Raw genomic sequence first — 112,676 nt, 5'->3', positions numbered from 1 at the left:
CCCGAACCGTCCCGATCGAGGAGCGCCATGGACCTCAACAGCGATCTCGGCGAGGGCTTCGGCGCCTGGCGGCTCGGCGACGACGAGGCCATGACCGACGTGGTGAGCAGCGCCAACATCGCCTGCGGGTTCCACGCCGGCGACCCGCGGACCCTGCTCGAGGTGTGTGAACGGGCGGTCTCCAAGGGCGTGGTCATCGGGGCGCAGGTCGGCTACCGGGACCTGCCCGGCTTCGGCCGGCGCTTCATCGACTACGAGACCGCCGACCTGGTCGCGGACGTGATCTACCAGCTCGGCGCCCTGGACGGGCTGGCCCGGGCGGCCGGCGACCGGGTGCTCTACGTCAAGCCGCACGGCGCGCTGTACAACGCGATCGTGCACCACGAGGGGCAGGCGGCCGCGGTGATCGACGCCGTCCGCCGCTACGACCCGGACCTGCCGGTCCTCGGCCTGCCGGGCTCGGTCTTCCTGCGCCTCGCCCACGAGGCCGGCCTGCGGGTCGTCCGCGAGGCCTTCGCAGACCGCGGCTACCGCCCGGACGGCACGCTGGTGCCGCGCCGCGAGCCGGGCGCGCTGCTGCACGACCCCGCCGAGGTCGCCGAACGGATGCTCCGGCTGGTGACCGATCACACGCTCGTCGCGGTCGACGGCAGCGTGATCAAGATCGAGGCCGACTCGATCTGCGTGCACGGCGACTCGCCGGGCGCGGTCGAGATGGCCCGTGCGGTGCACGACGCCCTCGCCGGCGCCGGCGTGGAGATCGCCGCCTTCGCGGCCGCGGCGTCATGAGATTTCTCCGCTGCGGCCGCGAGGCCGTGCTGGTCGAGGTCGACGACCTGCCCGCCGCCCTCTCGCTGTACGCGGCCCTGCGCTCGGCCGGCCTGCACGGCGTGGTCGACCTGGTACCCGCGGCCCGGACGGTGCTGATCCACCTCGACCCGGCCGTCACGTCACCGGCGGCGGTCGAGCGGGCGACCGCCGGGCTGCCCGTCGGCGGCGCGGACCCGGCCGGCGCCGGGACGGTCGAGATTCCGGTGCGCTACGACGGCCCCGACCTGGACGACGTGGCCGAGCACACCGGCCTGACCCGGGAGGCGGTGGTCGCCCTGCACACCGGGTCGGCGTGGACCGTGGCGTTCGCCGGCTTCGCACCGGGCTTCGGCTACCTGACCGGCGGCGATCCCCGCCTCGACGTGCCGCGGCGCGACTCGCCGCGCACCCGGATACCGGCGGGCTCTGTCGGGCTGGCCGGCCGGTTCTCCGGCGTCTACCCGAACGACAGCCCCGGCGGCTGGCAGTTGATCGGCAGCACCACCGAGCGCATGTGGGACCTCGACCGCCCGGAGCCGGCCCTGCTCACACCCGGCGTCAGGGTGACGTTCAGGGCGGTGCAGTGAGCAATCTTCCCCGTGGCCTCGGGCCAGAGGTCTCCGCGCCGCCGACCGCCGCCGGGAGCTGCCGCCCCGGCCACGTTGAAAAGGCTCAGCGATGACCGTGACCGTCCTGCGGCCCGGCCCGCTGACCGTGCTGAAGGACCGCGGCCGGGCCGGCCACGCCGGCCAGGGCGTCGCACCGTCGGGTGCCGTCGACCGGTCGGCCCGCGCCCGCGCGAACGCCCTGGTCGGAAACTCGCCGGACGCGGCCGTGCTGGAGTGCACCCTCGGCGGCCTGCGGGTCCGCTTCGACTCGCCGGCCACCGCCGTGCTGACCGGCACCGACGCCGTCCTCTCGGTCGGCGGCGACCACGCGGGGGTCGAGGAGGTCGTCGAGGTGCCGGCCGGCGCCGAGGTCACCGTGACGATGCCGCGCCGGGGCCTGCGCAGCTACCTCGCGGTACGCGGCGGCTTCGCCGTCCCGCCGGTCCTGGGCTCGCGCTCGACGGACCGGTTGACCGGCATCGGCCCGCCCCGGCCGGCCGCCGGCGACGTGCTGCCGATCGGCACGGCGCCGCCCGGCGGCCGCGGTACCGGCACCGCGTCCGCGCGCGGCGCGACCCCGCCCGCCGGCGAACCGTGGGAGGTCGATATCGGGCCGCGCGACGACTGGTTCACCGCGGTGGCCCTCGAGACCCTCCTGAGCGCGGAGTTCACCGTCTCCCCCGCCTCCGACTCGGTCGGGCTGCGCCTCACCGGGCCCGCGCTGTCCCGCTCCCGCACCGCGGAGCTGCCCAGCGAGGGCGTGGTCCGCGGCGCGATCCAGGTGCCGCCCGACGGGCAGCCGATCATCTTCCAGTCCGACCATCCGGTCACCGGCGGCTATCCGGTGATCGCGGTCCTGACCCCGGCGGCGGCCGACCTGGCCGCGCAGGCCCGCCCGGGCGCCAAGGTCCGCTTTGCCGTCGCCCCCGGCTGATCGACCGACCCGGCCACGGGCCGCTCACCCTGAGTAGCCGGGCTGACCGACCGACCCGGTCGCGGGCCCGCTCACCTCGAAGCAGCCGGAGGACGGCCGGGCGGCGGGGCCGCGGCGCGGAGCAGGTCGCGCAGGCCGAAGCCGTCCTCGACGAAGGCGTCCGGCTCCGGTCGCCCCGCCGCGCCCTCCCGGTCGGTGCGCGGCGAGCGCATCAGGATCGCCGCGGTCACGCCGGCGCGCCGGGCGCAGGCGATGTCGCGCTGCCGGCTGTCGCCGACGAACCAGCACTCCTCGGCCGGTACCCGCAGCCGCCGGGCGGCCCGCCGGATCATCTCCGGGTTCGGCTTGCGGACGCCGGCCTCGTCGCTGTAGATCTGCGCCGCGAACAGCCCGCCGACCCCGGCGCCGGCCAGGAAGTCCCGGTGCGCCGCGCCGCACAGCGTGTTGCTGACCACCGCCATCGGCAGGCCCGCCGCGCGGGCCGCGTGCAGCGCCTCCGGGATGCCGGGGCGCAGCGCCCACTCCGGCGACCAGGTCCAGTCGTAGCTCAGGCCCGTCGCACGCCGGCGTACGGCCTCCCGGGCCGCGCCGGGCCAGCCCGTCGTGACGAACCGCCCCCAGGCCTCGGCGTGGGTCAGCTCGTCCGGGTGGTCCTCGTCGCGCCACGCCGCGTACGCGGTGGCGCCCGCGACCAGCGACCGTTCGATCTCGCCGGGTTCCAGCGCACCGCCGGTCAGGCCGCCGAGGCGCAGGACCAGCCCGGGTGGGGCCGGGTGCCGGCGTGGTGCGTCGGCGAGCACCCCGCCGAAGTCGAGGAGCAACGCGCGCGGACCGGGCAGCATGCCCCCGAATCTATCGAGAGTCGTCAGCCCGCAGGGTCCAGGCCCGGACCCCGCCGACGATGCCCGCCGTGTTGGGCACCACCACCACGTCGTCGCCCATCCGGGCCAGCTGGGTCGGGGTGATCAGGCGGGAGTTGCCCCCGCCCAGGTAGACGCGGTCCCAGAGGAAGACCGGGCGCAGCCCCTCGACCACGTTGCGGACCCGCCGGGACCAGAGCGCGTCGCCGAGCCGGCGCCGCTCGGGCTCGCCGATGTAGGTGTCGTAGCTCATCCCCCAGCGCACCGGCGCCTGCGACATCTCCAGGTGCGGCGCGAGCTTGCCCCCGTCGAACAGCGCGCAGCCCAGCCCGGTGCCCAGGGTCAGGATCAGCTCGCAGCCGGTGCCCGCGACCACGCCCGCGCCGTGCACCTCGGCGTCGTTGAGCACGAGCGTGGGCAGCCCGAACGCCCCGGCGAGGGCGGTGCGCGCGTCGAAGCCGTGCCAGGCCTGCACCAGTTCGGGGTCGACCTTGGTCCGGGGCCCGCTGCGGGTCACGTAGTGCGGCGTGGCGACCACCACGCCGTGCCGCAGCATGCCCGGCATGCCGACGGTGACCCGGTCCGCGCTCGGCAGCCGTTCGCCGAGCTCCACCAGGGTCTTGACGAAGAGGTCGGGCGGCAACGGGTACGGCGTCGGCACGCGCAGCGGCTGTGCCCGCATCGTCCCCGCGTCGTCGAGCACCGAGCCCTTGATGCCGCCGCCACCGCAGTCGATCGTCAACGTAAAGGCCACGCCCCAGTGTGCAACGACCGGCCGCGGGGCGAAACCTGGGCTCCTAGAACCGGGCGAAGGAGCGGATCGGCATCCGCGGGCCGAACTTGGGTGCGCTGATCCCGCCCAACGCGAGCAGCTCGCACACCCGGCCGCGGTGCCCCCGGAACGGCTCCAGCAGCTCCAGCATCCGCTCGTCGGTGCCGCGGGCCTCCCCGGCCAGCCCCCAGGCCACCGTGTTGGGGATGTGGAAGTCGCCGACGCTCACCGCGTCCGCGTCGCCGTATGAGGTGCGGACCACCTCGGCGGCGGTCCACGGGCCGATGCCGGGTATCGCGGTCAGCCGCCGGGTCGCCTCGGCGCTGTCGGCGCACCGATCGAGCCGGTCCGCGACAAGGGCGGCGCGCAGGAGCGCCTGGGTGCGCCGCTGCTCGACGCCGAACGGGTGAAAGGCCCAGTACGGCGTCGCCGCGACGGCCTCCGGGTCCGGCGGGAGCAGCAGCCCGGCCGGGCCGGGCGCCGGCTCACCGAAGTGCCTCATCATCGCCCGGTACGCCCGGTGCGCCTCGATCCCGGTCACCTTCTGCTCCAGGATCGCCCGGATCAGCCGGTGGAAGAGCTGACCCGTCGCGGGCAGGCGTACCCCGGAGAAGGTCCGGGCCAGGCGGGCGACCAGCGGGTGCGACGCGGCCAGGGCGGGGAAGTCGGTGAGGTCGTCGCGCAGGCCGGCGATCGCCTCCGCGCGGTCGGTCAGCCAGGCCGCGCCGGGCCCGTGCCCGGTCGCGGTGAGCTCCGCGCCCGCGCGGGCGAGGTGCAGGGACCCGGGACCGTCGGGGGTACGCGCGGCGAGCCAGAAGTCGCCGTCCGAGAGCGTGCCGCACGGGTCCTGGCGGACCGCGAGCAGGGGCCGCAGGGTGCGGTGGAAGTGGTATCCGTCCGGCGGGCTGAGCCGGCGGGTCCTGGTCACGCGGCCACTCTGCCACCTTCCGGCCCTGGTACCAACCTCCGCCGGGCACACACATGCCGATGGCCCTGACCGCGCTCCCGGTCAGGGCCATCGGTGGGGTTTTGCGGACACCCGAGTCGGTCCGCGTCACCCGGTGGCGGAGCTGCGTAGCTCGGCTCGAGAGTGGTACCGCGCCTCCTTTCGTCAGCCGATTCCTTACTCGAGCCGCCTGCCGCTACTTGCCGTCCTCAGGGGGGTGGACGACGGCCGGTTCCGACGGGGGGTCCCGCGCGGGGCGGCGTCACCTCGGTGACGCGGCCCCGCGGGGGTTCGGACCCGGTTGCGGCAGGGCTCCGTACTCAGTTGTTGTTGTTCTGGTTGTTCCCGTTGTTGTTGTTCTGATTGTTGTTGTTCTGGCCACCCTGCTGCTGGCCCTGCTGCTGGTCCTGCTGGTCCTGCTGGCCCTGACCCTGGTCGTTGTTGCCGCCGCCGACCTCGATGCGGACCGCGTCGAACGCGGGCGTCTGGTTGGCGCGCTGCATCATCGGGATGCGGTGCGAGCCGTCACCGGCCCACGAGGCGCACTGCGCGGTGCCTTCGCCCGGGATCCCGGCGACCTGGATGGTCACCACGTCCGGGGCGGCGCTACCACGCTGGTCCTCGGTCGCCACGAAGAACGCGGGAACCGGAGCCGGGTCGGGCGCCTCGGTGGTGTTCGCCAGCAGGCGGCAGGCGGTGTGGAAGTGACCGCGGACGATGCCGCCCTGGAGCACCGAGCTCTCCACGTAGTAGCCGCCCTGGCCGGCCGCGAGGAAGCGGTCCCGGATCAGGTTGCGGGTGCTGACCCGCAGGGTGAACGGCGTGTTCGGCTCGACCTGCGTGGGCGCCTCGACGATCAGCAGCGACGGGTTGTTCTCCTGCGAGCCGACCTCGCCGAACTCGGTGGAGACGCAGCGGTTGCCGTTCTGGAAGCCGTCGTGCGGCGGCAGCTGGCTGGTGTCACAGCTGTTGGTCAGGATGCCGAGACCAGCGCCGGGGGGCGGGGTCGCGGCGCCGCCGCCGTTGTTGCCGCCGTTGTTGTTGCCGCCGTTGTTGGCACCACCGTTGTTGCCGCCATTGTTGGCACCACCGTTGTTGGCACCGCCGTTGTTGCCACCGTTGTTGGCGCCGCCGTTGTTGCCGCCGTTGCCGGCCGCGGTGCTGGCGCTGCCCGACGGCGCGGGCGCGGCGGTCGCGCCGCCACCGTTGTTGGCGCCGCCGTTGTTACCGGCGTTCTGCATGACCCACTGCCGGCAGCGGGCCCGCATCTGGGCGGTGGTCGCCACATCGCCGGCGCCGTCGTCCGCGTGCTGGGTCACCCGACCGTTGTTGGTGGTGTAGGTGCCCTTCCGGGTCTTCGTCGAGAGCTTCGAGGACTTCGGCGCCTGGAGGTTGTTGCAGGCGGCCAGAGCACGCTGGCTGGAACGCTTGGTGCTCGCGTCCGAGATCTGCGTGACGGTGACGATGCCGCCGAAGGCAACCAGGGTGGCTACCGCGGCGATGATCCGGCGCCGACCGGTGAACCACTTGGAATACTTGGATTCGCGCCGGTACTGCGACCTTCGCATGGTGACACCTTTCTCTGTCGCACACTTGGCGGGCGGTGGAGCAGCCGCCTGGGGGTGATGCCGTACGGCCTGGTCGGCTGGCCAGGTCGAGACCGTCCGCGGGCTATCGCGTCCGGAAGATGCGCATGGTGGTGACCACACCGGCGACGAGCGCGCCGGCGAGAACGAGGAGGATCACTGAGGTGCTCACGCCCGGGATGCCGTTGGCCTCCGCCGCGGCGAGCATCTGGTTGTCGACCGGCACCGGGCCACCACCCGCCGCGGCCGGGGCCGGGGCGGTCGGCAGCGAGCCGTAGTCGACGATGCCGCTGCTCTCCAGCAGCGTCATGTGGGTCATGACGAACTGGTTGGCCTGCTGCGCCAGCTTGCGGACCGAGTCGTTGCGGGTGCTCGCCCGGATCGTCGCGATGGCCGGGAAGATCTTGCCGTGCGCCGCGCGGAGCCGGTCGATGAAGACCTGGTCGAGCTGCTGCGGCGTCGCCGCGTTGCGCATCTCGTTGAGCCAGCCCTCCTGGTCCCGGTTCGGCTCGTTCGGCAGCGCGATGCCCAGCTGCTTCGCCACCGCGATGTCGAGCTTGTCGAGCGTGACGTGCTGCGCCGCGATCGACCGGCCGACCTCCGCGACCCGGGGGTCCTCCGACCGCTCGGCCGCCATGTTCCCGGCCGGAATCTCCCAGAGCCCGGCGAGGCGGACCTTGACCACGAAGTCACGGTCCGCGGCGCTCAGCACCCCGGTGCCCTTGGTGGTCAGGCCGGTGTTCGGCGGCACCGGGACGGGGACGTCGGCCCGGGCGGGGCCGACCGGCGCCAGCAGGAACGCCAGGATCATCGCCAAGGTGCCCACCAACCAGCGCTGAGGCCGGCGAGAGGAGCGGGCGGCAATCATCTTTCACACCTCCGACGATGGGTTCGGGAAGAAGCTAGAAGAGGTACTTCCCGTAAAGCAATTGGAAAGCGGAACACTTACGCTCGACTTAACGAGAATTTATGGACCGAATTCCCTCGCGTATGTGGCCGGTCACCGCCCGGATTGGCGTCGACCGGCCGCACCGTGAGACGTCCGTCAGTAGCTGTAGTCCGAACCGGCGCTGTCGCTGCCGGCGTCACCGCTGGAGTCGGCCTCATCGCCCTCCGCGGGGGGAGCGACGGCCTTGGACGGCGCCGGGAGGCAGGTCAGGTTCTTCTTGCCTTCGGGGGTGATGACGAACCACTTCTGCCCGACGTTCTGGCCCTTCCACTGCCCCGGCTTCTTGTCGCCGATGTAGGTGTAGACCGGCCACTTGTCGATCGTCAGCTGGAGCGTGCCGTCCTCACGGGTCACGGTGCCGACGTCGGCGGCGTCCACGCCCTGAAGCTTCGGCTTCTCACCCTTGTTGACCACCGCGGGCGGCCAGACCTTGGCGCAGTCGCCGTTGCAGTTGGAGACGACCTCGGGCTTGACCTTGTCGTCGTCGAAGCGGTAGAGGACGAAGCCGTCCTCGTTCTGTACCGTCTCGCCCATCCGCTTGACCTTTGTGGCCTTGAGCTCGCCGGTGGTCTCGTCGTCGCTCAGCTCGGGGGCGTCGCCGGCCGCGGCGGCCTCGTCACCCTCGACCTCGGCGCCGGGCGAGGGACTGGCGGCAACATCGACGGCGTTCGCGGCCGGCTGGGCGCCGTAGTCACTCGCGTTGTCGACTCCCGCCGGGGCGCAACCGGTCACGGCGAACGCCGCCGCGATAGCGGCGCCGACGACCATCAACTTTCGCTTCTCCGGAACCACGGTGTGCCCTCCAACTGGATTGTCCATCTCGGCGTTCGGGCAGTAGTACGCGTCCGGGCCGCCCGCGGTTGAAGTATCGGCCCATGAAATTCCCAGATTTTTGATTGAACCGAACGACCCCGCGGTACGTAATTGACAGGCCCGGCGTCGCGTTTATTGCGCAGCGTGGCGAGGGCATTCACACCGGGTGATATCGCGGCCGATAAGTGACGGCGATTCAGCTCTGCATAACCGCCGAATAGACGCCGAAGCCCGGCAGCGCACTCGCTGCCGGGCTTCGATCGTGCTCTGCGACCGGGGTCAGGGAACGCGGACCAGGGTCTCGGTCGCGCCCTTGTCGTCGATCGACTGGATCTGGAGGTGGGCGATGTCGTCGCGCGGCAGGGCCGTGGCGGCCTGGAGCAGCAGCGGCGCCGGCTGGGCGGCCGTGCCCCAGCCCTTGTCGCCGACCTGCCAGGTCGACAGGACCTCGGACGAGCCGTCGGTGCGGACCGCCACCAGCCGGCAGGTCAGCGGGCCCTTGATGTTGGAGACCGCGAAGGAGACCTGGGTGCCCCAGTCCTTGGGCTCCAGCCCCACGTCGGCGCGGACGCCGGACCGGGCGTCGGTGCCGCCGAGCCGCTCGCCGGGCAGTTCGGTGCCGCCGATGCCCACGCCGCCCTCGGCCAGCGGCAGCGGATCCAGCTGCTTGCTGGAGCGCTGCGACTGGGGCGACGGGGAGGACGGGTCCGGCGCCAGCCACTGGCCGCCGGCGAACAGCGCGCCGATCGACAGCATGGCGAAGACCACGACCGCGGCGGCCAGGGAGTAGAGCCGCCGGCTGTTCGCCCGCCGCCGCTCCTGCTTGACCTCGACGATCATCTTCTTGAGCATCAGGCCGTCGCGGCGCGACTGCTCGGTGGCGACAAGCGCGTCGGCGTCGACGTCCGAGAGGATGTCGACGACCGGCAGCATCGACTCGAGCTCGATCGCGCAGGTCGCGCAGTCGATCAGGTGGTCCTCGAAGCGCGCGGCGTCCCGGTCGTCGAGCACGCCCAGCGCGTACGCCGCCACGTCGAAGTGTTGTTCCTGTGTCATTCCGTCACCCCCCGCTGCTGCAGAGCCGTACGCAGGGCCCGCAGGGCGTAATACACGCGAGACTTGGCTGTGCCCAGGGGGAGGCCGAGAACCTCGGCCGCCTCCGGGACGGTCTTGCCGCGGAAATACGTCTCCACCAGGATCTCACGGTGTGACTGGCTGAGCGTACGCAGCGCATCGGTGACGGTCATGAGCTGCAACACGCGGTCGGTGTCGTCGGCCGTGCTCGGGAAGCTCTCCAGCTCCCGGTCATAGGTCTCCGGCGGCCGCGCGCTGACGCTGCGGTGATCGTCGATGGCGATCCGGCGGGCGACGGTGACGAGCCAGGGGCGCAGCGACTGCTGGCCCTGCGCGCCGAGCCGGTGCGCATTGCGCCAGGCCCGCAGGAGCGTCTCCTGGACGATGTCCTCGGCCCGCTGGCGGTCGCCGCCGGTGAGCCGGAGCACGAACATCAGCAGTGGGCCCGCATGCTCCTCGTAGAGCATCCGGACGAGCGTGTCCTCGTGGCTCGCCGCCTCCGATGTCGCGCCGTGCCGGGCCTGTCGTGGAATCACGGCATCATCATTATCCGCACCACGGCCTCCGTCGAGAGCCTGCCACCCACCGCCGGACCGCTGCTGCGTCATCGCGCACACCCTGTCCGCCGTGGGCCGCTCCATGACCAACGCATGCATCGAATCCTCCAGCCGGTGCTTTCCCCGTCGCCTGTCATACGGCCACGAACCCCGGCCGGGATCAAAGCGAACGGGAAAATTTCCGGGAGCCCTGGGGGCCGGCCGGCATGGACGAGCAGTTGCAAGAGGTTCCTCCGGGTCCAAGCCGCGAGGGGCCGCGACTTAATCCATAGACACCGATATGTACTCGGGGGCACGCGAATAATACTCAGCAACCACCGGCCGTCGACAGACTTGCGGGGCACACTCCACCCGCAAAGCGGATGCAACACCAGCAACCGGTGCCTCAGCGGTTACACAAAGTCACAAAAGCCGGGACCGCGCGGTAGCCAGGGTCAGCGCCCGGTGCAGCACCCGCGAGTCACCCAGGAGACCGCGCAGCCGCCGCTCAAGGCCGGCGATCGGCACCAGATTCTGGGGTGCCCGCGGATCCTTGTAGGCAGAAGAGGCGAATCGGGGCAGAACAGCCGATGAAATCTCGGCCAGCTCCACGGCGGCCTCGGCGGGCAGGTCCGGGGAGCACTCCACCCGGACGATCCCGGACCAGGGTGCGCCGGAGGCCCCGGGCAGCCGCAGGTACCAGGACCAGCCGCCCCAGACAGTGCCCAGCTGGAAGACCGGGGTCCGCTGCCCGGGGCGCAGCGACGTCACCACGGGCGTCAGCGCGGCCGGCAGGTACTGCTTCTGCTGCGTCTTGACGTATCCGATGGTCCGCGGGAGCTGGCGCCGGTTGCGCAGCGGCCCGTCGACCACCAGCAGGTCGGCACCGTCGGACCCGCCGTCCCGGGCCGCGCCGGAGATGTCGATCTCCAGGGCGGTCAGCGGCGCCTGCACGGCCGCGGGCAGCTTGCTCGCCTCGCCGGTACCGCTGACCCGGTGCACCTCGTACAGCACCGAGCCGGCTTGCAGGTCCGAGGCGCTGGGCGAGGCGGTGAACAGCCCGCGCCCCACCCGGGCACCGACCAGCTCCGCCACCCCGTTGCCGAGGTCGCACCGCACCACCCCGGCGGCGTAGGAGGCGGCCAGCCCGGCGTACGACATGCCGTCGTCCTCGGCGGTCCAGAGCCCGGCGTCGTTGCGCCGCACCCCGTCCACCAGGAACACGACGTCCGGGCACCGGACGCCGGGCGCGACGTCGATCGGCGCCCACTGCGCGGCCGGCACCTCGACGTCGGTGTCCACCTGCGCGCTGCTCGGCGAGGCCGGACCGTCGGACGAGTCGCCGCCCTCGAACGACGCCCCGTACGCCGGGTCCCAGGCGTCGACGAACATCCGCGTCACAGACCAACCCTCTCCACATAGGCCGTCCGGGCGTCCTTGTGCACCTCGAAGCGGACCGGCACCCGGTCGGCGAGCGCGTTGACGTGTGTCACCACGCCGACCATCCGGTCGCCGCGGGCGGCGAGGTTCTCCAGGGTCGCCGCCACCACGTCCAGCGTCGCCGCGTCGAGGGTGCCGAACCCCTCGTCCAGCACGATCGACTCCAGGCTCGCCGCCGTGGTCGACATCCCGGCGAGCTGCTCGGAGAGGGCGAGCGCCAGCGCCAGCGAGGTCTGGAACGTCTCCCCGCCGGACAGCGTCCGCACGCCGCGGCGCAGACCCGCGTCGTGGTGATCGACGACGAAGAACTCACCCTTGTCGTGCATCAGGTCGTACTGTCCTCCGGTCAGCTCGCGCAGGATCCGCGACGCGCCGTCGACAAGCAGATCGAGCGCCTCCTCGAGCAGCCATCGCTCGAAGTTGTTGGCCCGCAGGTGCCCGGCGAGGGCCTTGGCGACCCGGCCCTCCCGCAGCAGTGCGGCCCGCTGCTCGACGAACTCGCGGGCCTGCTCCCGCCGCTCGACCAGCCGCTGCCAGGCCGCGCCGGCCCGCTCGGCGGCCACCGCGGCGGCCCGGATCAGGTCCGCGTCGGCGCCGCCGGCCGGCGCGCTCAGCCCGCCGCCGGTGAAGAGCTCCACCACGGCGGCCCTGGCCCGCTGTGTCTCGGCGTGCGCCGCCTCGACGGCGGCGACCGCCTCGGCGCGGGCCTGCTCGCGCTGCCGCGCCGAGTCCCGGGCCCACCCGGCCAGCGCCGACCAGGCCGCGGCGAGGTCCTCCCGGTCGGCCGGCGGCGGCGAGAACCGGGCCACCCCGTCGCGCATCGTGTCGAACGTGCGCCAGGCGGCCCGCTGCTGCTCCTCGGCGGCGGTGACCGCCGCGGTCGCGTGGCGCTGGACCTCCCGGGCCGAGCGGACGGCCGCACCGGCCTCGTCCAGCTTGCGCTGCAACCCGGTCAGCTCCGCGAGCCGGCGCCGCAGCGCCTCCACGCCCGGCGAGTCGGCCAGGGCGGCCCGCACCTCGTTCAGCCGGGACCGGTGCTGCTCGAGCTGGGCCCGCTTGCGGTCGAGGCCACGCTCGAGCTCGCGCGCCACGGCGTCGCGCTGGCGGAACGCCGTCGAGGCGACGTCCGCGGCCGCCCGGGCCGCCTTGCCCGTCCGCTCCGCCGTCTGCACGGCGGAGCCCTCGGGCGTCGGCGGCACCTCGGCGACCGGCTGGGCGCAGACCGGGCAGTCGTCGCCCGGCGCCAGCACCGCGCGCAGCGCCGCGGCCCGGTCCAGCGTCTGCGCCTCGGCGTAGTCGAGCCGCGCCTGCTCCAGCAGCTGCTCGGCGCCGTTGTGCGCGGCGCGCGCCAGGTCGGCGGCGGCGACCGCGTCCTTGTATTCGACCTCGGCGACCGACGCCTCGCCCGCGAACCACTCGGCCTGCCCGATCAGCCGGTCGAGCTCGACGTGGCGGTCCAGCAGCAGGCCCAGCGAGCCCGCGTCGCCGGCGGCCGCCAGCTCGCCGCGCACCTTCTCCTCGCGCTCCTCCGCGGCGTGCACGCCGTCGGCCGCCTCGGCGGCGCGGGCGCGGGCGGCGGCCGCGGCCTCGGCGACCTTCGTGCTGCCGGCCGGGACCTTCACCCGGGTGAGCGCGGCCAGCTCGCCGGCGATCGCGTCGCGGATGGCGGCCAGCTCGGCCTCGCGGTCGCGGACCGCACTGAGCTGCGGCACGGCGCGCTCGACGGCGAGGGTGAGCTCGCGCATCGCGGTCAGGCGCGCCTCGGCGGCCGCGACCGCCTCGTCGTCGGCGTCGGCGAGCCCGGCGAGCATCTGGTCGACGGCGGCGAGCCGGGCCTCGGCCCGGCCGGCCCGGGTCGACGCCTTGGCCTGCACCTCCTCGTAGACGTGCAGGCCGAGCAGGTTGACCAGGATCTGCTGGCGGGTGGCCGGCTTGGCGTGCAGGAAGTCGGCGAACTGGCCCTGCGGCAGCACCACGCAGCTGGTGAACTGCTCGTAGGGCAGCCCGACCGCCTCGACGATCGCGGCGTCCATCTCGGCCGGCGTCCCGGCGAGCACGTCGCCGAGGTCCTCGAGGCTCATCCCGGTGTCGAGCCGGGTGACGTCGAAGCCGGGCGGCATGAGCTGGAGCCCCGCGCCGGCGGTCTTGACGTTGCCCCGGCCGTCGCGGCGCACCACCCGGGTCGCGACGTAGCGCGAGCCGGCGGACTCGAAGACGAGCCGCACCCGGGCCTCGTTGGCCGAAGGGGCGAGCGCGTTGACGATGCCCCGGCTGCCGCCCCAGCGCGGCACCGTGCCGTAGAGGGCGAAGCAGATGCCGTCGAGCACGGTGGACTTGCCGGAGCCGGTCGGCCCGACCAGCGCGAAGTAGTCCGCGTCGGTGAAATCGACAGTGGTCTCGTCCCGGAACACCGTGAACCCGGCCAGATCAAGCCGCAGGGGCCTCACGCGCTGCTCACCTCGTCGTAGAGCTCGTCGAAGAGTTCGCGGACGCCGTCCTCGGCGTTGCCGCGGCTGTCCAGGTAGTCGCCGAAGAGCTGGCGCGGCGAGCGGCCCGCGCGCTGCGCCATCCGCTCGCCGGCCCGGTCGGGCACCATGTCGGGGTCGATGCGCACCTCGAGCGCGTGCGGCAGCAGCTCCTGCACGTCCTCGCGCAGGCCGACCCGCGGCGTCTCCCGGACGAACACCCGCAGCCAGGCGTCCGGCAGATTCACCGTCGCGAGCTGTTCCAGCGAGCCGCGCACCGTGCGCAGCGTCTTCGCCGAGGTCACCGGCACGTCGCGGACCTTCGCCGCCTTGTCCGCCGAGACCTCGACGATCGCCACGGAGCTGACGTTCTCCTCCTCGCCGAAGTCGACGGCGAGCGGGCTGCCGCTGTAGCGCACCGGGCAGGGGCCGATGACCTGCTGGGAACGGTGCAGGTGGCCGAGCGCCACGTAGTGCGCGCCGGGCGGGAAGACGGTGGCCGGCACCGCGTATCCCATCACCGTGTGCGCCTCGCGCTCGCCGCCGCCCGTGCTGGCGCCGACGACCGTGAGGTGCGCGGTCAGCAGGTTGACCACCCCCGGCTCGGCGAAGTCCTCGGCGAGCCGGGCGATCAGCCGGGCGATGTGGTCGGCGTAGGTCTGGCTCGCCTCGGCCGCGGTCAACTCGTACATCTCGACGGCGCGGATCGCGAACCGCTGGGAGAGGAAAGGCAGGGCGGCCAGCCGCCACCGCTCGCCGCCGGCGGTCGTCCCGGTGATGATCAGGTCGTCGGGCTTGTCCCGCACCGAGCCGCGCAGCGTGATGCCGGCCGCGTCGGCCCAGGGCCGCAGCGCGTCCAGGGCCTGGCCGTTGTCGTGGTTGCCGCCGATCGCGACGATCTCGGCGCCGGTCTGCCGCAGCGCCGACAGCGCCCGGGTGACGACCCGAACGGCGTCGGGCGACGGCGCCGCGGTGTCGTAGAGGTCGCCGGCGATGATGACCAGGTCGGGCCGCTCCTCGCGGGCGATCTCCACGACCTGGCCGAGCACCCGGATGTGTTCCTCGTGCCGGCTCCGGCCCTTGAGAACCTTGCCGACGTGCCAGTCGGACGTGTGCAGGATGCGCATCGCAGAACCCTAACGCCTGTTTCGAAAAGGATGAGGGGGGCGGAAACAGGGCTCAGAACGGGATGTCGTCGTCGGAGGAACCGCCCCGGCCGCCGACCACCGCGAACGGGTCGACGCCCTGCACGATCGAGCGCATCGTGCCCGCCGGCGGGGGTCCCGACTCGGACTTGCGGGTGGCCCAGGCCGGGAAGGGGAACTCGACGCAGAGCGGGACCGGGATGTCCGGCTGGTTGACGAACATCGTGCCGGGCCGGGCCAGCAGCGCGCGCTGGCGCATGGCCGGTGGGAGGAAGCCGTACTCCGGGCGGGAGGCCTCCGCCGGGTCAAGGCGGCCGACCACGCGGATCGCGGAGTTCGTCACGATGCGGCGCTCGACCTCGCTCGCCGTCTGCTGTGCGCCGATCAGGATCACCCCGAGGGAGCGGCCACGCTCGGCGATGTCGAGCAGCACCTCCTTGATCGGCGACGAGCCCTCGCGGGGCGCGTACTTGTTGAGCTCGTCGAGGACCACGAAGAGCAGGGGGCGGCCGGTGCCCGACTTCTCCTTGTCGTCGAACTCCGTCTTGAGCGTCACGCCGACCACGAAGCGCTGCGCGCGGTCCGGCAGGTTGTGCAGGTCGACGACCGTGACCTGCGCGCTCTCCGCGGTCTTGATCTGGTGCGGTCGCCGGCTCGCCAGGTCGCCGCGGATGAGCCGGGCCAGGTCCCGCTTGCTGCCGATCAGCCGCCGGGCGAACGCGTTGACCGTGCCCATGTTGACCGCGCTGCCGGCCCACATCGAGCGGGTCTCGTCGTCGGTGAGCTGGTCGACGACGTGGTCGACCAGGTCGCCGTACGACGACAGGCGCCGGCCGTCGATGCTGATGCCGCCCTCGGCGGGCAGCGCGTGCCGGGCCAGGTGTGCGGTCACCGAGTGCACGACCATCGTGTATTGCTGCCGCTCGTCGTCGGCGTCGGCGAAGACGTAGGGCAGCAGGCGATTGGCGCAGAACTCCTCGAGGGTCCAGTAGAAGCTGTCCACCCCGGTGAGCCGGCTCTGCACGTCGGGCGCGCCGGAGGAGTCGCCGGCACGCGGCGGCGCGTAGACCCGGACGTCCGGGAACGGGGTCGCCGGCAGGCCGAGCTTGGCGTAGGCCGCCGTTGTCGCGTCGTCGAGCTTGGTGTTGGGGTGGTCGAGGAAGAGCAGGTCCTCGCCCTTGACGTTGAAGATCAGCGCGCGGGCGTTGACCGCGTCGCCGCCCAGCTGCCCGGAGCGGAAGACCGAGTAGAGCAGGAAGGTGGCGAAGCTGGTCTTGGTCGCGACGCCGGAGATGCCGGAGATCGAGACGTGCGCGCCGCGGGTGCCGTCGAGGAAGTCGGCGTTGAGGAAGACCGGCACGCCGTCGCGGCCGGTGCCCATCGGGACCCGGCGCTCCATCCGGTCGAAGTGCAGGGCCGCGTCGCGGGCGGCGCCGGAGGCCCGGTGCACCACCGCGCCCGGCGCCGGCGGCACGTAGAGCTCCGGGTCGACGCGGGTGGTGGTGATCTCCGCGGCCTCCTGCACGAGGGCGGGCAGGGTGCCCTCGGCGATGGCGAAGACGTCGGAGTCGAACTGGGCGCCCTCGTGGCGCGCACGCACCTGCGTGACGACGCCGGCGATCGTGATCGGCTCGCGGTCGGGCAGCTCGCGCCGGGTCACCACCACGTCGTCGAGCTGTAGGTAACTGCCCGGCGTGACCGCCGTCCAGAACTGCAACGGGGTGGCATCGGCGGTGCCGAGGACACGCCCGACCGGTTCGCTCACTTCGGCTGGTTCGTCAGACACGCCGATCATGTTGCACCAGACGTACGACATCCGACGGACGGCGCGTCGGTTGGCATGCGTTGTCCACAACTTCTAGGGGTCATCCACAGGTTTGTCCACAACTTCTAGCGGCTGCGGGCGTACCGGAGGAAAAGCATGTCCCGATCGGCCAGAACGCTTCGCAGTGACATCTCCCGCGGCGGGGTGCCGGGCCCGGTCGCGATGCGGCCGGCGCCGCCGCCGGCGAGCCGAGGCGAGACGGTCAGGCAGAGCTCGTCGACCAGGTCGGCGGCGATCAGCGCGCCGAACAGCCGCGGCCCGCCCTCGCAGAGCAGCTGCGTCGCGCCCCGGGCGTGCAGCGCGGCGACCGCCGCGGCGAGGTCGACGGCGGCGTCTCCGCAGGTGACGACGTCGGCGACCGGGGCGAGCGCGGCCCGGCGGGCGGGCGGGGCGCCGGCATGGGTGACCACCAGCGGCCGGATCGGCGCGTCCGCGAAGACCAGCTGAGCCGGATCCAGGTCCAGGGCGCCCGAGACGACGACCATCAGCGGAAACTCGGGCAGGCCGCGGGCCCGGCGCCAGTCGCGGGCGGCCGCGTCGAGGCGCAGCCCGTCGTAGTTCTCGGTGCGGACCGTGCCCGCACCGACCACCAGCGCGTCGCAGACCTTGCGCAGCGAGTCGAAGACCAGCTTGTCGCCGGGCCCGCCCAGGCCGCCGGATTTGCCGTCCACCGTGACGGCGCCGTCGAGACTGGCGACGAAGTTGACCCGCAGCAACGGCTGCGCGCCCCGCGGATAGGCCTCTACGAGATCGGCGTCGTGTACGTCGATCACGGCGCCGGAGGCCCGGTCACGGGCGGCGTCGGCTTCTCGGGCCGGTGCTGGCAGTCGCACCACGACCCGCCCCGGCACTCCTCGTGGCGTCGCTCTCGGCACGCACGGCAGATCATGTGCAAACCCTAGGCCTCCGGCGGGCGGAGCGCATAGCATGGTCAATTCTCCCCGGCCGCAGGCGAGACATCGGCGGGTCCGCGGGCGATAATGCCCGGATGACCAGGCAGCCCGTCCGTTCACCGGGGCGACCGACGCTCGACGCCGTTGCGGCCCGCGCCGGGGTCGGCCGTGGCACCGCATCCCGAGTCCTCAACGGGTCGTCCCAGGTCAGCCCGCAGGCGAAGGCCGCGGTCGAGGCCGCGATCGTGGAGCTCGGCTACGTGCCGAACCGGGCGGCCCGCTCGCTGGTCACCCAGCGCACGGACTCCGTGGCCCTGGTCGTCTCGGAGTCGCAGGAGCGGGTTTTCGGCGAGCCGTTCTTCGCCGGCGTGCTGCGGGGCATCAACGCGGCCCTGCTCGAGACGCCCCTGCAACTGTGGCTGGCGATGGCCGCCTCCCCCGAGCAGCGCGAGCGGGTCGAGCATCACCTGACCGGCCAGCACGTCGACGGCGTGCTGCTGCTCTCCCTGCACGACGACGACCCGCTGCCGGCGGTGCTGCGCGAGCGCGGCATGCCGTTCGTCTTCGGCGGCCGCTCCACCCGCGCCGTCGAGGGCGACTTCATGGTCGACGTCGACAACTCCGCCGGCGCCCGCAAGGCGGTCGAATACCTGCTCGGCAACGGCGCCCGGCGGGTCGCCACCGTCGCCGGGCCGCAGGACATGGAGGTCGGGCGGGAGCGGCTGGCCGGCTACCGCGCGGCCGTGAGCGGTCCCGGGCTCGTCGAGTACGGCGACTTCAGCGAGGCCGGCGGCGCCCGGGCGATGCGGACCCTGCTGGAGCGGGAGCCGGACCTCGACGCGGTCTTCGCGGCGTCCGACCTGATGGCCAGCGGCGCGCTGCGTGCCCTGCGCGACAAGGGCCTGCGGGTGCCCCAGGACGTCGCCGTCGTCGGGTTCGAGGACGCGCCCGTCGCCCGGCAGTGCGAGCCGCCGCTGACCACGGTCCACCAGCCCGTCGAGGAGATGGGCCGCCGGATGGCGGAGCTGCTGGTGTGCCGCATCCGCCGCGAGCCCGTCGAGAATTCACACGTTCTGCTCGACACCCATCTCGTCCGTCGCGCCTCCGCCTGACCTGGCCTAACCTGGGTGTGATCCAGGGCATATCTCTGCGCCTTGACGGCCGGGACACGGCGGCGCAACGGGTGTGAAACGCCGCTTCGGCAATCTTGGTGCCAAGGACGGCGCCGCCGTGCCGTCTTTCCTGACGGGAGGAGTTGCATGTTGCTGCGGGTACGGGTCACTCTGCCGGACCGTCCTGGCGCGCTCGGCCAGATCGCGCGCACGCTGGGCGTGGCCGGGGCCGACATCGTCCAGGTCGTGGTGCTTGAGCGACTCGGCGGGCGGGCCGTCGACGACTTCACCGTCGTGTGGCCGGGCGCCTCCCGCGTCGAGCGACTCCTCGCGGGTCTCGCCGCCATCCCCGGCGTACAGGTGGACGGCGTATGGCGGGCCATCGGCGCGCCGGTCTCCGGCGGCCACGACGCCGAGCTGCTGGCCCAGGTCGCGGCCAACCCGCAGGACGGCCTGGCCACCCTCGTCGACGCCGTGCCGGGCCTGCTGGCCGCCGACTGGGCGGCCGCCGCCGTCGTCCCCGCCGACTGGGCCGCGCGCACGGCGGCGCCGCGCCCGGTGGGTACCGACGAGCCGTCGCTGCAACTGCCGACCGGCAGCGAGCCGGCGGTCACCTACGCGAGCTGGCGCGCGCCGTCCCCGCTGCGCCTGCCCGAGGTCACCCCGCTGCGGGCCCGCCCGATGACCGGCCCGGACGGCACCCGGTACGCCGTCGCCCCGTTCGGCCGCGCGGGTCTGGTGCTCGTCACCGCCCGCGCCGACGACGACGAGCTGCCGGCCGCCGCGTTCCACATCACCGAGGTGGACCGGATCGCCCAGCTTGTCCGCGCCGCCGCCGTGATCCTCGGCGACCGGCTGGACGACACCTCGGTGCCGAGCGTGGCGGCCGCTGTGACCGAGCCCTCATAAGTCCTCCCAGCTCAGGCAATATGCGGGTAACACCGGGCGGGCACGCTTAGGTTCGTCAGAGGGGCGGCCGGCGGAAGGGAAGTGCCTCGCATGGCGTTGTGGCGCATCAGGGCGACGGTCGACGACCGGCCGGGATATCTCTCGGTGCTCACCGCCAGCCTCGCGCTGCGGTCGGTAAACATCCTCGCCGTCCAGGTGCACACCACCGAGGGCGGCGCGGTCGACGACTTCCTGGTCGACGCGCCGAACACGATGACCGAGGCGGAGCTGCACGCCGCGATCGACCGCGGCCGCGGCCGCGACGCCTTCGTCACCCGCGCCGAGGCGCAGGGCCTCGCCGACCAGCCGACCCGGGCGCTGGCCCTGGCCGGCCGGCTCGTGCACGACCCCGACTCGCTGGGCGAGGCGCTGGTCACCCTGCTCGACGCCGCCGAGGCGCGCTGGCGTCCCGAGGGCACGGTGGTCCTGCACGGCTTCGACGAGGAGCGGATGACGCTCATCGACCCGGCAGGCGGCACCTACGAGGTGCTGCGCGCGGCGCCGGCCTTCACCCCGGCGGAGTACGCCCGCGCACAGGCCCTTGTCGAGGTCAGCGGCGCCCTGGTACGCCGCACCGCCGAGCAGGCCACGCTGCTGCTGCCCGACGGCGCGGAGCTGCTGATCCGGGCCGCCACCACCGACGACGTCGAGGGCGTCCGCCGGCTGCACGCCCGCGGCTCGGCGCAGTCACACCGGCGCCGCTACCCCGGCCTCGCGCACGGGCCGTCCGACGCCCGGCTGCGCCGGATGCTCGAGCCGGCCAACGGCCTGACCCTGCTCGCCGTGAGCACCGACCCGGCCGACGGCGGTGAGCGGGTCGTGGCGATGGCCAACCTGCTGGTGGAGGGCGACCTCGGCGAGGTCGCGCTGCTGGTGGAGGACTCCTGGCAGCGCCGCGGCATCGGCACGGCGCTGCTGCGCCGGCTGATCGCGGCGGCGCGCCGGATGAAGGCGTCCGCGGTCGTGGCGCACACCGGCGCCGACAACGTGGCGATGCTCCGCACGCTGCGCCGGTTCGGCGTGACCGACCGCGACGACCGCGACGGCCCGCTGCTGAGCCTGACGCTGAGAATCGCCGGCACCGGGCACCGGCCGGCCACGGATGAGACTCCCGCCGCCTCCGGGTGAAAGGCGACGGGTGACGGGTAACGGGTGAGAACGGCGGCGGGCCTCGCGACAGGTCCGCCGCCGGTCGGATCAGCGGATCAGCTCCGCGGCGAGCAGGTCCATCATCAGCCCGTCGTGCCAGCGGCCGTCGGCGCCGCGCTCGTACTCCCGCATGACGCCGACCGGCCTGAAGCCCACCTTGGCGTAGCACCGGATCGCGGCCGCGTTGTCCGCCGCCGGGTCGATGGTCAGCCGGTGGAAGCGGTGCGCGTCGACCAGGTGGGCGGCCAGGGTCCGCACCGCGTCGGTGCCGACGCCGCGGCCGTGCACCGCCGGGTCGACGAAGATGTCGATGCTCGCGTGCCGGTAGTCGGGCTCCTCCTCGGCCTCCCACTGGATCGCGCCGACCACCCGGCCGTCGAGCACGATCGCGAGGTAGTGCAGCCCGTCGTCCTCGATCGACTCGACGATCTCCGGTGCGGGGTCCTCCTCGCCGCGCCAGCGTGCGCGCACCTCGGGGGTGGCGCGGATGGCCGCCAGCGCCGGCACGTCCGCCGTCGTGGCCGGGCGCAGCGACACGACCGCGCCGGTCAGGGCGGGGTCGTCAGGAGCGGCGGACACCGTGCTCGACACAGGTCGCCGTCCAGCCGGTGGGCACGACCTGCACCTTCATCCGGCGGCGGCAGTCCGGGCAGAAGCGCGGCGGCTCCAGCTCGCGCGCCGCGGCGCAGGCCGAGTGGTCGCCCTCGGCGGAGGGTGAGCCGCACCGGTCGCAGTACACCAGGACCGTCACAGCGTCGCCGACAGCGCCTTGACGGGCATCTTCAGCTCCCGCAGCAGCTCGAGGTCGGAGGTGGCCGGGCGGCCCAGCGTCGTCAGGTAGTTGCCGACGATGACCGCGTTGATGCCGCCGAGCAGGCCGTCCCGGGTACCCAGGTCGCCGAGGGTGATCTCGCGGCCGCCCGCGTACCGCAGGATCGTCCTGGGCATCGCCAGCCGGAAGGCGGCGATGGCGCGCAGCGCGTCCTTGCCCTCCACGACCGGGCGGTCGCCGAGCGGGGTGCCCGGGCGGGGGTTGAGGAAGTTGAGCGGGACCTCGTGCGGGTCGAGCTCGGCGAGCTGGGCCGCGAACTCCGCGCGCTGCTCGACGGACTCGCCCAGGCCGAGGATGCCGCCGCAGCAGACCTCCATCCCGGAGTCGCGCACCATCTTCAGCGTGCCCCAGCGCTCCTCCCAGGAGTGGGTGGTGACCACGTTGGGGAAGTAGGAACGGCAGGTCTCGAGGTTGTGGTTGTAGCGGTGCACGCCCATCTCGACCAGTTCGTCGACCTGCTCCTGGGTGAGCATGCCGAGGCTCGCCGCGACCTGGATGTCGACCGCTTCCTTGATCGCCTTGACGCCCTCGCGCATCTGCGTCATCAGCCGCGCGTCGGGCCCGCGCACCGCCGCCACGATGCAGAACTCCGTCGCGCCCGTCGCCGCGGTCTGCTTCGCCGCCTCGACCAGCGAGGGGATGTCGAGCCAGACCGCGCGCACCGGCGAGGTGAACAGGCCGGACTGCGAGCAGAAGTGGCAGTCCTCGGGGCAGCCGCCGGTCTTGAGCGAGACGATGCCCTCGACCTCGACCTCGGGGCCGCACCATTTCATCCGGACGTCGTGCGCGAGCTGGAGCAGCGCCGGCAGGTCCTCGTCGCCGAGGCGGAGCACCTCCAGGATCCCCGCCTCGTCGAGCCCGGCACCGTCAGCAAGAACCTGGGCCCGGGCCCGGTCGAGGATCTCTGGCATGCCCGTACCCTACAAGGCGTTCCGGCCGCCGGGGTTGTCGGCGCCGGGTGATAGTTTCCCCGGCGAGCGGGTCTTGACGGCGAGGGTGAGGGTGCTTTGGCTGGCTGGCAGGAAGCGCTGGAGTGCCAGGCCCGCACCCGGGCGAAGGCCGGGCTGACCCGGACCCTGCGGCACCGCGCCCCCGACGACTCCGTCGTCGATCTGGCCGGCAACGACTATCTCGGCCTGGCCGTCCACCCCGAGGTGATCGCGGCGTCGGTCCGGGCACTTCAGGCGTACGGGCTGGGCGCCACCGGTTCCCGGCTGGTGCGGGGCTCGACGGACGCGCACGCGGACCTGGAGACGGAGCTGGCCGGCTGGCTCGGCGCCGAGCGCGCGCTGGTCTACTCCTCGGGTTACCTGGCCAACCTCGGCGCGGTCCGGGCGCTGGCCGGCCCGGGGACGCTGCTGGTCTCGGACCGCTACAACCACGCCTCGCTGATCGACGGCTGCCGTGGCTCGGGCGCGGAGGTGGTCGTCGCACCGCACGCCGATCCGGCCGCGCTGGCGGCGATCCTCGGCGCGCACCCCGGCCGGGCGAAGGTCTTCGTCACCGAGTCGGTGTTCTCGGTGGACGGTGACCTGGCCCCGCTGGCGGAGCTGCACGCGGTGACCTCGGCACACGACACCCTGCTGCTGGTGGACGACGCGCACGCGATCGGCATCCTGGGCCGGCACGGTTCCGGCGGCGTCGCGGCGGCCGGCCTGGCCGGCCTGGCCGACGTCGTCGTCACCGCGACCCTGTCGAAGTCCCTCGGCGGCGCGGGCGGGGTGATCGCCGGCCCGGCCGCGCTGATCCGGCACCTGGTCGACACGGGACGCACCTTCATCTACGACACCGCCCCGCCGCCTGCCGTGGTGGCGGGCGTGCACGCCGCGCTGCGGATCACCCGCGCGGCCGACGATCGCCGGGCCGTGCTGGCGGACCGTGGCCGGCTGACGGCCCGCCGGCTGACGGCGGCCGGTTTCACAGTTCCGACGCCGGCGGCGGGCGTGCTGTCGGTGCCGGCTCCCGGCCCCGAGGCGGCGCTGAGCTGGGCCGCGGACTGCCGCGACCGCGGCATCGCGGTGGGCTGCTTCCGCCCGCCGTCGACACCGGACGGCTCGTCGCGGCTGCGCCTGACCCTCAACGCGGGCATCTCGCAGCAGGACTTCGACCGGGCCCTTGACGTGATCGTGGAGTGCGCACCGTGACGAGCGACCCGACCACCGCGCCGGTCCCGCCCGACGCCGGTCCCGGCGATTCCGGTCCCGGCGATGCCGACACCCCGGCGGCGGCCGCACCGGAGCCCGCGCCCGCGCCCCGGGCCGCGCCGCGCCCGGCGGAGGCCGGCGAGTGGCGCGGCATCGTGCTGGTCACCGGGACGGACACCGACGTCGGCAAGACCATCGTCACGGCGGCGATCGCGGCGGCGGCACAGGCCGCCGGGCTGCACGTGGCCGTGGTCAAGCCGGGCCAGACCGGCACGGCCGAGGGCGGGCCGACCGACATCGACCTGGTGACCCGCCTGGCCAACCCGCACACCGCCCGCACCCTGGCGTCCTACCCGGAGCCGCTGGCCCCGCTGGCCGCGGCCAAGGTCGCCGGCCTGCCCCCGATCGAGCTCTACGAGGTGGTCGACGCCATCCGCGCCGAGGCCGGCAAGCACGACCTCGTCCTGGTCGAGGGCGCCGGCGGCCTGCTGGTCCCGATGGGCGTCCGGCCCTCGGGCGAGGCGTGGACCGTGGCCGACCTGGCCACGACGCTGGGCGTGCCGACCATCGTGGTGGCCCGGGCCGGGCTGGGCACGCTGAACCACACGGCCCTGACGCTGGAGGCGCTGGACCGCCGGGGCGTGCCGGCCAAGGTGATCCTCGGCGCCTGGCCGGCCGAGCCGGAGCTGGTCCACTGGGCCAACCTGACCGAGCTGCTCCCCCACCTGGTCGGCGCCCTTCCGGACGGCGCCGGCGGCATGGAGCCGGGCGTCTTCCAGCGCTCCGCGCCCGGCTGGCTGACCCCGGCCCTCTACGGCGTCCTCGACGACTGGCGGGTCTGGGCCGACGAGGTCAGCTGACTTCTTTTGCGCGGCCCTGCCAGCCTGCCGCCGCGCGGCCCCGCACCAACGTCGCTAGCGTGTGTGGCTCGTGATCCGTTCGCCCGAGGGGCTGGGAATGTCGTGGATGCCATAGGCGGACAACTCGCGCTGGTGCTGGTGCTGGTGCTGGTGAACGCGGCCTTCGCCGGCAGCGAGATGGCCCTGGTGTCCCTGCGCGACAGCCAGGTGCACAAGCTCGAGCGCGGGTCGCGCCGCGGCCGGGTGCTCGGCCGGCTGACCCGCGACCCGAACAGGTTCCTGGCGACCATCCAGATCGGCATCACCCTGGCCGGCTTCCTGGCCTCGGCGGCCGCGGCGGTGTCGTTGTCCAAGCCGCTCGTCGAGCCGCTGAGCTTCCTCGGCTCGGCCGCGGAGCCGACCGCCGTCGTGATCGTCACGATGGTGCTGACCTTCGTCACGCTGGTGATCGGCGAGCTGACGCCGAAGCGGATCGCGATGCAGCGGGCCGAGGGCTGGGCGCTGCTTGTCGCCCGCCCGCTTGACCTCCTCTCGACGATCTCGCGGCCGGTGGTGTGGCTGCTCAGCGTCTCGACGAACCTGCTCGTCCGGCTGGCCGGCGGCGACCCGGCGGCGCAGCGCGATGAGGTCAGCACCGAGGAGATCCGCGACATGGTGGCGGCGCAGCAGGACTTCTCGGTCGAGCAGCGGACCATCATCAGCGGCGCGTTCGAGATCGCCGACCGGATCCTGCGGGAGATCCTGGTGCCGCGCCGCGACGTGCTGACCCTGCCGGCCGGGCTGGCCGCGCCCGAGGCGCTGACCCAGCTGATCGCGGGCGCGCACTCCCGGGCGCCGATCGTCGGGCCGGCCGGGCTCGACGACGTCTACGGCGTGGTGCACCTGCGCGACCTCATCGGCGCGCAGGGGCCGGTCGACGAGGTGGCGCGGCCGGGGCTGTTCCTGCCCGAGACGCTGCGGGTCTCCGACGCGCTGCGGCAGATGCGGCTCGAGCGCCAGCAGATCGCGCTCGTGGTCGACGAGCGCGGCGCGATCGACGGCATCATCACGATGGAGGACCTGGTCGAGGAGATCGTCGGGGAGATCTACGACGAGACCGACCGCGACGTGCTCTCGGTGGTGAAGGAGGCGGACGGCGCGCTGCTGATGCCGGGCTCGTTCCCGATTCACGACCTGCCGGACATCGGCTTCGACGACTCCGGGCCGGACGAGGGCGACTACACGACCGTCGCCGGCATGGTGCTCGCCGCGCTGGGGCACATACCGACCGCGCCGGGCGAGGTGGTGACGCTGCCGCAGTTCACGGCCGAGGTCGTCGAGATCACCGGCCGCGCGATCACCCGGGTCCGGCTGCGCGCCCTGCCCCGCGCCGACGAGGACTGAATGTGCGACATTCGCGCCCTCGGGCGTTGATCACCGCAAATTTGGCTTAACTGACCATTGCGGATTCCCAGGTCACTTTCACTAGGCTCACAGTGACTGCGAGCGATCATTTGCGTGAGGTGGTTTCCCCGTGACCAACAGCAGCCCGGAATCGGGCGATGCCTTCGAATATCTGGACAGCGTCGGACCCGAGGAGCAGCGCCGCCTCGACGCGGTGCGCCGGTACCGGCTTGTCGACCAGCCCGTCGAGGACGCGTACGACCGGATCGCGTTCGTCGCCGGCGCCATCTTCGACACCCCGATCGCGACGGTGTCGCTCGTGGAGCAGGACCGGGTGTGGCTCGCCGCCTGCCACGGGCTCACCGGCGTCCGCGAGGTCGGCAAGGAGCCGGGCCTGTGCGCGACGGTCATCGCGCAGGACGACGTCTACGTGATCAACAACGCGGCGGTCGACCCGCGGACGCTCGAGCATCCGCTGGTCCGCGGCGAGCTCGGCCTGCGCTTCTACGCCGCAGCACCGATCCGCACCCACGACGGCTACCGGCTGGGCACCGTCAACGTGATCGACAACCGGCCCCGCGAGGCGACGCAGCGGCAGCTCACCGCCCTGGAGCACCTGGCGTCGATGGTCTCCGACGAGCTGGAGCTGCGACTCATGGTGATCCGCAGCGCCGCCGCCGAGCAGCGCATGCGCGAGTCGGTGCACTGAGACATCACACCGGGAGGGGCGGCCGGTGATGGGCCGTCCCTCCCTCCACCCGTGCCCGGGTACGCGCGTAGGAATCGGCGGCAGCGGGTAACGCCGCTGCATGCGGACTTCCCGGAAAATCGCCGTGGTCGCCCACCGGCGCAAGACCCTGGGCGGCGGGCTCGACGAGCTGCGCCGCCTCATCACCGACGAGGGCGTCGACGACCTCATCTGGTACGAGGTGCCGAAGAGCCGCAAGGCACCCAAACAGGTGCGCAAGGCGCTGAAGGCCGGCATCGATCTGCTGATCGTGTGGGGCGGCGACGGCATGGTGCAGCGCACGCTGGACGCGCTCGCCGGCACCAAGGGCGGCGCGAAGGTACCGGTCGGCATCATCCCGGCCGGCACCGCCAACCTGCTGGCCACCAACCTCGGCATCCCGCACGACCTGGCGCAGGCCGTGCGGATCGCGTTCCACGGCCGCCTGCGCCGGCTCGACCTCGGCGTGCTCAACGGCGAGCACTTCGCGGTGATGGCCGGCATCGGCTTCGACGGCGCGATGATCCAGGACGCGGACGGCAGGTTGAAGGAGCGGATGGGCAAGCTCGCGTACGTCTGGACGGGCCTGCGCCACCTGGACGACCCGGCACCGCGGGCGAAGATCAAGGTGGACGGCACGCGCTGGTTCTCGGACGAGGCGAGCTGCGTGCTGGTCGGCAACGTCGGCATGGTGACCGGCGGCATCACGGCGTTCGACGACGCCCGGCCCGACGACGGCTGGCTGGACGTCGGCGTGGCGACCGCCCGCGGCGCGACGCAGTGGGCGCGCACGATGGGCCAGATGGCGGTGGGGCGTTCGGAGGACTCGCCGTACGTGCGCATGACCCGCGCCCGCCGGATCGACGTGCGGCTGGCCGAGCCGCTGCGGTACGAGTTGGACGGCGGCGCCCGCGAGGCGGCGCGGAGGATCCGGATCGACGTGGCGCCGGCCGCCGTCAAGATCTGTGTCCCGGACGAAGAACCGGACGAACGATAGAAGGTGTGTGTGGGACCCCTGGTCAGGCGAAATTCGCGGCATGTCCTGGTTGCCCGGGTCTGGCACGCGGCGGGCGAACCTGACAGAGTGCCCGAATGATCTGGAAGGGGCGGCCCGGCGAGGTCGCCGCGCTCGGGCTACTGCTGGACCGCACCTACGCCGAGGTGGCCGCGGCCGGTGCGCATCCGCACCGGCTGGACCGGCCCGCCCTGCTCGGGCAGTTCGAGCTGTGGGACACCCACCTGCTGCCCGCCGTCGCCGCGGCGGGGGCGCCGGTCCGGGAGCGGAGCCGGGCCGCCCGGGCGGTGTGGCACGGCCTGGGCGCGCACGCACGGCCGGAGCTCGCGGGCTGGCTGCGGGCGCACCTGACCGGGCTCGGCCTCGAGCCCGGTCCGCTGCTCGACCCGGCCGGGACCGCCGGGCCGCCGCCCGGCCCGGTCCGCGGGCGCGTCGGCACGCTGGCGGTGTTGCAGACCCGGATCCTCGAGAGGCTCGGCGAGATGCGGGACCTCGCCCGGTTACGCCGCTGGGAGCTGGCCGCGGCGGGCGCGGTCTGCGCGGGGCTTGGCACGGAGACGATGCACATCGCCGGCGGTTTCGGCGGGACGGCCCATCGCGAGCGCTCGGCGGACCGCCGGCTCCGGACGCTCGTCGAGGGGAGCGACGGGCCGGCGCGCGCCTTCCTCCGGACCGTTGCCGCCGGCCTCGACGATCTCGACGTGCCGGAGGCGGCCGGCGAGGCGACCCCCGCGCCCGAACGGATCACGGTCGGCACCGCCGGCCGGCTGCTCGACGGCCTCGACTTCACCGGCGCGCGGATCCGCGCGGTCGACGGCGCCGACCCGGCGATCGTCCAGCTCGACCTGCGCCGGGCCGATCAGGACCGGGAGGCGATCGGCGTGATCGTCCTCAACGTGCCGCGGTTCCCCGCCCTCGACGTCCCGCCGGACGGCCTCGCGCTCACCGGCCGCCCGCGTCTTACCGCGAGCGCCGACGACATCGAGCTCGCGATCCCGCTGGCCGGCGGCGACTGGACGGTCAGCGCCGCCGCCGGCACCTGGTACGCGGACTGACGAATCAGGCGAGCTGCTGCCACCAGCCGTCGACGGCCGGCGGGTCGTCGGCGTCCACCCGCTCGCCCGGCCGCGGGATCGCGAGGCGCACGTCGCGCGCCTTCGCCTCGCGCCAGACCCGGTCGGCCGGCTCGGGCCAGTCGTGCAGGGCCAGGTTGAAGGTCGCCCAGTGCACCGGGATCATCAGCCCGCCGCGCACGTCGACGTGGGTCGCGACGCCGTCCTCCGGCAGCATGTGGATGTCCGGCCAGGCGTCGCCGTACGCGCCGATCTGCACCAGCGTCACGTCGAACGGGCCGTGCTCCTCGCCGATCTCGGCGAAGCCCGGGAAGTAGCCGGTGTCGCCCGAGTAGAACGCCTTGCGGTTCGGGCCGGCGATCACCCAGGAGGCCCAGAGCGTCTCGTCGCGGGAGAAGCCGCGGCCGGAGAAGTGCCGGGCCGCCGTCGCGACGAACTCGATGCCGGCCACCGTGGCCCGCTCGTTCCAGTCCAGTTCGATGATGCGGGTGGCCGGCACGCCCCAGCGCTCCAGGTGCGCGCCGACGCCCAGCGGCACCAGGAACGGCGCCGCCTGGAGGTCGACCAGGTTGCGGATCGACTCCATGTCCAGGTGGTCGTAGTGGTCGTGCGAGATCAGCACGGCGTCGATCGACGGCAGCTCGCGCAGGGCGATCGGCGGCTCGTGCAGGCGCTTCGGGCCGGTCAGCCGCGACGGCGAGCAGCGCTCGCTCCACACCGGGTCGAGCAGGACCCGGCGGCCCTCGATCTCGATCAGGGCCGAGGAGTGGCCGTACCAGGTGACGTAGAGGCCGGCCGGGTCGGTGCCACCCGGCACCGGGCGGACCAGCGGGATTTCCGCGGACGGGTACCGGCGGTCGCGGTCGGTCAGGGCCGAGGCCAGGATCCGCGGCATCGCGGCGGTCGGCACCTCGCTGGCCGGGACCGTGTTGCGGAACTTGCCGCCGGCGAACTGCGGCGACCGCCGGTAGCGCTCGCCGCGCTCGCCGTCGGCCCGGGCGCCGATCCTGCGGGCGCCGATCTGGAGCGGGATGTCGCGCGCGGCCCACACCGCGGCGGCCCCCAAAGCCAGGGCGATCCATGCCCCGGTACGCCGCCGACGGCCGTCTGCCTGTTTCGCCATGCCCGGTTCCTCCGTGTCAGTTCCGTCCGACTTCCAAGTCTGACCGCCCACGGGCGCCAAACGCCACCGTGGTGCTGTGGATCTCCTCAGGTAGGGGACACATCACCGGGCCGCGGTACCGGATGCATTAGCGTCGGGCACATGGACGATCCTCGCGTTCGGCGCCTCTTCGGCGACCGGCTCGTCGCCCCCGGCGACCTCGCCTACAGCCCCTTCCGCGTGGATCGCGACCGGATCGTCAGCTCGCCGTTCTTCGCGCGGCTGGCCGGCGTCACCCAGGTGATCAGCCCCGGCGGCGGCGGCCTGCTGGTGCACAACCGCCTCACGCACAGCCTCAAGGTCGCCCAGGTGGGCCGGGCGATTGCCGAACGCCTGCTGCGCGACGAGCGCTACGGCGACGTCCTGGAGAAGCTGGGCGGCTGCGACCCGGACGTGGTCGAGGCCGCGGCCCTGGCGCACGACCTGGGCCACCCGCCCTTCGGCCACCTCGGCGAGCGGGTGCTGGACCGGCTGGCCCGCCAGCGGCTGCGGCTGCGCGACGGCTTCGAGGGCAACGCGCAGTCGTACCGGATCGTGACGAGCACGGAGATCCGCGGCCAGGCCACGATCGGCCTGAACCTGACGGCCGCGACCCGCGCGGCCATCCTCAAGTACCCGTGGACCCGGCGCAGCTACCCGGCGCCGCACCCCCGCCACCTGGACCCGCCGCCGCGCGGCGCGGCGGCGCCGCCGGACGACCCGGACGGCGGCTCGCTGAAGTTCGGCGCGTACTCGACCGAGGTCGAGGACATGGTGCAGGCCCGGCTGCCGTTCGCCGGCCTGGTCGCGGACTGGCAGCAGACGGCCGAGGCGTCGGTGATGGACACGGCCGACGACATCGCGTACGCGATCCACGACCTCGAGGACGTGCACCGGGTCGGCGTGCTCCAGCAGGGCGCGGTGGCGGCGGAGCTGATGGCGTGGCAGCGCACGGCGTTCCGCGACGTACCGGACGAGGACCTCGCGCCTGCCCAGCGCCGGCCGGGCAGCTCCATCGAGGCCCTGCGCCGCCAACTGCACCGCAAGGACGGCTGGATCAGCGACGACGACGCCTTCGCCGCGGCGGTGGAGCAGGTCCGCGCGGAGCTGGTCGACGGCCTGCTGAGCGCGCCGTTCGACGGATCGCTGGAGGCCGAGGCGCAGGTCGCGGCGTTCTCGGCGAACTGGACCCGGCGGCTGGTCGAGTCGATCGAGGTCACCGAGTCGCCGGCGGTGCGCTCGGGCCACGTGCTGCTGGCGCCGGCGCAGTGGCACGAGGTGCAGGTGCTCAAGTTCGTGCAGAACCGGTTCGTGCTGGCCCGCCCGGACCTGGCGCTGCACCAGCGCGGCCAGGCCCGGCTGCTGGGCTCGCTGGTCGAGGCGCTGCTGGCCTGGCTGGCCGACCCGGACGAGACCGAGCGCCTCCCCCGCCGGATCCGCGACCTGGTGGAGCTGGCGGAGGCGGAGCTGCCGGACGGCATCGGTGACCGGGTGGGCCGGGCCCGCGGCCGCGCGGTGATCGACTTCGTGGCCGCGCTGACGGACAGCCAGGCGGTGGCGCTGATGGAGGCCCTGTCCGGCCGGTCCCGCCAGCTCTGGACGGACGCCTTCGTCCTCTGACAGCGGAATCGAGAGCGTGGCGATTCTCCAACAACGGTGTAAGTATGTAATCAACACCGATGTTGGAGGTTGTTGTCATGCGCTTCCGTCCGCCCTCCGGGGCCCGTACCGAGCCGCCGCCCGCCGACGACGCCGCCGCCTGGATCACCGGCGCCTCGCCCGACGGGTGGTTCACCGAGCCGCCGCACGTCGTCGTCGACCGCGACGAGATCATCATCTGGGGCCGGGTGCCCACGCCCGAACTGGGCGGCGACGCCACCGACGCCGACCGGGCCGCCGCGCAGGCCGGGCGGATACACCAGTTCCGGGAGGACACCCGGGACGACCGGATCAAGGTCGCCCTCCAGGTCGAGCACCGCTACCAGCGCAAGGTCAGCTGGGGTGTGCGCTGCGGCGACAACGAGGAGTTGTTCACCCACCTCTCCGCGCCGGTCATGACGCGGCTGCGCCAGCCCGAGCGACAGGTGCTCGACACGCTCGTCGACGCCGGCGTCGCCCGCAGCCGGTCCGAGGCGCTGGCGTGGTGCGTGCGCCTGGTCGGCGAGCACACCGAGGACTGGCTCACCGACCTGCGCGACGCCATGACCAAGGTCGAGGACCTGCGCCGCCGCGGCCCCGCCGCTACCTGACCACTAGGGTGGGCGGGGTGCTGCCCCAGGTCAAAGCCACCCGATACGTGACACCGCTGCGCGAGGGCGGGTCGCTGCCCGGCATCGTGGAGGCCGACAACCTCGGCACCTACGTGGTGAAGTTCCGCGGTGCCGGCCAGGGACCCAAGGCGCTGATCGCCGAGGTGATCGCCGGCGAGCTCGCCCGGCGCCTCGGGCTGCCCGTTCCGGAGCTGGCCGTCACCCACCTGGACCCGGTCGTCGCGCGCGCGGAGCCCGACCAGGAGGTGCAGGAGCTCATCAAGGCGAGCGCGGGCGCCAACCTCGGCATGGACTACCTGCCCGGCGCGCTCGGCTACGACCCGGTGGCGCACCCGGTCGAGGCCGAGCTCGCGTCGCGCACACTTGCCTTCGACGCCTTCGTGGAGAACGTCGACCGCAGCTGGCGCAACCCGAACCTGCTGGTCTGGCACGGCGAACTCTGGCTCATCGACCACGGCGCCACGCTCTACTTCCACCACGACTGGCCCCGGGCGGGAAAGGTCACGCACCGGGCGTACAAGTGGGACGATCACGTGCTGAAGCCGTACGCGACCGCCCTGGCGACCGCGGGCCCGGCGCTCGCCGCCGAGCTCACGCCGCGGCTGCTCGAGGAGGTCATCGCGCTGGTGCCGGACGAGTGGCTGGCCGAGTTCGACTTCCCGGGCCCGGACGAGGCGCGCGCCGCCTACCTGGACCACCTGCGGGCCCGGGCCGCCGCCTCCGCGGCCTGGCTGCCGGGGGTGGCGGCATGAGCCCTTATGAGTACGCGATCATCCGCGCGGTCCCCCGGGTCGAGCGGGGTGAGCTGATCAACGTCGGCGTTGTCCTCTACTGCCAGCGCCTCGACTTCCTGGCCGCCCGCACGCACCTGCACGAGAACCGGCTGCTCGCCCTCGACCCGCACGCCGACCTGGACGGCATCCGGGCGGCCCTGAAGTCCTGGGAGACCACCTGCGCCGGCGGCGCGGACGGCGGCGCGGCCCGCGAGATGAAGCCGGGCGAGCGGTTCCGCTGGCTGGTGGCGCCGCGCAGCACGATCCTCCAGGCCGGCCCGGTGCACATGGGCCTCGCCGTCGACCCCTGCGCCGAGCTGGACCGGCTGGTGGAGTTGCTGGTCCGCTGAGCCACTAGATAGTGGCGCTAACTAGGTAGCGGTGCTACCTTCTGCCGCGTGGATCGACGGACCCAGTGGCTGCGCGGGGTGCTCGACCTCTGCGTGCTCGGCGCGCTCGCCCGCGGCGAGTCCTACGGCTACGAGATCGCACAGCGGCTCGAGGCCGGCGGCCTCGGCGTCATCGCGGGCGGCACGCTCTACCCCGCCCTGCTCCGGCTGGAACGCCTCGGCCTGGTCGTCGCCGACTGGCGGACCGGGGCGAGCGGGCCGGCCCGCAAGTACTACCGGCTCAGCGACGACGGAGCCGCGACCCTGCGGAGCGCCGGCGCCGACTGGGCCGTCTTCGTGGGCAACGTCAACGCAATCATGGAGGTTCCGTGACCGCCGATGACTGGCTCGCCGCGCTGTCGGCCGAGCTACGCCGCCGCCGGATCGACCCGGCCGGGCCGGTCGGCGAGGCCGCCGCACACCTGCGCGACAGCGGCCAGCACCCGCTGGAGGTCTTCGGGCCGCCGGCCGCATACGCCCTGGCCGTCGTCGCCGGCCTGCGCGGCGCGACCCCGGAGCCCCGCAGGCCGTCCGGCGAGCCGCGCCTGCGGGCCACCGGCATCACCAAGCGGTACGGCCGCAGAACCGTCCTGAACAACGTCGACCTGAGCGTGCACGCCGGCGAGGTGGTGGCGATGATCGGCGCAAACGGCTGCGGCAAGAGCACCATGCTGCGGATCTGTGCCGGGCTGCTCTCGCCCGACTCCGGTCACGTCCGGCTCGGCGGCACCGTCGGCTACTGCCCGCAGGACGGCGGCACCTCCGACTTCCTCACCCCCGACGAGCACTTCGTGCTGGTCGGCGCCGGTCGGGGCGTCGGGCGTACGGAGGCCAGGGCGCGCGGCCGCTCGATGGCCGCGGCCCTCGACTGGGCCGGCGCACCGCAGGCCCGGCAGAGCCGGCACCTGTCCGGCGGCACCCGGCAGAAGCTGAACCTGATCCTCGGCCGGCTCGGCGACCCGGACGTGCTGCTGCTCGACGAGCCCTACCAGGGCTTCGACAACGGCACCTACCTGGACTTCTGGCAGCAGGTCTGGCAATGGCGCGACGCCGGCAAGGCGATCGTCGTGGTCACCCACCTGCTCAACGAGCTGGACCGGGTGGACACCGTGCTGGACCTGACGCCCGGAGGGGTGCGATGACGAAGACCCTTGTCGTGGCCGAAATGGCGCTGCGCGAGATCTCCCGGCGCCGCGGCGTGCTGATCCTGCTGGCGCTGCTGCCGCTGGCGTTCTACTACAGCCGCCGGGGCGAGGCCTACTGGCAGTCGGTGCGCTTCGTGTCGCTGGGCATCGGCTGGACGCTGAGCACCGCCGCCCTGTTCGCGGGCAGCGCGGCGCGCGGCATCGAGCCCCGGCTGCGGATCGCCGGCTACGCCACGCACCAGCTCTACCTGGGCCGGCTAGCGGCGCTGTGGACCGTCGGGCTCACCCTCGCGCTGCCGTACTACCTGCTGATCCTCGTCGACCTCGACGGCAAGGTGCGCAACGACGCCATCGCGCTGATCCTGGTGCTGACCGTCGCGGTGGCGCCGCCGCTCGGCCTGGCCGTCGCCGCGCTGCTGCCGCGCGAGCTCGAGGGCATGCTGGTGCTGCTCACCATCGTCGCCATGCAGATGATGCTCGACCCGGAGAAGACCACGGCGCACGCGCTGCCGTTCTGGTTCACCCGCGAGATCGGCACCTACGCCGTCGAGAGCGACGCCGGCACCGACCATGTGGGCCGCGGGCTCGCCCACGCGGGCACCACCCTTGCCGTGGTCCTCGCCGTGGTGGCGCTGGCCACGACGCTCCGGCTCCGGCGCCGGTCGCACATCTCCGTCGCCTGAGAATTGCGTGCCGACGGGCACGACGGCGGGCCGTGAAGAGGCAGACTGTGCCGATGGACCTGCCGATCAACCCGCCCGTCAAGCCGATGCTGGCCAAGCCCGTCGCCGCCATCCCGCCCGGGCAGCTCTACGAGCCGAAGTGGGACGGCTTCCGGTCGATCATCTTCCGCGACGGCGACGAGGTGGAGATCGGCAGCCGCAACGAGAAGCCGATGACCCGCTACTTCCCCGAGGTCGTCGAGGCGGTGCTTGCCAACTTCCCGCCGCGGTCGGTGATCGACGGCGAGATCATCGTCGCCGACACCGCCCGCAACACCCTCGACTTCGAGGCGCTGCAACAGCGCATCCACCCGGCGGCGAGCCGGGTCAAGCTGCTCTCCGAGCAGACCCCGGCCGGCTTCGTCGCCTTCGACCTGCTGGCGCTCGGCGACGAGGACCTGACCACGCTCCCGTTCGCCGAGCGCCGGGCGCGGCTGGAGCAGTGCCTCGCCACCGCGAAGCCGCCCGTCTACGTCACCCCGGCGACCGACGACCTGGACACGGCGCAGCGGTGGTTCGCCGAGTTCGAGGGCGCGGGCCTGGACGGGCTCATCGCCAAGGGCAAGGACCTCGGGTACGAGCCGGACAAGCGGGTGATGTCCAAGATCAAGCACAAGCGCACGGCCGACTGCGTGGTCGCGGGCTACCGGGTGCACAAGTCCGGCGACAACCGGATCGGCTCGCTGCTGCTCGGCCTGCACGACGAGCGCGGCGTGCTGGTCTCGGTCGGCGTGATCGGCTCGTTCTCGATGGCGGTACGCGAGGAGCTCTTCGCCGAGCTGCAACACCTGGTCACCACGTTCGAGGGGCACCCGTGGAACTGGGCGGCGCACGAGCAGGGCGAGCGCACCCCGCGCCGCAACGAGGTGAGCCGCTGGAACAACGGCAAGGACCTGTCCTTCGTGCCGCTGCGCCCGGAGCGGGTGGTCGAGGTGCGCTACGACTACATGGAGGGCCTGCGCTTCCGGCACACCGCACAGTTCGAACGCTGGCGGCCGGACCGGGAGCCGGGTTCCTGCACCTACGAGCAGCTCGAACGGCCCGTGCGCTTCAACCTGGCGGACGTGCTCACGAGCCGCTGACGCTCTTCGCCCGGCCGCTCGCGTAGCCTCGTGGCGAGCAAGAGCCGATCGAGAAAGGCCGCGCACCGTGCCGCGTAACCCCCGCCTGGTCCTGGCCGCCCTGCTCGCCGCGGTCGTCGCGACCGCCGGTTGCACGCTGCCGGTGTTCGCGCCCGATTCCGACGGCGACGTGCCGGGCACCGCCGCCGGCAAGGCGCCGCCCGCCGTGCCCGGCACGCAGGCGCAGTGGACGCCCTGCCCCGAGGTACCGCGGCAGCTGGTCGGGCGCGGCGCCTCCGGCATGACCTACGAGTGCGCGTCCGTCGCGGTGCCCCGCGACTGGGCGGCGCCCCGGAGCGGCCAGACCTACGAAGTCGCCATGATCCGGATCCGTTCGCGCACGCAGCGGGACCGGATCGGCTCGCTGCTCATCAACCCCGGCGGTCCCGGCAGCTCCGGCATCGACATGTCCGTCTATCTCTCCTTCGGCCAGGCTCTCGGCGGCCTGCCCACCGAGATCACCGACCGGTTCGACCTCGTCGGCTTCGATCCGCGCGGCGTGCACCGGTCCGCCCCGGTCAAGTGCATTAGCGCCGCCGACCAGGACGCGACGTTCGCGGCCGTGCCGGACCCGGAGACCGACGCCGAGTTCCAGGAGATCGTCGCGCTCAACAAGCGCGTCGCCGTCGGCTGCGGCGACAAGTACGGCGCGCAGCTACCGTTCTTCTCCACCGAGCAGGCCGCGCACGACATGGACGCGATCCGCGCGGCCGTCGGCGACGCGAAGACGACCTACCTCGGCTACTCGTACGGCACCCTGCTCGGCGCGACCTACGCACAGCTCTACCCGGGCAAGGTCCGCGCCCTGGTGCTGGACGGCGCGGTCAACCCGAAGCAGGGCTTCGAGGCCGGCTCCGAGGCGCAGGCCAAGGGCTTCGAGCGCGCGTTCACCAACTTCACCGCCTGGTGCAAGGCGAACGCCGGCAAGTGCCCGATCGCGCCGGACGCCCGCGGCGCCGTCACCGACGCCATGGCCAAGGCGGACGCCTCCCCGGTCGAGGGCGAGGACGGCCGCGCCGCCACCTCCGGCTGGATCTTCTACGCGGTGATCGCCTCGCTGTACACCGAGCCGGGCTGGCAGCAGCTCGCCAAGGCGGTCGCCGACCTGCAGGGCGGCGACCCGTCGGGCATCTTCGACCTGGCCGACCAGTACGCCGACCGCAAGCCCGACGGCACCTACTCCAACCTGTTCGACGCGAACCTCGCGGTGAACTGCGCGGACACCGACAAGGCGCCGACGGCCGAACGGGTACGGCAGCTACAGAGCGACTGGCGCAAGAAGTACCCGCTGTTCGGCGCGCCGCTGGCGATCGGCATGCTGTCGTGCACGTTCTGGCCGGGCGCCAAGGACCCGTACCCGGCCGGCCCGGCGACCGGCGCACCGCCGATCGTGGTGGTCGGCACGACGGGCGACCCCGCCACCCCGTACGAGAACACGGCCGAGCTGGCGTCCATGCTGGGCACCGGCCGCGTGCTCACCTGGGAGGGCGAGGGCCACACCGCGTACCCGAGCACGAAGTGCATCGTGGCGGCGGTGGACGCCTACCTCATCGATCTGAAGGTGCCGGCGGAGGGTCTGCGCTGTCCTCCGCAGTGACGCCCTGGCGGGCGGCGAGCTCCTCGAGGAGCCGGCGCACGTGCCGCAGGTTGTTCTTCAGCTCCTCCTGCTCCTCGTGCCGGAAGGCGTCGTGATCGACGATCAGCTTGCTGGCGAAGTGCGCCGTGATCAGCGGCACGACGATCAGCACCATGACCGAGATGAGCACCGCGGCCATGACCCGGCCCTGCCACGTCCCCGGTGAGATGTCCCCGTAGCCGACCGTCGACGCGGTCACCACGGCCCACCACAGCGAGTCGCCGAGGGACTCCCTCTCGAAGAAGCGGTAGAGCACGCTGCACACCACGATGAGCAGCAGGTAGGACAGGATCAGGTTCCGCGGGGAGTTCGCGAGCCGCACCAGCCCGCGGTAGATCGCCCGAAAGGGTGTCAGCAGCACTCGCATCCGGCCATCCTGCACCGGCCCGACCGGTCGGCGGCTCAGCCCGACGGCCGTGTCAGGATGGCCGGGTGGCCCAGACGATCTTTCGAACCGCGACCCGGGCGGACGTCCCGGCGATCCTCGATCTCCTGACGAACGACGACATCGCCCGCGCCCGCGACGCCGCGGCGCACGGCGGTCCGGCGGTCCCCGAGGAGGTCGACGCGGCCTGCTGGGCGGCGTTCGAGGCGATCGACGCCGACCCCCGCAACGAACTGATCGTGGCCGACGAGGCCGGCGCGGTGGTCGGCACCTGCCAGCTGACCTTCATCCCGTCGCTGAGCCGGCGCGGCGCCGAACGCATGACCATCGAGGCGGTCCGGGTCCGCGCCGACCTGCGCGGCCGCGGCGTCGGCCGGGCCATGATGCGGTGGTCCCTGGACCGCGCCCGCGAACGCGGCTGCGGCCTGGCCCAGCTCACCACGGACAAGCGCCGCACCGACGCGCACCGCTTCTACGCGGACCTCGGCTTCGAGGCGTCACACGAGGGCTTCAAGCTGACCCTCTAGCGAGCTACTCGGTGTTCTCCCAGTTGGCGCGGTTCATCTTGCTGGGCTGGACGCGGGGCGGCTCGCCCGGCATCTTCGGGTGGTCGGGCGGGTAGGGCAGGTCACCGAGCCCGGCCGCCGCGTCGCGGTCGGACCACTCGAGCAGCGGCGCGAGGTCGTGGGCGACGTCGTCGATGGTCGCGTGCGGGTCGCCGACGGCGGCGAACCGCGCCGGCACCGTGCGCAGGTCGAAGTCGTCCGGCTCGACCTCGGTCAGCTCGTCCCAGGTGACCGGCGTGGAGACCGTCGCCCGGGCGTTGGCCCGCAGCGAGTACGCGCAGGCGATCGTGCGGTCCCGCGCCATCTGGTTGTAGTCGATGAAGACCCGCTCGCCGCGCTCCTCCTTCCACCAGGCGGTGGTGATCCGGTCGGGGCTGCGGCGCTCGACCTCGCGGGCCAGCGCGATGGCGGCCCGCCGCACGTCGACGAATGGGTGGCCGGGCGCGATGCGCACGTAGACGTGCACCCCGCGGCCGCCGGAGGTCTTGGGGTAACCGGTCCAGCCGAGGTCGGCGAGGACCTCGCGGACCACCCCGGCCGTGGCCACCACGTCGCCGAAGCCGGTGCCGGGCTGCGGGTCCAGGTCGATGCGCAGCTCGTCCGGGTGGTCGACCGCGTCGCCGCGTACCGGCCAGGGGTGGAAGACGATCGTGCCCATCTGCGCCGCCCAGGCCACGTGCGCGAGGTCCGCCGGGCACAGCTCGTCGGCCTTGCGGCCGCTCGGGAACGCGATCGTCGCGGTCTCGATCCAGGGCGGCACCCCGCGGGTGGGTATCCGCTTCTGGAAGAACGCCTCGCCCTCGATGCCGTCGGGGAAGCGTTGCAGGGTCGTCGGGCGGCGGTCCAGGGCGCGCATGATGCCGTCGCCGACCGCGAGGTAGTACTCGAACACGTCCCGCTTGGTGTAGCCCGGGCCGGGGAAGACGATCTTGTCGGGGCTGCTCAGCCGTACCGGATGACCGGCGACCTCGACCTCGACGGCGGGTGACTTGGCAGATGGGGCCATGCGACGACCTTAAGGCAGCGGCATGGGCGAAGGCCGCCCTCGGAAAGATCCGGGGGCGGCCTTCGAGAGCCCGCAGAGGGTCAGGCGCTGCGGCGGCGCCGGGTGTAGTAGACGGCGGCCGCGCCGGCGGCGACCATCAGCGCACCGATACCCATGGTGAGGGCCATCGGCGCTCCGGTGAGCGGGAGCGTGCCGGCCGGGCTGACCCCGCCCGGCACGCTGGGCGTGGCCGCGGGGGAGGTCGCCGGGAGCTCGCCGCCCGGCGGCACGGTGTAGACGGTGGCCGGCGGCGTCGTGCCGTAGCCGGCGTTGCCGCGGTCCGGCGCGACCGCGGCGGGTGCGGCGTCGCCGGGCGCTTCCGGCGCGACCGGGGCCGCGCTGGCGTCCTCGCACTGCTGTCCGTCCGGACACGGGCTGGCCATCACGGCGGGCTGCTTGGCGACGGCGGACTCGTCGCCCGTCGCGGCGGCAGGGGACCCGGTAAGGGCCAGAGCGGCGATGACGGTGACGCCGACCGCGGGAAGTCCAGCGGCCAACCGGCGCGTCAAACTCATGAAGGGAATCCGTTCTGTTGCGAAAAGTCGTCAAGGTCCGATGTGAGCTTAGCGGCTTATGCCCGAATTTGTCGCATCTTCCCTCAGCGGGTCATTTCAGCTTGGAACGCCTCCAAAGCGGTGACTGCGCCACAAGTGCGACAGTGCGAAGACCTTGAGCTCGAACTGCGGGTCCGCCGCGAAGAGCTCGCCGCTGTACGGCGCGCGCAGCTGCACGCTCGCACCGGACTCCAGGTAGACGGAGACGACGTTGCGGCCACCGCGGCGCTCGGCGCGCAGGTCGACGACCCGGCTCCACGGCTCGACGGCCGCGCGGAACGGCGTCACCGTGCGGATGCCGCCGGCGTCGACCGAGGTGCCGAGCCGGTGCCGCAGCAGTACCCCGGCGACCGCCCCGGCCAGCGGCGGCCCGAACGCGAGCAGCGGCCAGACCCAGTGCGGTGGCGTGGCTCGCGTCCAGCCCAGCGCGCCCAGCGTGGCGAGGAGCATCACCGCCGCGGCGAGCGCGCCGAGGTACATGCCGTGGCCGAGGGCCTGCTGCCAGGTGGGGCGGAATCGCGCTGCGTCCATGGCTGTTCAACGGCGCGGGTCACGGCCCCGCGCCGCACTGGCGGTGCGAGGCGATGCATCGACGTACCTTTGGAGGCATGGCAACCGACAAGACCTCCCTGCCCGCCACCGAGGATGAATGGCGGGTCCGACTGAGCCCCGACGAGTTCCGGGTGCTGCGCGAGGGCGCCACCGAGCCCGCCTGGCGCGGCGAGTACGTCGACACCAAGACCGAGGGCATGTACGCGTGCCGCGCCTGCGGCGCCGAGCTCTACCCGAGCGACACCAAGTTCGACTCGCACTGCGGCTGGCCGTCGTTCGACGACGCCGTGCCCGGCGCGATCAAGGAGATCGAGGACCGCAGCCTCGGCATGGTCCGCACGGAGATCCGCTGCGCCCGGTGCGACAGCCACCTGGGCCACGTCTTCAAGGGCGAGATGATGACTGCGAAGAACACCCGGCACTGCGTGAACAGCCTGTCGATCAGGCTGGACCCGAAGTAGGCACCCGGGTGAGGTCCTCCACCGTGTAACGCACGCCGGTGCCCGGCGCCTCGGCGCCGGCGCCGGCGGTGACCCGCCACTCCGGGCCCAGCCGCGGCGCGAACGTGTCGCCCTCGACGTCGAGGTCGATGCGGGTACGCACGATGTGGCCGGCCATCGGCAGGAACGCGGCGTAGATCGCGCCCCCGCCCATCACCCAGAAGTCGTCGTGGACCTTCAGCAGGTCGTCGACCGAGCCGAAGACCTCCGCGCCCTCCGCGCGCCAGCCCGGCTGCCGGGTCAGCACCACGTTGCGGCGGCCGGGCAGCGGCCGGAACCGCTCCGGCAGCGAGTCCCACGTGGCACGCCCCATCACCACGGTCGAGCCCATCGTGCGTTCCTTGAAGATCTTCTGCTCGCCGGGCAGGTGCCAGGGTATGCCGCCGTTCGCCCCGATCACCCCGCCCCGGGCCTCGGCCCAGATCAGGTGCACGGTCACACCGCCACCGGGGCGCGCAGCGCCGGGTGATGCTGGTAGCCGGCCAGCGAGAAGTGCTCGTAGGTGTAGTCGAACAGCGACTCCGCCGGCGCCGTCTCCAGCGTCGGGAACGGGTATGCCGGCCGGCTGAGCTGCTCGCGCACCTGCTCGACGTGGTTGGAGTAGATGTGGCAGTCGCCGCCGACCCAGATGAAGTCGCCGGGCACCAGGCCGACCTGGGCCGCGATCATCTGGGTCAGCAGCGCGTAGCTGGCGACGTTGAACGGGACGCCGAGGAACATGTCCGCGCTGCGCTGGTAGAGCTGGCAGGAGAGCCGGCCGTCGGCGACGTAGAACTGAAACATCGCGTGGCACGGCGCGAGCGCCATCTCCGGCAGCTGGGACACGTTCCAGGCGGAGACGATCATGCGGCGCGAGTCCGGGTCGGCGCGCAGCGTGGCGAGCAGGTCGGCGATCTGGTCGACGTGGCCGCCGTCGGGCGTCGGCCAGGAGCGCCACTGCCGGCCGTACACCGGGCCGAGGTCGCCGTTCTCGTCGGCCCACTCGTCCCAGATGGTCACACCGCGCTCGCGCAGCCAGAGCGTGTTGCTGTCACCGCGCAGGAACCAGAGCAGCTCGACCGCGACGGACTTGAAGTGCACCCGCTTGGTGGTGATCAGCGGGAAGCCCTGCGACAGGTCGTAGCGCAGGCGCTCGCCGAAGAGGCTGACCGTGCCGGTGCCGGTGCGGTCCGCCTTCGGGGTGCCGGTCTCGAGAACCCGGCGCAGCAGATCTTCGTACTGGGTGTCGACCATGCCCGCCACGCTAGCGCCTCGGTACGCCCGGGGCCGCCCGCGACCCCGGGCGTCACGGGTCACAAATCAGTGCGCCCAGGACTCACTCATCGCCGAGATCTGCTGGTTGAGCTGCTGGAGGTCGCGGTTGGGCTCCTCGCCCTTCTGCTTCGCCGGGTCGACGGCCGTGAAGCCGAGCTGGCTGCCGAGCTGCTGCCAGCGGGCGTACAGGATCGATTCGATCAGGACATCCTTGACGTCCTCGTGGGCGGCCTCGAGCTCCTTCACGGCAGCCTCGTACCGCTCCACCTTTTTCAGCAGGTCAGAACTATCGTGAGTGGTCATACGGGCAGGCTACCCAGAAATGAACCTTATTCAGGTTGATATCCGGAAAGACCGGCATGCCCTCGTTCACCACGCTACAGGTCGAACTCGCCGTCCTTGGCGCCACCGACGAAGGCGTCCCATTCGGCCGGGGTGAAGAACAGCACGTCCCCCTCGGGGTCGCGGGCATCGCGCACGGCGACGCCGGCATCGAGCAGGGCGACCTCGACGGCGGCGGCACCCGCCGCCCCGGACGAGGCGCTGCGGCGCCACACGGCGTTGGACAGGTCAGCCTCGAACTTCTGCACGCGCACAGTCTGCCAACCGGTGCCACCGGACGGAAGGGCCGTAACCGGTACGTGTACCGCGGTCAGAGCACCAGCTCGCTGCCGTTCGGCCCCACCGCGTCGGCGTTCTCGTCGTCCATCCAGATGCCGTCGCTGGCCAGGTAGCGGAAGCTGTAGCGGCCCGGGTCCAGCCGGACCGTGACCGTGCGGGTGCCGTCCCGGCGCACCTTGAGCTCGTGCAGCCCCGGCTCCCAGTCGTTGAACGTGCCGACCACGCTCACCGAGCCGGAGGGCGCGTCCTTCGGCAGGCAGAACGTCACCCGGGTCTTGTTGCCGAAGAGCTTGCTTCGCTTGATCATTTAACCCTCCAGACTGCGCGTCACCTCCTGTTCCAACCGCCCGAGGGGTCGTCGGGTGACGCATAAAATCGCACTCATGCATCCGGAGCCCCGAGAAGAGATCCGGGTGGCGTCGTTTCCCGATCTCGACACCACCACCCTGTACGCGATCCTCAAGCTCCGCGTCGACGTCTTCGTCGTGGAGCAGCGGTGCCCGTACCCGGAACTCGACGGGCGCGACGCCGAACCCGGCACCCGGCACGTGTGGCTGACCCGCGGCGACGAGGTCCTCGCCTACCTGCGGATCCTTGCCGACGGCGACACCGAGCGGATCGGCCGCGTGGTGACGGCGCCGGACGCCCGCAAGGGCGGCTACGCGAGCCGGCTCGTGGAGCACGCACTCACCGTCGTCGGCGCCAGGCCCTGCACGCTCGCGGCGCAGGCGCACCTGACCGGCTTCTACGCCCGCTTCGGCTTCACCGTCGCGGGGCCGGGATTCCTGGAGGACGGCATCCCGCACGTACCGATGCGGCGCTAGGTCCTGTTTCGGTCCGAAACAGGACCTAGCTGGGGCGGACCAGCCCGGTGCGGTAGGCGACCACCACCAACTGCGCGCGGTCGCGGGCGTCCATCTTGGTCAGTAGGTGACTCACGTAGGTGCGGACTGTCGCCGGGCTCAGGTGCAGCGCGGCGGCGATCTCGTCATTGGAACGGCCACCCGCGACCTCGATCAGAACGTCGCGTTCACGCCCGGTGAGGCCGGCCAGCGGGGCGCTCCGCACGCCGCCCGGGCCGGCGCCGACCGCGGCGTCCATCACCCGCCGGGTCACCGCGGGCGACAGCAGGGCGTCGCCCGCCGCCACCAGTTTTACCGCCCGGCGCAGCTCGGCCGGGCCGCAGTCCTTGAGCAGGAAGCCGGCCGCGCCGGCCCGGATGGCGGAGAAGACGTGCTCGTCCGTGCCGTACGTGGTCAGCGCGACGACCCGCACGGCGGCGAGCGCCGGATCGGCCACGATGCGGCGGGTCGCCTCGATGCCGTCGGTGCCCGGCATCTGCAGGTCCATCAGCACGACATCCGGCTGCTCGGCCGTCACCGAGGCGACCGCGCCGGCGCCGTCCGCGGCCTCGCCGACGACGACCAGCTCGGGGTCGCGCTCCAGCAGCGCGCGCAACCCGGCCCGGACGAGTTCCTGATCGTCCGCGATCACCACCCGGACGGTCACGCGACCGCCTCCGCGGGCAGGGTCGCGGTGACCTCGAAGGTGCCGTCCGGCGCCGGGCCGGCGCGCAGCGAGCCGCCGAGCAGGCCGACCCGTTCGCGCATGCCGCGCAGGCCGTAGCCGTGCGGGCCGGCCGGGGCCGCCACGGTGTCGTTGACGATGCGCAGGCCGATCTCCGCCGGACGGTAGGAGACGGTCAGCCGGACGGCGCGGCCGGGAGCGTGCCGCCGCGCGTTCGTCAGCGCCTCCTGCACCACCCGGTACGCGGTCGCGTCCACCACCATCGGCAACGGCCGCTCCCGGCCCTCGACGGTCAGGTCGACCGGCGCGCCGGCGGTCAGGTCGCCGAGCCGGGCCAGCACCCCCAGCGGAGGTGACACGCCGTCGGCCTCGCTGCGCAGCGCCGCGAGCGTGCCACGCAACTCCTGTGCCGCTCCCCCGCTCGCCTGCCGCACCCGGCCGATCGCCGTACGGGCCGCGACCGGGTCGCCGTCGTCGAGCGCCTCCGCGGCCACGTCCGCGTGCAGAGTGACCGCCGAGACGGTGTGCGCGAGCACGTCGTGCAGGTCGCGGGCGAGCGCCAGCCGCTCGTGCTGTACCCGCCGCTCGGCCTCCTCGGCCAGTCGCGCACCCACCTCGGCCCGCCAGAGCCGCCGGGTGTGCACCCCGTCGCCGAGCACGATCACGGCGGCCATCACCGCAACGGTCGTGGGCAGTTCGTATGCGTACAGGTAGCCCGGATCCTCTCCGCCGAGCGTGCGCGCCACCGAGGAGATCACCACCAGGGCCGCCGCGCTGCCCACCGCCCAGCGCAGCCGGCCGGCCTCGGCGGCCGAGTAGAGCGCGGCGCCGACCGGCAACGCCAGCCCGATCGGGGGCAGTCCGAGCGCGTAATAGCCGAGCAGCCCGATGCCGGACGCGACAAGCGCCAGTACCGGCTGCGACCGGCGGACCCACATCAGCGCGCCGAATCCGACCGCGAACAGATAGGCGACCGCCGGTGTCCCGTCGCCGCGCACGTTCGCGGTGACCGCGGCGCCGACGACGGCGACCGTGGCGACGCCCAGCCCGACGTCCGTCCAGCGCGCATGCGGACCCATGGTGGCAGGGTAGGTCGCGCTCACCGGCGGCGTCGGTCGATCAGCAAGCCGGCTACCGCCCCGAGTACGGCGAGAAGCAGCGGCCCGAGGCCGAGCACGAGCGCCGTGGCGGGCGAGACGTCCGTTCCGGCCGGACGGACGGCCGACTCGGTAAGCACCACGCCGAGCAGCAGCCCGGCGAACATGCCGACGACGGCGACGCCGATCGTCCTCACCGGGAGGCGGTCTCGGCCCGGCGGCGGCTCGTCGCCCGCAGGATCGCCCAGGCGACGGCACCGAGCACGGCACCCTGGAGCGCGTTGAAGATCGGCATGGCCAGGTAGCCCGGCAGCGGAATCGACTCGGCCGACTCCAGGAAGGGTTGCAGCGACAGGTTCAGCAGAATGGCGAACAGCGCGTAGGCCACCCCGGCGGCGGCCAGCGTGTGTATCGGCTTGGGCTCCCGGCGCACCACCACGACGACGATCCAGACGATCGAGATGACGGCGGTGAGCAGGAGTGGCCCGAACGGCTTGCCGAGGGGCCCGGAGTCATAGACCCCCACGATGCTGAGCACCGGGCGGGCCAGACCGATCAGTCCGAGCAGAGCAGCGAGTCGAAGATTCATACCGGAAACGTTAGGTACGCGGGACGCCCGGCGAATCCGCTCGATGTTGACGATCGGAGTCAACATCGAGCGACCGCCGGCGGCGTTCGACCCCTACGGGAGCGAGGCGGTGATCTCGGTGATCGAGCGGCGGCGGCCGGTGTAGAACGGCACCTCCTCGCGGACGTGCCGGCGCGCCGTCGAGGCACGCAGGTCGCGCATCAGGTCGACGATGCGGTGCAGCTCGTCGGCCTCGAACGCCAGCATCCACTCGTAGTCGCCGAGCGCGAACGACGCGACGGTGTTGGCCCGCACGTCCGGGTAGCCGCGCGCCATCTTGCCGTGCTCGGCCAGCATCGCGCGCCGCTCCTCGTCCGGCAGCAGGTACCACTCGTACGACCGCACGAACGGGTAGACGCAGACGTACGGGCGCGCCTCCTCGCCGGCCAGGAAGGCGGGCAGGTGGCTCTTGTTGAACTCGGCGGGCCGGTGCAGCGCCATCTGCGACCAGACCGGCTCGAGGTGCCGGCCGAGCACGGTGCGCCGCAGCAGCCCGTACGCCTCCTGAAGCGCGTCCGGCGACTCCGAGTGCCACCAGACCAGCAGGTCGGCGTCGGCGCGCAGGCCGGAGACGTCGTACGTGCCGCGCACCACGACGTCCTTGCCGAGCAGCTGCTCGAACAGCGCGTCGACCTCGCGCGCCAGGTCCTCGCGCAGCGCGGGAAGCGGCGACGCGGCCCGGAAGACCGACCACATCGTGTAGCGGATCGTCGCGTTCAACTCCTTGACCCGCGCCGCGTTGCTCTGCTGCTGATCGGTCATCGTTCCTCCAGGTGTTTCGATACGTCGTCTGCGGCGCTCTCGCCGCTGGCCACGCAGGCCGCGATGCCGACACCGTCGTAGGCGGCGCCGGCCAGCGCCAGGCCGGGACGGTCGGCGAGCGCGGCCCGGGCCCGGGCGACCCGGTCGAGGTGGCCGGGCGCGTACTGCGGCAGCCCGCCGCCCCAGCGCTGCACCCAGGAGGCGACCGGCGCCGGCAGCGGGTCGCCGATCAGCGCGCCCAGCTCGGCGTGCGCCGTCGCGGTCAGCGCCGCGTCGTCGTGCTGTAGCCGCGCCTCCTCGCCGGCCCGCCCGAGGGACGCCCGGATGATCACCGGACCGCCCTCGCGGCGCAGGTGCGACCACTTGTGCGTGACGAACGTGGCCGCCTTGACCAGCGTGCCCTCGGTCGGCGGGACCAGGAACCCGGACAGGTCGGGCAGCGGCGTGCCGGGCGGCAGCGCGAACGCGACGAGGGCGACGCTCGCGTAATCGAGCGCCTCGACGCCGGCGGCCGCGGCGAGATCGACGCCGGTGAGCAGCCGGGCGGCCGGGCGGGCGGGCACGGCGAGCACGACGGCGTCGACCTCCTCGATCCGCGGCGCCGGCGCCGGGCCGAGCAGCAGCCGCCAGCCGCGCGAGGTGCGGGTCAGCTCGTGAACGGGCAGGCCGAGACAGATCCGGGCGCCCGCGGCGTCGACCGCGGCGGCGACCAGGCGGCCCATGCCACCGTCCACCGCGGCGAAGACCGGCCGGCCGGGCACCCGCACCGCCGCGGCCTGCGCGGCCCGGACCGCGCCGGCCAGGGTGTGCTCGGTGCGGGCCGCGCGTGCCAGCGCGGGCATGGTGGCGGCCAGCGAGAGCCGGTCGGCGCGGCCCGCGTAGACCCCGCCGAGCATCGGGTCGACGAGCCGGTCGGCGACCTCGTCGCCGTAGCGGGACCGGACCAGCGCGCCGACGGCGACGTCGGCGCCGGGCGCGAGCAGCGGGCCGCCCCGGTCCAGGTCGGCGCCGGCCGCCGCCCGCGCGACCGGGCCAAGCGCGTGCACGTCACCGGGCACGCCGACGAGCGTCCCCTTGGGCAGCGGCTCGAGGCGGCCGCCGAGGGCCAGCGCCGCGGGAACGGCGGCCGGATGCACGAGGGCGTCGCCGAGGCCGACGGACCGCGCGAAAGCCACGGCCGCGGACTCGCCGCCGTCGGCCCCGCCGGCCAGGAATGCCTCGGCACCCCGCTCGACGACGGTGCCGGCGAGCTCACCGGTGCGCAGCTTTCCGCCGAGGGCGGCCGACTGCTCGTACACGATGATCTCGGTGTCGGCCGGCGCCCGGTCCCGGAGCCGCACGGCGGCGGCCAGCCCGGCGATACCACCGCCGATCACAGCTACCCGCTTGCGCACGAGCCGAGCCTAATCGCCCCGTCGCGCCCGGCGGATCAGCGCCCCGGAGGCAGTTGTCGATGTCACCTCAGGCCGTGCACGAGTTCGACGACGCGGGTCAGCACTTCCGGGTCGGTCTCCGGCATCACGCCGTGTCCGAGGTTGAAGACGTGGCCCGGCGCCGCGCGGCCCTCGGCGACCACCCGCCGGGCCTCCCGCTCGACGACCTCCCAGGGCGCGAACAAGATCGCCGGGTCCAGGTTGCCCTGCACGGCCCGGTCCGGCCCGATCATCGTCGTGGCCCGGTCCAGCGGGGTACGCCAGTCGACACCGACCACGTCCGCGCCGGCCTCGCCCATCGCGCCGAGCAGGACCGCGGTGCCCACGCCGAAGTGGATCCGGGGAATGCCCGCGTCCTCCAGGCCCCGCAGCACCCGCGCCGAGTGCGGCTGGACGAACCGGCGGTAGTCGGCCTCGGACAGCGCGCCCGCCCACGAGTCGAAGAGCTGGATCGCGCTGACCCCGGCGTTCACCTGTACCCGCAGGAACGCCAGCGTGATGTCGGCCAGCCGCGAGCACAGCGTGTTCCACAGGTCCGGGTCGCCGTACATCATCGCCTTGGTCTTCAGGTAGGTCCGCGACGGCCCGCCCTCGATCAGGTAGCTGGCCAGCGTGAACGGCGCACCGGCGAAGCCGATCAGCGGGACCGCGCCGAGCTCGGGCAGCAGCATCCGGATGGCCTCGTCGACGTAGCCGACGGCGCCGGGCTCCAGGTGGCGCAGGCCGGCGACGTCCGCGGCCGTGCGGATCGGCGAGGCGACCACCGGGCCGGTGCCGGCCACGATGTCCAGGTCGACGCCGGCGGCGGCCAGCGGCACCACGATGTCGCTGAACAGGATCGCGGCGTCGACGCCGTGGCGGCGTACCGGTTGCAGGGTGATCTCGGTGACCAGATCGGGGCGGCCGCAGGACTCCAGCATCCCGACGCCCTCGCGGATCTTGCGGTACTCCGGCAGCGAACGACCCGCCTGCCGCATGAACCAGACGGGCGGGTGCGGCACCGGCAGGCCGCGGCAGGCCCGGACGAACACCGAGTCGTGGAGAGTCTTGGTCACTCGCCACATCGTGCCACGTGAGTGAACGACGCCGTGCGGCGCGCCGCGTAACACCGGATCGACGTGATCGGCATAGGCTTCGTCCATGGGGCCCACCTCCGCCGCACCCGAGGCGTTCACCCGCGCCGTCGCCGGGTTACGGGCCACCGCGCCGCGCGAGGAGATCCTGCTCGAGGAGATCGCCGCGCCGCAGCGGCTGGCGCCGTACGGCTTCGCGCTGAGCGCGACCGTGCTGCGCGAGGGCGACGAGGTGGCGAGCGGCCGGCTGATCCTGCTGCACGACCCGGCCGGGCACGACGCCTGGCAGGGCAACCTGCGGCTGGTCACGCTGATCACGGCCGAGCTGGAGTCCGACATGGCCGGGGACCCGCTGCTGCCCGCGGTGGCCTGGACCTGGCTGACCGACGGGCTCGACCAGCACACGGCGCTCTACACGGCGATCGGCGGGACGATCACCCAGACCACGTCGACCCGCTTCGGTGAGCTGGCCGGCCCGGCGCCGACCGCAGACCTGGAGATCCGCGCGTCGTGGACGCCGACCTCCGACGACCTGGGCGCGCACCTGCACGGCTGGTGCGCGATGCTCGCCTCGACGGCGGGCCTGCCGCCCCCGGGCGTGACGGCCCTCAACAACCGCCAGCGCGCCGGGGCGAACTAGCAGACGTCGAAGGCGTCGCAGGCCGTCTTGATCGGTACGGCGATGCCGATGCCCTCGGCGTCGCGGGCCTTGGCCGTGGCCAGGCCGATCACCTCGTCCTTGCTGTTGACCACCGGCCCGCCCGAGTTGCCGGGGTTGATGGGCGCGTCGAACTGGATCGTCGGCCCGTCCGCGTCGCCGGGCCGGTACGCGCTGACCACGCCCGTGGTCACGGTGTCCTCGAGCCCGAGCGGCGCGCCGACGACCACGACCTGCTGGCCCGGCTTGACCGTGGCGGGCGCGGTGTCCAGCCCGGCGATCTTGCGGTTGGCCCGCAGCAGCGCCAGGTCCTTGCCCTTGTCGACCTTGACGATCGTCGCGGACATCTCGTCCTTGCCCCGCTCAAGGAAGACCTTGCGGGAGCCGGACTGCCACACCGACTCGACCACGTGGAAGTTCGTCAGCAGGTTCGCCTGCCCGTCCTTGGCCTTGTCGCCGACCGAGAACGCCGTACCCGTGAAGTTGCCGGCCCGGACCCGGAAGACGCTCGGCAGCACCGTCTGCGAGATGGCCTCGGGGTCGAAGACCCCGGCGAGCTGCTTCTCCAGCCGGTCGGCCCGGTCGGCGAACTGGTCCTGCCGGTCGAGCGCGGTCGCGAGCTGAGCGGAGCTGGCCGCCAGCCGATTGTCGACCCGCTCGAGGCGCCACGCCTGCCACCCGGCGACCAGCAGCAGGACGGCGACCAGCAGAAACGTGGCCAGCCGGCTACGACCACGGCCGTTGAGCACGGCCGGTTCGCTCGCCGGCTCGGCGACCACCGGGTAGGGCGCGGCGCCGGTCGGCGAGACCAGGTGCGGCCCCACCCGGGCCGGGCGCGGGTGCCCGATCCGGGGCTCGGCGCGCGAGGCGGTGGCCCACTCGCCCGAGGGGTGGTCGGGCAGGCTCAACAACGGATCCCGCGGCGCACGGCGCGGACGAGGCACCCCGAAGGGGTCGTATGCGGTCGTCATGCGGCGCGGGCCTCCCCAGGTATCGACGCTCCGGCCGGTAGTACGGACGAAAAGGGGTCAGCGGACGGGCGCCGAACGGCTTTCTTGAAACAACCGGGTGGATTTCTGGAAACGGCCGAGTGGATCGAGCGCCGACGCGCCGGGACCCGGCTGCGCGCCAGGGGGGCGGTACCCCCGTACGGTTACGGAGTGACCGACGAAGCACCCCTGCGCCGTCGGGACGCGCCGGACCATGCAGGGGACGGACCGCACTCCGTGCCGCCCGACCTGACGTCTGGCGGTCCCGAGCCCGAGCCTGCCCGCACGTCAATTCCCCTCACGGCACCCCGGGAGGGCACGCCTCGGCCGGTGGAGACCGCGGCGGAGCTCGCCGAGATCGTCGCGCGCATGGCGGCGGGATCGGGCCCGGTGGCCGTGGACGCCGAGCGCGCCTCCGGCTACCGATACACCCAGCGCGCCTACCTGGTGCAGCTGCGCCGGGCCGGCAGCGGCACGGTCCTGATCGACCCGATGCCCCTGGACGACCTGCACACCCTGGACGAGGCGCTGGCCGACACCGAGTGGGTGCTGCACGCGGCGAGCCAGGACCTGGCCTGCCTCGCCGAGATCGGCATGAAGCCGAGGAAGCTCTTCGACACCGAGCTGGCGGCGCGGCTCGCGGGCTTCGAACGGGTCGGCCTCGCGGCGCTCACGGAGCAGCTGCTGGGCTACTCGCTGGAGAAGCACCACTCGGCGGCGGACTGGTCGACCCGGCCCCTGCCGGAGTCCTGGCTGACCTACGCGGCGCTGGACGTCGAGCTGCTGACCGACCTGCGCGACCTGCTCGCGGCGGAGCTGGACCGGCAGGGCAAGTCGGCCTGGGCGGCGGAGGAGTTCGCGGCCCTGGTGGCCAGCGCGGACCGCCCGCCCCGCGCCCGCGTCGACCCGTGGCGCCGCACGTCGGGCATCCACCGCGTCCGCGGCGCCCGCGCACAGTCGCGGGTCCGCGCCCTCTGGAACGCCCGCGACACGGTGGCGGCCCGCCGCGACTCGGCACCGGGCCGCGTCCTGCCCGACTCCGCCATCATCGCCGCGGCCGAGCTGGACCCGAAGGAGGAGCGCACCCTGCTGGGCCTGCCGGGCTTCGGCGGCCGCTCGGTGCGCCGCCTGGCCCGGGTCTGGCTGGACGCCCTCGACGGCGCGCGCGCCCTGTCCGACGACGAGCTGCCGGTGAACGTGCCGGTGGACGGCCCGCCGCCGCCGCACCGCTGGGCGGAGCGCGACCCGATCGCGGCGGCCCGGCTCCAGCGCTGCCGGCAGGTGGTGATCGGCACGGCGGAGGCGCACAACCTCCCGCCGGAGAACCTGATCAGCCCGGACTTCATCCGCCGGCTGGCCTGGTCGCCGCCGGCGGAGGCGACCGGCAAGACGGTGTCGGAGACGCTGAAGGAGTTCGGCGCCCGCGACTGGCAGGTCGGCCTGATCGCCGACAAGATCGCCGAGGCGCTCCCGGAGCCCACCGCCGACTGAAAGTGTGAGCACACGGACTCCGTACCCGACTGGGCAACCAAGTTACCGGCGAGTAGCATCAGAGTTCTCACTCCCTGGGTTCGCCTGCAAGGAGGCTTGTTGTGCCCCGAGTAAGCCGCGAGGTCGTCTTCGTTGACGGCGTACGCACCCCGTTCGGCAAGGCGGGCGGCATGTATGCCGAGACCCGCGCCGACGACCTGGTGATCCGCTGTATCCGAGAGCTGATGCGCCGTAATCCGCAGCTGCCGCCCGAGCGGGTGGACGAGGTCGCCATCGCGGCCACCACCCAGACCGGCGACCAGGGCCTGACCATCGGCCGGACCGCCGCGCTGCTGTCGGGCCTGCCGAAGACCGTGCCCGGCTACGCCATCGACCGGATGTGCGCCGGCGCCATGACCGCGGTGACAAACGTCGCCGGCGGCATCGCCATGGGCGCCTACGACGTCGCCATCGCCGGCGGCGTCGAGCACATGGGCCGGCACCCGATGGGCGAGGGCGTCGACCCCAACCCGCGGATCCTGGCCGAGAAGCTGGTCGACCCGTCCGCACTCGTGATGGGCTCCACCGCCGAGAACCTGCACGACCGCCTCCCGAACATCACCAAGGAGCGGGTCGACGCGTTCGGTCTCGCCTCGCAGGAGAAGACCGCGAAGGCGTACGCGAACGGCAAGCTGCAGCCCGACATGGTGCCCGTCGCGATCCGCAACGCGGAGCAGGGCTGGGGCCTGGCCACCGTCGACGAGGCGCCGCGCGCCACGTCGCTGGAGAAGCTCGCCACCCTCAAGACGCCGTTCCGTCCGCACGGCCGGGTCACCGCGGGCAACGCGGCCGGCCTCAACGACGGCGCCACCGCCGCCATCCTCGCCGACGAGGACACCGCCCGCGAGCTGGGCCTGCCGGTCGCCATGCGGCTGGTCTCGTACGGCTTCGTCGGCGTCGAGCCGGAGATCATGGGCTACGGCCCGATCCCGTCGACCGAGAAGGCGCTGCGCCTCGCCGGCCTGACCATCGACGACATCGGCCTGTTCGAGCTGAACGAGGCCTTCGCCGTCCAGGTGCTCGCGTTCCTCGACCACTACGGCATCGCCGACGACGACCCGCGGGTGAACCCGTGGGGCGGCGCGATCGCCATCGGGCACCCGCTCGCCAGCTCCGGTGTCCGGCTCATGACCCAGCTGGCCCGGCACTTCGAGGAGCACCCCGAGGTCCGGTACGGCATCAACGCCATGTGCATCGGCATCGGCATGGGCGGCACGGTCATCTGGGAGAACCCCCACTGGGAAGGTGCGGACAAGTGACGGCTCTGCCTGACTACCCCAACGAGGTCGTGACCAAGGCGCTCGTACGCCTGGTCCGGGTTCCCGGGCTGGACAAGCCCGCCGCGATCATCACCCTCGACAACGGCCTGGACTACAAGAAGCCGAACAGCTTCGGCCCGGCCGGGCTGCGCTCGCTCGACGAGGCCATCACCACGGCCACCGAGGCCGACCCGGCGTTCATCGCGCTGACCGGCAAGCCGTACATCTTCTGCGTCGGCGCCGACATCACCGGCATGCCGTTCATCACCGAGCGGGAGCAGGCCGTCGCGCTCGGCGAGCTGGGCCACTCGGTCTTCGCCCGCCTGAAGAACTCCGCCATCCCGACGTTCGCGTTCATCAACGGCGCGGCGCTCGGCGGCGGCCTCGAGTCCGCCCTGCACTGCCACTACCGCACCGTCTCCAGCGGCGCGGCGGCCCTCGGCCTGCCCGAGGTCGCGATCGGCCTGGTGCCCGGCTGGGGCGGCAGCCAGCTGCTGCCCAACCTCATCGGCCTGCCGGGCGCGGCGCAGGTCATCCTCCAGAACCCGCTGACCCAGAAGGTGCTCCGGCCGAAGCAGGCCGCCGAGCTGGGCCTCGCCGACGCGCTCTTCGAGGCGGCCGACTTCCTCGAGCACTCGCTCGAGTGGGCCGCCGGCGTCGTCAAGGGCGAGATCACGGTCACCCGCCCCGAGGTCGACAGGGACATGTGGGAGGGCGTGCTCTTCTTCGTCAAGCAGCAGCTCGACGAGAAGCTGCACGGCGCGGTCCCGTCGGCCAACAAGGCCCTCGAGCTGCTCGCGCTGGCGAAGGAGGCGTCCTTCGAGGACGGCACCGCCGCTGAGACCCAGGCGCTCGCCGACCTGATCCTGGGCGACGAGTCCCGCGCCAGCCTGTACGCGTTCGACCTGGTGCAGCGCCGCGCGAAGCGCCCGGTCGGCGTGCCGGACAAGTCGCTGGCCCGCAAGGTCACCAAGGTCGGCATCATCGGCGCCGGCCTGATGGCCTCCCAGCTCGCCCTGCTCTTCGCCCGCCGCCTTCAGGTGCCGGTCGTGCTGACCGACCTGGACCAGACCCGGGTCGACAAGGGCGTCGGCTACGTGCACGGCCAGATCGACAAGCTGGTCGGCAAGGGCCGGATGGACGAGGGCACCGCGGCCAAGCTGCGCGGCCTGGTCAGCGGCTCGGTCGACAAGTCCGTCTTCGCCGACGCCGACTTCGTGATCGAGGCTGTCTTCGAGAACCTCGAGCTCAAGAAGCAGATCTGGGCCGAGCTGGAGAAGATCGTCACTCCCGAGGCGATCCTGGCGACGAACACCTCCTCGCTGTCGGTGACCGAGATGGCCGCCGACCTCGAGCACCCCGAGCGGGTCGTCGGCTTCCACTTCTTCAACCCGGTCGCCGTGCTGCCGCTGCTCGAGATCATCAAGGGCGAGCGGACCGACGACGCGGCGGTGGCCACGGCGTTCGCCGTCGGCAAGGAGCTGCGCAAGTCCTCGGTGCTGGTCAAGGACGCCCCGGCGTTCGTGGTCAACCGGCTGCTGACCCGCTTCACCAGCGAGGTCTTCAACGCCATCGACGCCGGCACGCCGCTGTCGGTCGTCGACTCGGCGCTGGACCCGCTGGGCCTGCCGATGCGGCCGATCGCGCTGCTCCAGCTCGTCGGCCCCGCGGTCGCCTACCACGTGGGCGGCACGCTGCACAGCGCGTTCCCGGACCGCTTCGGCGACAGCCCCAACCTCAAGAAGATCGTCGACGCCGGCCTGCCGCTCATGGTCGACGACGAGATCAACCCCGAGGTGGTCAAGCTGGTCGAGGGCGGTTCCGCCCCGCTGACCGCCGAAGAGGTACGCACAAAGGCGCTCGAGGCGCTGGCGCAGGAGATCCGGCTGATGCTGGACGAGGGCGTCGTCGCCGAGGCGCAGGACATCGACCTGTGCATGATCCTGGGCGCCGGCTGGCCGTTCCACCTGGGCGGCGTGACGCCGTACCTGGACCGCAGCGGCACCTCGGAGCGGGTCACCGGCAAGCGGTTCCTGCCGCGGGGCGTGGCCAGCCTGCCCGCCTGACGCTTTCTCCGCACATCGTCCCCGCGCTGGTCCCGGCGCGGGGACGATGGTCTTACGGCACTCATTTCAAAGAGTGACGGGTTCGCGACGCCACGAGTTGACCGGGGTCGGTAGGCTCCGGCGGCCGACGTCTTTAGCTCTGGAGTTTCCATGTCACAACCGCCGTACCAGCCACCCGCTCCCGGGGAGCCGGGTCCCGAAGGCGGTTACCAGCCGCCGGCGGCACCCGGTTACCCGCCGCCCGCGCAGCCCTCGTACCCGCCGCCTCCCGGCCACGGCGCCTATCCGCCGCCGCCCGGCGCGGGCTCCTACCCGCCACCCGGCCCGGGTTCCTACCCGCCGCCGGGCCAGCCCGGGTACCCGCCGCCCGCCGACCAGGGCGCGTACCCGCCTCCGGGTAGCGGAGCCCCGATGTACGGCACGCCCGTCGCCCCGAAGAAGAAGTCCTCGGCGCTGAAGATCGTGCTCATCTCGATCGGCGTCGTCATGCTGCTCTGCATCGCCGGCGGCGTCGCCATCTTCTTCGTCTCCAAGGACAAGATCGAAGAGGTCGTCGACGCCTCCAAGATCACCGTGGTCGAGCCGGAGACGCTGGGCGGCCGCCCCAAGACCACCGACGCCGGCCTGCAGAGCAGCGTCGAGGGCCTGGACGGCCAGATGGCCCAGCTCCCGGGCGCCACCGGCGCGGTCGGCGCGGTCTACGGCGACCCGACCGAGCAGGACCTCGTCATGGTCGCCGCGGCGTCCTCGCTCAACGGCTCCGCGCAGAGCCGCTTCGACGAGTTCACCTCCGGCCTCGGCCAGGGCGGCATCAACGTCACCGCCATGACCGACACCGACCCGGGCCCGCTCGGCGGCATCGCGAAGTGCGGCGACAGCGACACCGCCGGCGTACCGATGGCCGTCTGCGTCTGGTCCGACAACGGCAGCGTCGGCATGATCACGATGATGTTCAAGAAGAAGGCCGACCTCGAGAAGGAATTCGTCGCCATGCGCGGCGAGATCGAGCAGAAGTCCTGACCCCGTACCGCGAGCCCCGCCGTGGCGACCAGCCCGGCGCGGCTCGCGGATTCACGGACCCCACCGGCCCACCGCCCGCCTCGGACGGGCGGTCCAGGCCGCGCGGCCCAGCCGCCGCCCGCCCCACACACCGGCACCGCCGGCAACAGCCCAGCCACCACGTGCTTGTACATCGGCACCGCCCGGCACGGCCCATCCACCGCCTGTCCGTACACCGGAATCGGGTTGTCGCATCGGTGTCCGGATAGTCCCGGCGTTCACCCGGGCCTCGCCTCACCTCGGCTCCCGTCCGATACAGACGCTAGGGTCGGTCCTACCGATCGAGTCGTCGCCGGGGCCGGACCAAGGGTTCGTCACGCGCGTGACGAGATCGGATAACGGTGTCATGTCCCGGCATGTCCGCGCCGCCAAGGTGCGGGCCGGGCGCGGCGCGGCCCCTGCCGTTGCCCGATCGATGGAGCGTTGATGTCGCAGCCGCCGAACCAGCCTCAACCGGGCCCGCCCCACCCCGAACAGCCCGGCGCCGCGGGCCTGCCGGACCATCCACCGACCCAGCCCTATCCGAGCGAGGCCGGCCTCCCCTATCAGGGCCAGCCGAACCCGGATGTGCCGTCCTCGGTCCCGCCGCAGCCCGGCTTCCCGCCGCCACCACCAGACGCGCAACCCGCCGTGACTCAGCCCGGCTACGGCCAGCCGGGCTATGCAGATCCTGAGCAGACACGCCTTGGGCAGCCGTATCCCGGCCCTGCCCAGCCCGGATATACACAGCCTGAGCAGACACAGCCGGGCTATGCACAGCCCGAGCAGACACAGCCCGCATACGCACAGCCCGGTTATCCACAGCCCGAACAGACTCAGCCAGGCTATGCACAGCCCGAGCAGACACAGCCCGGATACCCACAGCCCGGTTATCCACAGCCCGAACAGACACAGCCAGGCTATGCACAGCCCGAGCAGACACAGCCCGGATACCCACAGCCCAGTTACACACAGCCCGGTTACACACAGCCCGGATATGCACCGCCCGGCTTCGCGCCGCCCGGGCAGGGACAGCCCGGCTACCCGCCATCTGGGCAGGGACAACCCGGCTACCCGCCGCCCGGGCAAGGACAACCCGGCTACCCGCCGCCCGGGCAAGGACAACCCGGCTACCCGCCGGCCGGGCAGCCGATGCCGGGCTACCCTCCCCCGCCCAAGGCGAAGTCGAGGGTGGTGCCGATCACCCTGATGTCGATCGCCGTCGTCCTGGTGCTCTGCGTCGGCGGCAGCACGGCCGTCTACCTCGCGGGCCGCAACGCCGCCAAGGATCTAGGGGGCGCGCTGGCGACACCCACGCCGACCACAACCACCGAGGCACCCACGATCACCGTGGTGGAGCCGAAGACGCTGGGCAGCCGGCCCAAGCTGACCGACCCGAAGTTCCTGGCCGTCGGCGAGCAGCTGCGCGAGGGCCCCGCCAACGTCCCGGGCGCCACGCAGCGGATCGGCGCCCTCTACGGCACCGTGGCGAAGCGGGACATCGTCATCGTCGCGGCCGCCGCGGCCCCGCTCGAGGACCCGCAGCGCGAGTTCGAGACCGCCTTCGCCGACGGCATCAAGGAGCTGAAGCTGACCGGCGTCACCCGCGCCGATCCGGGCACGCTCGGCGGCGTGGCCAGGTGCGGCAAGGGCGAGGCCGACGGCGACCGCCTGATCATGTGCGGCTGGGCCGACGAGGGCAGCATCGGCTGGGTGATCTGGTATTTCACGTCGCTGAGCAAGGCAAAGGGCGAATTCCCCAAAATCCGAGCAGAGGTCGAGAAGAAGTCAAACTGACACGCCGGACGACCGCGTTACGCGTTCGCATCGCTCCCGACACGAACGCGACGCGGTCGGTGACGATCGCCTCACCGATGCCGTAACGAAACATCGAGCCGACAGGATGATTCGCCGGGTCCCCTCCGGGGTCCGGCTTTCGGTTCGACTGGCAGAGGAGCGTCCGGTGTTACTCCCGCAACTTCGCCGTGTCCGCTGGGCCGTGCGAGCGACCCTCGTCCTGGGCGTCGCGGCCTCCGTGGTCGCGAATGTCCTGCACGCACAGGACAACCCGATCAGCCAGGCAATCGCCGCCTGGCCGCCGCTCGCCCTGCTGCTCACGGTCGAACTGATCTCGAGGGTCCCGGTACACCGTCGCTCCCTGGCCTTCGCCCGGCTGTTCGCGACCGCGACGATCGCGGGCATCGCGGCCTGGGTCTCCTACTGGCACATGGCCGGCGTCGCCGCCCGATACGGCGAGACCGGGGCGTCGCCCTACCTGCTGCCGCTGTCGGTCGACGGGCTGATCGTGGTCGCGAGCATCTGCCTGGTCGAGCTGGGCGGCCGCATCTCGTCGCTGGAGCCCGCCGCGATCGCCACGACGAATGCGGCACCGGCCCTGACCCCGGTTCCGGCGGTCGCCGCCGCCGGCGGACCGGCGGTCGCCGGCGTCCGGCGCAACCGCGCCACCGCCGCCGCGCTGGCCGAGGTCGCCGCCGCCCTCCCCCGCACCGGCCTGCCCAAGACCCGCGGCGCCGAGGTGTCCGCCTTCGCACCGACGCTGACCCGCCAGGCCGCCCGCGCCGCCGTTCCCGCGCAGCCGACGAAGGCCGCAACGGCGGCCGCCAAGGGCCGGGCACCGGCGAAGGCCGCCGCCAAGCCCGCCCAGCGGACCCGCCGGACCCCCGCCGAGACCATCAAGACCGCCGTGGAGATCAAGTCCCGCCGCCCGAAGATCACCGATGCGGAGCTGGCGGCAGAGCTGGGCATCAGCGTCTCGCGCTGGCGCACCATCCGCCGCGAGGCGGGCCACGGCGACGACCTCCGCCTGGCGGCCTAGCCAAGGCCAGCCGACCTCCGGCCCAGACCAGCCGGCTCCGCCCGGCGGCCGGCCTAGCCAAGACCAGTCGGCCTCCGGCCCGGGCTGGCCGGGGCTCAGCTCGGGGCGATTCCCAGTCCCTTGGCGCGGGGCACGGAAGCGGTGGCCGCCACCACCGGCGTCTTGTCCGCCGCCGGCAGGCTCACCGTCACCTCCAGGCCGCCGCCCTCCTGCGCCACGGCCGACACCGTCCCGCCGTGCGCGTCGCAGACCGCCCGCACGATCGACAGGCCGAGCCCCGACCCGCGCGACCCGGTCCGCTCCCAGCCGCCGCGGCGGAACGGCTCGAACAGCCCCGGCACGTCGCCCGGATCGACCTCGTAGCCGGTGTTGCCCACCACCAGCCGGGCCTGACCGTCCACGTTCTCCGTGCGCAGCCAGAGCCGGCCCATCAGGTGGTTGTAGCGGATCGCGTTCTCGATCAGGTTGCCGGCCAGCCGGTCCAGCAGACTCGGGTCGCCGACCACCGGCGCCGCCCGCAGGTCGGTTGTCACGTCGAGCTTCATCCGCTCCGCCTCGGCCTTCACCGCCGACAGCGCGTTGTAGACGCTCGTCGCCAGGTCGGCCGGCACTTTGCGCACCAGCCGCCGGCCGGACTGCGCCTCGCTGCGCGCCAGCACCAGCAGCGCGTCGACCAGGCCGTTCGCGCGTTCGGAGGCGTTGCGCACGACCTTGGCCATGCGGCGGTACTCGGCAACGTCGGCCTCGTCGTCGGTGAGCGTCACGTCGATCTCGGTGCGCATCACCGCCAGCGGCGTGCGCAGCTCGTGCGACGCGTTCGCCACGAAGCGTTTCTGTGACTCGAACGCCGCGGCCAGCCGGTCCAGCATCGCGTCGAACGTGCCGGCCAGCTCCGCCACCTCGTCGTCCGCGCCGGAGTAGCGGATGCGCTGGTCCAGCGTCTCCTCGCCGAGGCGCTGCGCGGTCGCCGTGACGAAGTGCAGCGGGCGCAGCGCCCGGCCGGCCACCGCGTACGCGCCCGCGATGCCGATCAGTCCGATGGCGAAGAGCGCGATCAGGCCCTTGACCAGCAACTCCTGCGAGGCGCGGTCGACGAGTTGGCTCTGCCAGGTGAGCGCGTCGAGCCGGGTGCCGTCGGTGAGCACCACCTGGGTGCCCGCCTGGAGCTCATCGGCCGGGTGCAGGGCGTCGCCGACCAGGAGCCAGGCCAGCAGCACCAGGATCGCGCCCGCGCCGACCAGCAGGATGCCGTTGAGCAGGGTGAGCCGCAGCCGCAGCGTCGGCCGCAGCCGCAGCCGTTCGCGCCGGCTCGCGTAGACGGTCACGCCCCGCCGCCGGCGGGCATCACGACGACCGGTTCGGGTACGCGGTAGCCCGCGCCGACCACCGTCTCGATGAGCGGCGGGTCGCCCATCTTCTTGCGCAGCGTCATCACCGTCACCCGGACCGTCGTCGTGAACGGGTCGGTGTTGGCGTCCCAGACCCGTTCGAGCAGCTCCTCGCTGGACACCACGCCGCCGCGGGCCTTGAGCAGCTCCTCGAGGACGCCGAACTCCTTGTTTGTCAGGTCGATCGGCGCGCCGCCGCGGGTCACCACCCGGCGGGCCTGGTCGAGGATCAGGTCGCCGACGGTCAGCACCGGCGGCGCCGCCGGCGTGGCCCGCCGGCCCAGTGCCTGCACCCGGGCCACCAGCTCCTCGAACGCGAACGGCTTCGGCAGGTAGTCGTCGGCGCCGAGTTGCAGGCCCTCGACGCGCTCGGCGACGGTGACGCTGGCCGTCAGCATCAGCACCCGGGTCAGGGCACCGGAGGCGACGAGCGCCGCGCAGATCTCGTCGCCGTGCATGCCCGGAAGGTCCCGGTCCAGCACGACCACGTCGTAGCGCGTCACGTACGCCATCTCGTGGCCGGTCAGGCCGTCGTACGCGACGTCGACCGCCATCCCCTTGCGGCGCAGCCCCCGCGCGATCGCGTCGCAGAGGTTCCGCTCGTCTTCCACCACCAGCACGCGCACCCGCGGTCCTCCGAAGTCAAAGTCAGTTCGCCGCCAAGCCTCCCCGCCAGTGTGTGAAGAGGCCGTAAGTGCAGGCTACCGGTCGGTCACGACTCGGTAAGGGGCCAGACCGCGACGGACGCGTCGATGCGGCGGCAGACGAGCACGTCGGTGGTGGGCTGGCAGTCGCCGGAGACGAAGGTGGCCGAGCCCAGCACCCGCACGGCCAGCGTCGCCGGGTTCAGCATGGCGTAGAAGACCACGTCGTCGCCGAGCCGCTGGCGCAGGCCGACGATTGTGCCGTCGGCCCGGACCGCCCCGGCCGAGCGCCATTCGCCGAAGTCGCCGTGCAGCAGGCCGGTGTCCGGTTCGACGACGGCGAGCGGGTACCGCCCCTCCAGCCCTTCGTTGCCGTTGACCAGCAGGTAGCCGCCGGCCGGGTCTGCCGCGGTCCAGTGGTCCGCCGCCCAGCGCACCCGTCCGGTGACCGGGTCGAGCACCCGCACGCCGCCGCGGTAGCCGAACACGCAGACGGCGACGCAGTCCTGCACCCAGCTTCCGGACAGCTCGACGCTGCTGTGCCAGCGCGGGCTCAGGTCGGCCAGCGCGTACGCGGTGATCCCGCCGAGCCCACCGACCAGCACGAGGTCGCCGGCGGTCCAGACGCTGACGCCGCGCCGCGCCCACTCGGCCGGCGCGGGCACGTCGACGGCGGAGACCAGGGTGCCGGTGACGGTGTCGCGCACCTCGAGGTGCCCGGTCGCGGTGGCGGTGATGAGCCGGTGCGGGAAGCCGGCGAGGTACGCGGCCTCGGTCGTATAGCCCTGCGCCGGCTGCTCGAACGTCCACCGCGGGCGCCCGGTGGCCAGGTCGACGCCGTACCAGTTCAGGTCGCCGGGGTGCGGCCGGTTCTGCCGCAGCAGGACCAGGCCGTCCCGCGGGTCGACGCTGAGCAGCCGGGCCGGGGCGCGCCAGAGCGCCCGGTCGGTGCCGGCCGCGAGCGCGACGGTGGCCTCCGCGCCGACGGTGTCGGCCTGGTAGGAGACCAGGACCGTGTCCCCGGCCGACGTGACCTGGACGACCGCGCCGGTGACGGCGACGGTGGTGCGGGAGAGCAGTCGGCCGGCGGGCAGCGCGTAGCTGCTGACGATCTTGTGCTGCACCGCGGCGTCGCGCGGGCCGGTGCCGGAGCTGACCACGTACAGGCGGTCCTGCTCGACGAACATGTTGTCGCCGAGCCGGGCGGGCACGATCACCGGCGTGGCGGGGGCCGAGTGCGACGCCGCCCCGGTGAGGGTCATCAACAGGGCGGCGGAGAGGGCGGTGAGGAAAGCCCGGTGGCGGCTCGGCTCGGCGACGTCCGGCAGCCGCCCGTGCTGCTCACCCAGGTCGATCAGGACGTCGCGCACGCCCTCATTGTGCGCCGGGACACCGTTGATCGGCGGATCAGCCGCGGTACGCCCACACCTCGACGTGATCCAGCGTCGGACAGGCGACGACGCCCGGCACGGACGTGCAGTTCAGGACCGGGCCAGGTATCCGGCCGAGCGGCTGTACCGCGGCCCGTCCCGGCCGTAGCAGACCGAAGGCGGTGCTCCGGCCCTTGTCGGGCCGCCTCAGTACATAGCCGTCACCGCCGTTCACCTGGGAGAACTCCCGCCAGCCGGCCAGCTCGACCTGGGTCCGTCCGGTGTCGAGGCTGACGGCGCGCAGCGGGATCGACCCGTCCTCCACCTGGAGCGCCGAGTCCGTACCGAGGGAGAAGACGTCGGCGCCCGCCACCCGCCAGCGGGATGTCCCGGTTCGGGGGTCGAGCACTGTGAGGTCGTCGTGGCCCACCGCACACGTCAGTCCGGAGCAGATTGCGGAGTTGCCGGCCGGGTCGGAGCGGTTCTGCCGCCAGCGCTCGTCCAGGGTGTTCAGCTCATACGCGATGACCGGGCCGCCCTCGCGGAAGTCACCGAACTGGACCAGGACCATGTCCTCGACCACCTCGCCCATGGCCGGATCCCGCCCGTCGACCCGGGGCACCGCCCGCTCGCGCAGGACGGCGCCGGTGGCGGGCGAGAGCAGGGTCAGTTTCCGCGCCGAGAGGAGTACCAGGCCGGATACGGGCGGATCCGGCCACGCGGTGAACACCGAGCCGGGAACGGTGACGGACCAGATCTGCCGGCCGCCGGCGAGCTCGACGCCGCGCAGCTCGGTGCTGAGCGCCGGCTCGGTGTGCAGCGCGCCGCCGTTTGTGCCGTAGAGCCGGCCGGGATCGCCGGACTCCGGGTCGTACTCGGTGCCGGGCCGGAAGCGCTGCTGCTGTATCACGCCGATACGGTCGTTGAGCGGCTGCACCGGGGCGGGTGAGACCCAGCGGACGGCCCCGGTGCGGGAGTCGCGCACGGAGACGCCGTCCCCTTCCGCCACCGTGACGAGACCGCCGGGTAGTTCCCGCACGACGAGCGGGTCATCCTCCCCGGCGGTGGTCTTGATGCTCCAGAGCCGGCGGACCGGGTCGGTCTGCCAGGCCGTGACCACGCGGGGGTCCGCCTCGAGATCCGTGGTGTATATCCGGTCGGCAGTCACCCCGAAGTCGCCGCCGGCCGGCAGCGGGACCGCGCCGAGGCGCCACCAGAGCGCCGACGAGGCCGGCGCGGCCCCGCCCAGCACGAGCACGAGCAGTGCGGCGAGCGCGAGACCGAGGCGGCGATAGCGGTACGGGGGCGGCGGTGCGGCTGCTGCGAGCGGAACCGGCGTCTCCGGGCTCAGCTCGATCAGCGCCACGCTCATCCCTTCTGTCGATACGACCAGACGATCAGATCGCCGGAGGTGGAGCGGCAGACCAGCCGGGCGGGTGCGGCCTGGCAGTCGCCGGTGCCCGCGGGCAGGTCGGCAAGCAGTTCGGGCCGGGCGGCGCCGGGACCGACGACCGCGACCATGGTACGACCACCCGCGCCGACCATCCTGGTCACCAGCATCCGGTCACCGCCGCCGGGCGCCGGTACGGGCCGCCAGCCGTGCAGGTCGGTCAGCACCGCACCGGTGGCCGGGTCGATCACGCCGACCGGATCGCCCTCCCCGGCCGGCGTCCCGTACGCGACGATCAGCCCGTTGCGCTGGTCGACGCTGCGCCACCCGGCCCGGAACCAGCGCTGCGCGCCGGTGGACGGCTCGATCGCGCGGACGCCGTCGGGACCGGTGAGGCAGGCCAGGTCGCCGCAGGGCGTCACGCCGAACGCGAAGCCCGCCGGCCGGGTCCAGCGGGGCGCGAGGGTCACCGGGTCGAAGGCGCTGACCATCCGGCCGCTGGTCGTCGGGTGGCGCAGCAGCAGGGAGCCGCCGGCGACCACCGGGTTGTCCGGGCCGTAGTCGGCGGGCGGCAGCGCGGCGCGGGCGAGCAGGGCGCCAGTGCCGACGTCGTGGACGGCGGCGGTCCGGTCGTCGTGCACGAGCATCATCCGGGCCCGCTGCCCGGCCGGGCCCGGCACGCCGAGCAGCACCGCGGTCGAGGGGACGTCCACCTGCCAGCGGGTGGTGCCGCCGACGGGGTCGACGGCGTCGACGGGCCCCTGCACCCGGCGGCCCGAGCCGGAGATGCTGCGGACGCCGGAGACCGCGAGCAGGGTGGTCGAGCCGGCGATCGTGACGACGTTGCCCGAGCGCCGCCACTGCGCCGCGCCGCTGCGCAGGGAGAGGGCGGTGGTGCCGGGGTCGGCCCGGTCGGCGCTCCATGGGCGCAACAGCACGAGCCCGCCGCCGGTGCGCAGCCGGTAGGTGGGCGAGGCCGACCCGGCCTCCCACCGCAGCCGGCCGTCACGCAGCGAGTACGCGCTGAGCCGTCCGTAGGTCTGCGCGAGCAGGTCGCCGCCGTCGGTCAGCACGTACGGGTCGCCGGGCCCGACGCGCAGCGTGAGCACGGTGGTCAGCGCCGGTGGCGGCGGCGCGGCCGAGGCGGCCGACGACAGCAGCACGACCAGTGCGAGGACAAGCGGAGCGAACCAGTCCGGCACGGTGGAGCGCTGGGGCCGGGCGTATTCGTCGGGTTCGCCCCGGGCCAGGCCGAGGTCGATGACTACCGTCGCGCCGCCGAACGTCTCCGCCGCCATCCATCAAAGGTAACGGATGGATAACGAAACGGCTTGTCGACTGTCAGCCTTGCGGCTGATGCTCGGTGGCCGGGTCCTCCAGCTGCGAGACCCACTCCGTCACGTCGCGGGCGATGTCCTGCGCGGTCAGGCCGAGCGCGGTCAGGATCTCGGCCCGGGTGCCGTGCGGGTGGAAGCCGGCCGGAACCCCGAAGTCGCGCAGCGGCACGGCCACGCCGGCGTCGCGCAGCGCGCTCGCCACCGCGTCGCCGACGCCGCCGGCCCGGATGCCGTCCTCGAGGGTCACCACGAGGCGATGGCCCCGGCTCAGCGCGGCGAGCTCGATCGGGACCGGGCGGACCCAGCGCGGGTCGACGACGGTCACGCCGTAGCCCTGCTCGGCGACCCGGTCGGCGACCTCCATGCCCAGCTTGGCGAAGGCGCCGACCGCGACGAGCAGGATGTCCTTGCGGTCGTCCTCGCGCAGCACGTCCACCGGGCCGACCCGGCGCAGCGCGGGCAGGTCGGCGGCGACCGATCCGGTCGGGAAGCGCACGATCGTCGGGCCGTCGTCGACGGCGACCGCCTCGCGCAGCTCCTCGCGCAGGGTGGCGGCGTCGCGCGGCGCGGCGATCCGCAGCCCGGGCACCGCGCCGAAGACGCTCATGTCCCAGATGCCGTAGTGGCTCGGGCCGTCGGGCCCGGTGATGCCGGCCCGGTCGAGCACGATCGTCAGCGGCAGCCCGTGCATCGCCACGTCGAGCAGGACCTGGTCGAACGCGCGGTTGAGGAACGTCGCGTACACGGCGACGACCGGGTGCAGGCCGCCCATCGCCAGGCCGGCCGCCGAGGTGATGGCGTGCTGCTCGGCGATGCCGACGTCGTAGGTGCGCTCCGGGTACTTCGTCTGGAGGGCGGCGATGCCGGTCGGCTCGGCCATCGCAGCGGTGATGCCGACGACGTCGGGCCGCTCGTCGGCGATCGCGACGAGCTCCTCGGCGAAGACGTTCGTCCACTTGACGCTCGGCGCGGCGAGCAGCTTGCCGGTCTCGACGCTGAACGCGCCGGGGCCGTGGAAGCAGTCCGCCTCGTCGTCCTCGGCCGGCCGGTAGCCGTAGCCCTTGCGGGTCACGGCGTGCACAATGACCGGCGCGTTGAAGCCCTTGGCCCGGCGCAGCGCGGACTCCATGGCCTGCACGTCGTGCCCGTCGACCGGGCCGATGTACTTGATGCCGAGGTCCTCGAACATCGGCTGCGGGCTGACCGCGTCCTTGATGCCCTTCTTGACCGCGTGCAGCACCTCGTAGACCGGCTTGCCGACCACCGGTGTCGAGCCGAGGGCGTCCTTGACCAGGTCGAGGACGCGCTCGTAGCCGGGGTTGAGGCGCAGCGTGGAGAGGTGGTCGGCCAGGCCGCCGATGGTCGGCGCGTAGGACCGGCCGTTGTCGTTGACGACGATGACCAGGCGGTTCTTCGCCGCCGCGATGTTGTTGAGCGCCTCCCAGCACATGCCGCCGGTCAGGGCGCCGTCGCCGACGACCGCGACCGTGTGCCGGTCCTCGCCGCGCAGCGCGTAGGCCTTGGAGATGCCGTCCGCGTACGACAGGGCGGTGGAGGCGTGCGAGTTCTCGATCAGGTCGTGCTCGCTCTCGGCCTGGCTCGGGTAGCCGGAGAGCCCGCCGCGCTGGCGCAGCCGCTCGAATCCGTCCTGCCGTCCGGTCACGATCTTGTGCACATATGCCTGGTGGCCGGTGTCGAAGAGGATCCGGTCGCGCGGCGAGTCGAAGACCCGGTGCAGCGCGAGAGTGGTCTCCACGACGCCGAGGTTGGGGCCGAGATGGCCGCCGGTGCGGGACACCTTGGCGACCAGGAAGTCGCGGATCTCCGCGGCGAGCAGGGTCAGTTGATCAGGACCGAGGCTCTTGAGGTCACCGGGCGTCTTGATGCCCGGGAGGATGCCGGTCGTCGTTTGATCACTGCGCTCGCTCATGAGGAGTCAGTCTATCGGCGGAACGCTCCCCTGCATCCGGCGCGAACGGATACAGAGACCTCCTCCACAAAATCTCCACACGGGCGCGAAGGTGTCCTGGGTCACAACCGGGGGTACGGGAAAGCCATGACCGTCGATGCACCGAGGGTGCGGCGCCGCGACCGCAGCCACTACCTCTACCTTTCCGTGCTGATCGCCATGGTGCTGGGCATCGCGGTCGGCTTCCTCTTCCCGGACGTCGGCAAGGCGCTGCGCCCGCTGGGCACCGGGTTCGTCGCGCTGATCCAGATGATGATCGCGCCGGTGATCTTCTGCACGATCGTGCTGGGCGTCGGGTCGATCCGCAGGGCCGCGCAGGTCGGCCGGGTCGGCGGCCTCGCGCTGGGCTACTTCCTGATCATGTCGACCGTGGCGCTCACCATCGGCCTGGTGGTCGGCAACCTCCTGCACCCGGGCGCCGGGCTCCACCTGGACGAGGAGCTCGCCGCCACCGGCGCCGCCCAGGTCAGCGCGGAGGCGGAGTCGGGCGTCGACTTCGTGCTCGGCATCATCCCGGAGTCGCTGTTCGGCGCGCTGGCCACCCAGGAGGTGTTGCAGACCCTGCTGGTCGCGCTGCTGGTCGGCTTCGCGGTGCAGTCGCTGGGCGAGCGGGGCGAGCCGGTCATCCGGGTGGTGACGGTCCTCCAGCGACTGGTCTTCAAGATCCTGTCGATGATCATGTGGCTGGCCCCGGTCGGCGCGTTCGGCGCGATGGCCGCCGTGGTCGGCGCGACCGGCTTCGACGCGCTCAAGAGCCTTGCCGGGCTCATGGTCGGCTTCTACATCACCTGCCTGCTCTTCGTCTTCGTCGTGCTGGGCCTGCTGCTGCGCCTGGTGGCCCACATGTCGATCTTCAAGCTGTTCCGCTACCTGGCCCGCGAGTTCCTGCTGATTCTGGCCACCTCCTCGTCGGAGTCGGCGCTGCCGCGGCTGATCGCCAAGATGGGGCACCTCGGCGTGAGCCGCCCGGTCGTCGGCATCGTGGTGCCGACCGGCTACTCGTTCAACCTCGACGGCACCGCGATCTACCTGACCATGGCGTCGCTGTTCATCGCCGACGCCATGGACGACCCGCTGTCGGTCGGCGAGCAGATCTCCCTGCTGCTCTTCATGATCCTCGCGTCGAAGGGCGCCGCGGGCGTGACCGGCGCGGGCCTGGCGACCCTGGCCGGCGGCCTGCAGAGCCACCGCCCCGAGCTGGTGCCCGGCGTCGGCCTTATCGTCGGCATCGACCGGCTGATGTCCGAGGCGCGGGCGCTCACCAACTTCTCCGGCAACGCCGTCGCGACGGTCCTGGTCGGCACCTGGACCCGGGAGATCGACAACGAGCAGGCCCGGGCGGTGCTGTCCGGCGCGGCGCCGTTCGACGAGAGCACCTACGACGACGACCCGCACGACGCGCACGAGCCCGAGCCGGAACCCGAGCCCGAGCCCGAGCCGGCACGCTAGTCGTCAGGCAGCAGGAGGGCGACGCACTCGATGTGCTGGGTCATCGGGAAGCAGTCGTAGGCGCGCAGCTCGGCCAGCCGCCAGCCCTCGGCCGCGAACGTCTGCACGTCCCGGGAGAGCGCCGCCGGGTCGCAGGCCACGTAGGCCACCGCCCGGGGCCGCGCCGCCGCGATCGCCCGCACCACCTTGGCGCCCGCGCCGGCCCGCGGCGGGTCCAGCACGACCAGATCCACCGGTGCGGTGATCCGGCGCCGGCTCAGCGCCACGTCCACCCGGGCCGCCACCACCTCGACGCCGCTGAGATCGGCCAGGTTGCGGCGCGCCGCGGCCACCGCGTCCGGCGACGACTCGACGACGGTGGTCCGCGCGCCGGTCCGCGCGCAGAGCGCGGCCGCGAAGAGGCCCGCGCCGCCGTACAGGTCCCAGGAGACCTCGCCCGGTGCCGGCCGCAGCAGCTCCAGCACGGCCGTGACCAGGGTGTCGGCCGCGGCGGGGTGCACCTGCCAGAAGCCGTCCGGCGGCAGCAGCCACTCCCGGCCCGCCGCGAGCTCGCGAATCTCGGCCGGGCCGTCGACGAGCACGCCCGCCCCGCCGTTGTCCTCGTCCACCAGCGGATCCGCGGCCGCCGCCGGGTCGAGCGCCGGCGCGCCGGCCGGCCGGGACAGGACGCTGACGTCGCCACCGGTCGACGCCACCACCTCCACCGCGGCCGCATCGGGCCAGAGCCGGGCGGTCACCTCGAGCTTCTGCAACTCCGGGCGGGCGATCAGACACCGATCCACCGGTACGACCTGATGCGAGCGGTGTTGCAGCAGGCCGGGCCGCCCGGCGGCGTCGACCGCGTACCGGACCCGGGACCGCCAGCCGAGCGGGCCGCCGGGCAGCGGGCGTACCCGCACGTCCAGCTCGTCGATCCGCTCGGTGCTCAGGCCGCCCATCCGGCCGAGCAGCTCACGCACGACGGCGGCCTTCCACCGCAGCTGCGCGTCCGGCGCCACGTGCTGGAGGTCGCAGCCGCCGCAGCCGCCGGGGTGCGCGAAGGCGCACGGCGCGGCCACCCGGTCCGCGGAGGCCTCGTGCACGTCGACCGCGTCCCCGCGCAGGTAGCCCTTGTGCAGCTCGGTCAGCTCGACCGTGACCCGCTCGCCCGGCAGCGCGTGCCGGACGAACACCACCCGGCCGTGCGGCCCGCCGATGCGTGCCACGCAGTGCCCGCCGTGGGCCGGTGCGCCGACCGTCACCTCGACGCGGTCGCCCTCGATCGGTTCGTCGATCGGTTCGTCGGTCACTTCGGGTCATCCTCCGGCTCGATGGTCTGCTCCGGCCGGGGCTGCGCGGCGACCTCGGCGAACGGCGCGTCCGTCCGGCGGGTTCGCGGGCCGCGGGCCGGCGCACGGCTCAGGTCGCGGTCCAGGCGCTCGAGGTCGCGGTCCTGGCTGGACTGGAGCTGCCACGGCACGCTCGTCACCATCACGCCGGGCTCGAAGAGCAGCCGGCCCTTGATCCGCAGGGCGCTCTGGTTGTGCAGCAGGTGCTCCCACCAGCGGCCGACCACGTACTCGGGCACGAAGACCGTGACCACGTCGCGCGGGGAGCTGCGGCGCACGCTCTTCACGAAGTCGATGATGGGCCGGGTGATCTCCCGGTAGGGCGAGTCCACCACCGTCAGCGACACCGGGATCTGGTGGCGCTCCCACTCCTCCTGTATTCGGCGGGTGTCCTTGTCGTCGACGTTCACCGTGACCGCCGTCAGCGTGTCTGGCCTGGTCGCCCGCGCGTACGCCAGAGCACGCAGCGTCGGCTTGTGCACCTTGCTGACCAGCACGACGGCGTGGTTGCGCGAGGGCAGGACCGGGCCCTCGTCGCCCGGCTCCAGCTCCGCCGAGACCCGGGTGTAGTGCTTGCGGATGCCCAGCATGACCACGTAGATCACGAGCATCGCGGCGATCGCGATCCACGCGCCGAGCATGAACTTGGTGATCAGCACGACGATCAGCACCGCGCCGGTGAGCACCATGCCGAAGCCGTTGATCGCCCGGGACCGGAACATCTGGCGCCGCACGTCCGGATCCCGCTGCGTCCTCAGCAGCCGGTTCCAGTGCCGCAGCATGCCGGCCTGCGACAGCGTGAACGACACGAACACGCCGACGATGTAGAGCTGGATCAGGCGGGTCACCTCGGCCTCGAACGCCACGATCAGCACCATCGCGGCGACGGACAGGAAGATGATCCCGTTGCTGAACGCCAGCCGGTCGCCGCGGGTGTGCAGCTGGCGCGGCAGGTAGCGGTCCTGGGCGAGGATCGAGCCCAGCACCGGGAAGCCGTTGAAGGCGGTGTTCGCGGCGAGGAAGAGGATGAGGGCGGTGACCGCGCCGACCAGGTAGAGCATGATCGAGCCGCTGCCGAAGACGGTCTCGCCGAGCTGGGTGGTGACCGTCTTCTGGACGTAGTTCTCCGGGCCGCCGATGATCTGCGTCGCCGGATCCTCGACGTACTGGAGATGGGTCGCCTTGGCGAGCATCACGATGCCGACCAGCATGAGGATCGCGATGCCGCCGAGCAGCATCAGCGTGGTGGCGGCGTTCCGGCTCTTCGGCGGCTTGAAGGCGGGCACACCGTTGGAGATGGCCTCGACACCGGTGAGCGCCGCGCAGCCGGACGAGAACGTCCGCAACAGCAGGAACGCGAAGGCCAGGCTGGTCAGGTGGTGCTCCTCAGCATCGATGAGGATGTCCGCGCTGGGCGCGCGCAGGTCCTGGCCGAGGACGAAGACGCGTACCAGCCCGGTGATGATCATCCCGACGATGACGACGATGAACAGGTAGGTGGGTACGGCGAAGGCGGTGCCGGACTCCCGCAGGCCGCGCAGGTTGAGCGCGGCCAGCAGGCCGATCGCGACGAGCGCGATGCCGATCTTGTTCTCGGCGACGAACGGCACCACGGAGCCCAGGTTGGAGACGCCCGCGCTGACCGAGACCGCCACCGTGAGGATGTAGTCGACGAGCAGGGCACTGGCCACCGCGACGCCGAAGCGCGGGCCGAGGTTGACCGTCGCCACCTCGTAGTCGCCGCCGCCCGACGGGTACGCGTGCACGTTCTGCCGGTAGCTGGCCACGACGGTGACCATCACGACCGCGACCGCCAGCGTCACCCAGGGCGCGAACACGAACGCGCCGGCCCCCGCGATGGAGAGCGTCAGCAGGATCTCGTCGGGCGCGTACGCGACGCTGGACAGCGCGTCCGACGCGAAGACCGGTAGCGCGATGCGCTTCGGCAGCAGGGTGTGCTGGAGCCGGTCGGAGCGGAAGGGCCGGCCGAGGAGCAACCGCTTCGCGAGGGACGTCGAACTTGCCACAAGCGCCAAGCGTACGGGCGCGGCCGCCACGCCGCCGGGCGCCCCGGCCACCATCACTCGCGACCTCATGGCACGCTCTGCTAGGTACGCATCCAGCGGGAAGGCGCAAAACCTTGCACGTGGTGATCATGGGCTGCGGTCGGCTCGGCTCGACGCTCGCCCACAAGCTCGACGCCCGCGGCCACTCGGTCGCGGTGATCGACCAGAACGCCGACGCCTTCCGCAGGCTGGGCGCGGAGTACGGCGGCATCACCGTCACCGGGATCGGCTTCGACCGCGACGTGCTGCGGTCGGCCGGCATCGAGCGGGCGGACGCGTTCGCCGCCGTCTCCAGCGGCGACAACTCGAACATCATCTCGGCCCGGCTGGCACGGGAGACGTTCGGCGTCTCGCGGGTCGTCGCCCGCATCTACGACGCCAAGCGGGCCCTGGTCTACGAGCGGCTCGGCATCCCGACGGTGGCCACGATCCGCTGGGCCGCCGACCGGATGGTGCGCCACCTCGTGCCGGAGGGCACGGTCGAGGTCTTCCGCGACCCGACCAGCTCGGTGTCGATCGTCGAGGCGCCGCTGCACCCCGACTGGGTCGGGCAGACCGTCCGGTCGCTGGAGGACGCCACGGGCGCCCGGGTCGCGTACCTGATGCGCTTCGGCATCGGCTCGCTGGCCTCGCCGTCCACCGTGTTGCAGGACGGTGACCAGGTCTTCATGGTGGTCACCGACGACATCGTCAACGACGTGCTGGGTGGCGCGGCCCGCGCCGGGCTTGGGGGGCTCTGACCATGCGGATCGCCATCGCGGGCGCCGGCAACGTCGGCCGCTCGATCGCACAGGAACTGATCGGCAACGGCCACCAGGTGATGCTGATCGAGCGCCAGCCGCGCCAGCTGCGCCCGGAGCGGGTGCCGGAGGCCGAGTGGGTGCTGGCCGACGCCTGCGAGCTGAGCAGCCTCGAGGAGGCCGACGTGGCCGGCTGCGACGTGGTCGTGGCCGCGACCGGCGACGACAAGGCCAACCTGGTCTGCTCGCTGCTGGCCAAGACGGAGTTCGCGGTCAACCGGGTGGTCGCCCGGGTCAACCGCGCCGAGAACGAGTGGCTCTTCACCGAGCAGTGGGGCGTCGACGTGGCGGTCAGCAAGCCGCGCCTGATGGCGGCGCTGGTCGAGGAGGCGGTCACCGTCGGCGACCTGGTCCGGATCATGACGTTCCGGCAGGGCGAGGCGAACCTGGTGGAGATCACCCTGCCGCCGACGGCGCCGTACGTCGGCAAGCCGATCCGCGCGGTGCCGATGCCGCGCGACTCCGCCCTGGTGGCCATCGTGCGCGGCAAGCGGGTGCTGGTGCCGACGCCCGACGACCCGCTGGAGGCCGGCGACGAGCTGATCTTCGTCTGCACCACCGAGGTCGAGGGCGCGGTCCGCGCGGTGGTGCTGGGCGACGCCCGCGAGATCGGCTAGGCCTGGGGGGCCTTGGCCTCCTCGAGCTCCTCGTCGGCGGGCCGGGTGGCCGAGGTCACCCGGTGCACCGCCCAGGCGGTGTACGCGAACGTCGCGGCGTAGATGGGCCAGCTGATCAGGATCCGCACGACGCCGATGGCGTTCGCCTCGTCCGCCAGCCAGAGCCAGCCCTGCACGCCCGCCCGGACGAACAGCGACGCCGCCCAGACCAGGGTCAGCCACTGGAACGTGCGGAACAGCCGGGGGTTGTCGAACCAGTCGTGCTTGCCGCCGTTGGCCAGCACGCCCCAGACGTACCCGATGATCGGCCGGCGGACCGCGACCGACACGATCAGGACGACCACCTGGCCGAGGGTCAGCAGGATGCCCGGCAGGTAGAAGTTCTTGGCGTCGCCGGTGCGCCAGGCCAGGAACGCGCCGATCGCGACGCCGAGGACGCCGTTGACCGCGTGCCGCACCGACTGCTTACGGGCCAGCCGGTACACGCCGATGGCCACCGCCGAGCCGAGGCTGCCGCCGATCGCCCAGTACAGCGCCGTCTTCTTGCCCAGGTCCAGGCCGTTCTCCCCGAGCAGCACATTGAGCAGCACGAACGCGAGCACCGGGATGCTCGACTCGATGAGTCCCCGCACACCGCCGAGCTGCTCGGAGATCTGCTCGCTCATCGACGGGAACGGCTCCTCGTCCGGCTCCTCCTTGACCGGGTGAAGCTCGAGCTCTTCGACGAACTCCTCGGCGACCCTCTCTTCAACGGACTCGTGCGCGACGTGACGGGGCTCGCTGCCGGGTGTCACCGGGGCGCCTCCAGCTCGTAGTACGGGTTGTAGATGACCTTGCGGTCGTCGCGCAGGGCGATGCGGCCGCGGGCGGTGAGCTGACGGCCCGGTTCGATGCCGACGATGGAGCGGCGGCCCAGGAAGACGAGCGTGACCACGTCGCTGCCGTCGTAGAGGTCCGCTTCGAGCGTCGGCAGGTTCGTGCGCGGAGTGTACGCCACCGTGCGCAGTCGGCCGGACACGGAGACGACCTCGCCGCGGTGGCACTGACCGGCCGGCATCGCTCCGCACTTGGCGCTGTCGCGCTGCAACTCCTGCGCGTTCAGCTCCTCCTCGGAGGCGGTCAGCCGTTCGAAGAACCGGCGCAGGCCGGTGGTGCGCTCATCGGTCGACATGACCTCGGTGCCACCTTCCTCGGCAAGCCGTGGAATACGCCGGCGGGGACCCGGCGGACGGCACACAGTGTGGGCAGGTGCCGTCCGTCAACGGTACGCCGGAACGGCCACCGGTGACGTATCTCACCGGGGCCGCCCTCGATCAGTGCGCGTGGCGCCCGTTGGTCTGCGGCGGCAGCGCGTGGTCGTGCCCGGCGTGGTCGTGGTCGTGGGCGGCGTGGTCGTGCCCGGCGTGCTGCGCCTCGGCCTGCTCGGCCATCTCCCGGGGCAGCCGCAGCGGCAGCGCCTCGCGGACCGGCCGGGCCTCCTCGTCGCGGACGACCACGAGGCCACGCAGGCACTCGCCGAGCACGCCCTCCGCGCTCGGCTGGGCGGCCGCCTGGCCCTGGAAGAGGGCGCGGACCATCCAGCGCGGCCCGTCGACGCCGACGAACCGGACGTCCGCCGGCCCCTCGGGCGTCTCGACCCGGGCGGCCAGCTCGACGCCGTACGGCCCGTCGAACTCCTGCGGCGCGGCGCCGTCGGACTTCATCGCCGTGGCGATCTCGGCACGCACCTCGTCCCAGATGCCCTCGCTGCGGGGCGCGGCGAAGACGCCGAGCTGCAGCGCGCTGTCGCCGTGCACGAGCACGATCTGCTCGATGCCGCCGTCCGGGTTCGCCTGCACCCGCACCTCGACGCCCTCGACCGCCGGGATCAGCAGGCTACCGAGGTCGAGTCGCTGCACCCCGTCGGGCGCCTGCGAGCTGTCGTAGGGGCCGAACTCGGGCGGCGGGCCGTCGCCCATGCTCTTGGCGAGCGCCGCCGACTGTGGTGCGTCGTCCGGGCGCACGTGCTTCGGGCCGCCGCGCTTGCGGGAGAACATCTGCGTTGCCACCTTCTTCGACTAGAACTGCTTCTGCTGCGCCGGCAGGGCGACGTGTCCGCCGGTCGAGCCGTGCCCACCGGCACCGCGCGCGGTGTCGGAGAGCTCGTCGACCACCTGGAAGACCGCCCGCTCGACCCGCTGCACGACCAATTGGGCGATGCGGTCACCCCGGCAGATCTTCGCGGTGTCCGCCGGGTCGTGATTGACCAGGTTCACCAGAATTTCGCCGCGGTAACCGGCGTCGACCGTACCGGGCGCGTTGAGGACGGTCACGCCGAGGCGGACGGCCAGCCCGGAGCGGGGGTGCACGAGGCCGACGTAGCCCTCGGGCAGGGCGATGGCGATGCCCGTACGCACCAACCGCCGCTCGCCCGGCGCCAGCTCGACGTCCTCGGCGGCGACCAGGTCGGCGCCCGCGTCGCCCGGGTGGGCGTACGCCGGCAGCGGCAGGTCGGGGTCGAGCCGGCGGAGCTGCACGGCCACGGTCTCGGTCACGATCGCTTCCTCGGTTTCTCGTCGGGTGAGCGGCACCCACCCTGCCATCCTGCCGTGGCCGGAAGCGGAGGCGCGCCGTACCGTAACCAGGGTGACAGCAGAGCCCTCCGCACGCACCACCGCGCCCGCCCGCCCGGTGTACGCCGAGCGCCTGCGCATCCCGTGGTTCGCGTGGGTGGCCGGGCCCGCCGTGGCCGCGCTGCTCGCCGCCGAGATCTGGCTGGGCGGCACCGGGCTGCGCGCCTGGGTGCCGTTCGCGGTCCTGCTGCCGGTGTCACTGCTGCTGCTGTGGCGCACGGACCGGATCCGGGTCGCGGTGACGGCGACGGAGTTCCAGGTCGACGACGCGCGGCTGCCGCTGGACGTGATCGCCGACGTCGTGCCGCTGGACGCGGACGGCAAGCGCGAGGTGCTCGGCGTCGGCTCGCACCCGCTGGCGTTCGTCGTGCAGCGCCCATGGATCAAGGGCGCGGTGCAGGTGCTGCTCGACGACCCGGCCGACCCGACGCCGTTCTGGGTGGTCAGCACCCGGCACCCGGTCGAGCTGGCGACCGCCCTGCTGCGGCCTAGGAGCTGATCTCCGGGACCCCGGCGTCGATGACCGCCGGGCCCTTGCGGCGCAGGTCCTTGATCATCTGCTCGCCCAGGCGCAGGGTCGCGCGCCGGTTCAGATAGCTCGCCACGGCCGCGCCCGTGAGCAACGGTCCCAGCGTGGTCAGATTGCGCCCGAAGCGGCGCAGCAGCGTGCCCTGGAGCTCCCGGCGGGCCGTGGTGCCGAGCACCGTGGCGACGCCGATGCCGGGCACGAACGGGTTGACGCCGCGCTGGCCGGCCCAGGACTGGATGAGCGCCGAGGCGCGCTGAACGGCGCTGCCGGCGACCGGCCTGCCGTACACCTCGTGCAGCTCGCCGACGAGCTTGAGCTCGATGCCGACCACGGCGACGGTCTCCGCGGCCAGCAGGACCGGCACGGAGAGCAGGGTCGGTGTCGCGGCCCACTCCAGGGACGCCACGCCGCCGCCGGCCGCGCCGACCCCGGCCGCGGCGAGTGCCGCGTTACGCACCAGGCGCTCGGCGAGCGCGTCGCCCTCCAGGCCGTCGTAGTGGCGGCGCAGGGTGGCCAGGTCGCGGACCGGCACGTGCGGCGCTATGTCGGCGACCGCCTCGGTCATCCAGCGCATGGCGGAACCGGGCCGGAACAGCTGGCCCAGCCCGCGCCGGCGGACGTCGCCGACGAGCCTCGCGAGCAGGTGCCGGCGCTTGGCCGGCTCGAGGTCGCCGGCGGACAGCGCGGCAACGGTGGCGCCGATGCCGGAGCCGGCCTCGGCGCCGTCGGCCGCCTCGGCGGGATCGACCTTGACGAGCTCACGCCCCGGATCCGCGGACTGTGCCGAGTCGTCATCTGGGCGGCTCATCGTCGACCTCCCGCATCCACTGTCGGATCTTTCGCGTACCCCTGGTCAGGGTCCGATACCCAGTCAAGGCTGCCCGCCAAACGGGCACCGGAGGGTATCGGGGGTCGTTGCTTGACCCGGCCGTCGGCGACGGCCGGGGGTCCTGCTCGCGAGCGCGCCGGTCAGGCGCACTCGCGGCAGATCAGTTCCCCGTTGCGTTCGACCGCGAGCTGGCTGCGGTGATGCACGAGGAAACAGCGGGCGCAGCGGAACTCGTCGGTCTGCATCGGCAGCACCTTGACGGTCAGTTCCTCGTCGGCCAGGTCGGCACCGGGGAGCTCAAAGCTCTCCGCCACCTCGACCTCGTCGACGTCCACTGCGCCCGACTGCGAGTCGGCGCGGCGGGCCTTGAGCTCCTCGAGGCTGTCCTCGCCGAGGTCGACCTCGTCGCGACGCGGAGCGTCGTAGTCGGTGGCCATCGGTTTTCACTCTCCTGTATCGATGTGTCACTTGGCGTAAGTAACGCCCGCGACGACGTTTCGGTTCCCGGTTCCGGCGGACTTTTCTCCCGGCCCTGGTCGGCTGGGAGAAATCCGTCCGCCGAGGTGCCCCATCCCCCTCGATGAAACTGCCCCGGCAAACGCGGCACCATACCGCCCCCGTGCGTGGCTTGTACGCGCGCGGGCGGCCAATTGTTCCCGATGTGACTGAGGCGACATCAAAGTAGGGGTATGAGCGCGTGGATCATCGTCGGCGCGCCGGGAGCATTCCCTCTTTCCGCAGGCTTGGCGGACAGACGCTAACCTCACCGCATACCCCGTCCGGTACTGGACGGTGGCCGATCGAGCTGACCCCGGGAGCCGGTTCCATGAGCTTTGCCCGCGTCCGAGCACTCGTCGTGGTCGGCGTGCTCGCCGTGGCCGCGGTGATCTTCGTAGTCGTGGCCCTGGTCCGCGACACGCAGGGCGACGCCGTCGTCGGCGGTGGCTGCCCCGACGGCTCGGTCATGGCCAACGTGACCCTGCCGGACGACCCCGAGCAGGTCACCGTCAAGGTCTTCAACGGCACGGACACGGCGGGGCTGGCCGACAGCGTCACCAACGAGTTCAAGAACCGGCGGTTCAAGGCGCAGAAGCCGGCCGAGAACAAGAAGAAGGTCGACGGCGTCGCGGTCATGCGGTACGGCCCCGAGGCGGTCGGCTCGGCGTGGCTGCTGCGGGCGTACTTCCTGAACCAGGCCGACGTGCAGTACGACGCCAAGCGCAAGGGCGCGATCGTCGACATCGTGGTCGGCAGCGACTTCCAGCAGCTCGCCACCACCACCGAGGTCAACCAGTCGCTGGTCGAGCTCGGCGAGCCCGAGCTGCCGGTCGGCGCGTGCGTCGCGCCCAAGAAGAACTCCTGAGGGCTCACGGGCCGCCGGCGGCGTCCAGCTCGACGAGCGCGTCGTGCAGGGCGTCGAACAGCGCCGGCGGGGCCGCCACGAGCATGTCCCCGCCCGCGGCGGCGCCGCCGAGTCCGGAGACCCGCAGGCCCGCCTCCGCGGCGACCAGGCCGCCCGCGGCGTGGTCCCACGGGTTCAGCCCCTTCTCGAAGTACGCGTCGACGCCGCCCTCCGCCGCCAGGCAGAGGTCGATCGCGGCCGCGCCGAGGCGGCGGATGTCACGCACCCGGGTGATCAACCCGGCCAGCACCGCGCCCTGGTGAGCGCGCCGGGCCGGGTCGTAGCCGAACCCGGTGGCGACCAGCGCCTGGTCCAGGCCGGTACGCACCGAGCCGCTCAGCCGCCGGCCGTCGCGCCAGGCGCCGCCGCCGAGGGTGGCCGTCCACTCCTCGCCGGTCGCCGCGTTGCGCACCACGCCGGCCACCACGACGCCGTCCACCTCGGCGGCGAGCGAGACCGCGTACTGGGGCAGGCCGTAGAGGTAGTTCACGGTGCCGTCGATGGGGTCCAGGATCCACCGGACGGCGCCGGCGGAGTCGGAGGCGCCGTACTCCTCGCCGAGCACGCCGTCGCCCGGGCGCTCGGCCGCCAGCGCGTCGACCACCTGCCGCTCGACCGCGCGATCGGCCGCCGTCACCACGTCGGTGTCGGTGCTCTTGGTCCGCACGTCGGTGATCGCCTCGGCGCGCATCCGCCGGGCGGTGCCGGCCGCCTCCCGCGCGATCCGCACGGCGATCTCGAGCAACGCGTCCGGCGTCGATGCCCCGGATTCCACAGCCACCATGACCGTCCTCTCAGCCGATATCATTCTCCCGACAGGTACCTACATCGAGCCCGGCGACCCCCTCGGGAGCACCCGCGGCGTGCCGGTGGCGTGCTGCGGCGGGAGGATCTCGCCGGACGGCGCTACAATTCACCCCTGCCCACGCTTCACGGACAGCCGCCAGCGGGCCAGTCCGCGTCCCGAGGGCTCCCACACCACACCGGCCAGCCTCGTTCCGCCGCGCGCTGCGCTGGGCACACGGCCGTGTTTCATCGCCCTCCGGAAGGTCATTCGTGACAGAAGCCCACCAGACCGGTGCCGACGTTCGCTCTCTCACCGAGGCCCTGATCGCCCATGCTCAGGGTGCGGGCGGGCAGATCACGTCAGCCGAGGTCGTGCAGACGGTCGAGTCCGCCGAGGTGACGCCGGCCCAGGCCAAGAAGATCCTCCGTGCCCTCGTGGACGCGGGAGTCACGGTCGTCGTCGACGGATCGGCGAGCACCCGCCGCCGGGTCTCCGCCGCGCGCGCCGCGACGCCCGCCTCCAAGGCCACCACGGCCAAGGCGACCCGGCCTCCGGCGGCGAAGAAGGCCGCACCGGCGCCCAAGCAGGCCGCCGCCGACGGCGACGCGCCCGCGGCGCCGACGGCCGCCAAGAAGGCCGCGCCCGCCAAGAAGGCCGCCGCTCCGCGCAAGGCCGCCGCCGGCGCCGCCAAGGCCGCACCGGCGAAGGCCGCGAAGCCCGGCGAGGCACCCGCCGAGGGCGAGGAGATCGACCCCGAGGAGCTCGCCGCCGCGATCGAGGACGTCGTCGTGGAGGAGCCGGCCGCCATGGTCCAGGCCGCCGCGACCGACGCCGCCGCGACCGCGACCGACGGCGACTTCGAGTGGGACGACGAGGAGTCGGAGGCGCTCAAGCAGGCGCGCCGCGACGCCGAGCTGACCGCGTCCGCCGACTCGGTGCGCGCCTACCTGAAGCAGATCGGCAAGGTTCCGCTGCTGAACGCGGAGCAGGAGGTCGAGCTCGCCAAGCGGATCGAGGCCGGGCTCTACGCGGCCGAGCGGCTGCGGGCCTGCGACGACGGCGAGGAGAAGCTCGACCGTAACTTCGAGCGCGACCTGCGCTGGATCGGCCGTGACGGCGAGCGGGCGAAGAACCACCTGCTCGAGGCCAACCTGCGACTCGTCGTCTCGCTGGCCAAGCGCTATACCGGCCGCGGCATGGCGTTCCTGGACCTGATCCAGGAGGGCAACCTGGGCCTGATCCGCGCCGTCGAGAAGTTCGACTACACCAAGGGCTACAAGTTCTCCACGTACGCCACCTGGTGGATCCGCCAGGCCATCACCCGCGCCATGGCCGACCAGGCCCGCACCATCCGCATCCCGGTGCACATGGTGGAGGTCATCAACAAGCTCGGCCGCATACAGCGTGAGCTGCTCCAGGACCTGGGCCGCGAGCCCACTCCGGAAGAGCTGGCCAAGGAGATGGACATCACTCCGGAGAAGGTTCTGGAGATCCAGCAGTACGCCCGGGAGCCCATCTCGCTGGACCAGACCATCGGCGACGAGGGTGACAGCCAGCTCGGCGACTTCATCGAGGACTCCGAGGCGGTCGTCGCGGTCGACGCGGTCTCGTTCTCGCTGCTCCAGGACCAGCTACAGCAGGTGCTGCAGACGCTCTCCGAGCGCGAGGCCGGCGTGGTCCGGCTGCGCTTCGGCCTGACCGACGGCCAGCCGCGCACGCTGGACGAGATCGGCCAGGTCTACGGCGTCACCCGCGAGCGCATCCGGCAGATCGAGTCGAAGACGATGTCCAAGCTGCGGCACCCGTCGCGGTCGCAGGTTCTTCGCGATTACCTGGACTGAGAGGTTCGTTGCGGGCACGGACACCTTGATCAATACTGGAAGGCGGGCCCTCCAGTCAACCGTCCGTGCCTGTTTGGTCACCAGCCGTACATCGTTCGGTGGTGAACAGACCGTAGTGCAGAAGTGATCGTTGACGTGGCACCCTTGGAGCACGGCACACTAGCCCAACCACGTGTGACTTGGGTCCCCCCGGGGCACTGTGGGAAGGCTGCAACGGCCAGAGGTGTTGCACGATGGGTGAGCAGTAGCCGAGGAACATGTTCATCGGTGACGACCAGAGGAGGAAGGCGATGACCCCGACTCTCACGCCGCCGGCGGGAACGGTGGCCGGACCAGCAGCCGATGAACGGTGCGACCGCTGCAATGCAGCCGGAAAGCTCCGTTTGACCCTGGCTGGTGGCAGCGAGCTGGTGTTCTGCGGACACCACGCCAACAGGTACGCCGAGGACCTGGTGAAGATCACGGTTCAGTACGTGGCGGACCCTGAGTTCGTTTGGCGCGGCGCGGACATGATGTCTAACTCCAACTAACCCCTCAGCAACCGAAAGGGGCGTTCCGCATGGGACGCCCCTTTTTTGTGTCCCCGGCCGGGTCAGAACGTCTGGATGGTGGCGATGCGCTCCTCGAGCTGCTCGATCGTCGCCTGAGCGCTCGGCGGGCCGCCGCAGAGGCGGCGGAGCTCGGCGTGGATCTTTCCGTGCGGCAGGTCGGTCCGGTGGTGGTGCGCCGCCACGAGCGTGTTCAGCCGGCGGCGGAGGCTGTTGCGGCGCTCGCCCGCGCTCAGCGTGGCCACCGGCTCGGGATCGGCCGAAACCGGCTCAGCGGCCTTCTGCCGCTTCTGGGCGGCCATCTGCTCACTCTGCCGCCGGTTGAGCAGAACGGCGACCTGGTCGGGCGTCAGGAGGCCCGGAAGGCCCAGGTATTCCTCCTCCTCGGGCGTGCCGGTGCGGGCACCCGTGCCGAACGACGTGCCGTCGAAGATCACCTGGTCCAGCTCGGCCGTCGCCGACAGGGCCTCGAAACGCTTCTCGAGGTCGCCCTCGGCGTCCTCCGCGCGCTGTGCGCGCTCGAGCAGGTCGTCGTCGAGGCCGTCCGGGTCCTTCCGCGCGCCGAGGATGTGGTCGCGCTCGGCCTCCATCTCGCTGGCCAGACCCAGCAGGTGCGGCACGCTCGGCACGAACACCGTCGCCGTCTCGCCGGTGCGCCGGGCGCGGACGAACCGGCCGATCGCCTGCGCGAAGTAGAGCGGGGTCGAGGCGCTCGTCGCGTAGACGCCGACGGCCAGGCGGGGGATGTCGACGCCCTCCGAGACCATCCGGACCGCGACCATCCAGCGCTGCTCGGACTGCGCGAACGAGGCGATCCGCGACGAGGCGCCCTGGTCGTCGGAGAGGACCACCACGGCCGGCTCGCCGCTGATCTCGCTGATCAGCTTCGCGTACGCCCGGGCGGTCTGCTGGTCGCTCGCGATGACCAGGCCGCCCGCGTCGGGGATGCCGTCCTCGCGCAGCCGGGAGAGCCGCGCGTCGGCCGCCCTGAGCACCTGCGGCATCCAGTCGCCACGGTGGTCGAGGGCGGTGCGCCAGGCCTGCGCGACCAGGTCCTTGGTCATCGGCTCGCCGAGGCGGGCCGCGAGCTCGTCGCCCGCGCTGGTGCGCCACCGGGTCTCGCCGGAGTAGGCCAGGAAGATGACCGGGCGCACGACGCCGTCGCGCAGCGCGTCGGAGTAGCCGTAGACCGAGTCGGAGCGAGAGCGCTGGAGGCCGTCGCTGCCGCGCTCGTAGGCGACGAACGGGATCGGGTTGTCGTCGGAGCGGAACGGGGTGCCGGTGAGCATCAGCCGGCGCTCGGCCTCCTCGAAGGCCGACTTCACGCCGTCGCCCCAGGTGCGCGAGTCGCCGGCGTGGTGGATCTCGTCGAGGATGACCATCGTCGGGCGGGTCATGGTGCGCCGCCGGTGCACCGCCGGCGCCATGCCCACCTGCGCGTACGTCAGCACGGCGCCGTGGAAGTCGCGGGACGAGTGCACGTCGGAGTTGCGGAACGACGGGTCCAGCTGGATGCCGACCCGGGCCGCCGCCTGCGCCCACTGCGTCTTCAGGTGCTCGGTCGGGCAGACCACCGTGACCGCCTCGACCGTGCCGTCGGCGAGCAGCTCCGCCGCGATCCGCAGCGCGAACGTGGTCTTGCCGGCGCCGGGGGTCGCGACCGCCATGAAGTCGGGGCTGCGCCGGCGCAGGTATTCGACGAGTGCCTTGCGCTGCCAGGCACGCAGCGCCGGGAAGGTCTCCAGGTTCGGCAGAGGCGGACTCAAGCTGCGACGATCCTCTCCACTCACACAAATGCCCCCGCGCAACAGCCGCAGAGGCGGGACCCAGCATAGCGGCGGGCTACGACATCCGCGGCTACGGAGCCGCGACCGGCGCCGACCACCGCCGGTACAGCGCGAGCAGGCGTACGCCCGTCATGGCGGCCGCCGCGATCGCCAGCGGGACGCGTCCGGCCAGGTCAAGCCAGGTCAGACCGGTGACGACGGCCGCGCCGCCGAGGGCGACCACCGCGTAGATGTCGCGCTGGAGCACGACCGGGATCTCGCCGGTGAGCAGGTCGCGGGCGAGACCACCGCCGATGGCTGTGAGCATCCCCACCAGGCAGGAGCCGACCGGCGGCACCCCGGCGTCGAGGGCCTTCAGGGTGCCGGTGACGGTGAACAGGCCCAGTCCGGCCGCGTCGAGCAGCAGGACGGCGCGCCGCAGCCGGTTGAACTGCGGGTGCAGGTAGAAGACCGCCACCGACACGAACACGGCCGTGACGGGATAACGCCAGTCGGAGAAGGCCAGCGGCGGCACCGAGCCGATCACGAGATCGCGCAGAATGCCGCCGCCGAGCGCCGCCACGAAGCCGACGAAGCCCACGCCGAAGAGGTCGAGGCGCTTCGCGACGGCGGCGCTGGCGCCGGAGGCCGCGAAGGCCGCCACCCCGATCAGGTCCGCGGCCAGCAGGCTGTAGCTGCCGGTCATCGGGCCACCCGGGTGGTCAGTGCTTCATCGACTCGTAGATCTCCTTGCACTGCGGGCACACGGGAGAGCCCGGCTTCGGTGACTTGGTCACGGGGAACTTCTCCCCGCACAGAGCGACCACGAAGGTGCCCATGACGGCACTCTCGGCGATCTTCTCCTTGCGCACGTAGTGGAACATCTCGGGACCGGTGTCTGCGTCCTTGGTCTCCGGACGCTCCAGAATCTGCGTGCTCACGGCATCTGCCCTTCATCTGTCTCAAGACTGTGCCCAACAAAGCTGGGGTCGACCCGCGTGCCCCCCGGTCAGCGCGGAAGAAGCTTCAACCCACAAGTCTGACACCTCTCGCCTGGTCGGTCCAACGACAACGGATCGGCACGGCACCGTACCGTTGCAATCGTGACCGATTCCACGCGGCAGATGGGCCGCTTCGCCATCCGTTACGGCGACCACGTGACCCGGGCGCGCCGCGACCGCCGTCCGGTGGTGGCGCTGGAGAGCACGATCGTCTCGCATGGCCTGCCCCGGCCGGACAACCTGCGGGTGGCCCGGGAGATCGAACAAACCGTACGCGACAACGGCGCCGTTCCCGCCACCATCGGGATGATCGGCGGCGAGCTGATCGTCGGCCTCGAGGACCCGCAGATCGAGCAGCTGGCCGGCGCCGACGGTGTGGCCAAGCTCTCCGTCCGCGATCTCGCCGTCGCGGCGGCGACCGGCGTCGACGGCGCGACCACCGTCGCCGCCACCAGCGCCGTGGCGGCGGCGGCCGGCATCGGCGTCTTCGCCACCGGCGGCCTCGGCGGCGTGCACCGCGACGCCGGCGCGACCTTCGACGAGTCGAACGACCTGACCACGCTGGCCCGTACCCCGATCGTCGTGGTCTGCGCCGGCGTCAAGTCGATCCTCGACGTCGGCGCGACGCTGGAGCGGCTGGAGACGCTCGGCGTCTCCGTCGCCGGCTACGGCACCCACCGCTTCCCGGGCTTCTTCGTCACCGACGGCGGCTTCGACGTCGACTGGCGGCTGGACTCGCCGGAGCAGGTCGCCGACGTGATCGCCGCCCGCGCGGACCAGGGCGTCGGCGCCGGCGCGCTGGTGCTCGGCAACCCGCTGCCCACCGACGAGCAGCTCGACCCGGAGGTGCACGACCGCGCGCTCGCCGAGGGCCTGGAGCTGCTGGCCCGCGACGGCATCAGCGGCAAGGCCGTCACGCCGTTCCTGCTGGCGCACTTCCACGGCAGCACGCACGGCCGGAGCCTGGAGGTCAACGTCCGGATCATCCTGCGCAACGCCGCCCTGGCCGCCCGGATCGCGGCGGCCGCGACCCCGGCGAGCGTCGCCCTCGGCTTCGCCCTGCCCGGATGACCGTCCTGGTCGTCGGCGACCTGGTGACCGACGTGCTGGTCACGCACGCCGGCAGCATCGCCGTTGGCTCGGACACCCCGGCGCGGATCACCGTCGGCGGGGGCGGGCAGGCGGCGAACACGGCCGCCTGGCTCGCCCGGGCCGGCGCCGGCGTGACGCTCGTCGCCGCGGTCGGCGGCGACCACGCCGGCCGGGAGCGGATCTCCGAGCTGGTCGCGGTCGGGGTCCGCTGCACGGTGCGCGCGCACCCGGGCACGGTGACCGGCAGCGTCGTCGTGCTGAGCTCGGCGCACGAGCGCACGATGATCACCGACCGGGGCGCGGCGCTGCTGCTGGACCCGGCGGACGTCACGGCGGCGGTCAAGGCCGCGCCCGGCGCGACCCACCTGCACCTCTCCGGCTATCCGCTGCTGCACGCCGGCTCGCGGCCCGCCGGCCGGGCCGCGCTGGCCGCGGCCGCCGAACGCGGCCTGACCACAAGCGTCGACGTGGCCTCCGCCGAACCGCTGCGGCAGCTGGGTGCCCCGGCCTTCCTCGACCTGGTACGCGGTACGGACCTGCTGCTGTGCAACTCCGACGAGGCTGAGGTGCTCGCGGGCGCCGGTACCGCGCGGGAGCAGGCGGCGCAGCTGACCGCGTACGCCCGCAACGTGGTGGTCAAGCTCGGGTCGGACGGTGCCGTCTGGTGCACCCGGGACGGGGTGACGCGGTCGGTCGCGGCTGCCCGCGTACCGGTGCTGGATCCGACCGGTGCCGGCGACGCCTTCGCGGCCGGCCTGCTCACCGCGTGGTGTTCCGGCGCGGAGCCGGACGCCGCGCTGGCCGCCGGCACCGAGCTCGGCGCGGCGGCAGTGCAGACCCTCGGTGCGCGGCCGATCCTCTAGGGCTCGGCGTCTCCTCTAGGGCTCGGCGTTCTCCTCTAGGCTCGGCGTTCTCCTCTAGGGCTCGGCGTCGATGGTGCGGTGCTCGGTCTCCTCGGCGGACTCAGACGCCAGGACCCGTTGCGGGTTGACCGGCTGGGGCACCGCCGGGTTCGCCCTGCTCTTGGGCGGGCGGTCGTTGGCGATCAGCACCGCCGCCCAGGGCAGGAACACCATGCCGGCCGCGCAGAGGATCAACCAGAGCGGCAGCAGGGGCGGTTTCACGCTGATCAGGATCGCGCCCAGGATCAGGCAGCCGGCGCGCACGCTCATCATGCTCACGTAGCGGATCTGACGGCTGCGAAGCTGGTCGCTCTGGCTGCGGGCGGCGTTGGTGATCAACACCGGCCGTTCCGGCTGCTTCTTCACCTTGGCACTCCGATCGACCAGCCCATCCTCGCACTGCGCCCGCGACGCGACCACCGCCGCCCCGAACACCTTCAGAAACGGGCGGCGCAACCGATGGGGAATCCCGTGCGGGCGACGTTTCTGAGGTCGAACCGGCGACGCTGGTCGGGCGTCGCCCTCGTCATCGTGGTCGCGATACTCGGCGGCGCCGGCTCGTGCTACGCCACGCAGAACGCGCGCGGTGCCGAGCAGCGCTACGCGGCCCAGCGCATGGACCGCTACGCCGGCGACGTCACGCGGGCGATCACCAACGAGATCCAGCGCTACGACGACACACTCACGGACCTGTCCATCGCGCTGGGCGCGCAGACCGACCTGACCTCCGACGACATCACCTGGATCACCAACAAGGTCGGTAAGCGCGGCCTGCCCGGCGCCGCCTCGCTCGGATTCGTCGTCGGCACCCACGACAGCGGGGTCGCGGCCCTTGAGTCGTTCTGGCGGTCGCGCGGCGAGAAGGGCCTCAAGCTGCGGCCGGCACCCACCGGCGGCCAGCACGCCTTCGCGATCATCACCCGCTCGTACGGCGGCCTGCCCATCGAACCCGGCACGGACGTCTCCACCACGCCGGAGATCGCCGACACCCTGCGCGACGCCAAGCTGTACGGCTTCGCGGTCAGCCGGCCGCACGTGCTGCTCAAGGACCGCGCGCTGCCCGCGGCCCAGCAGCAGCCCTCGTTCCTGTTCGCCGTGCCGGTATTCCACATGGGCGGCGGCATCCGCGGCTGGATCACCATGGGTGTGCACGGCCGCGATCTGCTCACCGAGGCGCTGCGCAACCATGCGCACGGCGCGGTGACCGCCGACCTGGCCGACGCCGCCGACGGCTCCGCACAGGTCATCGCCGACGCCTCCGCGAGCGCGGCCGAGGACTACCCCGCCTCGCTCGACCGGGTCGTGCAGGTCACCGCCGGCCTGCGCACCTGGGAGCTGCGGGTGCGGCCGACCGATCGGCTGCTGGAGGAGACCGACCGCGGGTTCGTCCGGAACACGTTCGCCGTGTCGATCACGATCACCCTGCTGCTGACCCTGCTGATCGGCCTGCTCGCCGACGCCCGCAACCGGGCGATGAGCCGGGTCGACGCCGCGACCGCCGCGCTGCGCGGCGACATCGTGCGCCGCCAGGAGATCGAGACGCGGCTCCGCGAGCGCGAGCTCGAACTCGAACAGCTGGCCCTGCACGACTCGCTGACCGGCCTGGCCAACCGGGCCGGGCTGGACGCCGTCCTCGCCGACGTGGTCGGCGCCCGCACGGACATCGCCCTGCTGCTCATCGACCTGGACGACTTCAAGCTGGTCAACGACGCGTACGGGCACGCGGCCGGCGACACGATGCTGGCCGCGTTCGCGCAGATCCTGCTCGCCGGCGTGCGCGCCGAGGACGTGGCCGCCCGGATCGGCGGGGACGAGTTCGTCGTCCTGGTCACCGACGTGCCCGACGAGCCGAGCGCGGTCGCGGCCGCGCAGCGCATCCTCGCCACGGCCGCCGCCACCCCGGTCCGGCTCGGCGACGACACCGTCGCCGTGCGCGCCAGCGTCGGCGTGGCCACCGGCCGCGAAAGCGACACACCGAAGGAACTGCTCCGCCGCGCCGACGTCGCCATGTACCAGGCCAAGCACCTGGGCACGCACGGCGTACAGCTGCACGACCCATCGATGATCGACCGGCGCGCCGCGGACGCCCAGCTCTCCGACGACCTGGCCGGCGCGCTCGACCGCGGCGAACTGCACGTGCTCTACCAGCCGCTTGTCGACCTCGCGGGCAGCCGCCCGGTCGGCGTCGAGGCGCTGGTCCGCTGGCAGCACCCCCGGCTCGGCCCGGTGTCGCCGGCGCAGTTCATTCCGATCGCCGAGCGCAGCGGCACGATCACGAGCATCGGCCTGTTCGTGCTGGAGACGGCGTGCCGCCAGGTCGCCGGCTGGGACGGCCTCTACGTCAGCGTCAACCTGTCGCCGCGCCAGCTACAGGAGCCCACGCTGGTGCAGGACGTGCTCGACGTGCTGGCGCGTACCGGCCTGGCCCCGCACCGGCTGGTCCTGGAGATCACCGAGTCGGCGCTCGTCGACGAGAGCGCGGGCATCGCGATGCTGAGCGAGTTCCGCGCGCACGGCATCCGGGTGGCGATCGACGACTTCGGCACCGGCTACTCATCGCTGCACTACCTGACCCGGCTGCCGGTGGACATCCTCAAGATCGACCGCAGCTTCGTGGCCGAGCTGAACGGCACGCCCGAGGGCTCCGGCATCACCGAGGCCGTGCTGCGGCTCAGCCAGGTCCTGCACCTGACCACGGTCGCCGAGGGCATCGAGACGACCGAGCAGGCGGCGGAGCTTCAGACGCTGGGCTGCGGCATCGGTCAGGGCTACCTCTTCGCCCGGCCGCTGCCGCCGGCCGAGCTGCTCGAAATGCTGGTCACCACCGCGTCCTGACCACCGCGGTCAGGCCTTCGCCGCCCGCGCCTCGGCCTTCATCTGCTTCTTGTTCGCCCGGACCTTGTTCAGGGACTCGTCGTCGACGATGTCCGCGACCGACCGGTACGAGTCCGCCTCGCCGTATCCACCGGCCGCCTCGCGCCAGCCGGGCGGCTGCACGCCGTACTGCTTGCCCAGCAGCGCGACGAAGATCTGTGCCTTCTGCTTACCGAAGCCGGGCAGCGCGAAGATCCGCTTGTACAGCTCGGCGCCGGTGGGCACGTCCCGCCAGAGCGCGGCCGCCTCCCCGTCGTAGCGGTCGACAAGCACCCGGCAGACCTCCTGCACCCGCGCGGCCATGGCCTTCGGGAAGCGGTGCAGCGCCGGCGGCTTCGCGAAGATCGCGATCAGCTCGTCCGGGTCGAAGTCGGCGAGCTCCACCGCCGTCGGCTCGTGCCCGAGGCGCTGAGCGAGCACGTACGGCGAGGTGAACGCCTTCTCCATGGTGATCTGCTGATCCAGCGTCAGCCCGATCAGCACCGCCAGCGGGTCGCGGTCGAGGAGCGCGTTGGCCTCAGCGTCGATGGGCAGCGAGAACGTCATGACGCCATCTTGGCAGGTACGCATCCCCTCCGGCGACGCCTCCACCGCCCCGCCCGGCTCACGTATCGTCGGCAGGTGACCGCCCCGCCGTCCTCCCCCGGCCGTCCGCCCACCCCCGGCCCTGCGCCCGCCACCGGCTCTCCACCCGCCACCGGCCCCGCGCCCGCCACCGGCTCTCCGCTTGCCACCGGCCCCGCGCCCACCTCCGGCTCTCCGCTTGCCACCGGCCCTGCACCCACCGCCGGCTCTCCGCTCGCCACCGGCCCCGCGCCCACCGCCGGCTCTCCGCTTGCCTCCGGCCGGGAGGCTGACGTTTTCGCGCTCGATGAGGGGCGTGTGCTGCGCCGCTACCGGCGAGCGGCCGATGTGACGGCGGAGATCGCCGTGATGCGCCACGTCGCCGGCCTCGGCTACCCGGTACCCGCCGTGTACGAGGCCGGCGGCAGCGACATGATCATGGAACGCCTCGACGGCCCGACCATGGCCCAGGCCCTCGCCCGTGGCTCGCTGGGCATCGAGGAGGGCGCCGCGCACCTGGCCGGGCTGCTGCGCCGCCTGCACGAGCTGCCGCCCGGGCCCGGCGCGGCCCCCGTGCTGCACCTCGACCTGCACCCGGAGAATGTGCTGATGACGTCCCGCGGCCCTGTGGTGATCGACTGGTGCAACGCCCGGCCCGGCGAGCCCGACCTGGACACCGGCCTCACCGCGCTGATCCTGGCCCAGGTCGCCGTCGACGAGAGGCACGAGTGGTCCGACGGCGCCGGCCGGCTGCTGGCCGCGTTCCTGGCGGCCGCGCCCGGCCGGCCGGCCCGCCTGCTCGACCAGGTGGTCAGCTTCCGGGACCGGCAGCTGTCCGGCACCGAGCCGCTGAACGCCGCCGCGGAAAGGGTGCTCGCATGCGCGCGCTGATACAGACCGTCAGCAGGGCCAGCGTGACGGTCGGCGACGAGGTCGTCGGCAAGATCGAGGACGGGCTGCTGGTGCTGCTCGGCGTCACGCACGACGACACCGCCGAGATCGCCGCGAACCTGGCCCGCAAGGTCCATGAGCTGCGCATCCTCGACGGGGACGCCTCGGCCGCCGACACCGGCGCGCCGTTGCTCGTGGTCAGCCAGTTCACCCTCTACGGCGACGCCCGCAAGGGCCGCCGGCCCACCTGGTCCGCGGCCGCGCCGGCCGAGGTCGCCGAGCCGCTGGTCACCGCGTTCGCCGAGGCGCTGCGGTCACGCGGCGCCATGGTGGAGACCGGCCGGTTCCGGGCCCACATGCTCGTGGAGAGCGTGAACGTGGGCCCGCGAACCGTCTGGTTGGAGATCTAGCCGGGCGCTGTGCCTGCCAGCCCCGGGTCTGCCGGCGTTGGGCCTGCCGGCGTCGGGCCTAGAAGAAGCCGCGACGCTGCGCGGACTGCTGGAGCCAGCCGTTGAGCTGCGCGGTCCAGTCGGTCTGGTCGACGGTGTGGTAGTCCACGTCGAAGCGGCCGAACGCGTCGTGACCCTCGGTGAAGAGGCCGCCACGCTTGTCGATCTCCAGCACCACCTGCAGGTTGTGCGGAGTGGGGATGAACGTGACCTCGAGCTGGTTGATGCCGCTCGCGTACTGCGCCGGCGGATAGAACTCGATCTCCTGGTAGAACGGCAGCGTCTGCTGCACGCCGTACACCCTGCCCCGCTCCACATCGGCGCGGCTGAACCGGAAGCCCAGGCGCAGGAAAGCGTCCAGGATCCGCTCCTGTGCCGGCAGCGGGTGAACGGCCACCGCGTCCAGGTCGCTCTTGTCGACCGCCCGGGCCACCTCGAGCTCGGTACGCAGGCCCATCGTCATGCCGTGCAGGTGCTGCCCGTACACCTCGGTGATGGGGGTCTCCCACGGCACGTCGAAGCGGAACGGCACGTCGTGGCGGGCGCCGGCGTCCAGCTTGAAGGAGCCGGTCAGCCGCTGCCGGTGGAACTCCTGATCGGTGTTGTACTCGCTGTCGCCGCTCTCCACCTCGACCCGGGTCATCAGCCCGAGCGCGACGTACTCGATGTCGACGGAGTGGTCGCCGCCGATGACGTGCACCTGGCCTTCCAGGTAGCCCCCGGGGCGGCAGTTGGGGTTGGCGAGCACCGTTTCCACGGACGGGCCCCCCACGCCCATCGCCTGCATCATGCGCTTGAAGACCACGAAGACTCCTCCTAGATATGTTCCTGCCGCAGATTATCGGCCCTCGACAACGCATTCGGAATTACGTCTGCGTCAGTAAATGTCCCACCAATCCGGGCACCCTGTCGGGTTCACGACCTCAGGGTTCTCCCCGATTCATGCCACCTGGACGCTTGCCTCACCTCCGCTTAACGCGCCTGCCGCCAAGCTAGTGATCACCGGCACGAATGCGGCTGGGAATGCACGACTCGGGTGAACGCGGGGAGGGGACTGAAAGGTGGTCCTGCAGATGAAGGCGACGGAGTCCACGGCGGCGGTTGCTGCTGAGCACATCATGACCGACGGTGTCGAGCCCTTGGCTGACCTGGACGCCACCGACGAGCGCGGCGTATCGGCCGACCTCGTCCGGGCGTACCTGAACGGCATCGGCCGCACGCGTCTGCTCACCGCGGTCGAGGAGGTGACCCTCTCCAAGCGGATCGAGGCCGGCCTCTACGCACAGGAGAAGCTTTCCGAGGCGAGCGACGACCTGGCGCCGCTGCTACAGATCCTCATCACCGAGGGCCGCGCCGCGAAGAACCACCTGCTCGAGGCCAACCTGCGGCTGGTGGTCAGCATCGCGAAGCGCTACACGGGCCGCGGCATGGCGTTCCTGGACCTGATCCAGGAGGGCAACCTGGGCCTGATCCGCGCCGTCGAGAAGTTCGACTACACCAAGGGCTACAAGTTCTCCACGTACGCCACCTGGTGGATCCGCCAGGCCATCACCCGCGCCATGGCCGACCAGGCCCGCACCATCCGCATCCCGGTGCACATGGTCGAGCAGGTCAACCGCATGGTCCGGGCCCGCCGGGACCTCGCCACCACGCTGGGCCGCGAGCCGAGCGTCGCCGAGATCGCCAAGGCGATGGGCGTGCCGGAGTTCCAGGTCATCGAGCTCATCTCCTACGACCGCGAGCCGGTCAGCCTGGACCAGGCGGTCGGCGAGGACGGCGAGAGCGCCCTCGGCGACTTCGTCGCGGCGGTCGACCCCCGCGGCGAGCCCGGCGACACCGTCGGCCGCGGCGAACTGCGCAGCGAGGTCGAGATCGTGCTCGCCACCCTCTCGGAGCGCGAGTCCGCGGTGATCCGCCTCCGCTTCGGCCTGGACGACGGCCGCCAGCGCACCCTGGACGAGGTCGGCCGCGAGTTCGGCCTGAGCCGCGAGCGAATCCGCCAGATCGAGAAGGTCACGATGTCCAAGCTGCGCGACCCGCAGCGCGCGTCCCGCCTGGAGGCATACGCCAGCTGACACCCACCCGAACGCAGAGGCCGGTCGCAAAGCGACCGGCCTTCGCCATGTCCCGCCCCCCGTAACCACACCCAGCCCCGACCACGACCCCCAAACCTGGTCACCAACTCATGCCCGGCCACCACCGCAAGGCCCCGCCGCCAACTCACGCCCGGCCGCCACCGCACGGTCCCGCCGCCACCCCCGGCCAGCAGCCACCGCAAGGCCGGGCGGCCAAATCATGGCCCACCGCCACCGCACAGCCCTGCCGCCAACTCACAGCCGGCAGCTACCGCGTGGGCCTGATCGCCAACTCGCGGCCTGGCTTCTCTTGCTGGTCCCATGTCGACTGCGCCAAGATTCGGATGATGCCGGGCTGCCGCCCGGAGGGACCAAACGGTGCGCCACCGGCCGGCCTGCGCCCGGCCCCGGCGTGTTTGCCGATGTGATCGGCTTCCGGGAGGCGAGATGAGAACCGCCAACCTGCTGCTGCGGTTCGTGCTCGAGGTTTGCGCCCTTGCCGCCCTGTCCTATGGCGGCTGGCAGGCGCCGGGTCCGGTCTGGGTGCGGCTGCTGCTGGCGATCGCGCTGCCGCTCGCCGCCGCCACCATCTGGGCACAGTGGGTGGCGCCCAAGGCCCGCACGCCGATCCCGGACCCGCTCCGGCTCGTGCCCGAGTGGGTGGTCTTCGGTGGAGCCACGATCGCGCTCGTGGTGACCGAACACCCTGTACCCGCGGCACTGCTGGCGATCCTGGCCGCGCTGAACCGCCTCGCCCTGCACCTGCTGGGCACCACCACGGGCGGCCAGCCCGCAGTCTGACCAGACCCTCCACGCGGCGATCCGATCCAGGGCTGAGCCCAGCCATCCGCGGTCCTGATGACCTTGAGGCGTCCACCACCATCGCGGAGGTCGGGGAAGCGCCGGCTCCGCACCTCACCCCCCAACCTGTAGTGCGCCGTCGGCCCGGCCGAGGACATCGTCCGCCACCATCGGGGAGGTCGGTGAGGGCGACAGACCACACGGGCCTGTGCGGCAGAGGCGGTCGCATTCCCAAACACCCACGCACTCCCCCGATACTCCTCCGAACCAAACCTCAGCCCACGCCCGCCGAGGCCACAGGCAGCCGGCGGAGGCAGGGCTTGGCCGGAGGCCGAACCGGGCCGGGCAGAACCGGGCAAGGTCAGGTCAGGTCAGGTCGGGCCAGACCGGGCCGAGCCGAGCCGAGCCAGACCGAGCCGAGCCAGACCGAGCCGGGCCAGACCGAGCCGGGCCAGACCGGGCCGGGCCAGACCGGGCCGGGCCAGACCGGGCCGGGCCAACCCAAACCAAACCATCCCAAAGCCCGAACCAACCGGAAGCCGGGCTGGTCAGGTGTTTTGGAGGCGGCGGGGGCCGGTGTCTGGGCGGGCGCCTGCCTCGCCCATTTCGATCGAGGCGTGCAGGATTGTGAGGCCGTCGGGGCGGGACAGGACCGGGTTCAGGGAGAGGGCGCGGACGTGGGGGTGTTCGTCGGCTAGGCGGCCCACGCGGAGTAGGAGGTCGATCAGGGCGGCGCGGTCGACTGGTTCCGAGCCGCGGTAGCCGTGTAGTAGGGGCGCTGCGCGGGGCTCGTCGACCAAGGCCGCGGCGGCGCGGTCGGTGAGGGGGGCCGCGCGCCAGGCGAGGTCGCCTAGCAGTTCGCTGGCTACGCCGCTGAGGCCGAAGCCGATTACCGGGCCGAACGCCGGGTCCTCGACGACCTCGATCGTGCAGGCGACGCCGGGCGGGACCATCGACTGGACCAGCAGGGGTTGGCCGAAGGCCGTCACCAGTTCCTGGTGTGCGGCGCGCAGGTCGTCCTCGTCGGCGAGGGCCAGGCGGACCGCGCCGAGGTCGAGGCGGTGTCGTAGGGCGCCGCCTGCCGCCTTCAGGGCGACCGGGTAGCCGAGGTCGGTGGCGGCGGCCAGGGCCTCGTCGAGGGACGCGGCGGAGCGTGACGGCTGGACCCGGATGCCGTATGCCTCTAGCAGGGCCGAAGGCGGGCCTTCCAGTTCGTGTGCCGACGGGTCCACTCCGGACAGGGGCGGGAGCACGCCCGGTGGGTGGCGTAGCCAGTCCGCGTAGCCGACCACGCGGGACAGGGCGCGGACGGCCTCCTCCACCGACGGGTATGCCGGGACGCCGGGTGGGAGGCGGCCCAGCAGGAAGGTCGCCACGGTCGGCTTCTCCCCCGCCAGCGCGACGCTGCCCAGCGCGGCGGCGAAGTCGGCGTCCTCGTCCGGGAGTTGGCCGGGCAGGGGCGGCGCGAAGACCACGACCAGGGCGTCGACGCGGTCGTCGACGGCGGCGTCGGCGAGGGCGTCGGCGAAGTCGTGTGCGCCCGCCTGTGGGCTGATGTCGCACGGGTAGCCCTCGGCGACGGTCAGGCCGGTGGCGTGGCAGGCGGCGATGGCCAGGCCGGAGAGCGCCGACGAGTTTCCGACGACCGCCACCCGCCGGCCGGCCGGCAGCGGCTGGTGCGCCAGCAGGAGGCCCACGTCGAAGAGTTCGGCGACGGTGTCGACGCGGATGACGCCGGAGCGGGCGAACAGGGCCGTCACCGCCCTGGTGTCGGGGCCGGGCAGGTCGCCGGCGAGCCCCGCCGGGCGGCTCGCCGAGGCGACCGCGACGACGGGCTTGACCCGGCTCATCCGGCGGGCGAGCCGGGCGAACTTGCGCGGGTTGCCGAACGTCTCGAGGTAGAGCAGGACCGCGTCGGTGCCGGGGTCGTCCTGCCAGTACTGGAGCAGGTCGTTGCCCGAGACGTCCGCGCGGTTGCCCGCCGACACGAAGCTGGACAGGCCGAGGCCGCGCCGGTCCGCCTCGGCCAGCAGGGCGACGCCGAGCGCGCCGGACTGGCTGAAGAAACCCACTCGGCCCGCCGCCGGCAGCCTCGGCGCGAGCGTGGCGTTCAGCCGCACGGTGGGGTCGGTGTTGGCGATGCCAAGGCAGTTGGGGCCGACCACGCGCAGGCCTGCCCCGTGTGCCGCGTCGAGCAGCGCGCGCTGGGCGAGCGCGCCCTGCTCGCCCGCCTCGGCGAAGCCGGCGGAGACGACGACGAGGCCGCCCGCGCCCGCCGCCGCCGCGTCCGCCACCGCGTCGGCTACGCCCTCCGGCGGGACGGCGATGATCGCCAGGTCGACCGGGGTGCCGGCCGCGGCCGCCGAGCGGTGTGCGGTAAGCCCCGCCACCCGGTCGGCGCTGCGGTGCACCGGGATGATGTCGCCGGTGTAGCCGCCGTCGCGCAGGTGGCCCAGCATCGCCGCGCCGATGCCCTGGCCGCTGGCGCTCGCGCCGTAGACGGCGACGGCGCGCGGGTGCAGCAGGCGGGAGATGGACTTCGCCTCGGTCCGCTGCTCGCGGCTCTCCTGCACCTCCCGGGACTTCTCCGTGGGGGCGATCGGGAACTCGAGGTGCACGACCCCGTCGGCGTATTGGCGCTGGATCTGGTAGCCGAAGTCGCTGAAGACGCGGAGCATCCCGGCGTTCTGCGGCAGGACCTCGGCGACGAAGCGGGTGATGCCGCACTCCTGTGCCGCGTCGGCGAGGTGCTCGAGCAGCACCGACCCGATGCCGCGGCCCTGGTGCGCGTCCTCGACGACGAAGGCGACCTCTGCCTCGGGGGAATCGGGGCCGAGCCGCTCGTAGCGGCCGACGCCCATGATGCGCGGGCCGCTGACGATGACGAAGGCCTCGCGGTCGCGGTGGTCGACGTTGACGAAGCGGGCGAGATCGCGCTCCGGAATGCGGGGATAGGGCGAGAAGTAGCGCAGGTAGCGGGTGCGGTCGCTCATCCGCGAGTGGAGCTCCACGATGGCCGGTGCGTCGTCGGGGTGTATCGGGCGCAGTTGCACGGCGCTGCCGTCGGAGAGCAGCACGTCCGCCTCTCTGGTCACCGCGATCCCCTCTCAGTCCCGGGCATCATGCGGGTCCAGCCCGTGCAGCGGGAAGACCGCCATGCGGGTCGCCATGATGGCCTTGTCGACCGGGTCCGCGGTGGTGCCCGGCTCCCAGTGCTCGACCGGCGGCTCGATGCCGTCGGTCAGGGTGGCCGGGATCTCGGTGCCGGGGCGGCGCTCGGCGGCGAGCTTGCGCCAGGCCGGCGGCGTCTGCGTGCCGGGGTCCAGCGGCGCGCCGGTGGCCACCGCCAGCAGGTGGGTCCAGGCCCGGGGCACGACCTCGACCAGCGCGTATCCGCCGCCGCCTGTCGCCACCCAGCGGCCGTCGCAGAGCTCGTCGGCGAGCCCGCGCAGCGCGATGTATGCGGCGCGCTGGCCGTCGACGGAGAGCCGAAGGTCGGCGAGGGGGTCGAGGCGGTGCGCGTCGGCGCCGCACTGGGTGACGAGGATCTGCGGCGCGAAGGCGCGCAGCACCGAGGGCACGACCGCCCGGAACGCACGCAGCCAGCCGGCGTCGCCGGTGCCGGGCGGCAGCGCGACGTTTACCGAGGTGCCCTCGGCACCGGCGCCGCCGCACTCCTCGGGGAAGCCCGTGCCGGGGAAGAGCGTGAGCGGCGACTCGTGCAGGCTGACGGTCAGCACCCGGGGATCGTCGTAGAACGCCGCCTGCACGCCGTCGCCGTGATGGACATCGATGTCGACGTAGGCCACCCGCCGCGCGCCGAGGTCGAGCAGGCGCGCGATCGCGACCGCCGGGTCGTTGTAGACGCAGAAGCCGGAGGCGCGGGCCGCCATCGCGTGATGCAGCCCACCGGAGACGTTGACGGCGCGGGTGGCGGCGCCGCTCCAGACCGCCTCGGCGGCGGCCAGCGTGGCGCCGCAGATCCGGGCGCTCGCCTCGTGCATGCCGTCGAAGACGGGGTTGTCCGGGGTGTTGAGGCCCCAGCCGCGGAAGAACGGATCGTTCGGTGCGAGCCGGACCGCATCCAGGTAGTCGGCCCGGTGTATGCGGGTCAGCGCCGCGTCGCCGGCCGGCTCCGGCACCACAAGGCGCACGCCGGGCCGGTCAAGAACGCCGAGCTCGCGGGCGAGCGCCATGGTCAGCTCGACCCGCACGGGGTTCATCGGGTGATCGCCCATGTCGTAGGAGAGCAGGGCCTTGTCCCACACCACCGCCGTCGACTCCGCCATGACGGTCATGCTGCCATGGTGGGCCGACATTTTCGGCCGGGTGCCGGTCTCACCCCTCGCACCTACCGGACGACTGTCACCCGGGTCCGGTAGGGTCACTTGACCCACCTCGTCGGCGCGAAGTCAACCCCCGGCTGCGAGGTAATATCGCTGCTGGGAGGGCCGCATTGTGAATGATCTCGTCGACACCACCGAGATGTACCTGCGCACGATCCTCGAGCTCGAGGAGGAGGGCGTTCCGCCCCTGCGCGCCAGGATCGCCGAGCGCCTGCACCAGAGTGGCCCCACCGTCAGCCAGACCGTCGCCCGGATGGAGCGGGACGGCCTGCTCACGGTCGAGAACGACCGGCACCTGCTGCTCACCGAGGAGGGCCGGGTGGCCGCCGTCGCGGTGATGCGCAAGCACCGGCTCGCCGAGCTGCTGCTGGTCAACGTCATCGGCATGCCCTACGAGGAGGCGCACGAGGAGGCCTGCCGGTGGGAGCACGTGATGAGCGACTCGGTCGAGCGCAAGGTCTACGAGCTTCTCAACAGGCCGACCCGGTCGCCCTACGGCAACCCGATTCCCGGCCTCGAGGTGCTCGGCCTCCCGTCCGACGAGCCGATCAGCACCAGCTCCACTGTGATCAATTCGGGTGAGCGCAACCTCGCGTTCCCCGGCCTGAGCGGCAGCGTGGTCGTCCGGCGGATCTGCGAGAGCGTGCAGACCAACGCGGGCGTGCTGCGGCAGCTGCACGCGGCGGGCATCGACCCGGGCGCGACCGTCACGGTGGCGCAGGAGCGCGACGGCGTGACGATCGACCGCTCCGGCGACAAGATCCGGCTGCCGCGCGAGGTCGCGTCACGGGTGTTCGTCGACGCCCGCTGAGAACGGCACCCGCCGATGCGGGCGGGGGTCAGCCGTTGGTGGTGTCCATGGCCTTGGCGAGGGCGAGCAGCTTCGTCGACATCTTGGTGACCTCGGCGCCGGCGGCGCCCTTGGCGAAGGTGTAGCGCAGCGTCTGAAGCTGGGCGGCCTCGCTGAGCCAGCCGATCTCCACCGTCGGGCCGTGGCCGCCGGACGCCTTGGAGACGAGCCGGTAGCCGGCCTTGCCGAGGCCCTTGAGCTTCGTGGCCTTCGCCGGGATGTTCTCCGCGGCGAACGTGCTCGCGTCGGCCTTGGTGCTCTCGACGACGGAGAGTGCGAGGTACGGCCACTCCTCGCGCTCCGTCTGCACCACGCAGGTCGAGGTGATGTCGACCTGGTCGGCGGCGGCGACGCTGAACCGTACGCCGATCTTCTCCTCGATGAACTCGTAGTCCCAGAGGATGCAGGCTCCGCCGGCCGAGGCCGCGGGCTGCTGCACGATCTGCACAGGTGGCAGGCCGGCCGCCTCGCTCCGGTGGTCACTGCAGCCCGCAACGGCGAGCAACGCCACGGCAGTGCCGAGGGCGAAGAGACGCGAACCCACGAGTTCCTCCACTAATTCGGGGCACACCGTACTTCGCGCGAGGGTCGCGGCGAAAGTCCGACTCAGACACCATCGACGTACGGACAGTGACGACAGCCGCGACTACAGCAGGTGCCGCGCGCGGCGAGGAATCCGGCAGTGAGCACGAAGAGTCCGGTTTCCGGATCGAGGTAGCCGGCCTGGCCCGCGGCGAGCGCGGCGGCGTGGGCGGCGAGGATCTCGGCGCGGCGCGGGTGATCGGGGGCGAGACGACTCGGATGCGGCTCGGTGAGAGCGCGCGGCGCCGGCTGGTCCACGACCGGAGCCTAGTGACTTGACAGTCGACGTCAAGCGGGGCGACGATGATCTGGTGCCGTCGAAGAGCGAGCTGGTCGAGCAGATCGTCCGGCTTCTCGACATCCGCCTGCTGGACCCGCTCGAGGTCCTGTTGGAGGGCGACGACGCGGTCGAGGCGCTGCGCCGGCTGGTCCGGATCCGCGCCGGCGGGTGGGCCGGCCAGATGGTCGACGGCGACGACGCCGCGGCGGCCGGCGCGGCGATCCGGCTGATCGCCATGCTCTACCCGGACGACCGGGCCTTCGACCCGCCGGTGCAGTGGTGGCGGACCCCGCTCGGCGCGGTGGTCGCCCGCCGGGTCGGCCATCCGGCCGCCGAGTCGGTCTCGTACGCGACCGCCGGCGCGATGCTCGGCATCACCCGGCAGGGTGTGCACGACCTGGTCCGGCGCGGCCGACTGCCCCGCCATCCCGACGGCGGCGTGCCGTCGTCAGCGATCCGCGACCGACTCCGTGGACGGCCGGAATGATCCGCCAGCCGACCCCGTCCGCGCCACCGCTTGAAGAGACGCGACCGACCCCGTCGGCACCACCGCCAGGAGAGACGCGACCGACCCCGTCGGCACCACCGCCAGGAGAGACGCGACCGACGCCGTCGGCGCCACCGCTTGAAGAGATGCGACCGACCCCGTCGGCGCTACCGGTTGGAGAGATGCTGTGATCAACGATCGACTGGTCGATGCGGGAGAGCTGCCCATCGCCGTCCGGGACTTCGGGGGCGATCAGCCCCCGCTGCTGCTCCTGCACGGCGCCGGCGGGAACCTCTCGATGATGACGACGCTGGCCCGGGCGCTGCGGCCGCGGCACCGGGTCATCACCATGGATCTGCGCGGGCACGGACGCTCTGGCGACGGCACCTGGTCCTGGGACGCCGCGCTCGGAGACATCGCCGCGGTGACCGTACAGATGGAGTTGAAACAGCCCTCGGTGGTCGGGAACTCGCTCGGCGGGATGCTCGCCACGCTCTGGGGGCAGCGGCACCCCGAGTCGCCCGGTGTGGTCAGCCTCGACGGCAGTCCGCCGCCCAGCCGGCCCGAGCAGCTGCCCGGCCTCGAACCCGGGGTGGCGGCGGCGGAGCTGGCCCGGCTGCAAGCGGTGTTCGACACGCTGCACGCCGGGATGGGGCGCACGATCCCGGCCGAGGAGCTGCCCGACCTGGTCGAACGGCAGCAGATGGCGGCCCGGGACATGGGCGCCAACGAGAAGGTGTGGATCGAGGGCTTCCGGCGTAACCTGGCGCACCGGGACGGCGAGACGACAATGCGGCCGTCCGCCGAGACCGCGGGCGAGCTGCGTACGCTGATGAATGGACTTGATCTTGGTCCGGTCTACGCCGCGACGCCCACGCACACCCTCGCCGTGCTCGCGACCCGGAACCTGCCGGAGCAGGAGCCGTTCGCGGACCTCTACGCGGCGCACCGGAGCTTCCTGCTCGATCAGGCCGAGGCCGGCGCGAAGGCGAATCCGCGGATGCGCTACCTGCAACTCGAGGACGCCTCGCACGCCATGGTGATCGAGCAGCCCGAACTCCTGGCGTCGCTGATCGGCGACTTCCTCACCGGCGGCCACTGACCGGGGCGGATCAGGGCGTGGCGACCGGCTCGTCCCGCGCGGCGCGGCCGATCGGGAGCGGCCGGGCCGCGGCCGAGGCCGCCAGCCCGAGGCCGATCGCCACCAGCACCACCAGCAGCGCCCGCAGCACCCCGAAGTGCTCCGCGAGTACGCCGATCAGCGGCGGGCCGGCGAGGAAGGCGGCGTAGCCGATCGAGCCCGCCACCGACACCCGGATCGCGGCGCGGAGCGGGTCGTCCGCGGCCGCGCTCATGCCGATCGGGAAGCCCAGCGAGGCGCCCGCGCCCCAGAGCAGCGCGCCGACCAGCACCACCGGCACGCCGATGCCGGAGACCGCCAGCAGCAGGCCGAGCAACGCCGACACCGCCGTGGCGCGCAGCACCGTCACGCGGCCCCAGCGCTCGATCGCGGAGCCGCCGAAGAGGCGGCCCAGGGTCATCGCCACCACGAAGAAGCCGAAGCCGATGGCGCCGACCGTCTCCGTGGCGTGGTAGCCGTCGACCAGGCCGATCGCCAGCCAGTCGTTCGCCGCGCCCTCCGTGAAGCCGAAGCCCAGCATGATCACGCCGATCAGCAGGGTGCGCGGCTCGCGCCAGGCGTCACGGACGCGACCTGCCGTGCGCTGCTCCGCCGTCGCCGGTGCGTGCGGCAGGAAGCGGCGGACCGTCAGGGTCATCACGATCGCGGCCAGTGCCGCCATGAGGAAGAGCTGCGTCGACAACGCGACGCCGATCGCCGCGGCGGCGGCGCTGACACCCGCGCCGGCCACGGTGCCGAGGCTGAAGCCGGCATGGAAACGGGGCATGAGGGTGCGCCCGAGGCGCCGTTCGACGTCCGCGCCCTCGACGTTCATCGCCACGTCCCAGGTGCTGTTGCCGACGCCGAGCAGCATCAGGCCCACGCCCGCCAGCGGCACCGAGCCGAACATCGTTCCGCACGCCAGGCCGAGCAGGCCCAGCACCACGGCCATGCTGCCGATCAGGACCGAGCGGGCCGGGCCGAGGCGCTGCACCAGCGGCCCGGCCAGCGGGATCGCCGCGATGGCCGCGCCGGAGAGGCAGAGCAGCAGCAGGCCGAGCCCGGCCGAGCTCAGTCCGAGGTCCTCGCGGACCGCGGGCACCCTCGCGAACCAGCCCGCGAACCCGAGGCCGTTGATGGCGAAGGTGATGCCGACGGCGACCTTGGCGGCTTCGAGGCGGCGGCGGTCGTCTGTCACGCCCCGAACTTAACCGTTAAAGTTACGAATCGTAACCCTTCCGATCAGTGACGCTGCTCCCTACCGCTCCGGATAGCGCTGGGCGTACACGGTCGGCGGCTCGCCGAACATGGCGGTGAAGTCGCGGGTGAAGTGCGCCTGGTCGGCGTAGCCGAGCTCGCCGGCCAGCCGGGCCCAGTCGATGTCCGCGCCGGCGGCGAGCCGCTCGCCGACCTCGTGCAGGCGGTAGCGGCGGATCACCCACTTCGGACCGAGCCCGACATAGTCGGCGAACAGGCGCTGCAACCGGCGTACGCCAAGGCCGGCCCGGGCGGCGAGCTCGTCGACGCGGGTGAGCCGCGGCTCGGCCTGCACCTGGGCCACCACGGCGCCGGCCAGCTCGGCCAGCGGATCGGCCGCCGGAAGGACGGCACGCAGGAAGGCGTCGACCTCCTCGACCGTGCCCCGCGGCAGGTCCGGCCCGAACACCTCGGCGGCGGGCAGCGAGCGGCCGGTGATGGTCGAGACCGGTACGCCGAGGAACGGACGGAAGCAGCCGGGGCGGAAGGTCACGCCGAACACCCGGCCACGCCCCTCGAGGACGCGGACGACGTGCCCGCGCTCCGGGCCGCGCACGATCGCGGCACCGTCCAGGAAGGTCAGGTACACGCTCGGATAGGGCACGATCTTCTGCCGGTACGGCTCCTGGCCGCGCAGATCCCACTCGGCGAACCAGTACCGGGACACGAAGGCGGCGAGGTCCGGCGGCGGGTCGGCGTACCCGTGGCTCTGGAAGGCGGCCCACGCGCCGCGCAGCTCGCGCGCGTCCCTGACCATCGATGCAGCTTAGCGTCGCGTTCCTTCAAGACGGCCCGGCGGAGAACGCCTACCCTCGGTGGGCATGCGGGAACACGAACTCATCGCCCTCGCGGCGCCGCCGACGGCGGCCGTCGTCCGCGCCATCCGGCCCGAGCAGTTCGGCGCGCGGACGCCGTGCGACGAATTCGACGTCGGCGGCCTGATCGAGCACCTGCTGCACTGGGGGCCGGCGCTCGCCCGGGCCAGCCGCAACTCGGACGGCGAGATGTCGCCGGACGGCGATCCGCTGGTGCGGCTGGAACGCCAGATCGAGCAGCTCGTCGCGGCCTGGTCGGCGCCGTCGGCGTGGGAGGGCACGGCCACGATGGGCGGGCCGCACGTGATGCCCGCGCGGATGATCGGCGGGATGGTCCTCGTCGAGTACGTGGTGCACGGGTGGGACCTGGCCCGCGCCGCCGGCCAGGACGTGAGCTGGGATCCGGGGCTGCTGGAATTCCTGCGCGAGGAGGTCGCGGCGACGGCCGGACTCGGGCGCGAGATGAAGGCGTACGGGGACGAGGTGCCGGTGCCCCCGACGGCGCCGGTGCTGGACCGGATGCTCGGCCTGACCGGCCGCGATCCCGCCTGGACCGACCGGTCCGAGTAGAACGAACGGATGCCTCCCACCCTGGTCGGGCGGGAGGCATCCGTTACTCGTAGCTCAGCTGCAGCCCGAGGTGGAGCCGCAGCCCTCGCAGACGTAGCAGCTTCCGGCCGGGCGCATCTTCGTGCCGCAGGTGAAGCAGAGCGGCGCGTCGGCCGAGGTGCCCAGGACGACCTCCAGGAGCTCGGTCGACGAGCCGACCGCCGACGGGGTGCCCTTGCCGGCCTCGACCTCGGTCGCGGGGGCCGTGGCCGCCGGGGCGGAGGCCGCGCCGACCGGGGCGGACACCGGGGCGGACGCGGCCATGCCGGCCAGGTCGACGCCGGCGGCCTCGGCCGCGGCCTCGGCCTGGATCTGCGCGGCGCGCTCCTTGGCGGTGAAGATGCCCAGTTCGGCACGGGTGTCGTACGGCAGGAAGTCCAGCGCGAGGCGACGGAAGATGTAGTCCATCACCGACGCCGCCATGCGGATGTCCGGGTCGTCGGTCATGCCGGCCGGCTCGAAGCGCATGTTCGTGAACTTGCTGACGTAGGTCTCCAGCGGCACGCCGTATTGCAGGCCGATGGAGATCGCCACCGAGAAGGCGTCCATGACGCCGGCCAGGGTCGAGCCCTGCTTCGACATCTTCAGGAAGACCTCGCCGAGGCCGTCGTCCGGGTAGGACGAAGCGGTCAGGTAGCCCTCGGCGCCGCCGACCGAGAAGGAGACCGTCTCGGACGGGCGCTTCTTCGGCAGGCGCTTGCGGACCGGGCGGTACTCGATGACCTTCTCGACGACCGGCTCGACCACCGCGGCGGGCGCCACGGCGGCGGTCACCTTCGGCTTGGCCGCCGAGAGCGGCTGGCCGACCTTGCAGTTGTCGCGGTAGATCGCGAGTGCCTTGAGGCCGAGCTTCCAGCCCTGGTAGTGCACGTTCTCGATGTCCTCGACGGTCGCCGACTCCGGCATGTTGATCGTCTTGGAGATCGCGCCGGAGATGAACGGCTGCACGGCCGCCATCATCCGCACGTGGCCCATCGGGGCGATGGACCGCTCGCCCATTGCGCAGTCGAAGACCGGGTAGTGCTCCGGCTTGAGGCCGGGCGCGTCGACGACGATGCCGTGGTCGGCGATGTGCTCGACGATCGCCTCGACCTGCTCCTCGGGGTAGCCGAGGCTGCGCAGGGCGCGCGGGACCGTCTGGTTGACGATCTGCATCGAGCCGCCGCCGACGAGCTTCTTGAACTTGACAAGGGCCAGGTCGGGCTCGACGCCGGTGGTGTCGCAGTCCATCATCAGGCCGATGGTGCCGGTCGGCGCGAGCACGGAGGCCTGCGCGTTGCGCCAGCCGTTCTTCTCACCGATCTTGTTGCCCTGCTGCCACTGCTTGGTGGCCTCGCGGACCAGCGCGGTGGCGACGGTGCCCGACGGGCGGATCTCGTCGTTCGCCGCGGCGTGCTTGCGCATGACCCGCTTGTGCGCGTCCGCGTTGCGGGCGTAGCCGTCGTACGCGCCGACGACGCCGGCGACCTCGGCGGAGCGGCGGTAGGCCACACCGGTCATCAGCGAGGTGATGGCGGCGGCCAGGCTGCGGCCACCCTCCGAGTCGTACGGCAGGCCGGAGGCCATCAGCAGCGCGCCGAGGTTCGCGTAGCCGATGCCGAGCTGGCGGTAGGCGCGCGTGGTCTCGCCGATCCGCTTGGTCGGGAAGTCGGCGAAGCAGATCGAGATGTCCATCGCGGTGATGACGAACTCGACGCTCTTGACGAACTTCTCGACCTCGAAGCCGCCGTCGGCCCGGAGGAACTTCATCAGGTTGAGCGAGGCCAGGTTGCAGGACGAGTCGTCCAGCGACATGTACTCCGAACACGGGTTGGACGCGGTGATGCGGCCGGTCTCCGGGTTGGTGTGCCAGTCGTTGATCGTGTCGTCGTACTGGAGGCCGGGGTCGGCGCACTCCCACGCGGCCTTGGCGATCTCGGTGAACAGCCGCTTGGCGTCGATGGTCTCGATCGTCTCGCCGTTCATCCGGCCGCGGAGGTCGAACGTGCCGCCCTCCTCGACCGCCCGCATGAACTCGTCGCTGACGCGGACCGAGTTGTTGGCGTTCTGGTACTGCACCGAGACGATGTCGCTGCCGCCGAGGTCCATGTCGAACCCGGCGTCGCGCAGGGCCCGGATCTTGTCCTCCTCGCGGGCCTTGGTGGTGACGAACTCCTCGATGTCGGGGTGGTCGACGTCGAGGATCACCATCTTGGCCGCGCGGCGGGTCGCACCGCCGGACTTGATCGTGCCGGCGCTGGCGTCCGCGCCGCGCATGAAGCTGACCGGGCCGCTGGCCGTGCCGCCGGAGGAGAGCAGCTCCTTGGAGGAGCGGATCCGGGACAGGTTGACCCCGGAGCCGGAGCCGCCCTTGAAGATCAGCCCCTCCTCCTTGTACCAGTCGAGGATCGAGTCCATCGAGTCGTCGACGGACAGGATGAAGCAGGCGCTGACCTGCTGCGGCGAGGCCGTGCCGACGTTGAACCAGACCGGCGAGTTGAAGCTGAACACCTGGTGCAGCAGCATCCAGGTCAGCTCGTGGTCGAAGAGCTCGGCGTCGCCCGGGTTGGCGAAGTAGCCGTGCTCCTCGCCCGCCTTGCGGTAGGTCTGCACGACCCGGTCGATGAGCTGCTTGAGCGACCACTCGCGCTCCGGCGTGCCGACCGCACCCCGGAAGTACTTCGTGGTGACGATGTTGGCGGCGTTGACGCTCCACGCGGTGGGGTACTCGACGCCGCGCTGCTCGAAGTTGATCGAGCCGTCCCGCCAGTTCGTCATGACGACGTCGCGGCGCTCCCACTCGACCTCGTCGTACGGGTGGACGCCCTCGGTCGTCCAGACCCGCTCGATCCGCAGCCCCCCGGCCGTGGCGCCCCCGCTGCTCGCGCGATTGCGCTGCCTGCCTGCTGTCATGCCGTCACCGGCCATTTGGTGCTCCCCCTCGATTGCTTCCTGCATCAAGCTTTTCCTGTGCGCCGGCCTTCGGCGGCCGGTTGCCGGACCGCGCGGCGACCAGGTGCCGCTCGGCCGCCTCGCCGGCGGTGGCCGCCTCGCGCAGCTCGGTGATCTCACGTTCGAACTCGTCCAGCGAGTCGAAGGACTTGTAGACGCTCGCGAAGCGGAGGTAGGCCACCTGGTCCAGCTCGCGCAGCGGCGTGAGGATGGCGAGGCCAACGTCGTGGCTCGGCACCTCCGCCGCGCCCTTGGCCCGGATGGTCTCCTCGACCTTCTGTGCGAGCAGCGCGATCGAGTCCTCGTCGACCGGCCGGCCCTGACAGGCCTTGCGAACGCCACTCATGATCTTGGTCCTGCTGAAGGGTTCGGTGACGCCGTTGCGCTTCACGATCGCCAGCACGGCCTCCTCGACCGTGGTGAACCGCTTACCGCACTCGGGGCACGACCGCCGACGACGGATCAACTGGCCGTCGTCAGCCTCTCGCGAATCGACCACCCGCGAGTCGGCGTGCCGGCAGTACGGACACCGCACCGAAACTCCCCCTGTCACCGGGCCCGGCCACCCGGGCAGGGAGCGGGCCGGCAGAGCGCCTCACGGGCACGCCGAACGACAGCCCCGCGGCGGTGGATCCCGCCTCGTGGCTGTGCACGAACCCGTGGTGTGCGGGGCTGCCTGACCCCAACCTGTGGATGACTTACACCCTTGTAACTACTAGATGTTGGGGTTGACGTTATGCCGCTGCCGACGTCGATGCAAGTTCACCGGCGCGTCGGCGCGCCGTATTTTCTACCTCAACACGACCGGTACCGCGCCGGTCACGGGCAGCACCGAAACGTCTTGATCAACAATGTGTTTCAGCGCTCGCGCGGAAGGATCAGAGTCTCACCGGCGTGGATGTAGTAGCCGTCGAGACCGTTGAGGTGGCGGATCTCCGCGACGACCTCCCACGGGCTGCGATCGGGGGCCGCGCGGCCCGCGATCGACCAGAGCGTGTCGTGCGGCTGGACGACGACGCTAGGCGCCGGGCCGGCATCGGGATCGCCGGCCCTGGACGCAGTGGTCCACAACACGGCACTCGCGAGAGACGCGAGCAGGATGAAGAAGGTCAGCACGACGACGCGCCCCCGCCGGGTCAGCCGCAACGGGGCCGGCTGCCGGCGCGCACCAGTGGTCACCACGGCATATTCCTTTCCTCGCATACGTCTCTCGGACATGCGTTCTATCGAACGTCCGTACGACGGTGTATCAGAACAGGCGTACGGAAGTCGAGCACTTACGGGCGACACGCCGAGAGAAAGTCGTACAGATGTTTGAATATGTCGTACGCCGCAGTTACCGTTCTCGGTCAAGAGGGGTCAGCCGGGCATAAGTCCATCCCCACGGCGACTGCCCGGCTCCGCGAGCGCACCACGTGCCGATGAGGCACTGGCCGACAGGGAGGGCGGACGTGTCGACCGACGACCGGACGAGCCGGCAACACCAGAAGGATCCGCAGCCCGAGCCCGCCAACACCAAGGCGGCCATCCGCCGCCGGACGCCGTCGCGCGCCCGTGGCGGCGAGGCACCGCAGCTGCGGGCCGTGACACCGGTGGTCAGTCAGTTCCCCGACCTGGTCACCGCCGACCTGACCGCCCGCCAGCGCCGGATCCTCGAGTTCATCCGGGACTGGGTGGAGCGCTACGGCTACCCGCCGAGCGTGCGCGAGATCGGCGAGGCGGTCGGCCTCGTGTCGCCGTCAAGCGTCGCCTACCAGCTCAAGGAGCTGGAGAAGAAGGGCTTCCTGCGGCGTGATCCCAACCGGCCGCGCGCGGTCGACGTGCGGGCGCCCAGCGAGATGGTCGACGACGAGACGCTGCGCTCGGCCCGGCCGACCCCGGCCTACGTGCCGCTGCTGGGCCGGATCGCCGCCGGCGGGCCGATCCTGGCCGAGCAGGCGGTGGAGGAGTTCTTCCCGCTGCCGCGCGAGCTGGTCGGCGAGGGCGACGTCTTCATGCTCGAGGTCAAGGGCGACTCGATGATCGACGCCGCGATCTGCAACGGCGACTGGGTGGTGGTCCGCCAGCAGCCGACGGCGAACGTCGGCGAGATAGTGGCGGCGATGATCGACGGCGAGGCGACCGTCAAGAGCTACCGGCAGCGGGACGGGCACGTGTGGCTGATGCCGGCCAACCCGGCGTTCGACCCGATCCCGGGTGACGACGCCACGATCATGGGCCGCGTGGTCGCGGTCCTGCGCCGGGTCTGACGACCCGGCACAGGCGGATCAGACGCCGTAAGGCGGACGGCCGTCCGGGCGACCGGGCTGCCGGTTGCCGCCCTGCGGGCCGGTGAATCCGGACGGACGCTGCGACCCACCGCCGGGCGGGCGGCCGGTGGGCGGTGGCGGAGCGGGCGGAGCGCCGTAGACGCCGCCGCCGGGGCGGCCACCGCCGCCCTGACCCGGGCGACCCTGCTGGCCGCCACGGCCGGGCTGGGCACCGCCGGGGCGACCGGGCTGGACAACACCGGGACGACCGGGCTGCACCGGCGGCGGGCCGCCGGGGCGACCCCCACCCGGGCGACCGGCCGGCGGCGGTGCGGGGCGACCCGCGGGCTGGCCCTGCGGCGGACGGCCGCCGCCACCGCCGTAGACGCCGCCCTTCTGCGGCGCCGACGGCTGGGCTCCGTAGACACCCGGGCCGGACGGTGCTCCGACAGGTGCACGGTTGCCGCCGTAGACGCCCGGGCGCTCGGCCGGTCCGCCGACCGACAGCAGCTCGGTCCGGGCGTCGATCGGCTTGGGTCCGTTCGGGTCGACGCTCTTGCCGGCGGGCGGCTCCAGCAGGGCCTTCTTGCGGGACCGCATGATGCCGAAGACGCCCGCGCCGACCAGGATCGCGCCGAGCACTCCGACGCCGCCCACCATGTAGGTGATGTCGGACAGGCTCAGATCCGCGAGCCAGGAGCCGCCGCTCGCCGCGCCGTCCTCGTCGCCGGACGCCTTGGCCTCGAGGACCTTCGTCGCCGGGGTGTAGCCCAGGATGTAGTTGGTGGCCTCCTCGTCCGAGGAGGAGCCGACGTCGGAGACCGTGTTGAACTGCTTGCCGTCGGGGCTGTAGGTGATCGCCTCGCCGAACGGCTCGTTGGGCAGGCCGGTCTGGCGCGGCTTGTTCTTGAGGGCAGCCAGCACGTCGCCGTTCGACACGTCCCACTCGAAGGCGTCGAGGTAGGTGCGGAGCACGACCTTCGTCCCGCCCGGCGCGACGGCGCCGCCCGTGACGATGCCCTGCGCGAGGCGGGCGAGCGGGTTGCCCTGCGTGTCCGAGCGCGGCAGTGTGACCTCGCCGACCTTCTGGAGCGGCACGCCCTCTTCGTTGTTGGCCTTCAGGGGCGCCTTCGGCACGTAGATGGCGGCCGGCTTGCCGACCGTCTCCTTGGTCACGATGATCGGCGTGCCGTCGCCGTTGAGGAGCAGCGCCTCGGCGTCGTGGTTGTCGCCCTGTGGGTACGCCAGGCGGTGCAGCTTCGGCTTCTTGGAGCCGTCGACCGGCATGCTCCAGAGGCCGACGGTCGGGCGCGGGTCGTCGGGGTTGTCCCGGACGTTGTTGTCACCGATGTCGGCGATC

115 protein-coding genes (1 of these 115 running past the window's edge) are annotated in these 112,676 nt (G+C 72.6%); 50 read left to right on the top strand and 65 right to left on the bottom strand.

Features of this window, described 5'->3' with window-relative positions:
• Positions 1-27: 27 nt before the first annotated feature.
• From BJ971_RS05835 to BJ971_RS05825, 3 genes are all read left to right on the top strand, one after another.
• Positions 28-789: a LamB/YcsF family protein gene (locus tag BJ971_RS05835; protein ID WP_184990516.1), complete on the top strand. Its 762-nt coding sequence runs from the start codon at positions 28-30 to the stop codon at positions 787-789.
• A complete protein-coding gene (locus tag BJ971_RS05830) occupies positions 786-1,397 on the top strand; it encodes a 5-oxoprolinase subunit B family protein (protein WP_184990514.1) in 612 nt (203 codons plus the stop codon). Before BJ971_RS05835 ends, BJ971_RS05830 begins: the two co-directional genes overlap by 4 nt.
• 91 nt (positions 1,398-1,488) lie before the next feature.
• Positions 1,489-2,352: a 5-oxoprolinase subunit C family protein gene (locus tag BJ971_RS05825; protein ID WP_184990512.1), complete on the top strand. Its 864-nt coding sequence runs from the start codon at positions 1,489-1,491 to the stop codon at positions 2,350-2,352.
• Between the two features lie 71 nt (positions 2,353-2,423).
• Here BJ971_RS05825 and BJ971_RS05820 read toward each other — a convergent pair whose 3' ends face one another.
• The 13 genes from BJ971_RS05820 to BJ971_RS05760 form a co-directional block, all read right to left on the bottom strand.
• Positions 2,424-3,194, bottom strand: a complete 771-nt coding sequence (locus tag BJ971_RS05820) for an HAD family hydrolase (protein ID WP_184990510.1) — start codon at positions 3,192-3,194, stop codon at positions 2,424-2,426.
• 10 nt (positions 3,195-3,204) lie between these two features.
• The gene (locus tag BJ971_RS05815; RefSeq protein WP_184990508.1) at positions 3,205-3,966 is read right to left on the bottom strand and encodes an ROK family protein; all 762 of its coding nucleotides are present in this window, start codon (positions 3,964-3,966) and stop codon (positions 3,205-3,207) included.
• Between the two features lie 43 nt (positions 3,967-4,009).
• On the bottom strand, positions 4,010-4,912 hold the full coding sequence (locus BJ971_RS05810; protein WP_184990507.1) for a DNA-3-methyladenine glycosylase family protein: 903 nt from the start codon (positions 4,910-4,912) through the stop codon (positions 4,010-4,012).
• A 338-nt stretch (positions 4,913-5,250) separates the two neighbouring features.
• Complete coding sequence (locus BJ971_RS05805; protein ID WP_239087890.1) at positions 5,251-6,498, bottom strand: Pecanex-like protein 1; 1,248 nt, start codon at positions 6,496-6,498, stop codon at positions 5,251-5,253.
• Positions 6,499-6,601: 103 nt separating this feature from the next.
• Positions 6,602-7,327 carry a DUF4142 domain-containing protein gene (locus BJ971_RS05800; protein WP_239087891.1) on the bottom strand — a complete coding sequence of 242 codons (726 nt, stop codon included), beginning with the start codon at positions 7,325-7,327 and terminating at the stop codon, positions 6,602-6,604.
• Positions 7,328-7,561: 234 nt separating this feature from the next.
• Entirely contained in the window at positions 7,562-8,233 is a 672-nt protein-coding gene (locus tag BJ971_RS05795) for a COG4315 family predicted lipoprotein (RefSeq protein WP_184998671.1), read from the bottom strand.
• A 324-nt stretch (positions 8,234-8,557) separates the two neighbouring features.
• Positions 8,558-9,334, bottom strand: coding sequence for an anti-sigma factor family protein (locus BJ971_RS05790; RefSeq protein WP_184990502.1), 777 nt, complete (start codon positions 9,332-9,334; stop codon positions 8,558-8,560).
• Complete coding sequence (locus BJ971_RS05785) at positions 9,331-10,008, bottom strand: sigma-70 family RNA polymerase sigma factor (protein ID WP_184990500.1); 678 nt, start codon at positions 10,006-10,008, stop codon at positions 9,331-9,333. The genes BJ971_RS05790 and BJ971_RS05785 overlap by 4 nt, the downstream gene beginning before the upstream one ends.
• 303 nt (positions 10,009-10,311) lie before the next feature.
• A complete protein-coding gene (locus BJ971_RS05780) occupies positions 10,312-11,289 on the bottom strand; it encodes a hypothetical protein (protein ID WP_184990498.1) in 978 nt (325 codons plus the stop codon).
• Positions 11,286-13,775: an AAA family ATPase gene (locus BJ971_RS05775; protein WP_184990496.1), complete on the bottom strand. Its 2,490-nt coding sequence runs from the start codon at positions 13,773-13,775 to the stop codon at positions 11,286-11,288. The genes BJ971_RS05780 and BJ971_RS05775 overlap by 4 nt, the downstream gene beginning before the upstream one ends.
• Positions 13,772-14,920 carry an exonuclease SbcCD subunit D gene (locus tag BJ971_RS05770; RefSeq protein ID WP_184990494.1) on the bottom strand — a complete coding sequence of 383 codons (1,149 nt, stop codon included), beginning with the start codon at positions 14,918-14,920 and terminating at the stop codon, positions 13,772-13,774. The genes BJ971_RS05775 and BJ971_RS05770 overlap by 4 nt, the downstream gene beginning before the upstream one ends.
• Positions 14,921-14,972: 52 nt before the next feature.
• Positions 14,973-16,733 (bottom strand): ATP-binding protein, encoded by a 1,761-nt coding sequence (locus tag BJ971_RS05765; RefSeq protein ID WP_184998670.1) that lies wholly within the window; start codon positions 16,731-16,733, stop codon positions 14,973-14,975.
• A 95-nt stretch (positions 16,734-16,828) separates the two neighbouring features.
• The gene (locus tag BJ971_RS05760) at positions 16,829-17,590 is read right to left on the bottom strand and encodes a dihydrofolate reductase family protein (protein WP_377885297.1); all 762 of its coding nucleotides are present in this window, start codon (positions 17,588-17,590) and stop codon (positions 16,829-16,831) included.
• A 161-nt stretch (positions 17,591-17,751) separates the two neighbouring features.
• Between BJ971_RS05760 and BJ971_RS05755 the strand changes: the two genes are divergently transcribed.
• From BJ971_RS05755 to BJ971_RS05745, 3 genes are all read left to right on the top strand, one after another.
• A complete protein-coding gene (locus tag BJ971_RS05755; protein ID WP_184990490.1) occupies positions 17,752-18,768 on the top strand; it encodes a LacI family DNA-binding transcriptional regulator in 1,017 nt (338 codons plus the stop codon).
• 147 nt (positions 18,769-18,915) lie between these two features.
• Positions 18,916-19,677 (top strand): ACT domain-containing protein, encoded by a 762-nt coding sequence (locus tag BJ971_RS05750; protein ID WP_184990487.1) that lies wholly within the window; start codon positions 18,916-18,918, stop codon positions 19,675-19,677.
• 90 nt (positions 19,678-19,767) lie between these two features.
• The gene (locus BJ971_RS05745; RefSeq protein WP_184990485.1) at positions 19,768-20,844 is read left to right on the top strand and encodes a GNAT family N-acetyltransferase; all 1,077 of its coding nucleotides are present in this window, start codon (positions 19,768-19,770) and stop codon (positions 20,842-20,844) included.
• 69 nt (positions 20,845-20,913) lie between these two features.
• Here the strand turns inward: BJ971_RS05745 and BJ971_RS05740 are convergent, their stop codons facing one another.
• From BJ971_RS05740 to bioB, 3 genes are read right to left on the bottom strand one after another with little or no spacing between them, the layout of a single operon-like run.
• Positions 20,914-21,417 (bottom strand): GNAT family N-acetyltransferase, encoded by a 504-nt coding sequence (locus BJ971_RS05740; RefSeq protein ID WP_184998669.1) that lies wholly within the window; start codon positions 21,415-21,417, stop codon positions 20,914-20,916.
• A gap of 10 nt (positions 21,418-21,427) precedes the next feature.
• Positions 21,428-21,616, bottom strand: coding sequence for a biotin synthase auxiliary protein BsaP (gene bsaP, locus BJ971_RS05735; protein WP_184999365.1), 189 nt, complete (start codon positions 21,614-21,616; stop codon positions 21,428-21,430).
• The gene (bioB, locus tag BJ971_RS05730) at positions 21,613-22,608 is read right to left on the bottom strand and encodes a biotin synthase BioB (RefSeq protein ID WP_184990483.1); all 996 of its coding nucleotides are present in this window, start codon (positions 22,606-22,608) and stop codon (positions 21,613-21,615) included. The genes bsaP and bioB overlap by 4 nt, the downstream gene beginning before the upstream one ends.
• A gap of 96 nt (positions 22,609-22,704) precedes the next feature.
• Between bioB and BJ971_RS05725 the strand changes: the two genes are divergently transcribed.
• The 6 genes from BJ971_RS05725 (at position 22,705) to BJ971_RS05700 (ending at position 28,881) form a co-directional block, all read left to right on the top strand.
• Entirely contained in the window at positions 22,705-23,841 is a 1,137-nt protein-coding gene (locus BJ971_RS05725) for an 8-amino-7-oxononanoate synthase (RefSeq protein WP_184990481.1), read from the top strand.
• A gap of 152 nt (positions 23,842-23,993) precedes the next feature.
• Positions 23,994-24,701: a dethiobiotin synthase gene (gene bioD, locus BJ971_RS05720; RefSeq protein WP_184998668.1), complete on the top strand. Its 708-nt coding sequence runs from the start codon at positions 23,994-23,996 to the stop codon at positions 24,699-24,701.
• Between the two features lie 102 nt (positions 24,702-24,803).
• Positions 24,804-26,084, top strand: a complete 1,281-nt coding sequence (locus BJ971_RS05715; RefSeq protein ID WP_184990479.1) for a hemolysin family protein — start codon at positions 24,804-24,806, stop codon at positions 26,082-26,084.
• A 130-nt stretch (positions 26,085-26,214) separates the two neighbouring features.
• Positions 26,215-26,793 (top strand): GAF domain-containing protein, encoded by a 579-nt coding sequence (locus tag BJ971_RS05710; RefSeq protein ID WP_184990477.1) that lies wholly within the window; start codon positions 26,215-26,217, stop codon positions 26,791-26,793.
• A gap of 100 nt (positions 26,794-26,893) precedes the next feature.
• Complete coding sequence (locus tag BJ971_RS05705; protein WP_184990475.1) at positions 26,894-27,808, top strand: diacylglycerol/lipid kinase family protein; 915 nt, start codon at positions 26,894-26,896, stop codon at positions 27,806-27,808.
• A 95-nt stretch (positions 27,809-27,903) separates the two neighbouring features.
• A complete protein-coding gene (locus tag BJ971_RS05700; RefSeq protein WP_184990473.1) occupies positions 27,904-28,881 on the top strand; it encodes a hypothetical protein in 978 nt (325 codons plus the stop codon).
• A 4-nt stretch (positions 28,882-28,885) separates the two neighbouring features.
• Here the strand turns inward: BJ971_RS05700 and BJ971_RS05695 are convergent, their stop codons facing one another.
• Positions 28,886-30,022, bottom strand: a complete 1,137-nt coding sequence (locus tag BJ971_RS05695) for an MBL fold metallo-hydrolase (RefSeq protein ID WP_184990471.1) — start codon at positions 30,020-30,022, stop codon at positions 28,886-28,888.
• A 141-nt stretch (positions 30,023-30,163) separates the two neighbouring features.
• Between BJ971_RS05695 and BJ971_RS05690 the strand changes: the two genes are divergently transcribed.
• The 9 genes from BJ971_RS05690 (at position 30,164) to BJ971_RS05650 (ending at position 38,057) form a co-directional block, all read left to right on the top strand.
• Positions 30,164-31,660 carry a deoxyguanosinetriphosphate triphosphohydrolase family protein gene (locus BJ971_RS05690; RefSeq protein WP_184990469.1) on the top strand — a complete coding sequence of 499 codons (1,497 nt, stop codon included), beginning with the start codon at positions 30,164-30,166 and terminating at the stop codon, positions 31,658-31,660.
• A 77-nt stretch (positions 31,661-31,737) separates the two neighbouring features.
• Positions 31,738-32,289 (top strand): ATP-binding transcription factor AbmR, encoded by a 552-nt coding sequence (abmR, locus tag BJ971_RS05685; protein WP_184990467.1) that lies wholly within the window; start codon positions 31,738-31,740, stop codon positions 32,287-32,289.
• A gap of 17 nt (positions 32,290-32,306) precedes the next feature.
• Entirely contained in the window at positions 32,307-33,062 is a 756-nt protein-coding gene (locus BJ971_RS05680; RefSeq protein ID WP_184990465.1) for a HipA family kinase, read from the top strand.
• Positions 33,059-33,433 carry a DUF3037 domain-containing protein gene (locus BJ971_RS05675; protein ID WP_184990463.1) on the top strand — a complete coding sequence of 125 codons (375 nt, stop codon included), beginning with the start codon at positions 33,059-33,061 and terminating at the stop codon, positions 33,431-33,433. Before BJ971_RS05680 ends, BJ971_RS05675 begins: the two co-directional genes overlap by 4 nt.
• 48 nt (positions 33,434-33,481) lie before the next feature.
• Entirely contained in the window at positions 33,482-33,805 is a 324-nt protein-coding gene (locus BJ971_RS05670; RefSeq protein ID WP_184990461.1) for a PadR family transcriptional regulator, read from the top strand.
• Positions 33,802-34,614, top strand: a complete 813-nt coding sequence (locus tag BJ971_RS05665) for an ABC transporter ATP-binding protein (protein WP_184990459.1) — start codon at positions 33,802-33,804, stop codon at positions 34,612-34,614. Before BJ971_RS05670 ends, BJ971_RS05665 begins: the two co-directional genes overlap by 4 nt.
• Positions 34,611-35,300, top strand: a complete 690-nt coding sequence (locus tag BJ971_RS05660; RefSeq protein WP_184990457.1) for a hypothetical protein — start codon at positions 34,611-34,613, stop codon at positions 35,298-35,300. The genes BJ971_RS05665 and BJ971_RS05660 overlap by 4 nt, the downstream gene beginning before the upstream one ends.
• Positions 35,301-35,353: 53 nt before the next feature.
• The gene (locus BJ971_RS05655; protein ID WP_184990455.1) at positions 35,354-36,421 is read left to right on the top strand and encodes an ATP-dependent DNA ligase; all 1,068 of its coding nucleotides are present in this window, start codon (positions 35,354-35,356) and stop codon (positions 36,419-36,421) included.
• Between the two features lie 67 nt (positions 36,422-36,488).
• Positions 36,489-38,057 (top strand): alpha/beta hydrolase, encoded by a 1,569-nt coding sequence (locus tag BJ971_RS05650; RefSeq protein ID WP_239087736.1) that lies wholly within the window; start codon positions 36,489-36,491, stop codon positions 38,055-38,057.
• Here BJ971_RS05650 and BJ971_RS05645 read toward each other — a convergent pair.
• Positions 38,008-38,463, bottom strand: coding sequence for a potassium channel family protein (locus tag BJ971_RS05645; RefSeq protein ID WP_184990453.1), 456 nt, complete (start codon positions 38,461-38,463; stop codon positions 38,008-38,010). The two genes, BJ971_RS05650 and BJ971_RS05645, sit on opposite strands and share 50 nt — an antisense overlap.
• Before the next feature lie 65 nt (positions 38,464-38,528).
• Between BJ971_RS05645 and BJ971_RS05640 the strand changes: the two genes are divergently transcribed.
• Positions 38,529-39,008 carry a GNAT family N-acetyltransferase gene (locus BJ971_RS05640; RefSeq protein WP_184990451.1) on the top strand — a complete coding sequence of 160 codons (480 nt, stop codon included), beginning with the start codon at positions 38,529-38,531 and terminating at the stop codon, positions 39,006-39,008.
• Positions 39,009-39,012: 4 nt separating this feature from the next.
• Here the strand turns inward: BJ971_RS05640 and ligD are convergent, their stop codons facing one another.
• From ligD to BJ971_RS05625, 3 genes are all read right to left on the bottom strand, one after another.
• Entirely contained in the window at positions 39,013-40,053 is a 1,041-nt protein-coding gene (gene ligD, locus BJ971_RS05635; protein WP_184990449.1) for a non-homologous end-joining DNA ligase, read from the bottom strand.
• An 80-nt stretch (positions 40,054-40,133) separates the two neighbouring features.
• Positions 40,134-40,607 (bottom strand): LPXTG cell wall anchor domain-containing protein, encoded by a 474-nt coding sequence (locus BJ971_RS05630; protein ID WP_184990447.1) that lies wholly within the window; start codon positions 40,605-40,607, stop codon positions 40,134-40,136.
• Positions 40,608-40,703: 96 nt separating this feature from the next.
• A complete protein-coding gene (locus tag BJ971_RS05625) occupies positions 40,704-41,177 on the bottom strand; it encodes a hypothetical protein (RefSeq protein ID WP_184990445.1) in 474 nt (157 codons plus the stop codon).
• Between the two features lie 77 nt (positions 41,178-41,254).
• Here BJ971_RS05625 and msrB point away from each other — a divergent pair, with 77 nt between their 5' ends.
• On the top strand, positions 41,255-41,659 hold the full coding sequence (gene msrB / locus BJ971_RS05620) for a peptide-methionine (R)-S-oxide reductase MsrB (RefSeq protein WP_184990443.1): 405 nt from the start codon (positions 41,255-41,257) through the stop codon (positions 41,657-41,659).
• Here msrB and BJ971_RS05615 read toward each other — a convergent pair.
• The 5 genes from BJ971_RS05615 to BJ971_RS05595 form a co-directional block, all read right to left on the bottom strand.
• A complete protein-coding gene (locus BJ971_RS05615; RefSeq protein WP_184990441.1) occupies positions 41,640-42,137 on the bottom strand; it encodes a dihydrofolate reductase in 498 nt (165 codons plus the stop codon). The two genes, msrB and BJ971_RS05615, sit on opposite strands and share 20 nt — an antisense overlap.
• The gene (locus BJ971_RS05610; RefSeq protein WP_184990439.1) at positions 42,134-42,931 is read right to left on the bottom strand and encodes a thymidylate synthase; all 798 of its coding nucleotides are present in this window, start codon (positions 42,929-42,931) and stop codon (positions 42,134-42,136) included. Before BJ971_RS05610 ends, BJ971_RS05615 begins: the two co-directional genes overlap by 4 nt.
• A 66-nt stretch (positions 42,932-42,997) precedes the next feature.
• On the bottom strand, positions 42,998-43,255 hold the full coding sequence (locus BJ971_RS05605) for a hypothetical protein (protein WP_184990437.1): 258 nt from the start codon (positions 43,253-43,255) through the stop codon (positions 42,998-43,000).
• A gap of 74 nt (positions 43,256-43,329) precedes the next feature.
• Entirely contained in the window at positions 43,330-43,542 is a 213-nt protein-coding gene (locus tag BJ971_RS05600; RefSeq protein ID WP_239087735.1) for a DUF397 domain-containing protein, read from the bottom strand.
• Positions 43,543-43,604: 62 nt separating this feature from the next.
• Positions 43,605-43,880, bottom strand: a complete 276-nt coding sequence (locus tag BJ971_RS05595) for an isoamylase early set domain-containing protein (protein WP_184990433.1) — start codon at positions 43,878-43,880, stop codon at positions 43,605-43,607.
• A gap of 76 nt (positions 43,881-43,956) precedes the next feature.
• Here BJ971_RS05595 and BJ971_RS05590 point away from each other — a divergent pair, with 76 nt between their 5' ends.
• A complete protein-coding gene (locus BJ971_RS05590; RefSeq protein WP_184990431.1) occupies positions 43,957-44,397 on the top strand; it encodes a GNAT family N-acetyltransferase in 441 nt (146 codons plus the stop codon).
• A gap of 25 nt (positions 44,398-44,422) precedes the next feature.
• Here BJ971_RS05590 and BJ971_RS05585 read toward each other — a convergent pair whose 3' ends face one another.
• The 7 genes from BJ971_RS05585 to hemE all read right to left on the bottom strand — a co-directional run bounded on the left by BJ971_RS05585 (position 44,423) and on the right by hemE (position 50,075).
• Complete coding sequence (locus BJ971_RS05585) at positions 44,423-45,082, bottom strand: response regulator (protein ID WP_184990430.1); 660 nt, start codon at positions 45,080-45,082, stop codon at positions 44,423-44,425.
• A complete protein-coding gene (locus BJ971_RS05580) occupies positions 45,079-46,179 on the bottom strand; it encodes a sensor histidine kinase (protein ID WP_184990428.1) in 1,101 nt (366 codons plus the stop codon). The genes BJ971_RS05585 and BJ971_RS05580 overlap by 4 nt, the downstream gene beginning before the upstream one ends.
• Before the next feature lie 20 nt (positions 46,180-46,199).
• Positions 46,200-46,394, bottom strand: coding sequence for a DUF5957 family protein (locus tag BJ971_RS05575; protein ID WP_184990426.1), 195 nt, complete (start codon positions 46,392-46,394; stop codon positions 46,200-46,202).
• Positions 46,391-46,786 carry a hypothetical protein gene (locus BJ971_RS05570; RefSeq protein WP_184990424.1) on the bottom strand — a complete coding sequence of 132 codons (396 nt, stop codon included), beginning with the start codon at positions 46,784-46,786 and terminating at the stop codon, positions 46,391-46,393. Before BJ971_RS05570 ends, BJ971_RS05575 begins: the two co-directional genes overlap by 4 nt.
• Before the next feature lie 93 nt (positions 46,787-46,879).
• Entirely contained in the window at positions 46,880-47,587 is a 708-nt protein-coding gene (hemQ, locus tag BJ971_RS05565) for a hydrogen peroxide-dependent heme synthase (protein ID WP_184990422.1), read from the bottom strand.
• Positions 47,584-48,981: a protoporphyrinogen oxidase gene (gene hemG, locus BJ971_RS05560; RefSeq protein ID WP_184990420.1), complete on the bottom strand. Its 1,398-nt coding sequence runs from the start codon at positions 48,979-48,981 to the stop codon at positions 47,584-47,586. The genes hemQ and hemG overlap by 4 nt, the downstream gene beginning before the upstream one ends.
• A 62-nt stretch (positions 48,982-49,043) precedes the next feature.
• Positions 49,044-50,075 (bottom strand): uroporphyrinogen decarboxylase, encoded by a 1,032-nt coding sequence (gene hemE, locus BJ971_RS05555; RefSeq protein WP_239087734.1) that lies wholly within the window; start codon positions 50,073-50,075, stop codon positions 49,044-49,046.
• Positions 50,076-50,160: 85 nt separating this feature from the next.
• Here hemE and BJ971_RS05550 point away from each other — a divergent pair, with 85 nt between their 5' ends.
• Positions 50,161-50,733, top strand: coding sequence for a DUF3000 domain-containing protein (locus BJ971_RS05550; protein ID WP_184990418.1), 573 nt, complete (start codon positions 50,161-50,163; stop codon positions 50,731-50,733).
• Here the strand turns inward: BJ971_RS05550 and BJ971_RS05545 are convergent.
• Positions 50,730-51,659, bottom strand: a complete 930-nt coding sequence (locus BJ971_RS05545) for a S1C family serine protease (RefSeq protein WP_377885284.1) — start codon at positions 51,657-51,659, stop codon at positions 50,730-50,732. The two genes, BJ971_RS05550 and BJ971_RS05545, sit on opposite strands and share 4 nt — an antisense overlap.
• 252 nt (positions 51,660-51,911) lie before the next feature.
• Between BJ971_RS05545 and BJ971_RS05540 the strand changes: the two genes are divergently transcribed.
• From BJ971_RS05540 to BJ971_RS40905, 6 genes are all read left to right on the top strand, one after another.
• Positions 51,912-53,231 carry a ribonuclease D gene (locus tag BJ971_RS05540; protein ID WP_184990414.1) on the top strand — a complete coding sequence of 440 codons (1,320 nt, stop codon included), beginning with the start codon at positions 51,912-51,914 and terminating at the stop codon, positions 53,229-53,231.
• Between the two features lie 101 nt (positions 53,232-53,332).
• On the top strand, positions 53,333-54,529 hold the full coding sequence (locus BJ971_RS05535) for a thiolase family protein (RefSeq protein WP_184990412.1): 1,197 nt from the start codon (positions 53,333-53,335) through the stop codon (positions 54,527-54,529).
• A 5-nt stretch (positions 54,530-54,534) separates the two neighbouring features.
• Positions 54,535-56,595, top strand: coding sequence for a 3-hydroxyacyl-CoA dehydrogenase NAD-binding domain-containing protein (locus BJ971_RS05530; protein WP_184998665.1), 2,061 nt, complete (start codon positions 54,535-54,537; stop codon positions 56,593-56,595).
• Positions 56,596-56,745: 150 nt separating this feature from the next.
• On the top strand, positions 56,746-57,615 hold the full coding sequence (locus BJ971_RS05525; RefSeq protein ID WP_184990410.1) for a hypothetical protein: 870 nt from the start codon (positions 56,746-56,748) through the stop codon (positions 57,613-57,615).
• A gap of 1,209 nt (positions 57,616-58,824) precedes the next feature.
• Positions 58,825-59,430, top strand: a complete 606-nt coding sequence (locus tag BJ971_RS05520) for a hypothetical protein (RefSeq protein WP_184990408.1) — start codon at positions 58,825-58,827, stop codon at positions 59,428-59,430.
• 202 nt (positions 59,431-59,632) lie between these two features.
• A complete protein-coding gene (locus BJ971_RS40905) occupies positions 59,633-60,469 on the top strand; it encodes a DUF2637 domain-containing protein (RefSeq protein WP_377885283.1) in 837 nt (278 codons plus the stop codon).
• A gap of 95 nt (positions 60,470-60,564) precedes the next feature.
• On the opposite strand, the gene BJ971_RS05510 is transcribed toward BJ971_RS40905, so the two are convergent.
• The 6 genes from BJ971_RS05510 to dxs all read right to left on the bottom strand — a co-directional run bounded on the left by BJ971_RS05510 (position 60,565) and on the right by dxs (position 68,528).
• Positions 60,565-61,794: a sensor histidine kinase gene (locus tag BJ971_RS05510; RefSeq protein ID WP_184990406.1), complete on the bottom strand. Its 1,230-nt coding sequence runs from the start codon at positions 61,792-61,794 to the stop codon at positions 60,565-60,567.
• Positions 61,791-62,483, bottom strand: coding sequence for a response regulator transcription factor (locus BJ971_RS05505; protein WP_184990404.1), 693 nt, complete (start codon positions 62,481-62,483; stop codon positions 61,791-61,793). Before BJ971_RS05505 ends, BJ971_RS05510 begins: the two co-directional genes overlap by 4 nt.
• 86 nt (positions 62,484-62,569) lie before the next feature.
• Entirely contained in the window at positions 62,570-63,871 is a 1,302-nt protein-coding gene (locus tag BJ971_RS05500) for a PQQ-binding-like beta-propeller repeat protein (protein ID WP_184990402.1), read from the bottom strand.
• A 37-nt stretch (positions 63,872-63,908) separates the two neighbouring features.
• The gene (locus BJ971_RS05495) at positions 63,909-65,243 is read right to left on the bottom strand and encodes an outer membrane protein assembly factor BamB family protein (protein ID WP_184990400.1); all 1,335 of its coding nucleotides are present in this window, start codon (positions 65,241-65,243) and stop codon (positions 63,909-63,911) included.
• The gene (locus BJ971_RS05490) at positions 65,240-66,559 is read right to left on the bottom strand and encodes an outer membrane protein assembly factor BamB family protein (protein ID WP_184990398.1); all 1,320 of its coding nucleotides are present in this window, start codon (positions 66,557-66,559) and stop codon (positions 65,240-65,242) included. The genes BJ971_RS05495 and BJ971_RS05490 overlap by 4 nt, the downstream gene beginning before the upstream one ends.
• Before the next feature lie 43 nt (positions 66,560-66,602).
• A complete protein-coding gene (dxs, locus tag BJ971_RS05485) occupies positions 66,603-68,528 on the bottom strand; it encodes a 1-deoxy-D-xylulose-5-phosphate synthase (RefSeq protein WP_184990396.1) in 1,926 nt (641 codons plus the stop codon).
• A gap of 126 nt (positions 68,529-68,654) precedes the next feature.
• On the opposite strand from dxs, the gene BJ971_RS05480 reads away from it, so the two are divergent.
• Positions 68,655-70,016 carry a cation:dicarboxylate symporter family transporter gene (locus BJ971_RS05480; RefSeq protein ID WP_184990394.1) on the top strand — a complete coding sequence of 454 codons (1,362 nt, stop codon included), beginning with the start codon at positions 68,655-68,657 and terminating at the stop codon, positions 70,014-70,016.
• On the opposite strand, the gene BJ971_RS05475 is transcribed toward BJ971_RS05480, so the two are convergent.
• Complete coding sequence (locus BJ971_RS05475; protein ID WP_184990392.1) at positions 70,013-71,305, bottom strand: class I SAM-dependent RNA methyltransferase; 1,293 nt, start codon at positions 71,303-71,305, stop codon at positions 70,013-70,015. The genes BJ971_RS05480 and BJ971_RS05475 overlap by 4 nt on opposite strands.
• Positions 71,302-73,371, bottom strand: coding sequence for an APC family permease (locus BJ971_RS05470; RefSeq protein ID WP_239087732.1), 2,070 nt, complete (start codon positions 73,369-73,371; stop codon positions 71,302-71,304). The genes BJ971_RS05475 and BJ971_RS05470 overlap by 4 nt, the downstream gene beginning before the upstream one ends.
• Positions 73,372-73,484: 113 nt before the next feature.
• On the opposite strand from BJ971_RS05470, the gene BJ971_RS05465 reads away from it, so the two are divergent.
• Together BJ971_RS05465 and BJ971_RS05460 are read left to right on the top strand one after the other, a co-directional pair.
• Entirely contained in the window at positions 73,485-74,150 is a 666-nt protein-coding gene (locus BJ971_RS05465) for a potassium channel family protein (RefSeq protein ID WP_184990390.1), read from the top strand.
• Positions 74,147-74,827, top strand: a complete 681-nt coding sequence (locus tag BJ971_RS05460; protein WP_184998663.1) for a potassium channel family protein — start codon at positions 74,147-74,149, stop codon at positions 74,825-74,827. The genes BJ971_RS05465 and BJ971_RS05460 overlap by 4 nt, the downstream gene beginning before the upstream one ends.
• Here the strand turns inward: BJ971_RS05460 and BJ971_RS05455 are convergent.
• The 4 genes from BJ971_RS05455 to dut form a co-directional block, all read right to left on the bottom strand.
• Positions 74,824-75,621 (bottom strand): DUF3159 domain-containing protein, encoded by a 798-nt coding sequence (locus BJ971_RS05455; RefSeq protein ID WP_184990388.1) that lies wholly within the window; start codon positions 75,619-75,621, stop codon positions 74,824-74,826. The genes BJ971_RS05460 and BJ971_RS05455 overlap by 4 nt on opposite strands.
• Positions 75,618-75,998 carry an OB-fold nucleic acid binding domain-containing protein gene (locus BJ971_RS05450; protein WP_184990386.1) on the bottom strand — a complete coding sequence of 127 codons (381 nt, stop codon included), beginning with the start codon at positions 75,996-75,998 and terminating at the stop codon, positions 75,618-75,620. Before BJ971_RS05450 ends, BJ971_RS05455 begins: the two co-directional genes overlap by 4 nt.
• A gap of 142 nt (positions 75,999-76,140) precedes the next feature.
• Positions 76,141-76,863 (bottom strand): DUF3710 domain-containing protein, encoded by a 723-nt coding sequence (locus BJ971_RS05445; RefSeq protein ID WP_184998662.1) that lies wholly within the window; start codon positions 76,861-76,863, stop codon positions 76,141-76,143.
• 21 nt (positions 76,864-76,884) lie between these two features.
• Positions 76,885-77,409, bottom strand: a complete 525-nt coding sequence (gene dut, locus BJ971_RS05440; RefSeq protein WP_184990384.1) for a dUTP diphosphatase — start codon at positions 77,407-77,409, stop codon at positions 76,885-76,887.
• 43 nt (positions 77,410-77,452) lie between these two features.
• Here dut and BJ971_RS05435 point away from each other — a divergent pair, with 43 nt between their 5' ends.
• Positions 77,453-77,938 carry a DUF3093 domain-containing protein gene (locus tag BJ971_RS05435; protein WP_184990382.1) on the top strand — a complete coding sequence of 162 codons (486 nt, stop codon included), beginning with the start codon at positions 77,453-77,455 and terminating at the stop codon, positions 77,936-77,938.
• Here BJ971_RS05435 and BJ971_RS05430 read toward each other — a convergent pair.
• Positions 77,928-78,776: a hypothetical protein gene (locus BJ971_RS05430; protein WP_221478738.1), complete on the bottom strand. Its 849-nt coding sequence runs from the start codon at positions 78,774-78,776 to the stop codon at positions 77,928-77,930. The two genes, BJ971_RS05435 and BJ971_RS05430, sit on opposite strands and share 11 nt — an antisense overlap.
• Before the next feature lie 161 nt (positions 78,777-78,937).
• The gene (locus BJ971_RS05425) at positions 78,938-79,234 is read right to left on the bottom strand and encodes a DUF4193 domain-containing protein (RefSeq protein WP_023561654.1); all 297 of its coding nucleotides are present in this window, start codon (positions 79,232-79,234) and stop codon (positions 78,938-78,940) included.
• Positions 79,235-79,623: 389 nt separating this feature from the next.
• Here BJ971_RS05425 and BJ971_RS05420 point away from each other — a divergent pair, with 389 nt between their 5' ends.
• Positions 79,624-80,160 carry a LytR C-terminal domain-containing protein gene (locus BJ971_RS05420; RefSeq protein WP_184990380.1) on the top strand — a complete coding sequence of 179 codons (537 nt, stop codon included), beginning with the start codon at positions 79,624-79,626 and terminating at the stop codon, positions 80,158-80,160.
• A gap of 4 nt (positions 80,161-80,164) precedes the next feature.
• Here the strand turns inward: BJ971_RS05420 and BJ971_RS05415 are convergent, their stop codons facing one another.
• Positions 80,165-80,983, bottom strand: a complete 819-nt coding sequence (locus BJ971_RS05415) for an inositol monophosphatase family protein (RefSeq protein WP_184990378.1) — start codon at positions 80,981-80,983, stop codon at positions 80,165-80,167.
• A 272-nt stretch (positions 80,984-81,255) separates the two neighbouring features.
• Between BJ971_RS05415 and BJ971_RS05410 the strand changes: the two genes are divergently transcribed.
• Both BJ971_RS05410 and BJ971_RS05405 read left to right on the top strand, forming a co-directional pair.
• Positions 81,256-82,827: an RNA polymerase sigma factor gene (locus BJ971_RS05410; RefSeq protein ID WP_311772739.1), complete on the top strand. Its 1,572-nt coding sequence runs from the start codon at positions 81,256-81,258 to the stop codon at positions 82,825-82,827.
• Positions 82,828-83,117: 290 nt separating this feature from the next.
• The gene (locus tag BJ971_RS05405) at positions 83,118-83,357 is read left to right on the top strand and encodes a DUF7455 domain-containing protein (protein ID WP_184998659.1); all 240 of its coding nucleotides are present in this window, start codon (positions 83,118-83,120) and stop codon (positions 83,355-83,357) included.
• A 62-nt stretch (positions 83,358-83,419) separates the two neighbouring features.
• Here the strand turns inward: BJ971_RS05405 and BJ971_RS05400 are convergent, their stop codons facing one another.
• The 3 genes from BJ971_RS05400 to BJ971_RS05390 form a co-directional block, all read right to left on the bottom strand.
• Positions 83,420-85,141 carry a DEAD/DEAH box helicase gene (locus tag BJ971_RS05400; protein ID WP_184990376.1) on the bottom strand — a complete coding sequence of 574 codons (1,722 nt, stop codon included), beginning with the start codon at positions 85,139-85,141 and terminating at the stop codon, positions 83,420-83,422.
• Between the two features lie 91 nt (positions 85,142-85,232).
• Positions 85,233-85,847 (bottom strand): trimeric intracellular cation channel family protein, encoded by a 615-nt coding sequence (locus tag BJ971_RS05395; protein WP_184990374.1) that lies wholly within the window; start codon positions 85,845-85,847, stop codon positions 85,233-85,235.
• A 16-nt stretch (positions 85,848-85,863) separates the two neighbouring features.
• Positions 85,864-86,082, bottom strand: coding sequence for a DUF3039 domain-containing protein (locus BJ971_RS05390; RefSeq protein ID WP_184955574.1), 219 nt, complete (start codon positions 86,080-86,082; stop codon positions 85,864-85,866).
• Between the two features lie 183 nt (positions 86,083-86,265).
• Here BJ971_RS05390 and BJ971_RS05385 point away from each other — a divergent pair, with 183 nt between their 5' ends.
• Positions 86,266-87,213 (top strand): pseudouridine-5'-phosphate glycosidase, encoded by a 948-nt coding sequence (locus tag BJ971_RS05385; RefSeq protein ID WP_184998658.1) that lies wholly within the window; start codon positions 86,266-86,268, stop codon positions 87,211-87,213.
• On the top strand, positions 87,210-88,097 hold the full coding sequence (locus tag BJ971_RS05380) for a carbohydrate kinase family protein (protein WP_184990372.1): 888 nt from the start codon (positions 87,210-87,212) through the stop codon (positions 88,095-88,097). Before BJ971_RS05385 ends, BJ971_RS05380 begins: the two co-directional genes overlap by 4 nt.
• 54 nt (positions 88,098-88,151) lie before the next feature.
• Here the strand turns inward: BJ971_RS05380 and BJ971_RS05375 are convergent, their stop codons facing one another.
• Complete coding sequence (locus tag BJ971_RS05375; RefSeq protein ID WP_184990370.1) at positions 88,152-88,502, bottom strand: DUF3099 domain-containing protein; 351 nt, start codon at positions 88,500-88,502, stop codon at positions 88,152-88,154.
• Positions 88,503-88,607: 105 nt separating this feature from the next.
• Between BJ971_RS05375 and BJ971_RS05370 the strand changes: the two genes are divergently transcribed.
• Positions 88,608-90,971, top strand: coding sequence for a putative bifunctional diguanylate cyclase/phosphodiesterase (locus BJ971_RS05370; protein WP_239087911.1), 2,364 nt, complete (start codon positions 88,608-88,610; stop codon positions 90,969-90,971).
• Between the two features lie 9 nt (positions 90,972-90,980).
• Here the strand turns inward: BJ971_RS05370 and BJ971_RS05365 are convergent, their stop codons facing one another.
• Positions 90,981-91,556: an HhH-GPD-type base excision DNA repair protein gene (locus BJ971_RS05365; RefSeq protein WP_184990366.1), complete on the bottom strand. Its 576-nt coding sequence runs from the start codon at positions 91,554-91,556 to the stop codon at positions 90,981-90,983.
• A gap of 75 nt (positions 91,557-91,631) precedes the next feature.
• Between BJ971_RS05365 and BJ971_RS05360 the strand changes: the two genes are divergently transcribed.
• Positions 91,632-92,465, top strand: a complete 834-nt coding sequence (locus BJ971_RS05360; RefSeq protein WP_275411421.1) for a phosphotransferase — start codon at positions 91,632-91,634, stop codon at positions 92,463-92,465.
• Positions 92,453-92,875 carry a D-aminoacyl-tRNA deacylase gene (dtd, locus tag BJ971_RS05355; protein WP_184990364.1) on the top strand — a complete coding sequence of 141 codons (423 nt, stop codon included), beginning with the start codon at positions 92,453-92,455 and terminating at the stop codon, positions 92,873-92,875. Before BJ971_RS05360 ends, dtd begins: the two co-directional genes overlap by 13 nt.
• A gap of 58 nt (positions 92,876-92,933) precedes the next feature.
• On the opposite strand, the gene BJ971_RS05350 is transcribed toward dtd, so the two are convergent.
• Positions 92,934-93,719: a sporulation protein gene (locus BJ971_RS05350; RefSeq protein WP_184990362.1), complete on the bottom strand. Its 786-nt coding sequence runs from the start codon at positions 93,717-93,719 to the stop codon at positions 92,934-92,936.
• A 313-nt stretch (positions 93,720-94,032) separates the two neighbouring features.
• Here BJ971_RS05350 and sigB point away from each other — a divergent pair, with 313 nt between their 5' ends.
• Positions 94,033-94,989 (top strand): RNA polymerase sigma factor SigB, encoded by a 957-nt coding sequence (gene sigB, locus BJ971_RS05345; protein WP_184998657.1) that lies wholly within the window; start codon positions 94,033-94,035, stop codon positions 94,987-94,989.
• 447 nt (positions 94,990-95,436) lie between these two features.
• The gene (locus BJ971_RS05340) at positions 95,437-95,790 is read left to right on the top strand and encodes a YrdB family protein (RefSeq protein WP_184990360.1); all 354 of its coding nucleotides are present in this window, start codon (positions 95,437-95,439) and stop codon (positions 95,788-95,790) included.
• A gap of 548 nt (positions 95,791-96,338) precedes the next feature.
• Here BJ971_RS05340 and BJ971_RS05335 read toward each other — a convergent pair.
• Entirely contained in the window at positions 96,339-98,885 is a 2,547-nt protein-coding gene (locus BJ971_RS05335) for a bifunctional acetate--CoA ligase family protein/GNAT family N-acetyltransferase (RefSeq protein WP_184990358.1), read from the bottom strand.
• A 12-nt stretch (positions 98,886-98,897) separates the two neighbouring features.
• Positions 98,898-100,079 carry an acetoin utilization protein AcuC gene (locus BJ971_RS05330; RefSeq protein WP_184998656.1) on the bottom strand — a complete coding sequence of 394 codons (1,182 nt, stop codon included), beginning with the start codon at positions 100,077-100,079 and terminating at the stop codon, positions 98,898-98,900.
• 166 nt (positions 100,080-100,245) lie between these two features.
• Between BJ971_RS05330 and BJ971_RS05325 the strand changes: the two genes are divergently transcribed.
• On the top strand, positions 100,246-100,947 hold the full coding sequence (locus tag BJ971_RS05325; RefSeq protein ID WP_275411414.1) for an iron-dependent transcriptional repressor DtxR: 702 nt from the start codon (positions 100,246-100,248) through the stop codon (positions 100,945-100,947).
• Positions 100,948-100,975: 28 nt separating this feature from the next.
• Here BJ971_RS05325 and BJ971_RS05320 read toward each other — a convergent pair whose 3' ends face one another.
• Both BJ971_RS05320 and BJ971_RS05315 read right to left on the bottom strand, forming a co-directional pair.
• The gene (locus BJ971_RS05320) at positions 100,976-101,530 is read right to left on the bottom strand and encodes a hypothetical protein (protein WP_184990354.1); all 555 of its coding nucleotides are present in this window, start codon (positions 101,528-101,530) and stop codon (positions 100,976-100,978) included.
• 62 nt (positions 101,531-101,592) lie between these two features.
• Positions 101,593-101,826, bottom strand: coding sequence for a DUF5522 domain-containing protein (locus BJ971_RS05315; RefSeq protein ID WP_184990352.1), 234 nt, complete (start codon positions 101,824-101,826; stop codon positions 101,593-101,595).
• Positions 101,827-101,843: 17 nt separating this feature from the next.
• Between BJ971_RS05315 and BJ971_RS05310 the strand changes: the two genes are divergently transcribed.
• Positions 101,844-102,335, top strand: a complete 492-nt coding sequence (locus tag BJ971_RS05310) for a hypothetical protein (RefSeq protein ID WP_239087859.1) — start codon at positions 101,844-101,846, stop codon at positions 102,333-102,335.
• A gap of 187 nt (positions 102,336-102,522) precedes the next feature.
• Positions 102,523-103,437: an alpha/beta fold hydrolase gene (locus BJ971_RS05305; RefSeq protein WP_184990350.1), complete on the top strand. Its 915-nt coding sequence runs from the start codon at positions 102,523-102,525 to the stop codon at positions 103,435-103,437.
• A 10-nt stretch (positions 103,438-103,447) separates the two neighbouring features.
• On the opposite strand, the gene BJ971_RS05300 is transcribed toward BJ971_RS05305, so the two are convergent.
• Both BJ971_RS05300 and BJ971_RS05295 read right to left on the bottom strand, forming a co-directional pair.
• A complete protein-coding gene (locus BJ971_RS05300) occupies positions 103,448-104,653 on the bottom strand; it encodes an MFS transporter (RefSeq protein WP_184990348.1) in 1,206 nt (401 codons plus the stop codon).
• Positions 104,654-104,713: 60 nt separating this feature from the next.
• Positions 104,714-105,469, bottom strand: coding sequence for an AraC family transcriptional regulator (locus tag BJ971_RS05295; protein WP_184990346.1), 756 nt, complete (start codon positions 105,467-105,469; stop codon positions 104,714-104,716).
• Positions 105,470-105,533: 64 nt separating this feature from the next.
• Between BJ971_RS05295 and BJ971_RS05290 the strand changes: the two genes are divergently transcribed.
• Positions 105,534-106,097, top strand: coding sequence for a TIGR03086 family metal-binding protein (locus tag BJ971_RS05290; RefSeq protein ID WP_184990344.1), 564 nt, complete (start codon positions 105,534-105,536; stop codon positions 106,095-106,097).
• Between the two features lie 54 nt (positions 106,098-106,151).
• Here BJ971_RS05290 and BJ971_RS05285 read toward each other — a convergent pair whose 3' ends face one another.
• From BJ971_RS05285 to BJ971_RS05275, 3 genes are all read right to left on the bottom strand, one after another.
• Entirely contained in the window at positions 106,152-109,028 is a 2,877-nt protein-coding gene (locus BJ971_RS05285; protein WP_377885282.1) for a vitamin B12-dependent ribonucleotide reductase, read from the bottom strand.
• Between the two features lie 4 nt (positions 109,029-109,032).
• Positions 109,033-109,602, bottom strand: coding sequence for a transcriptional regulator NrdR (gene nrdR, locus BJ971_RS05280; protein WP_184990340.1), 570 nt, complete (start codon positions 109,600-109,602; stop codon positions 109,033-109,035).
• Between the two features lie 323 nt (positions 109,603-109,925).
• Entirely contained in the window at positions 109,926-110,249 is a 324-nt protein-coding gene (locus BJ971_RS05275) for a LysM peptidoglycan-binding domain-containing protein (RefSeq protein WP_239087858.1), read from the bottom strand.
• Positions 110,250-110,518: 269 nt separating this feature from the next.
• Here BJ971_RS05275 and lexA point away from each other — a divergent pair, with 269 nt between their 5' ends.
• A complete protein-coding gene (gene lexA, locus BJ971_RS05270) occupies positions 110,519-111,316 on the top strand; it encodes a transcriptional repressor LexA (protein ID WP_239087857.1) in 798 nt (265 codons plus the stop codon).
• Between the two features lie 18 nt (positions 111,317-111,334).
• Here lexA and BJ971_RS05265 read toward each other — a convergent pair whose 3' ends face one another.
• A protein-coding gene (locus BJ971_RS05265; RefSeq protein WP_239087856.1) for a hypothetical protein crosses the window boundary here: on the bottom strand, positions 111,335-112,676 show its 3' portion. The gene runs 281 nt beyond the window's last position; only the last 1,342 of its 1,623 coding nucleotides appear in the window; the start codon falls outside the window, past its right edge; it ends in the stop codon at positions 111,335-111,337.

Source organism: Amorphoplanes digitatis (assembly GCF_014205335.1).
In the GTDB taxonomy this organism is placed as follows: domain Bacteria; phylum Actinomycetota; class Actinomycetes; order Mycobacteriales; family Micromonosporaceae; genus Actinoplanes; species Actinoplanes digitatus.
Note: the sequence above shows the minus strand (reverse complement) of the source record. Positions and strands in the feature narration are given on the sequence as shown.

Coding starts and splice junctions, on each gene's coding strand:
- BJ971_RS05835 (WP_184990516.1), top strand. CDS start 28: ATGGACCTCAACAGCGATCTCGGCGAGGGCTTCGGCGCCTGGCGGCTC.
- BJ971_RS05830 (WP_184990514.1), top strand. CDS start 786: ATGAGATTTCTCCGCTGCGGCCGCGAGGCCGTGCTGGTCGAGGTCGAC.
- BJ971_RS05825 (WP_184990512.1), top strand. CDS start 1,489: ATGACCGTGACCGTCCTGCGGCCCGGCCCGCTGACCGTGCTGAAGGAC.
- BJ971_RS05820 (WP_184990510.1), bottom strand. CDS start 3,194: ATGCTGCCCGGTCCGCGCGCGTTGCTCCTCGACTTCGGCGGGGTGCTC.
- BJ971_RS05805 (WP_239087890.1), bottom strand. CDS start 6,498: ATGCGAAGGTCGCAGTACCGGCGCGAATCCAAGTATTCCAAGTGGTTC.
- BJ971_RS05800 (WP_239087891.1), bottom strand. CDS start 7,327: ATGATCCTGGCGTTCCTGCTGGCGCCGGTCGGCCCCGCCCGGGCCGAC.
- BJ971_RS05795 (WP_184998671.1), bottom strand. CDS start 8,233: ATGGTCGTCGGCGCCGCTATCGCGGCGGCGTTCGCCGTGACCGGTTGC.
- BJ971_RS05790 (WP_184990502.1), bottom strand. CDS start 9,334: ATGACACAGGAACAACACTTCGACGTGGCGGCGTACGCGCTGGGCGTG.
- BJ971_RS05785 (WP_184990500.1), bottom strand. CDS start 10,008: ATGCATGCGTTGGTCATGGAGCGGCCCACGGCGGACAGGGTGTGCGCG.
- BJ971_RS05770 (WP_184990494.1), bottom strand. CDS start 14,920: ATGCGCATCCTGCACACGTCCGACTGGCACGTCGGCAAGGTTCTCAAG.
- BJ971_RS05765 (WP_184998670.1), bottom strand. CDS start 16,733: ATGATCGGCGTGTCTGACGAACCAGCCGAAGTGAGCGAACCGGTCGGG.
- BJ971_RS05755 (WP_184990490.1), top strand. CDS start 17,752: ATGACCAGGCAGCCCGTCCGTTCACCGGGGCGACCGACGCTCGACGCC.
- BJ971_RS05750 (WP_184990487.1), top strand. CDS start 18,916: ATGTTGCTGCGGGTACGGGTCACTCTGCCGGACCGTCCTGGCGCGCTC.
- BJ971_RS05745 (WP_184990485.1), top strand. CDS start 19,768: ATGGCGTTGTGGCGCATCAGGGCGACGGTCGACGACCGGCCGGGATAT.
- bioB (WP_184990483.1), bottom strand. CDS start 22,608: ATGCCAGAGATCCTCGACCGGGCCCGGGCCCAGGTTCTTGCTGACGGT.
- BJ971_RS05705 (WP_184990475.1), top strand. CDS start 26,894: ATGCGGACTTCCCGGAAAATCGCCGTGGTCGCCCACCGGCGCAAGACC.
- BJ971_RS05700 (WP_184990473.1), top strand. CDS start 27,904: ATGATCTGGAAGGGGCGGCCCGGCGAGGTCGCCGCGCTCGGGCTACTG.
- BJ971_RS05695 (WP_184990471.1), bottom strand. CDS start 30,022: ATGGCGAAACAGGCAGACGGCCGTCGGCGGCGTACCGGGGCATGGATC.
- BJ971_RS05690 (WP_184990469.1), top strand. CDS start 30,164: ATGGACGATCCTCGCGTTCGGCGCCTCTTCGGCGACCGGCTCGTCGCC.
- abmR (WP_184990467.1), top strand. CDS start 31,738: ATGCGCTTCCGTCCGCCCTCCGGGGCCCGTACCGAGCCGCCGCCCGCC.
- BJ971_RS05675 (WP_184990463.1), top strand. CDS start 33,059: ATGAGCCCTTATGAGTACGCGATCATCCGCGCGGTCCCCCGGGTCGAG.
- BJ971_RS05660 (WP_184990457.1), top strand. CDS start 34,611: ATGACGAAGACCCTTGTCGTGGCCGAAATGGCGCTGCGCGAGATCTCC.
- BJ971_RS05655 (WP_184990455.1), top strand. CDS start 35,354: ATGGACCTGCCGATCAACCCGCCCGTCAAGCCGATGCTGGCCAAGCCC.
- BJ971_RS05645 (WP_184990453.1), bottom strand. CDS start 38,463: ATGCGAGTGCTGCTGACACCCTTTCGGGCGATCTACCGCGGGCTGGTG.
- ligD (WP_184990449.1), bottom strand. CDS start 40,053: ATGGCCCCATCTGCCAAGTCACCCGCCGTCGAGGTCGAGGTCGCCGGT.
- BJ971_RS05630 (WP_184990447.1), bottom strand. CDS start 40,607: ATGAGTTTGACGCGCCGGTTGGCCGCTGGACTTCCCGCGGTCGGCGTC.
- BJ971_RS05625 (WP_184990445.1), bottom strand. CDS start 41,177: ATGGACGCAGCGCGATTCCGCCCCACCTGGCAGCAGGCCCTCGGCCAC.
- msrB (WP_184990443.1), top strand. CDS start 41,255: ATGGCAACCGACAAGACCTCCCTGCCCGCCACCGAGGATGAATGGCGG.
- BJ971_RS05610 (WP_184990439.1), bottom strand. CDS start 42,931: ATGGTCGACACCCAGTACGAAGATCTGCTGCGCCGGGTTCTCGAGACC.
- BJ971_RS05605 (WP_184990437.1), bottom strand. CDS start 43,255: ATGACCACTCACGATAGTTCTGACCTGCTGAAAAAGGTGGAGCGGTAC.
- BJ971_RS05595 (WP_184990433.1), bottom strand. CDS start 43,880: ATGATCAAGCGAAGCAAGCTCTTCGGCAACAAGACCCGGGTGACGTTC.
- BJ971_RS05590 (WP_184990431.1), top strand. CDS start 43,957: ATGCATCCGGAGCCCCGAGAAGAGATCCGGGTGGCGTCGTTTCCCGAT.
- BJ971_RS05580 (WP_184990428.1), bottom strand. CDS start 46,179: ATGGGTCCGCATGCGCGCTGGACGGACGTCGGGCTGGGCGTCGCCACG.
- BJ971_RS05570 (WP_184990424.1), bottom strand. CDS start 46,786: ATGAATCTTCGACTCGCTGCTCTGCTCGGACTGATCGGTCTGGCCCGC.
- hemQ (WP_184990422.1), bottom strand. CDS start 47,587: ATGACCGATCAGCAGCAGAGCAACGCGGCGCGGGTCAAGGAGTTGAAC.
- BJ971_RS05550 (WP_184990418.1), top strand. CDS start 50,161: ATGGGGCCCACCTCCGCCGCACCCGAGGCGTTCACCCGCGCCGTCGCC.
- BJ971_RS05525 (WP_184990410.1), top strand. CDS start 56,746: ATGTCACAACCGCCGTACCAGCCACCCGCTCCCGGGGAGCCGGGTCCC.
- BJ971_RS05495 (WP_184990400.1), bottom strand. CDS start 65,243: ATGAGCGTGGCGCTGATCGAGCTGAGCCCGGAGACGCCGGTTCCGCTC.
- BJ971_RS05490 (WP_184990398.1), bottom strand. CDS start 66,559: ATGGCGGCGGAGACGTTCGGCGGCGCGACGGTAGTCATCGACCTCGGC.
- dxs (WP_184990396.1), bottom strand. CDS start 68,528: ATGAGCGAGCGCAGTGATCAAACGACGACCGGCATCCTCCCGGGCATC.
- BJ971_RS05480 (WP_184990394.1), top strand. CDS start 68,655: ATGACCGTCGATGCACCGAGGGTGCGGCGCCGCGACCGCAGCCACTAC.
- BJ971_RS05450 (WP_184990386.1), bottom strand. CDS start 75,998: ATGTCGACCGATGAGCGCACCACCGGCCTGCGCCGGTTCTTCGAACGG.
- BJ971_RS05445 (WP_184998662.1), bottom strand. CDS start 76,863: ATGTTCTCCCGCAAGCGCGGCGGCCCGAAGCACGTGCGCCCGGACGAC.
- dut (WP_184990384.1), bottom strand. CDS start 77,409: ATGGCAGGGTGGGTGCCGCTCACCCGACGAGAAACCGAGGAAGCGATC.
- BJ971_RS05430 (WP_221478738.1), bottom strand. CDS start 78,776: ATGAGCCGCCCAGATGACGACTCGGCACAGTCCGCGGATCCGGGGCGT.
- BJ971_RS05425 (WP_023561654.1), bottom strand. CDS start 79,234: ATGGCCACCGACTACGACGCTCCGCGTCGCGACGAGGTCGACCTCGGC.
- BJ971_RS05420 (WP_184990380.1), top strand. CDS start 79,624: ATGAGCTTTGCCCGCGTCCGAGCACTCGTCGTGGTCGGCGTGCTCGCC.
- BJ971_RS05415 (WP_184990378.1), bottom strand. CDS start 80,983: ATGGTGGCTGTGGAATCCGGGGCATCGACGCCGGACGCGTTGCTCGAG.
- BJ971_RS05405 (WP_184998659.1), top strand. CDS start 83,118: ATGACCCCGACTCTCACGCCGCCGGCGGGAACGGTGGCCGGACCAGCA.
- BJ971_RS05395 (WP_184990374.1), bottom strand. CDS start 85,847: ATGACCGGCAGCTACAGCCTGCTGGCCGCGGACCTGATCGGGGTGGCG.
- BJ971_RS05385 (WP_184998658.1), top strand. CDS start 86,266: ATGGGCCGCTTCGCCATCCGTTACGGCGACCACGTGACCCGGGCGCGC.
- BJ971_RS05380 (WP_184990372.1), top strand. CDS start 87,210: ATGACCGTCCTGGTCGTCGGCGACCTGGTGACCGACGTGCTGGTCACG.
- BJ971_RS05365 (WP_184990366.1), bottom strand. CDS start 91,556: ATGACGTTCTCGCTGCCCATCGACGCTGAGGCCAACGCGCTCCTCGAC.
- dtd (WP_184990364.1), top strand. CDS start 92,453: ATGCGCGCGCTGATACAGACCGTCAGCAGGGCCAGCGTGACGGTCGGC.
- sigB (WP_184998657.1), top strand. CDS start 94,033: ATGACCGACGGTGTCGAGCCCTTGGCTGACCTGGACGCCACCGACGAG.
- BJ971_RS05340 (WP_184990360.1), top strand. CDS start 95,437: ATGAGAACCGCCAACCTGCTGCTGCGGTTCGTGCTCGAGGTTTGCGCC.
- BJ971_RS05330 (WP_184998656.1), bottom strand. CDS start 100,079: ATGGCGGAGTCGACGGCGGTGGTGTGGGACAAGGCCCTGCTCTCCTAC.
- BJ971_RS05295 (WP_184990346.1), bottom strand. CDS start 105,469: ATGGTCAGGGACGCGCGCGAGCTGCGCGGCGCGTGGGCCGCCTTCCAG.
- BJ971_RS05290 (WP_184990344.1), top strand. CDS start 105,534: ATGCGGGAACACGAACTCATCGCCCTCGCGGCGCCGCCGACGGCGGCC.
- BJ971_RS05285 (WP_377885282.1), bottom strand. CDS start 109,028: ATGACAGCAGGCAGGCAGCGCAATCGCGCGAGCAGCGGGGGCGCCACG.